The sequence below is a fragment of the Bradyrhizobium sp. UFLA05-108 genome (assembly GCF_059803455.1).
In genome coordinates this window covers 57,672-153,587 of the sequence record NZ_JBANAZ010000011.1, presented here as the reverse complement: position 1 = coordinate 153,587, position 95,916 = coordinate 57,672, and the positions used below count along the sequence as shown (strand labels likewise).

Below are 95,916 nucleotides of genomic sequence, written 5' to 3'. Positions count from 1 at the left end.
GGATTGCGTTCGAGTCCGGGCACAATACCGGCGACCAGCCAACTCGACTGGCCGATCTCGATCACGGCGATCACTGTCGCGTCTTGTTCAAGTGTGCCAAGGCATCTGCTCAGGTCGTTTTGCTTCGCCATGGGGCGCTCCATCGCTTTGTTGCCGCGACGATGGTGCCATGGCCTCGCCGCTCGGCCCATAGCATCTAAACCGCTCGCCCTTGGAGGCTAAACCGCTCGCCCTTGGAGGCTTTCGGACGCCGGCCGCCGAATACGCCGCGCCGTCCCTCAAGCGGCCGGCATCCGAAATCCTTCACATGTGCAGACTCATGCAATGCAGCAAACAGCACCTTCTCACTCCATCAACTTGTCAGCGCGCGCCAACAAGACCTCGGGAACCGTCACACCCATCGCCTTAGCGGTCTTGAGGTTGATCACCAGTTCGAATTTCGTCGGCTGTTCGACCGGCAGATCGGCAGGCATCGTGCCGCGCAAAAGGCTCGCCGCAAATCGGGCAGTAAGGTCTGCTAAGTGATCCTCGGATGGGCCGTAGCCGATAAAGCCACCGTTCTCGGCCCAGCTGGCCCACATATAGATGGTTGGAAGGCGCAGTGCTGCAACTCGTTCTATAATCAGCGGAGTATTGCCGTCGAGCATCCCGGAATTAAGAATATTCAGCGCCGAAGCCCCCGATGTGCGTGCCTTGTCGATAGTCGCTGCGATCTCCTCAGCTCTGGTGATGCGATAGATTGAAAGCTCGACGTTTTTTGCGCGCGCCGCATCTTGCAGAGTGCGAGCCATCGCCTCAGTTGGGTTGCTGGGATCGGCGAGAGCCGCCATGCGGCGAATTCCAGGCATGGCTTCGATCAGGATGTCTTGCCGCACGCCGTCAAGCTCAGGGGCAAAAATGCTGATCCCCGTGATATTGCCATTGGGCCGGGCGAACGATTTCACCAATCCCTCCCCGACCATATCGCCTGTGATCCCAACGATGGGAATGCTCTTGGTTGCCTGCTGTACGGCGTTAACTGCCTCGGGTCCAGCAGCATAGATGACATCCGGTTGGGCTATGACCAGCTTCGCCACATGTTGCGAAATCAGATCGATATGAGGTGCAAAGGCGAGGTAATCAATCGTGAGGTTTTGGCCTTCAATGAAACCGGCGCGCCGTAGTTTGTCGAAAAAACGTACGTTAAAGGGTATGTCGCGAGGATGCGGAGACAAGCAACCCAGGCGATAGGTCCGTCCCGCTTTCTGGGCCTGCGCTGAGAGCGGCAACGCCGCCACCGCACCGCCGACAAGCGTCATGAAATCGCGCCGTCGCATTTCGTCGCCCTCAAGGCCGAGCGACAGCCTAACATAGGCTTCAAAATCCTACGGGTATTGTGCATTGGAGCAATATGCGCGCTGATGTCGCAGATGGGTCATTTTCGACGGGATTCATCAGGGATTGTCGGCAGGTTGATGTCCGCTTCTGCTCGTAAGCGCCGAACCGGGGCCGAGCCGGAAGCGTTGCAACAGGATCAAACATGTCGTCGGGTGGCGACGCGCTATGACAGGCTTGCTGCCAACTACCTTGCCTTCGTTCAACTCGCGTCAATCAGGCTATGGCTGCGCCTTAATGAGTCCAGGGCGGCGATGTTTCATGGCGCTGGCTTTCGCCACGAAGCGGCAAGGAGCGTCCACTCGGTCTAGGTGCGATGATACAACAATACCCCTGATTTGCCCGATGCGTCAATCAATTTCGTAAAATCAGCAATGCGTCGCGCCATCAGCCGTTCTACTTTGCATGGGGTTGTTTTCGACATTTTAGTTTTGCCCCGGTCTCGCCCCACCCGGCGCCGGCGCTCCGCGCAGGCTGGCGAGCAGCTCCTGCGACGGCCAGCAATCGACGGTCAGGCCCGCGCGCTGCTGGTACTGTCCGATTGCCCGCCTTGTGACAGTACCAAGCCGGCCATCGATCGCATCGGAATAATAGCCGCCCTTGGCGAGCTGGGTCTGGATCGCCGCGACCTCGCTGTTGCGCAGCGGCTTGAGCTTGGCCCAGGGCTTTTCGAACGGGGCGCCGCCGGCGATGAGGTCGGCGAGATGCCCGACGAACAGCGCATAGACGTCGGATTGGTTGTAGCTGCGGATCGCCTGGAAGTTGGCGAAGACGAGGAAGGCCGGGCCGTAAACGCCAGCAGGCATGACCAGTTGCGCCTGGTCCTGCAGCATGCCGGTGGCGGTGCCGGCATCGCTCACCGGCGTGACGCCGAGCTTCAGCCAGGCTTCGAGCGGCCGCTTGATGTCGGGCGAGCTCTCCACACAGCTCACGGTCGGCGGCAGACGAACCTCGAACCCCCATCGCTTGCCGCGCTGCCAGCCATAGTCGCGAAGCTGCTTGGCGCCCGAGGCGAGCGCGTCGGGGATGGAGCGCTCGAGATCGATCTTGCCGTCGCCGTCGCCATCGGCCGCGAATTTTGGGAAGTCCGAGGGCTCGAACTGTGTCTGGCCCATCGCCCCCGTATAGGAGCCCTTCGCGTCCAGGCTGATGGTGCCCTGCTGGACCAGGTCGAGCGCGATCAGGAGCTCGGTCCGGAACAGGTCCTTGCGGCGGCCGAGATAGGCCTGCGTCACCAGCGCCTGGAACACGGGATGGCGCTGTACTTCAGTTCCGTAATCGGTCTCGCGGCCCCAGATCGCGATGACGACGTTGCCGGGGACGCCGTAGGCGGCCTCGATGCGCGCGAGCAGGTCGCGGTAGGTTTGGAAATGCCGCGCGCCGGTCCTGGCCAGCCCTGTGAGCTGTTGCCGGGGCAAATAGTCCGCCGGCAGCTTTACGAATTCGGCCTGCTCCTTCACGGGGCGGCCGGGGATGACGAGATCCGGCAGGCCAAGATCGAGCTGGACATCGGTCGCGCGGTCGAACACCGCCTGCTTCACGCCGCGTGCCTTGGCGTCCTGCCATAGCTGCGCGCGCCACGCGTCGAAGGCGGGGTCGGCGCGAGCCTCCAGCACCTGCATCAGCACGACGAGCGCGATTGTTCCAGAGATCGCCGTGCGTCGTAAAAGGTCCATGAGGCGAGGGTGTCTCACGCGACCACCAGTCCGACCGCCAGCGCCAGCCCGCAGAGATAGGTGAACAATGCGCCGGCAAAGCGCGCCGGATTGGGCCGGTTGAGCGACTTGCCCCACAGCAGCCCGGCGGCAAGGGAAAAGCGCGCGATCGTCGCCACCACGATCGTCACGATGATCCAGCCTGGGGCCGGGCGCGTTGCGAACCAGAGAAACATCGCCGCGAAGAACGGCGCGTATTCGGCCGTGTTGGCATGCGCCCGCACCGCGCGGTGAATGGGGTCGGTGGGGCCGAGGTCATGGCCGATGCTCCGCCTGAACCTGCCGCGCAGGATCGAAACGTAAAGCCCGAGGCCGAACAGCAGCAGGCCGAGCAAGGCGGTGCAGATGATGGCGACGTTCATCGCAGTCTCCCCCCAAGAATCGAGGCGGAAGCAGATCAGATTGCGCCGTTCTGGGAAAGTCCGGCCGGCGGATCCCGACGCCCGTCGGCGCGACAAAGCTTCTTTTCCGCGGAGCCGATGTCCGCTACCCTTGCCGCTAGCCACCGGGTTAGGTGGCGTAGCCGCGTCAATTTCAGCATTGATTGATTGGGGCGGCTCATCTGCCGCGAGACTGTCCTTGGAAAAACGGGGCGGAGCCATGATCAACCGAGATTCGGCAGCTCTCTTGTCGCCGATCGAGCGCGATCTGCGACTCGATCTCTTCCGCGGCATCGGCTTGTGGATGATCTTCCTCGATCACATCCCGCACGACGTCGTGTCGTGGCTGACCTTGCGCAACTACGGATTCAGCGACGCCGCCGAGTTCTTCGTCTTCATCTCCGGCTATCTCGTCGGCTGGATCTACGCGCCGATCGTGCGGGGCGGCTTCTTCCTCGCCGCACTCAAGCGTCTGTGGAAGCGCACGGCCGAACTGTATGTCGCCCACATCATGCTGTTCCTGCTGTTCACGGCCCAGATCGCGCGCACCGCGCGGCGGTTCGACAACCCGATGTATGAGCACGAGTTCAACGTGTTCAATTTCCTGGCGCATCCGGACGAGCTGATCGGCCAGGCGATCCTGCTGAAATACAAGCCGGTCAATCTCGACGTCCTGCCGCTCTACATCACGCTGGTGTTCGCCTCGCCCTTCATCGTGTGGTGCCTGGTGCGGCGCCCGAACCTCACGCTGGCTGCATCCGCAGTGCTCTACGTGCTGTCGCGCTGGTTCGACTGGAATGTCGCGTCCTATCCGCCCGGCACGACCTGGTACTTCAATCCGTTCTGCTGGCAGCTGATGTTCGTGTTCGCGGCCTGGTGCGGCTCCGGCGCGGTGGACCAGATCGCGAAATGGGTATGGTCGAAGCCTGTGATGGGACTAGCGGCCGCCTGGATCGCCTTTGCGTTCCTGATCGTGATGACCTGGCACGTTCATACCCTCGAGGCGTTGATCCCCAAGTGGATGATCAAGGCGATCTACCCGATCGACAAGACCGACCTCGACATGCTGCGCTTCACGCACTTCCTGGCGCTGGCGGTCTGGGTGACGCAGCTCGTGCCGCGCCACTGGAAGGCGCTTCACACCAAATGGCTGCGCCCGGTCATCCTGTGCGGGCAGCACTCGCTGCCGATCTTCTGTCTCGGCGTGTTCCTGTCGTTCTCCGCACACTGGATCCTGACCCAATATACCAAGGGCACGTGGGAGCAACTCGCTGTCTCCTTCGCCGGCATTGCGGTCATGATCGTCGTTGCGTGGCTGTTCGACCGGGCGAAACAAATTCCGGACCTGTTCGTGGACGTGCTCGAGGAGGAAGAGGAGCCCGAGCCGGTGCCCGATCGCGACAAGACAGCCCCTGTCGTCGCGGCCGGTGCCGGCAGCTGAGAGGCGATTGCGGCGCTCGAATTTTGGCGAATTCTCATGGAGAGGTTCATGTCGAGAGGCTGGTTGACGATCGCGGGCACCTTGCTGTTCCTCACCTGCACCGCAGCCGCGCAGGCGCCGTCGCCCGAGGCGATGAGCGCGGCGCGCAAGCTCGTGATCACCATGAAGACGGCGGAGCAATATCGCGCGCTGCTGCCGCAGCTCCTGCTCAAGCTGCGCCCCGTCCTGGCCCAGGACAGGCCCGAGATCGAGCGCGACTTCGACGCCATGACGGCGACGAGCTCGGATATCTACGCGCCGTTCGTCGACCAGATGATCGAGCAGATCGCAGCGGTCTATGCCGCCACCTTCACGGTGGACGAGCTGCGCCAGATCGAGGCCTTCTACGCCCAGCCGGCGGGGCGGAAGCTGCTGGAGAAATCGGACGCGCTGACGCAGGCGAGCGCGCAGATCGCCCAGGATGTCAGCCGCAAGGCCGCCGACGAATTGAAGCAGCGCCTGACCGAGGCGCTGCGGCAAAAGGGGCACAAGCTCTGAGCCTGCCGTGGAGGCGCGACAAAAGCCCACGAGCAAGCACACGAGAATGACTTGCGTTAAGGCGTCAGGATGGCCCCGCAATGCTCGTTGCGCGCAGGTCCACTCAAATTGACCGGCAACGCCGTTGAAATTATAGCTTCCCTCAACGCCAAACGAAAAACACGACGGGGGAAGCCAGCATGACCGATATCTCGGCCACCATCTCGAAGGCCCGCGAGCATTCGATCGGCGATCTCCTGCGCCGCTCGGCAGCCCGCGAACCGAACAAGCCCGCTGTTTCCTGCGGCAGCGTGAAGTGGACCTTTGCCGAGCTCGACAGGATCTGCAATCGCCTGGCGCGCGGCCTCGATGACCTCGGCGTCCGCAAGGGCGATCGTCTGGCGGTGCTTTCGCGCAATTCCCACGCGTTCGCAGCGCTGCGCTTTGCCGTGGCGCGGGTCGGCGCGGTGCTGGTCCCGATCAACTTCATGCTCAATCCGGACGAGATCAATTTCATCCTGAAGAATTCCGGTGCGAAGGTGCTGGCGACCGGTCCCGATTTCGTCGAGCCCGCGCGCGCCGCAAGCGCCAAGGACTGCGCGGTGGAGAAGCTGATCTGGCTGCCTGGCGAGGATCCGGCGTCGCCGCCCGTAGGGCTCACCAATTTCGGCGATCTCCTGCATTCCGACGGTTCGTTCTTCGAGGCATCCGTCGATGCCCGCGACCTCGCCCAGATCATCTACACCAGCGGCACGGAATCGCTGCCCAAGGGCGCGATGCTGACCCATGAAGCGGTGATGTGGCAGTATGTGAGCTGCATCATCGACGGCGGCATGAGTGCGCATGACAACGTGCTGCACGCGCTGCCGCTCTACCATTGCGCCCAGCTCGACGTGTTCCTGGGGCCGCAAATCTATCTCGGTGCGTCCGGCGTGATCACGGGCAAGCCCACCGCCGACAACATCCTGGCGCTGATCGCGTCTCACCGGATCACCGCCTTCTTCGCGCCGCCGACGATCTGGATCGCGATGCTGCGCTCGCCCCATTTCGACAAGACCGATCTGTCCAGCCTGCAAAAGGGGTATTACGGCGCCTCGATCATGCCGGTGGAGGTGCTGCTCGAATTGCAGCGTCGCCTGCCGAACGTCAAATTCTGGAATTTCTACGGGCAGACCGAGATCGCGCCGCTCGCCACCGTGCTCCAGCCCGAGGACCAGCTCCGCAAGGCCGGCTCGGCCGGCAAGCCGACGATCAACGTCGAGACGCGCGTGGTCAACACGGCGATGGAGGACGTCGGGGTCGGTGAGGTCGGCGAGATCGTGCACCGTTCGCCGCATCTTCTGTCCGGCTATTACAACGACCCGGCGAAGACCGCAGCGGCATTTTCCGGCGGTTGGTTTCATTCCGGCGATCTCGCCACCGTCGATGCCGAGGGCTACATCACTGTTGTCGACCGCGTGAAGGACATGATCAAGACCGGCGGCGAGAACGTCGCGAGCCGCGAGGTCGAGGAGATGGTCTACCGCATTCCCGCGGTGTCGGAGGTCGCGGTGGTCGGGCTGCCCGATCCGCGCTGGATCGAGGCGGTCACCGCGATCATCGTGGTCAAGTCCGGCGAGACGCTGGACGAGGAGAGCGTCATCAAGCATTGTGCGGGGCAGATGGCGCATTTCAAGGTGCCCAAGCGCGTGGTGTTCGTCGACAGCCTGCCGAAGAATCCGAGCGGCAAGCTGCTCAAGCGCGAACTGCGCCAGCGCTTCGTCGGCAGCGACACGCTCGACAAGGCGATCCAGAAGAATTTCGGGACGTGAGAGCTCAATACTTCTTCATCGCCGCGCCGAAGGCGAGCCACAGCACCGTCGAGGCCAGCCCGAAGCCACCGAGCAGCAGGAAGGTCGGGCCGTAGCCGATCCATTCTGCGATCCAGCCGCCGAGCGCGGGGCTGAGGCTTGCCCCGACGCCCTGCACGGTGATGACGGCGCCCTGGCCGAGATTGATGCGGCCGGTACCGTTGAGCGAGCGCGCGACCACGCCGGGCACGGCGACCGTCTGCAATCCCGTGCCGATGCCGTCGAGCACCTGCACCGGTACCACGCCCCACCATCCCGTGAGGAAGTAGGCGAGCACGCCGCGGATCGGCAGGAACATGAAGGAGACCAGGATCACCGGCCAGTAATTGCGCTTGCTCGCGACCTTCATGGCGATCAGAGACGTCGCGACCATCACGCCTTGCGCAACTACTACCGTCGTGGCGACGAAGCTCGGCCCGTTGGCCTGGCCCTCGGCGACCGCCGCGAGCCCGTAAAGTGGCACGATCGCGGCGTTGCCGAGATGGAAGATGGCGAGCGCCAGTGCCAGCACCAGCAGCGGCTTGTGCCTCAGCAGCATCTTCATCGCATCCGGCGGAGCTTTGGAGTCGTCCTCCTTGCTGCCGCGTGCGACGCGGTCGTCGATCGATTTCGCCGGGATCATCAGCACGCAGGCGATCGCGATGGCGCCGAATGCCGCGGCCAGCATGAACACCGAGACATAGCCGTATCTGTAGCCGAGGTAGCCCGACAGCGCCGCGCCGACCATGTTGCCGGCGTGGTTGAATGCCTGGTTGCGGCCGTTCAGCGCATTGAAGCCCTTCTGCTTGGCGATGCCGAGCGTGATGCCGGTCACCGCCGGCACGATCGCGGCGCTCGCCAGCGACTGCGCCACTTGCGAGAACGTCACCGCCCAGAAGTTCTGCGAGATCAGGATGATTACGGAGGCGAGAACGACGCAGACGCCGGGGATCACCACCCACAAGCGCTTGTTGCGGCTGGCGTCGATGAAGCCGCCGATCGGCGTCGTGATCAGCATGCCCGCGACGTTGCCGATGGTCATGGCGGTGCCGATCAACCCGCTCGCCCAGCCGCGCTCCTGGAGGAACACGCCGACGAACGGCCCGATGCCCGACTGCATGTCGGCCATGAAGAAATTGAGCGCGAAGAGGGGCCAGAGACGAGGCGAGGAGGGGGACCGCGATGTCATCGATACGTCAAGCGTGGCCTCAACCGAAACCGGTGCTGGCGGGTTGCCTTGATCTTGCGTGGACCAAAACGTAACGGATGGTGATCCCATTGGTTCCAGCCGCTCTTGCGGAGGAGCGGTCCGGCCGTCACATCTTGATCATTGTTGATCGATGTCCTTCCTGGAGTACGCCATGCCACTCTGGACCTGCGAGACCTGCGGCGCGCAATTCCCGTCGAACGAGAAGCTGCCGGAATCTTGTCCAATCTGCGAGGACGAACGGCAATTCGTGAACTGGAAGGGGCAGACGTTTCTGTCCCGCGAGACCCTCACCGAGCGCTGCCGCGTGGCGTGGCGGGATGATCGCGGCCTCACCGGTCTTGCGCTCGAGCCGAGCTTTGCCATCGGCCAGCGGGCGCTGCTCATTCCGGACGGCGGTGCTTTCGTGATGTGGGACTGCGTTCCGCTGGCGACCCGCGAGGCGATCGAGCATGTCAGATCGCTCGGCGGGTTGAAGGCGATCGCGATCTCGCATCCGCATTTCTATGGCGCGCTTGCCGACTGGAGCGAAGCCTTCAGCGCGCCCGTTTATCTCCATGCCGACGATCGCCAATGGGTGACGCGGCCACATCGCGCAATCGAACACTGGACCGGCGACAGTCGCCGGCTCTCGGACGGCATCACCCTGTTGCGCAGCGGTGGCCATTTTGCCGGCGCCACCATGCTGCACTGGACGCGCGGCGTGGACGGCAAGGGTGCGCTGCTCACCGGCGACATCGCGCAGGTGACGATGGACCGCCGCTTCGTCAGCTTCATGTATTCATATCCGAACTACACGCCGCTGAACGCGGCTGCGGTACGGCGGATTGCGGAAACCGTCGCGCCGCTCGCCTTCGATCGCATCTACGGCGCCTGGTGGGGCCGTAACATCGCAGACGGTGCCAAGGCGGCGTTCGACGCGTCCGTTGCGCGCTATCTCGCCGCGATCGCCTGACCGTTGTTGTTTGAGCAGATCTTTCCGAGAAGCGCTCCACACTTTTCCGGATCATGCTCTAGGCCCGCTGCCGCAAGGCGGCGGGCAGGTCCTGCCGCCTGGACCAGGAGATGTAGTAGGCCACGGCCGCGATGGCCGCGAGGCCCGAAAGGCTGACCAGGATCTGCATCGCCACGAGATTGGGTCCCGTGATCAGGATCAAGTGCGCGGCGAAGGACAGGAACACGCTGACGCAGAACACCGCGAGCCATTCCTCACCGCTCCGGATCACCGGTTGCAGTGATTTCCACAGCAAGGCCGGATGATCGGCCGGCACCAGATACGTGGCGAGGAAGGCAAGCGCGAGGAAATGCAGCACGCGATGCGGCGCGAGGTTTTCCTTGTCGGGGGTGAAGATGCCGAGCACGGCATCCGGCAGATAGGCGGAAAGCGCCGGTGAATGCCGCGCCAGGGTGACCGCCATCGCGAACACGAGATAGGCGCCCGCGAGCGCGCGCAGCCAGGACATGCCGTGCAGCGCCCGGGCAGGCGCGCCGGTCACCGCGAACCAACCGCCCAGCACCATCAGCATCTGCCAGCAGAACGGATTGAAGGTCCATTCGCTGTCCGGAGAGATCCGGAACGTCCAGCCGAAATACCTCGCCGCGAAGTACACCGCGATCGATGCGAGTAGCGTCAGGTTTGGATGCCGGAACAGGCCCCACAGCGCCAGCGGAAAGAACGCCATCAGCGGGATCATCAATTGCAGCAGGTCGAGGTTGAGCGGCTCTTCCTGGAGCACCAGCCCGCGCACCAGGATGCGAAGGGGATGTTCGAGAATCCCGGAGATGTTGTACTCGTGGATGATCTCCGGCGCGGTCGATTGCGAGGCGACGTACGCGATGGCGTCGATATAGATCACGAACAGCACGACGTAGGCCGCATAGAGCCGCCAGACGCGACCGAAGATACGGGTTGCCGCGACCACGAAGCCACGCTCCAGCGCCATCTTGCCGTGGATGATGGTGACGCCATAGCCCACCACGAACACGAACAGGTCGGCGGCCCCGCTGAAGCCGAAATTGCGCAAGGTCAGCAGATTGACGACGTTGTTCGGCACGTGGTCGAGGAAGATCGACCAGTTGGCAATCCCGAGCGTGAGATAAAGCCTGGCATCGTGGCTATGTGCGGCGAGAGTCGCCTTAATGGACGGTTTCATTGCAAAAGAAATGGGAATCAGGGGCGACGCTTTTAACGATAACCATCGCACGATCCGAGTAGCGATTCCGTGAACGGGGACTGTCTTTCCCCTCTCTCGGAAGAAGGCAGGGCTGTCGCATTTGCGAAACGCGTGGGTTCGGCATGCCGGCGCCACAAGCTCGTCATGCCCGGGCTTGTCCCGGGCATCCACGTACTTCGTGCTGCGGGAAAGGCCGTGGATGGCCGGGACAAGCCCGGCCATGACGACGTGGAGGGGCCGTTCGCAACGTCATTGCGATGGCCCTGCACAAGAGCGGGAGAAGAATGCTCATCACAACCTCTTGATCTGCCGCGCCCGTGCGCTATATCCCGGGTTTCCTCATCCAGTTTCGATCGGATAAACGCATGACGACGTCAGATACGGCTGTGCATTCGCAGCCTTTCCAGGCCGAGGTGTCCGAGCTCCTGCACCTGATGGTGCACTCCGTCTACTCCGAGACCGACATCTTCCTGCGCGAGCTGATTTCGAACGCGTCGGATGCCTGCGACAAGCTCCGCTACGAGGCGATCGCGACCCCGGCGTTGCTCGGCGATGGCGACGCGCCCAAGATCCGCATCGTCCCCAACAAGCAGGCCGGCACGCTGACCATCGCCGACAACGGCATCGGCATGGAGCGGCAGGAGCTGATCGACCATCTCGGCACCATCGCCCGCTCGGGCACCAAGGCTTTCGTGGCGAAGCTGAAGGAGGCCAAGGACGGCCTCGGGCTGATCGGCCAGTTCGGCGTCGGTTTCTATTCCGCCTTCATGGTTGCGGACAGGATCCTCGTCATCAGCCGTAGGGCCGGCGAGAGCGACGTCTGGACCTGGACCTCGTCGGGCGGCTCCGGTTTCGAGATCGCGCGCGCGAGCGACGAAGACGCCGCGCGCGTGAGCCGTGGCACCGAGATCGTGCTGCACTTGAAGGAGGATGCGAAGAAATATCTGGAAGACTACGAGATCCAGCGCGTCGTCTCCGCCTATTCCGACAACATCCTCTTTCCCATCGAGCTGGTGCCGGCAGAAGGCGAGCCGCGGCAGATCAATTCGGCGAGCGCGCTGTGGCAGCGCTCGAAATCGGAACTTTCGGCCGACGACTACAAGAAGGCCTATCAGCAGATCGCTACCGCCTTCGATGATCCCGCGATGACGCTGCATTATCGCGCCGAGGGCCGTTATTCCTATGCCGTGCTCCTGTTCGCCCCGTCGACGAAGCCGTTCGACCTGTTCGAGCCGTCGCGCAAGGGAAGGGTCAAGCTTTATGTCCGGCGCGTCTTCATCACCGACGATGCCGATCTGTTGCCGGGGTACTTGCGCTTCATCCGCGGCGTCGTCGACAGCGAGGACCTGCCGCTCAACATTTCCCGCGAGATGCTGCAGAACAACCCGCAGCTCACACAGATCCGCAAAGCGGTCGCCACCCGCGTCGTCTCTGAGCTCGAAAGCCTCGCCGAAAAAGACGCGGAGAATTTTGCGAAGATCTGGGACGCTTTTGGCGCGGTGTTGAAGGAGGGTATCTACGAGGACTTCGAGCGCCGCGAGAAGCTCTTGGCGCTGTCGCGTTTCACGACGACCTCGGACGAGAAGCGCTCGCTGAAGGACGTCGTCGCCAACTTCAAGCCGAACCAGACCGAAATCTATTACCTCGTCGGCGACAGCATCGAGCGGCTGAAGTCCAGTCCACGTCTGGAGGCGGCGGCTGCGCGCGGCATCGAGGTGCTGCTGCTCACCGATCCCGTCGATGCCTTCTGGACCTCGATGCCGATGTCGTTCGACGGCAAGCCGCTGAAGTCGCTGGGCCAGGGCGATCTCAACCTCGACCTGATCCCCCGCGTCGACGACGAGTCGAAGGACGAGCCAGCGGCTGATGAAGCCGCCACCATCGCGCTGATCAAGGGCTCCCTCAACGAGCGCGTCAGCGACGTGAAGGCCTCGACGCGTCTCACGAGCTCCGCATCCTGCCTCGTCGCCGATAGCCATGGTCCAAGCCGCGAGCTAGAGCGCCTTCTCGCGCAGCAGAACCGCGGCGAGCGCTCCAGGCCAATCCTCGAGGTCAATCTGCGCCATCCCCTGGTCACCGCAATCACCAGGGCGCCGGCCGGCTCTACGGTAGTCGATGATCTCTGCCTGCTGCTGCTGGAGCAGGCTCAGATCCTCGATGGCGAATTGCCGGAAGACCCGTCCGCCTTCGCCGCCAGGCTGAACCGCCTGGTACTAAAAGGGTTGGGTGGATAGGCGGAACGCGCTGTTCCCCAAGGCTCGTCATTGCGAGGAGCCACCCGGTCCTGCCTTCGGCGGGCCGGATGACAGGCTCCGCGACGAAGCAATCCAGATTTGCTCCGCGGAGACGGTCCTGGATTGCTTCGCTGCGCTCGCAATGACGGAGACTGTGGCGTCGTCGCTCACTCCGCCGCGTCCTTCCGCTCGTCGCGCGCGGCCTCTGCCTGCGGTTTCGGCTTCTTTGCCATCCAGCGCGAGAGCAGATTGGAGAAGCGGTCGAGATAGAGATAGACGACCGGTGTCGTGAACAGCGTGAGGGCCTGGCTGACCAGGAGGCCGCCGACCATGGCATAGCCAAGCGGCTGGCGGATCTCCGCGCCGGTGCCGGTTCCGAGCATCAAGGGCACGCCGCCGAGCAGCGCCGCCATCGTCGTCATCATGATGGGACGAAAGCGCAGCAGCGCGGCCTGGCGGATCGACTGCTCCGGCGACAGATGCTGCTCGCGTTCGGCGACGATCGCGAAATCCACCATCATGATGCCGTTCTTCTTGACGATGCCGATCAGGAGAATGATGCCGATCAAGGCGATCAGGCTGAAGTCGAAGCCGAAGATCATCAGGATGGCGATCGCGCCGACGCCGGCGGAAGGCAGCGTTGAGAGAATGGTGAGGGGGTGGATGTAGCTCTCGTAGAGCACGCCCAGGATCAGGTAGACCACGACGAGCGCGGCGAGGATCAGCAGCGGCACGGTGCCGAGCGATTGCTGGAATGCCTGGGCAGTGCCCTGGAAGCTCGTTGCCAGCGTCGGCGGCGCGCGCATCTCGCTGACGGTTTGCGAGACCGCGTCGGTCGCCTGCCCGAGTGCCACGTCCTCGGCGAGGTTGAAGCTGATCGTCACCGCCGGAAATTGGCCCTGATGCGCGATCGCGAGCGGCCGCACCGGCACATTGGTCCAGCTGCAGAAGACCGAAAGCGGCACCTGCTCGCCCGTCAGCGGCGACCGGATGTAGAGCTTGTCGAGCGTATTTAGCTTGCCCTGGAGCTCCGGGGTGATCTCGAGGATCACGTGATAGCTGTTGGTCTGGGTGAAATACTGCGTGACCTGGCGCTGGCCGAAGGCATCATAGAGCGTATCGTCGATCAGCTGCGGCTGGATGCCGTAGCGTGCGGCGGCGTCGCGGTTGATGGTGAGTTGAAGCGTCGTGCCTTCGGTTTGCTGGTCGGTCGCGACATCGCGAAGCTGCGGCAGCGTCTTCATCGCCTCCAGGATCTTTGGCGCCCATGCGTTCAGCTCGGCGAGATTGGCGTCCTGGAGCGTGAACTCGAACTGGGTGCGCGTGGCGCGGCCGCCGAGGCGGACGTCCTGCGAGGCCTGCATATAGAGGCGGGCGCCCTCGACCTCCGCGAGCTTCGGCCGCAATCGCGCGATGATCTGCTGCGCGCTGACGTCACGCTCTTCCCGTGGCTTCAAGGTGATGTACATGCGCCCGGAATTCAGCGCGGTGCCGCCGCCGCCGATGAACATCGCGATCGAATCGACGGCGGGATCGGCCTGCACGATCGCGTTGAGCTCCTCCTGGCGCCGCTTCATCTCCGTAAACGAGATGTCCTGCGGCATCTCGGAGACTGCAGTCAGGAAGCCGTTGTCCTGCTGCGGGAAGAATCCCTTCGGGATCAGGATGAAGAGGTAGACCGACAACGCGATGGTTGCAAAGAAGATGCAGAGCGTGATGAAGCTGTGTTTGAGCGCGATGTCGAGCCCGCGCTCATAGGTGCCGAGCAGGCGCTCGAACATCCGCTCGCTCCACTGATAGGCGCGGCCATGCCGCGCCTCGTGACCGGCGCGCAGGAAGCGCGAGGCCATCATTGGCGTCAGCGTCAGCGAGACCACCAGCGAGACGAAGATCGCCATGGCCAGCGTCACGGCGAACTCGCGGAACAGCCGGCCGATGATCCCGCCCATGAGCAGCAGGGGAATCAGCACGGCGATCAGCGAGATGCTGATCGAGACGATGGTGAAGCCGATCTCCGCCGCCCCCTTGTAAGCCGCGGCAAGCGGTCGCTCGCCATGCTCGACGTAGCGGGTGATGTTCTCGAGCATCACGATCGCATCATCGACCACGAACCCGACCGCGATCGTCAGCGCCATCAGGGAGAGGTTGTCCAGCGAATAGCCGAACACCCACATCAGCGAGCAGGCGCCTAGCAGTGCCAGCGGAACGGTCACGGTCGGGATGATCGTGGCCCAGAAGCTGCGCAGGAAGAGAAAGATCACCATCACCACCAGCGCAATGGTGATCAGGAGCGTGATCTGCACGTCCTCGACCGCGTCGCGGATCGTGATGGTGCGATCGCTGATGATCTTGATGGCGATCGCCGGCGGGATCGCCGCCACCAGCCGCGGCAGTTGCGCCTTGATGCGGTCGATGGTGTCGATGACATTGGCGCCGGGCTGCTTGAAGATGACGAGGAATACGCCCCGCTTGCCGTCGGCCCACGCCGCGGTCTTCATGTCCTCGGGGCCGGCCATCGCCTCGCCGATGTCGCGGACGCGCAAGGGAGCGCCATTGCGATAGGCGATGATGACGTCCTGCCATGCCGCGGCTTCGAGCAGCTGGTCGTTGGCGTAGATGGTGTAGGCGCGCCGCGTGCCGTCGATGTTTCCCTTCGGACTGTCGGTGGTGGTGATCGCGATCTGGCTGCGCACGTCCTCCAGCGACAGGCCCTTGGCGACGAGCTTTGCCGGATCGACCTGGATGCGCACCGACGGTTTCTGCTGTCCGCCGACGAAGACCTGCGCAACCCCGGAGATCTGGCTGATCTGCTGGGCAAGCTGGGCGTCGGTGCGGTCGCTGACTGTGGTCAGCGGCAGCGTGTCCGACGTTGCCGACAGGATCATGATCGGCGAATCCGCCGGGTTGACCTTGCGATAGGTAGGGGGTGAGGGCAGGTTTTTCGGCAATTGGCCGCTCGCCGCGTTGATCGCGGCCTGAACGTCGTTGGCGGCGGCGTCGATCTGGCGGTTGAGATCGAACTGGATGGTGATCGAGGCCGAACCGAGCGAGCTCGTCGATGTCATCTGCGCGATGCCGGGGATCTGCGCGAGCTGCCGCTCGAGCGGCTGCGCCACCGAGGAGGCCATCGTTTCCGGGCTGCCGCCGGGGAGTGATGCGGAAAGCTGGATGGTCGGAAAGTCGACCTGCGGCAGCGGTGCAACCGGCAGCAGCGGATAGGCCACGAGGCCGACGAACAGGATACCCGCCATCAGCAGCGAGGTGCCGATCGGGTAACGGATGAACAGAGACGAGAAGCTCTCTTGCATGCCCTGAAACCATCGACTGGCCAGCGCATCTTCTCCTCGCAAAAAGCGGAGTCGCGCCCGAGAGCCCGAGCGCGAATGTGCGTTTCCTTCAGCCTAAAGCTTGTTGATTGCCCTGAGCCATCGGCGGTTCGGGGCCGGCGTTGTGACAGCAAGATTAGTCCCTTCGCGCCGGCTTGCGAACGGAATCCTGCGGGGGATGATTGCGACCTTTGTCGAACGGGGGTGGCCCGCAGATATGCGCTTTCTGCAGGTCAAAAGACGTCAGCTCGCCTCCTCTTTCGAACGTGCGTCGCAAGCGGGAGAGGTATGTTGCGGAGCGGTCGCCTCCGCCGCCGCGTTATGCCATATCGGAACCGTGCGACGCCCGCCGTCGCTGCCGATTCGAGGAATTTCCGATGCGCATACCGCTCCTGACCATCATCGCCATCGCCGCGCTCCAGGCTGCGACGCCTGCCAGCGCCCAGCGCTACGACCCGCGCTATCCGGTGTGCATGCACGTCTACACGGGAGGGATGCGCAGTGGTGGCAGCGACTGGTTCGACTGCTCGTTCACGTCGCTGGAGCAGTGCCGCGCCACGGCCTCAGGCCTGTCCGCGTCATGCGATGTCAATCCCTACTACAACTACGATCAGCCACAGCCGCGGCGTCGTCCCAAGCGGGTCGACTAGCGCGCCAGCGCTTGCCCGTCAGCGCTCGCCAGGCCACCATTCCGAGCGCGGATCGCGCACGGAGATCCTCGTGGTGCGCAGCGCCACGAGATGGCTGCGCTTGTAGGGAAACCCTGACAGCTCCGAGCATTGCCGGCAGCGCATGTAACGTTCCAGCTCGTGGATCGGCGTCGACTTCTTGCGCCTGATGATATCGAGCGCGACGGTCTGGTGCGTCTCGCAGCCGAGGCACTTCACCTCGAGATAGCGGTAGCCGGCGTTCAGCGCGTCGCCCAGCGTCGGCGACGGCTGCGCCGGCCCCTGAAAGGACAGCATCCGCTTGTTCCAGGCCTCGCAGGCCAGGCGGTCGGCCTCTTTCCGTGCCGCTGCCGCCCGTTCCGCCGCCGCGCGAACGGATGCGCCGTAGATTCGCTCGCGAGATTTGTTGCCCATGGCGCAAGACAATGCGCGCGCAGGAGAGGCGAGGGCAAGCCGCTAGGGATTGCGGGTGTGGATGCTGCGGACGCAAGCCGCGTTGCGCGTGGGTGTACGCCACGGCAGTACATCGTTCCCGTCGGCTTGGTAAAGGAATGACTAGAGTTAATCGCGGACTAACCGCGTTTTACCTTGTCTCTTAACGCCTGGTCAGGGGCTCGCGGTCTATAGCTACCGTGACAGACGAGTGGCCAGCCGAAAGACATCAACAACATGAACACCGGCGTCATCGAGCAGGCGACATCGACGCGCACGCCCTCGGCCTCGAAAATCTGGCTGAAGGCGATCGAGCTCACCGCGCGCATCGAGACGCTGCCGGGCCGGCTGTTCGCCGATGTCGTCGAGGATTGGGCGAGGCGTCAGCCGGATCGCGCGGCGCTCGTCACGGACGACGAAACGATCAGTTACGATCAGCTCGCAAAACGCATCAACCGCTACGCGCGCTGGGCGCGCTCGGTCGGTCTTGTGAAGGGCGACACTGTCGGTATGATCATGCCGAATGGCGTCGACTATGTCGCCGCCTGGCTCGGTATCAGTCGCATCGGCGCCGTCGTCGCGCTGATCAACACCAAGCTGGTCGGGCAGTCGCTCGCGCATTGCATCGATGTCGCAAAACCGTCCCACCTCATCGTCGCGCATGATCTCATCGAGGCGCTTGCCGATGCCACGCCGCACCTGACTTCGGCTGCGAAGATCTGGACCCATGGCGATGCGCGCAGCGAGCGCTCCATCGATGTGGCGCTGGCCGCGCTCGATGACGGCCCGCTCGCGCCGGACGAGCACGGCGACGTGACCATCAATGACCGCGCGCTACTGATCTACACTTCCGGCACGACGGGCCTGCCGAAGGCCGCCAGCATCAGCCATCGCCGCATCCTCAACTGGGGCTTTTGGTTCGCTGGTCTCACCGGTGCCACGCCACAGGACCGGCTCTACGACTGCCTGCCGCTGTTTCATTCCGTCGGCGGAATCGTCGCGCCCTGCAGCATGCTTGCCGCCGGCGGCTCGGTGGTGATCGTGGACAAATTCTCGGCGACGAATTTCTGGCCCGACATCGTCCGGCATGACTGCACGCTGTTCCAGTATATCGGCGAACTCTGCCGCTATCTCCTGAAGGCGCCGCCGTCGGAATACGAAAATCGTCATCGCCTGCGGCTCGTCTGCGGCAACGGCCTGCGCGGCGACATCTGGGAGGATTTCCAGGCGCGCTTTGCGCCTCCCCGCATCCTCGAATTCTATGCGGCGACCGAGGGCAATTTCTCGCTGTTCAACGTCGAGGGCAGGCCGGGCGCGATCGGTCGTATCCCGCCGCTGCTCGCGCATCGTTTTCCGGCGACGATCGTCAAGCTCGATCCTGATGCCGGCATGCCCTTGCGCAATGCCGACGGCCTTTGCATTGCCTGCGCACGCGGCGAGGCCGGCGAAGCCATCGGCCGCATCGGCACTGCCGATGAAGGCGGAGGCCGTTTCGAGGGCTATACCGACGCCGGCGAGACAGAGAAGAAGATTTTGCGCGACGTCTTCGTTCACGGCGATGCCTGGTTCCGCACCGGCGACCTGATGCAGCTCGACGACAAGGGCTTTTTCCACTTCGTCGACCGCATCGGCGACACCTTCCGCTGGAAAGGCGAGAACGTCGCGACGTCGGAGGTCAACGACGCCGTGCGTGATTGCACCGGCGTGGTCGACGCAACGACCTACGGCGTCGGCATTCCCGGCACCGACGGCCGCGCCGGCATGAGCACGATCGTGGTCAACGAGGGCTTTGATCTCACCGCGCTCGCGGGTCATCTCGCCGCGCGCCTGCCTCATTACGCCCGTCCGGTCTTCATCCGTATCTCGACCGAGCTCGATGCGACCGAGACTTTCAAGCAGAAGAAGAGCCAGCTTGCGCGCGAGGGATTTGATCCCCGTGCGATCGCCGATCCGCTGTACGTGATGGAGCCGAAGTCCGGCGCCTATGTCGCAGTTGACCAGGAGACATATGCGCAAATTGTTGACGGTTCTATCAGGCTCTAATGGACTACAAAAACAGAGATAGGTCCAATTTTATCCGAATTGTCCAAGAAGCCATTTACCTCTGTCCGGTAAACCACGGAGCAATGGGAAGCAGGCACTCCGGAAGACGACCAAGCAACAGCAAACACGAAGCGAGCGCAGCAATGTCGATAAGGTTAAAGGTCACTGAAGCGATCAGGCAGATTGCCAAGGAGCAGCACGTCACGCTGCCGGAGCTGACGGACGACCTGTCGCTGCATGAGACGGGCTTCGATTCGCTCGCCTTCGCGATCCTGGTCGCGCGCCTCGAGGACGAGATCGGCGTCGATCCCTTCACGATTTCCGAGGACGCTGCCTTCCCCGCGACCGTCGGCGATTTCGTGCGGGCCTACGAAAATGTCCCCGCGTGAGATCTTTGCACTCCGCGACTATCTCGGCGCGGAGCTGAAGGGACGCACGCTGTCGGACGCGCACGATCTGGTGTCGCTGACTGATGTCCTGTCGCAGACGGTCCTGGGCGGCCGTCTCGGCGAGTTGGCCGGCCGATCGGTGCTGCTGAAACTGTCGGACCAGCTCAAGTCCGGCCTTGCCATGATCGAGCTCGACGGCATCGCCCGGCGCATGCTGTTGTGCCCGCCGGATCTCAATCCGGCGCACCTCGGCGCGCTGATTGCCGACGCGGAGATCGATGCCGTCGTTACCGACGAGCCGGAATTCTGGAGAGACAGCGCGCTTCCGCTCGTCGTGATCGCGCAACTGCCGCTCACCGCGACTACGCCCGGCAAATCCGAGCGCGCCACCGAATGGCTGATGCTGACCTCGGGCACCTCAGGCGTGCCGAAGATCGCAGCGCATACGCTGGAAGCGCTGACCGGCGCGATCCGGGCCGAGGCGCCCGCGCGCGGCCCCGCGCCGGTCTGGGCAACTTTCTACGACATCCGCCGCTATGGTGGCCTTCAGATATTCTTGCGCGCGATCCTTTCCGGCGGCTCGATGGTGCTGTCGGACGCGCATGAGGTTCTCGCGGACCATGTCGCGCGGCTGAACGCGCGCGGTGTCTCGCACATTTCCGGTACGCCCTCGCATTGGCGCAAGCTCCTGATGAGCGGCTCAGCCGCGCAATTTGCGCCACGCTATGTCCGCCTCTCCGGCGAGATCGCAGACCAGGCCGTGCTCGAGGGCCTGAAGGCGGCATTCCCCAACGCCTCGATCGGCCATGCCTATGCCTCGACGGAAGCCGGCGTCGGCTTTGCCGTCAACGATGGGCTCGAAGGTTTCCCCGCCGACTATATCGGCGTGAACGCCAGTGGCGTCGAGATGAAGATCGTCGACGGCTCGCTGCGCATCAGGTCGAAGCGCACCGCGCATGCCTATATCGGCCGCAATGCCGGCAAGCTCGCCGAGGACGACGGCTTCGTCGACACCGGTGACATGATAGAGCTGCGCGGCGACCGCTACCATTTCGTCGGCCGCCGCGGCGGCATCATCAATATCGGCGGGCTGAAGGTTCATCCCGAGGAGATCGAGGCGGTCATCAACCGTCATCCGGGCGTGCGGATGTCGCGCGCGAAATCGCGCAAGAGCCCGATCACCGGCGGCATCGTCGTGGCCGACGTGATCCTTGCCGACGGCACCGATCCGGCGCAGGCGAAGGATATCCGCGAGCAGATCCTGGACCGGTGCCGGGTGCAGCTCGCCTCGCACAAGGTGCCGGCGGTGATCCGCTTCGTCCAGACGCTCGACGTCACCCCGGCCGGAAAGCTGGCGCGCACCGATGCATAACGTCCTCATCACCGGCGGCAGCCGCGGCATTGGCCTTGCGATCGCGACGCGCCTGGTGGGCGCCGGCTATAACGTGATCGCGGTGGCGCGGCGCGAGACCGAGGAGCTCGCGGCAGCGGTGCGCGCATCGGAGAAGCGCCTGCATTTCCGCGCTTGCGACCTCGCTGTGATCGACGCGATCCCGGCCTTCGCAAAGCTGGTGCGCGACGAGTTCGGTCCGATCTATGGCCTCGTCAACAATGCCGGCCTCGGCACCGAGGGTCTGCTTGCGACCATGCACAATTCCGAGATCGAGGCGCTGGTGCAGCTCAACGTGTTGTCGCCGATCATCCTCACCAAATATATCGCGCGGCAAATGATGGCCGACGGCGCAGGCCGCATCATCAACATCTCCTCGATCATCGCCACGACCGGCTACAACGGTCTGTCGGTCTATGGCGCGACCAAGGCTGCCGCGACCGGCTTCACGAAATCGCTGGCGCGCGAGGTCGGTAAGCTCGGCATCACCGTGAATGCGATCGCGCCCGGCTTCATCGATACCGAGCTGACGCAGAATCTCTCCGATGAAGGCCGCAAGCGGATCGCTGGCCGCAGTGCGCTGCGCCGGTTGCCCGAGACCGACGACGTCGCGCGGATGGTCGAGTATCTGCTCGGTGAAGGCGGACGCAACGTCACGGGTACGGTGTTCACAATCGATGCGGGAAATACCGCTTAGATCACGATCCGGACCCGAAGGGCCGCGTTAGCGCAAAGTGTGCAGCGGTTTTCGCTGGCGACAAACGCGGAACGCGTTTGCATTGCTCAAACAGTAACGGGGAACCGCAGCGCTACAAATTGAATTGACCGGGCTCAATTTCATTTCAGCGCGTTTGGTTCTAAGATGCTCCGCAATCGGTTGGCTTACGTCAATCGATCTGCCCTAATCGACAGGGAGCAGTGCATGACCGCTTCGAACCTTCCCCGGGTGTCAGCGCAGTCATCTCAAGCGAGAGAGAGCATCAGCAACTGCAAGCCGATGTCGCATCAGAATTCCGGCGATCATGGCTACGAGATGTATCCACAGCAATTCGTGCGGCTGATCGGCTGCCATGACGTGCACGCGCCCTCGGTGGCGGAGAACGAGAAGCTGCACTAGCGCTGCTTCCACGACATCGCGCAAAAGACCCAATCCGTTTTGCTTGCCGATCGCGTCCGCTGGCGCGACGCGAACGATGCTCTTGTTGTCCGGACCTGTTTCCGCCAATTATTACCAATCCCTCCAGGGTGAGCCGACCGGCGAACCCAATCGATTCCTGCCCCGTATCTTGATTGTGCGATACACATCGGTCCCAGGCGATGACACCAGGCGTCTCCTTCTACAGCAGCATCGCTGTCTTCCGCGGCTTCACCAGCCTGATGGATCCCTCCCTCTATTCGCCGTTGCCGGATGATTGGACCATCGGGGTGGCCGACATCGTCGATTCGACCAAGGCGATTGCCGCGCAGCGCTACAAGGCGGTCAACATGGCCGGTGCTGCGGTGATCGCAGCCGTCACCAACGCGCTGGAGGGACGGGAATTCCCCTTCGTGTTCGGCGGCGACGGCGCGAGCTTTGCGGTCGGGCCCGGCGATCTCGATCGTGCCCGTGAGGCGCTGGCCGCGACGGCGACCTGGGTCAGGCAGGATCTCGATCTGAAGATGCGCGTCGCGCTGGTGCCGGTCAGCGCGATCCGCGCGCAAGGGCTGGACGTGCGCGTCGCACGCTTCGGGCCGTCGGCCAACCTGTCCTATGCGATGTTCTCCGGCGGGGGATTGGGGTGGGCTGAAGCCGCGATGAAGCGCGGCGAGTTCGCGGTTCTGGACGCGCCCGACGACACGCAGCCTGATCTGTCCGGCCTGTCCTGCCGGTTCGAGGAGATCCCGGCCTCGCGCGGGCTCATCCTGTCGGTGCTGGTGGTGCCGGCGCGCGGTGCCGATCCGCCTGCCTTCCGCAAAGTGATCGAGGATGTGATCCATCTCGTCGAGCGCAGTCCGGATGCGGGCCGGCCGGTGCCGCCGCAGGGCCCGCCGCTGAAATGGCCGCCGCAGGGGCTCGACTTCGAGGCGCGCGCCAGGCGCGGCGGCTCGCTCCTCAAGCGCCGCGTCAGCGTGCTGGCCTATACACTGTTCGCCTACATGATCGTGCGCTTTGACATCAAGGTCGGCGGCTTCGTGCCGAAGACCTATACGCGGCAGGTCGTCGAGAACTCGGACTTCCGCAAATATGACGACGGGCTGCGCATGATCCTCGACTGCACGCCTGAGCTCGAGCGCAACTTGAGCGATCGACTCGCAGCCGCGGCGAAGAGCGGTGTCGTGCGCTACGGCCTGCACCGGCAGGATGCGGCAATGATGACCTGCTTCACGCCCTCAGCGCTGCGCAGCGACCACGTCCACTTCATCGACGGAGCCCGGGGCGGCTACGCATCGGCGGCGACGGCGCTGAAGGCGATGGTGGCGTGACGCCATTCCAGAAGCGGATTGTGGCTTCACCTCTCCCCGCTGGGGAGATGTGAGCAGTCAGCGTCCGACGCGCGTCCAGGTTTCGCCGCCGCAGAGCGCGCCGACGCAGCCTTCGACGCGGAGCGTATCAGTGCCGGTGACGGAGATGTTGCTCGCATAGGCATTGCCGTCATCGGCGTTGTAGATCTGCCCCGACCATTTGTTCGCTCCTGAAGGCTGCATGCCGCTGAACAACGGCAATCCGATCAGCGGGCGCCTGGCGAGCGCGGGATTTGCATTCTTGCTGTCGCTGGCGGGCTGACCGGTCGCGGTGTCGTAGGGCTCCTTCAGCCAGACGATGACGCCGCAGATGCCGCCGCCGCATTTGCTGACCTTCACCCGTGCATCGCCCGCCTGGGTCAGCCAGGTCCCGCTCGCATCGGCGCTCTGCGCACGTGCGGCAGGCGCGCCGAACAGCGCAGCGAGACAGGCGACGAGAACAGCGAATCTGCGGATCATGGAGAGCCCCGGAAAATGGAGGCGTCTCCATAGCAGCAAATCAGGATCATGCAACGCGCGGCTGCAATCACATTCCTGCGTTCATTTGCCCCAGCGCGCGAGGGCAACGGACGTTGCCGTGGACAGCCCGAACACCGCCATGGCGCCGCCGATCAGAGCGAACAGTGTCCAGGCCGGCGCCTGAGCAGTCGTGAGCGCGGCACCGCCGACGGCAACGATCAGGAGCCGCGCAGTGGACGCAAGCACCGGACCTCCGACGCGCGCGGCACCTTGCGATGAGAAATAAAGCGACACGCCGACGCCGAAGAAGACGAAGGCCGGCCCCGCCCAGTGGAAATAGCTGTGTGCAGCGGCGGTGACGCCGGCGTCGCGCGTGAACAGCGAGACCCACAGCGCCGGATCGAGCGCGACGACGAGGCCGATCAGGCCGACGATGAGGCCTGCCGCTGCCGCCGCCGTCCAGGCGACACGCCGCGCGCGCTGCAACTGGCCGGCGCCAATCGCCATGCCGACCATCGGCACCGAGGCGATGCCGAAGGCGAAGGTGATCGGGATCAGCAGGAATTCCAGCCGCGAGCCGATGCCGTAGCCGGCGAGCATCTCGGTACCGAAGCTTGCGAGAATTTTCGTGAAGATCAGGATGGTGAGCACGGTCTGCAGCGGTGACAGGCAGGCCACCGCGCCGACCTTGAGGATGTCGAGGAACATGCCGCGCTCGAACCGGAACGCCTTGAAATTCAGCGCCAGGCTGCTGCGGCCGGCGAGCAGATACCAGACGAAGAAGACTGCCGCGAGCGTGAAGGCGATGAGTTGGCCGGAGGCGACGCCGCGCATGCCGAGTTGCGGCACGCCGAACAGGCCGAGCCCGAGCGTACCGCCGACCGCGACCTGCACCAGGCTGGCGCCGATCAGTGTCATCGAGGGCAGGCGCATGTCGCCGGTGCCGCGGATCACCGAGGCAAGCGTGTTGACCAGCCAGATCGCGATCGCGCCGGAGAACAGCACCTGCGAATAGTTGCAGGCTTCTTCCAGGACATTGCCGCGGCCGCCGAGCAGCGTGAAGAAGCTGCGGCCGAACAGCAGCATCATCACGGTGAAGAACAGCCCGCCGCAAATGCCGATGATGGCGGCGTGCAGCGCCAGCGTCGCGGCGCGATTTCGATCGCCCGCGCCGAGCGCCCGGCTGATCGCGGACGACACGCCGCCGCCCATCGCGCCCGCGCTCATCATTTGCGTCAGCATGGCGAAGGGAAACACCAGCGCGATCGCGGCCAGCGCAATAGTGCCGAGCCGGCCGATATAGGAGGTCTCGGCGATCGCGACCAGCGTGCTGCCGACCATCGCGATCATGTTGGGGATCGCCAACCTGAGCAGCGTCGGCAGGATCGGCGCGATCAAAAGGCTGGCGATGGGCGACGTCACCGGGGCACGCGAGGCGGCCGGGGCACGCGAGGCGGCCGGGGCACGTGACGGTGCGGCGTCTATGGGGGCGTCTATCGTCATGTGTCACCGGGCGAAATTAGATGATGGACAACATATTATAATGCAGACATCGTCAGCGCCAGCCCTCCATTCAAGCAGGGCTCACCACGGCAGGCCGCATAGGTCGATGGTGCCCAGGCGCGGCGCGCGGACGACATCGAAGACGAACGGTGCGCTACAATCGAAGCGGATCCGCCCCTCCGGCTGCTCGCAATAGACATCGCCGGTGAAAGGATGCCAGTTACGGGCCTGGTAGAATGCGAAATTATGCGGCTCGCAGAACAGGAGCGCGAAGCGGACGGCCTCGTTGGCGCGAATTGTGTGAACAGCGGCATCGATAGCAAGCGTCGCGTAGCCGCGCCCACGGCAATCCTCGCGCGTGCAGACACCGCCGATGCCGCCAACATGAACCTTGCGGCCGTTCCAGGTGATGGTGCGGAAGTAGATGCCTACATGACAGGCAAGCCCGCCCTCAGGCGCCTCGATCAACACGCGAAGCTCGGTATCGGCCCACTTGATGTGGCTCCAGGGCCGCTTCTCGACGGCATCACGCGGCCAGACTGCCTTGAACAGCGGCTCGGCGATTTGCCATGAGGCGTCGCCGTTCAAGATGTCGATCTCGATGCTCATGGGGCCGCTCTTCCTGTTTTCCCGCGCAACGGCGCATTCGTTCTCTCTTAAACGCTTCAAAGGCAATGATATTTTGCATCAGCCCCCGCGAAGCTTTTGTTCTGAGCTGAATTTGAGCATTCAGGCCATGCCGACCGCGCCATGCGGTTTCGCAAATTCTAAGGTATTTAACGGCGCAGGAACCTTCTATAAGGGGTGACCGTTAGAACACGTTCCCCACCCAGTTGCGGACAACAAGCCATGACCTTTACGCTCCCCCCACTCCCTTACGCCTATGACGCCCTCGGCCAGTATATGTCGAAGGAAACGCTGGAATATCACCACGACAAGCATCATCAGGCCTACGTCACCAACGGCAATAACGCGCTGAAGGGGACCGAATGGGAAGGCAAGTCCCTCGAGGAGATCGTGAAGGGCTCCTTCGGGAAGAACCCCGCGGTCTTCAACAATGCGGGCCAGCACTACAATCACATCCACTTCTGGAGCTGGATGAAGCCCAATGGCGGCGGCACCAAGCTGCCGGGCAAGCTCGAGAAGAAGATCAATGAAGACCTCGGCGGCTTCGAGAAGTTCAAGACGGACTTCCAGGCGGCGGGCGTCGGCCAGTTCGGCTCCGGTTGGGCTTGGCTGTCCGTGAAGAACGGCAAGCTCGAGATCTCCAAGACGGCGAACGGCGAGAATCCGCTGGTGCACGGCGCCACCCCGATCCTCGGCGTGGACGTCTGGGAGCACTCCTACTACATCGACTATCGCAACCGCCGTCCGGATTATCTGAAGGCGTTCGTCGAGAACCTCGTGAACTGGGAATACGTGGAGTCGCTGTTCGACAAGGCATGAGGCTTCACGTCACCTGACAAGCGAGAAGGCGGTCGCTGTGTGACCGCCTTTTTTGCTGTGCGGAATTCGCGCGCACAGACATTTCCACATCGTCATGGTCGGGCATAGCCGTCCGAAGGACGGCGTCGTTTCCGCTCCGCCTATGTCCCGCGGCCATCCGCGACCTTTCCCGCGGGACGAAGAACGTGGATGCCCGGGACAAGCCCGGGCATGACGAGATTGTGGAGCGAGCGTGCCGAAGGAAGGCGATCCGCCATGCGATTGCTGTTGCTCGGCATAGCCCTGCGCGAGGCGCGCATCGCTCCCGCCATCACTGTGTTTGCATCGCGTCAGTGGCACCCTTAAGCAGAACGGATATCCCCTCGATCCGACCCGAGCCGTTGTCAGAACCTTCCCCGAACAATCCGACGCCTGCCGAGGACGCGGAGTCCGAGCCGCGGCCGGGGCGCATCCGCAAGCCGATCGGCTGGTCGACGATCATCATCGCAGGTCTGGTGGCGGTAAGCGCGGCGCTGGTCTGGCGGCGAGACGGCGCCGACGGCGTCCTCGACATTCTCACCCACGATCTCTCGCTATTCGGCGGCATCCTGCCGCGCGTGCTCGCCGGCTGCCTGCTCGGGGCCTTCATCTCGGAGATCCTGCCGCACGAGAAGGTGTCGCGCTCGCTCGGGCCGAACTCCGGCCTGATGGGCCTTCTGATCGGTACCGCCTTTGGCGCGATCCTGCCGGGCGGGCCCTTCACCGCCTATCCGGTGGCAAGCGCGCTGCTCGCGGTCGGCGCCGATTTCGGCGCCACCATTGCCATGGTCGTGAGCTGGACCCTGATCGGCTATGGCCGGGCGGTCGCCTGGGAAATCCCGATCATGGGCACCGATTTCACGCTGTGGCGGATCGTGATCTCGCTGCCGCTGCCGGTGCTCGCGGGGGCGCTCGGCCGTTTCGTCTATGTCCGGCTCTATCCGAAGCGTGACGCAGGGGACGACGAGACGTGAGCGCAGCACTCCTCATCGATATCCTGTTGTGGGGCTCGGTGCTCGGCGTCGGCCTGATCGCCTTTCGCCGCGGCAAGCCGGTGTTCAAGGCCTCGCTGCGCGAGGGGGCGATGGATTTCGTCAACATCGTGCCGCGGATCGCGCTGGGGGTGATCGGCTCCGGCTACATCGCCGCGATCATCCCGCAGGAGGTGATCACCGGCTGGCTCGGCCCCGATAGCGGCTGGCTTGGGGTGGTCACCGCCGTGGTCGCTGGGGCTGCCACGCCAGGCGGTCCCGTGATCGGATTCTCCATCGGCGCGGTGGCGTTGAAGTCCGGCGGCGGCGTCCCCCAGGTGGTCGCCTATGTCGTCGCCTGGGCGCTGTTCGCCTTCCAGCGGGTGATCCTGTGGGGAAATCCCGTTCATGCCGGCCCGTTTCGTCTGGTTCCGCTGCGCCGTCTCGGTGCCGTTTCCGTTCGTGGCGGCGGCCATCGCCATGGTGATCGGCAAGCCCTGAGAGGCTGCAAATGTTGGCGTCATTCCGGGTTCGATACTTCGCATCGCCCGGAATGACGGGTAAGGTCGGCGTGGACAGGGGTAATGTTATAATATAACATTCCCAAATGGTTCCCGCCGCGTCCCACGTCCACCATCACGACCATTCCCAGGGCCACTCTCATGACCACGCCCATGCCCATGGGCACGACCACACGCACGCCCATGTCCACGACCCCTCGGCGCCGCATCCCGCCCAGGCCGCGCCCTGGTCGATCCTGCGCATGACCATGGTGGGCCGCTTAGCCGCGGCACTGGCCGTCTGCGTGGTGCTCTGGGGCGTGGTCTTTCTGGCGATGAGGTGACCATGGCGGCGCTCGGTTTCCACAATGTCACCCTGGGTTATGACCGCCACCCGGCGGTGCACCACCTCAAGGGCGAGATCGCGCGTGGGGCGCTGGTCGCGGTGATCGGGCCGAACGGCGCGGGCAAGTCGACGCTGCTCCGCGGCATCGTCGGCATCCTCAAGCCGCTGGCAGGCAGCATCCAACTCGGGGGACTCGATCCGCGCGATATCGCCTATCTGCCACAGACCGCCGACATCGACCGCAGCTTCCCGATCTCGGTGTTCGATTTCGTCGGCACGGGGCTGTGGCGTGGGATCGGCCTGTTCGGCGGCATCGGCAAGGCCGCACGCGAGAAGATCCTGGGCGCGATCGCCGCCGTGGGGCTGAACGGCTTCGAGAATCGCCCGATCGGCACGCTGTCCGGCGGGCAGATGCAGCGTGTGCTGTTCGCGCGCGTGCTGCTCCAGGATGCGCGCCTGATCGTGCTGGACGAGCCCTTCAACGCCATCGACAGCAAGACCACGGCCGATCTGCTCGCGCTGGTGACGCGCTGGCATGGCGAGGGCCGCACCGTGCTCGCCGCTCTGCACGATATGGAGATGGTGCGGGCGCACTTCCCGCAAACGCTGTTGCTTGCGCGCGGCCCGGTGGCCTGGGGCGCGACCGCCGAGGTGCTGACGGCGGAGAACCTGATGGTCGCGATGCGGATGTGCGAAGCCTTCGACGACAGCGCGGCGGCCTGCGCCGACGATGACGAGCGCTCGCAGGCGGCATGACGCACGATGTATGACGCGCTGATCGGCCCCTTCACCGAATTCGAGTTCATGCGGCGCGCGCTCGCTGCCGTGGTCGCGCTGTCGCTCGCGGGCGCGCCGATCGGCGTGTTCCTGATGCTGCGGCGGATGAGCCTCGTCGGTGACGCCATGGCACATGCGATCCTCCCTGGTGCCGCGATCGGCTTCCTGCTCTCCGGCCTCAATCTGTTCGCGATGACCGCAGGCGGCCTGATTGCGGGATTTGCGGTCGCTATCCTCGCCGGCGTGGTCGCGCGCTCGACCGGTTTGAAGGAGGACGCCTCGCTTGCGACCTTTTATCTGGCCTCGCTGGCGCTAGGCGTCACCATCGTCTCGATCAAGGGCACCAATATCGATCTGTTGCATGTGCTGTTCGGCAACATCCTCGCCATGGACGACCAGACACTGCTGGTGGTCGCCTTCAACGCCACGATCACGCTGCTCGTGCTCGCGGTGATCTACCGTCCGCTGGTGATCGAGAGCGTCGACCCGCTGTTCCTGCGCACCGTCAGTCGCGCCGGGGGACCGGCGCACCTTGCCTTTCTCGCGCTCGTCGTCATCAATCTCGTCAACGGTTTTCAGGCGCTCGGCACGCTGCTTGCGGTCGGATTGATGATCATGCCTGCCGGCATCGCCCGGTTCTGGTCGCGCGACCTCACCGCGATGATCTCTATCGCGGTCATCGCCGCAGGGGTCTCGGGCTATGCCGGGCTCGTGCTGTCGTTCCAGACGCGGATTCCCTCAGGGCCGGCGATCATCCTGGTGGCGACCGTGTTCTACGTCCTCTCCGTGCTGTTCGGCAGCGTCGGCGGGCTGGTCCGGCAGATGTTTCCGGGCCGGCATCTGGAGGCTTGATTTCAGCGATGCGCCGCCTCCTGCTCCTCGCCGTTGCGCTCCTGCTGTTCGCCTCGCCGCTTCAAGCGGCGGAGCGGCTCAACGTGGTCGCGAGCTTCTCCATCCTCGCCGATTTCGTTCGCAACGTCGGCGGCGATCGCATCAACCTCACCACGCTGGTCGGTGCCGACAGCGACGTCCATGTCTACACGCCGGCGCCGGGTGATGCGAAGCGCATCGCGGATGCAAGGCTCGTCATCGTCAACGGGCTTGGCCTGGAGGGCTGGCTGCCGCGGCTCGTACAATCCTCAGGCAGCAAGGCGACCGTGGTGACGGCGAGCGCCGGCATCGCTCCGCTCAAGCTCGGTTCGGAGTCCGATCCGCATGCCTGGCAATCGATCCCCAACGCGAAAGCCTACGTGACCAACATCGCCGCCGCGCTGGCCGCGGCCGCGCCTGAGGATGCGGACGTTTTCCGTAGGCAAGCCAAAGCCTATCTGGAAAAGCTCGAAGCGCTCGACCGCGAGGTGCGCGAGGCAATCGCAAAAATCCCGCCGGAGCGGCGCAAGGTGATCTCCACCCACGATGCCTTCGGCTATTTCGCCGCCGAATACGGCATCCAGTTCATCGCTCCGCTCGGCGTCTCCACCGAAACCGAGCCCAGCGCCCGCGATATCGCAGGGATCATCAGCCAGATCCGAGCCCAAAAAATCCCGGCTGTGTTCCTCGAAAATATCAGCGACGACCGGCTGATCCGGCGGATCGCGGCGGAGACCGGCTCAAAGGTCGGCGGGACCCTGATTTCGGACGGTTTGACGGGCGAAAAGGGGCCTGCCCCCACTTACATTGACATGGTCAGGCACAATATAAAGGCCCTGACCAGCGCGCTTGACCATTAGGGCACGATCCGGAAAAGTGTGCAGCGGTTTTCCGAAAAGATCGTGCTCAAGCAAGGGCTAAAGCGCGATGACGATTCAACTTAGATTCATCGCGCTTTAGGGCAGGGGCCACCCCGCCTCGCGTCGCGCGACAAGCCCGACCCCGGAGTTGTTATGTCTGAAGCGACCGCCCCCAAGATTCTTGAAAAGATTCCCGTGACCGTGCTGACCGGCTATCTCGGGGCCGGCAAGACCACGCTTTTGAATCGCATCCTGTCGGAAAATCACGGCAAGAAGTACGCCGTCATCGTCAACGAATTCGGCGAGATCGGCATCGACAACGACCTCATCATCGGCGCCGATGAGGAAGTGTTCGAGATGAACAATGGCTGCATCTGCTGCACCGTGCGCGGCGATCTCGTGCGCATCATGGACGGGCTGATGAAGCGCAAGGGCAAGTTCGACGCCATCATCGTCGAGACGACGGGTCTTGCCGATCCGGCGCCCGTCGCCCAGACCTTCTTCGTCGACGAGGACGTGCAGAAGAACGCGCGGCTCGATGCGGTCGTGACGGTTGCGGATGCCAAATGGCTCTCCGACCGTCTGAAGGACGCGCCCGAGGCCAAGAACCAGATCGCGTTTGCCGACGTGATCGTGCTGAACAAGACCGACCTCGTCTCCAAGGGAGAGCTCGCCGAGGTCGAGGCCCGCATCCGCGGCATCAACCCCTATGCGAAGCTGCACCGCACCGAGCGCTGCTCGGTGGCGTTGGCTGACGTGCTCGACCGCGGCGCCTTCGACCTCGACCGCATCCTCGACATCGAGCCGGACTTTCTGGAGGCCGATGATCATGACCACGACCATGATCATCACCACCATCACGGACATGACCATCACCACCACCATGATCACGGCCACGGCCTGAAGCACTATCACGACGAGGAGATGCAGTCGCTCTCGCTCAAGACCGACAAGCCGCTCGATCCCAACGTGTTCATGCCCTGGCTCCAGAACCTCGTGCAGGTGGAGGGCCAGAAGATCCTGCGCTCCAAGGGCATCCTCGCCTTCCACAATGATGACGACCGCTATGTCTTCCAGGGCGTGCACATGATGCTCGAGGGCAATCACCAGCGGAAGTGGAAGGAGGGCGAGCCGCGCGAGAGCCGTCTCGTCTTCATCGGTCGCGAATTGCCGGAACAGGCCATTCGCGAAGGCTTCGAGAGCTGCATCGTCTCGTGATGAAAGAGTTTACGCCGGCTCCCGATTCACCCTCGATCGTCTCCGTCACCGACCGCGTCAAGCCGGTCGCGCTGGGGATGGCCGTGACGTCTGTGCATTTCCTGGCCGACTGCGCCGCCTTCGTCGGCGGCGAGGAGAATGTTGCGCTGGTGGATAGCCAGGGCGAGATCAGCACCGTCGCCGTCCATAGTGGCGGCATTCTTTCGACCGCGAGCGACGGCAAGCGCCTCGTGATGGGCGGCGACGACGGCAAGGTCACAGCGCTCGACGCCAAGGGCGACGTGACGTTGCTCGCGACCGATCCCAAGCGGCGCTGGATCGATGCGGTGGCGCTGCATGCCGACGGCGCCTTCGCCTGGTCGGCCGGCAAGTTTGCCTTCGTCAAGAGCGGCAAGAACGAAGAGAAGTCGATCGAGGTGCCCTCGACCGTCGGCGGGCTCGCCTTTGCGCCGAAGGGTCTGCGGCTTGCGATCGCGCATTACAACGGCGCGACGCTGTGGTTTCCCAACATGGCGGGGAGTGCCGAATTCCTGCCCTGGGCCGGCTCGCATCTCGCCGTCACCTTCAGCCCGGACAACAAATTCCTGGTCACCGCGATGCACGAGCCGGCGCTGCATGGCTGGCGGCTCGCCGATAACAGGCACATGCGCATGACCGGCTATCCCGGCCGCGTCCGCTCGATGTCCTGGAGCGCGGGCGGCAAGGCGCTGGCGACCTCGGGCGCCGACACCGTGATCCTGTGGCCGTTCGCAAGCAAGGACGGTCCGATGGGCAAGGAGCCCGCGATGCTCGCGCCCTTGCAGGCGCGCGCGTCGGTGGTCGCCTGCCATCCGAAGAACGACATCTTCGCTGCCGGCTATAGCGATGGCACCGTGTTGATGGTGCGTCTGGAGGACGGCGCGGAGATCCTGGTCCGCCGCAACGGCACACCGGCCGTGGCCGCGCTCGCCTGGAACGCCAAGGGGACGCTCTTGGCATTCGCCGACGAAAATGGGGACGGCGGCGTTCTGGAGCTTTAATTCTTCATCGTTCCGGCCGTAGTGTGGGCAAAGGTGCCCTTGCGCCGTGCCCACCATCGCTCCGCGAGACAAAAGTGGTGGGCACGTCGCGCGAACAGCGCGCCTTTGCCCACCCTACCGCATCTCTCAAACGGCGGCGCGAACCCATGCGGTTTCTGACGACCTTCCAGCTTGCAGACTTCCTCGATACGCTGGTCAGCCTTTTCACGGCCTTCGTGCTGGGAACGCTGATCGGCGCCGAGCGGCAATATCGCCAGCGCACCGCGGGCCTGCGCACCAATGTGCTGGTCGCTGTCGGCGCCGCCGCCTTCGTCGATCTCGCCATGCATCTGACAGGGGCCGACGGCGCGGTCCGCGTGATCTCCTACGTCGTCTCCGGCATCGGCTTCCTTGGCGCCGGCGTCATCATGAAGCAGGGCATGGACGTGCGCGGGTTGAACACTGCGGCGACGCTCTGGGCCTCGGCCGCCGTCGGCTCCTGCGCCGGCGCCGACCTGGTCGCGCAGGCTGTCGCACTCACGGTGTTCATCATCGCGGGCAACACGCTGCTGCGTCCCCTGGTGAACGCAATCAACCGCATCCCGCTGAACGAGAAGGCGCTGGAGGCGACCTACTACTTCAAGGTCGCGGTCACGACGGAAGCCTTGCCCGACATGCGCGACCGCCTCGTCGACAAGCTCGAGAGCGCGAAATATCCCGTGGCGGATGTCGAGGTTGTCGAGATCGGCGACGACATCCTGGAGATCGTTGCGAAGCTGGTCGCGACCGCGGTCGATCCGAACGAACTGAACGCCGTGGCCGTCGACATGCAGCGCCACTCCGGCGTGCGCCACGCCACCTGGGAAGTCAGCACGACGGACTGAACGCAGCGTTTCGGCGGGGTTCCCTGCGGCGACATCCCCGCGGAACTGCGGTCCGGCCATTTCGTTGATACTGCGGACGAATTCGCGGGGTAGCTGAGATGGCCGGTAAGCAAGACAAGCTCAGATTTCACCGGGATCTGCTGATCGCCTGTGTCCTGTTCGGGGCGGGCGTCCTGATCTCCGGCCTGTCGCTGGCGCAGATCCGGGCCGAGAGCCGGCAACACATGGCTCAAGCCACGCAGCCGCTGCAAGGCACGCCGACGCCGGATGATCAGAGCAAGACGCCCGCGGAGTCAAAGCCAGGCGGCGACCGCCCCACCACCCCAGCACCCGAGCCCGCGCGGCCCGATCCGCAGACTCAAGGTGCGGCGAAGCCGGTGCTGCCACAAGCGCCCGCCGAGAAGATCGCCCCGCCGATCAAGGAGCCGTCGATCAAGGAGAAGTAGCCCCCAACCGTCATTCCGGGGCGCGACGAAGTCGCGAGCCCGGAATCCATCTATCCGCTAACTCTGCGGCAGGATGGATTCCGGGCTCGACGCTGTCGCGTCGCCCCGGAATGAGGGTGGAGATCGTGGCGTCATCCCGGCTGATTTGCCCGACGCGCCAGTGGTTTCGCAGAACCCGCAACGCCCCACGCCAGCCGTCGCCGGCTACTGTGCATGGGGTTGTTTTCGACATTTTGATGCCCCGCCTTGGCAGGGCATAACGCAGGCGTGTCGTCAGCGCACCAAAATATTCCGGAACTGCCAGGGATCGCTGGTATCGATATCCTCCGGAAACAGTCCCGGACGATCCGTCAGCGGCGTCCAGTCGGTGTAGAAACCCTTCACCGGGCCGAGATACGGCATCTGGATTTCCAGCAGACGATCGAAATCCATCTCGTCGGCCTCGACGATGCCTTCGTTCGGGTTTTCCAGCGCCCACACCATGCCGCCGAGCACGGCGGAGGTCACCTGCAGGCCGGTGGCGTTCTGATAGGGCGCGAGTTTGCGGGTCTCCTCGATGGAGAGCTGCGAGCCATACCAGTAGGCATTGTTGTCGTGGCCGAACAGCAGCACGCCGAGCTCGTCGATACCATCGACGATTTCGTTCTCATCGAGAATGTGGTGCTTTTCCTGCATCTTCGCGGCGCGGCCGAACATTTCATGCAGCGACAGCACGGCATCGTCAGCCGGATGATAGGCATAGTGGCAGGTCGGTCGATAGATCGCCGTGCCCGATGCGTCGCGCACCGTGAAGTAATCGGAGATCGAGATCGACTCGTTGTGCGTGACGAGGAAGCCATACTGCGCGCCGCGGGTCGGGCACCAGGTGCGCACGCGCGTGTTGGCGCCGGGCTGCATCAGATAGATGGCAGCGCCGCAGCCAGCTTCGTGGGTCCGCGCATTCTCGGGCATCCATTTCTCATGGGTGCCCCAACCGAGCTCGGACGGCTGCACGCCTTCCGACAGGAAACCTTCCACCGACCAGGTGTTGACGAAGACATCAGGCTCTTTCGGCTTCTTGGAGCGCTGGGTGTCGCGTTCGGCGATGTGGATGCCCTTGACACCGGCCTGCCGCATCAAGTCCGCCCATTCGGCCTTGGTCTTCGGCTTGGGGGCATTGAGCTTCAGGTCGGCGGCGACATTGAGAAGTGCCTGCTTGACGAAAAAGGAGACCATGCCGGGATTGGCGCCGCAGCAGGAGACGGCCGTCGTCGAGCCCTTGGGCCGCGCCTTCTTGGCGGCCAGCGTCACCTCGCGAAGGGCGTAGTTGGAGCGCGCTTCCGGGCCCTTCGACGCATCGAAATAGAAGCCGAGCCAGGGCTCGTTGACGGTGTCGATGTAGAGAGCGCCGAGCTCGTTGCAGAGCTCCATGATGTCGGTCGAGCCGGTGTCGACCGAGAGATTGACGCAAAAACCCTGGCCACCGCCTTCGGTGAGCAGCGGGGTCAGCAACTCGCGATAATTGTCCCTGGTTACGGCCTTCTGGATGAAGCGCACATTCTGCTTCTCGCAATGTGCCTTGCGGCCCTCGTCCTTGGGATCGATCACGGTGACGCGCGACTTGTCGTAGTCGAGATGCCGCTCGATCATCGGCAACGTGCCTTTGCCGATGGAGCCGAAGCCGACCATGACGATGGGACCGGTGATCTTCGCGTAGATCTGCGAGGGAGGGCTCATGGGATGGTTTCTCCGGAACGTGCTGGCAGACAAAGGGTGAGGGGTGGATCAGGCGCTGCGGCGCTTGGCGGTGACTTCGATCTCGACCTTCATCTCGGGCTTATAGAGCGCTGAGACGACGAGAAGCGTTGCGGCCGGGCGGATGTCGCCGAGGACTTCGCCGCAGACGGCGAAATGCGCGTCGGCCTCGCTGCCGTCGGTGAGGTAGTAGGTCACGCGGACGATGTCGGCCATGTCGAATCCGCCCTCCTTCAGGGCGGCCTCGATGGTCTTGAAGCAGTTACGTGACTGGCTCGTGACATCGGCCGGCATCGTCATCGTCGCATAGTCGTAGCCGGTGGTTCCGGAGACGAAGGCGAAGTCGCCGTCGATCACGGCGCGGCTGTAGCCGGCGGTCTTCTCGAAGGGAGAGCCGGTGGAAATCAGGCGACGGGACATCTGTTCGACCTCGACTGAAGGGGTGTTTCGCGGGGTTAAAGGGCCTTTCGGGGCCCTGCGCAACCCCCGAAACGGCAGTGAAAGGAGCTCAGCGGGAGTGCTGTGTCGTACCTTGCGACGGCGGCGGCGAGCCGCTCCACCGTCGCACCAGGATGTCCCTGACGATCATGACCGCGATCAGGACGAACAGCACCGATGTGATCAGGCTGCGCAGGCGCGGACGGGCATCACCGCTGGATGCGGCCGGGGTCTTCGCCATGATGGACGTCGCCCTTTAGGCCGCGTGCGCGTGCGGGCGCGCCGCCCGCCGTTTGGGCAGCGCAGCGCCGGTCGGGATGATCATGCCGCAGGCGTCATCCAGGCTACCGGCCTCGAATTCGAGGCCGAGCAGCCGTTCGCGCTCGAACGGCCCCGGCAGTGAAAGCGCGCCGGTCTTCTCCGCCGAGAAGCCGAAGCGGGCGTAGTAGGGGGCGTCGCCGAGCAGGATCACGGCGGCATGCCCGCGCGCCCGGGCGGCGGCCAGCGCTTGATGCATCAGCGCGGCGCCGATCCCGAACTCGCGGCAGGCAGGATCGACCGCGAGCGGTCCGAGGACCAGAGCAGCCCTGCCTCCGGCGCTGACGTGCCACAGCCGCACGGTTCCCACGAGCTTCCCCTCGCGCAACGCCGACAGGGCAAGGCCTGCGGCGGGTGCACGTCCGTCGCGCAGGCGCTGGCAGGTGCGGCCATGGCGGTTCTCGCCAAAGCAGGCATCGAGCAGCGCTTCACGCATCGCAACGTCGGCAGCACGCTCCGCACGGATCGCGAACGGAGCGGCTTTCGAGGTGAGGGCGACCTGTGGCTTCCGAAGAGCAGTCATGACACGTCAGTCCTCGCTTGAACTTGCGGACAAGCGTCCGCGCGCACAAGCGTCGTCAGAAATCGAAAATGTCAGGGAGGAGCCGGCATCGCCGGCTCCCGGTTCATCAAGCCTCGACGTCGAGGCGGATCAGATGTGATACGTCTTCAGCGGCGGGATGCCGTTGAACGCCACCGACGAGTAGGTCGACGTATAGGCCCCGGTCCCTTCGATCAGCACCTTGTCGCCGATCTCGAGCGTCACCGGGAGCGGATACGGGCTCTTCTCGTACAGGACGTCGGCGGAATCGCAGGTGGGCCCAGCGAGCACGCACGGCGTCATGTCCGCGCCGTCATGCGGGGTGCGGATCGCGTAGCGAATCGACTCGTCCATGGTCTCGGCGAGACCGCCGAACTTGCCGATGTCGAGATACACCCAGCGCACCTCGTCCTCGTCGCTCTTCTTCGAGATGAGCACGACCTCGGACTCGATCACCCCGGCGTTGCCCACCATGCCGCGGCCCGGCTCGATGATGGTCTCGGGGATCTGGTTGCCGAAGTGCTTGCGCAGCGCACGGAAGATCGACCGGCCGTAGGTGACCACCGGCGGCACGTCCTTCAGGTACTTGGTCGGGAAGCCCCCGCCCATGTTGACCATCGAGAGGTTGATGCCGCGTTCGGCGCAGTCGCGGAACACCTGCGAGGCCATCGCCAGCGCACGATCCCACGCTTTCACCTTGCGCTGCTGCGAGCCGACATGGAAGGAGATGCCGCACGGCTCCAGGCCCAGACGCTTGGCGAGGTCGAGCACCTCGACCGCCATCTCCGGGTCGCAGCCGAACTTGCGCGACAGCGGCCACTCGGCGCCGGCGCAGTCGTAGAGGATGCGGCAGAACACCTTCGCAGCCGGCGCGGCACGGGCGACCTTCTCCACCTCGGCGGCGCAATCCACCGCGAACAGCCGAATGCCGAGCGCGAAGGCGCGCGCGATGTCGCGCTCCTTCTTGATCGTGTTGCCGAAGGAGATGCGGTCAGGTGTCGCACCGGCGGCCAGCGCCATCTCGATCTCGGCGACGGTTGCGGTGTCGAAGCAGGAGCCCATGGAGGCGAGCAGCGCCAGCACTTCCGGCGCCGGGTTCGCCTTGACGGCATAGAACACGCGGCTGTCGGGCAGCGCCTTGGCAAAGCTCTGGTAATTGTCGCGCACGACCTCGAGGTCGACGACGAGGCACGGCTCGGTATCGAGACCTTCAGTGCGGCGGTTGCGCAGAAATTCCCTGATGCGATCGGTCATAGCACCCTCCAAACGGCCCCAGCGACGGAGCCCGTTCAAAATGTTCTCGGACAGGGGTGCTTTGGCGCTGCCGCACGATGGAGACGCGACAGGGCCGAGAACCCGAGACCGAATTGTGCTGCCGTGGATTGGTTGGGAATTTTCCCGCCCGCTCACCTGGCAATGAAGGACAAGCCTTTTCAGTAGCCCGCGCCGGCGTTGGAATGCCGGTAGAGACCAAAAAAGCCCGATCCGTCGTTGCTTTAAGTCGCGTCCCCCGTTGAGAACGAGGTGCGCCGGTTCGCCTCCGGCTGCCAGTCACGGTTGCAAAGAGCAAAGTCACCTTCGACTAGGCATCTCTTTGAGAGAGATGCTGGACACTCCGGGCTTGCTTCAGTCTTCCGACTTCGGCACTTCCGAAGAGCCCCTCGGCTTCTTCACCCCTTGGCGGCTGTCCGGCCTCTTGTCCGGATACCTACCGACTGACACACGACCACAGGCACGTGCGAAATTGGGCAAGACCGCACATAAGCGTTTTGACTCTGCTTCGCAAGAATTTTTTTATGCTGAGAGCAGAATTGCCTAACGGCTGCTTGCGCTGTGGTGCGCGAGCGACGCTGAAGATGAACGGCTGTTAAGTTTGCGCGAGCTTGCGCGCGCCTCTTGCTCGCGCGCGGCGCCTCACGCGCGCTTCGTGAACGGCTCGACGCGCTGAGCAGCGCGGATGAACGCGGTCATGACGAAGACGCCGAGCGCGAACAGCACGGCCTGCACGATGTGCGCGCCGGTGTCGTCGAGCCCGAACAGAATCGCGAGCGCCCAGCCGCCGGCAAACGCCGCGCCGAACACCTCGGCGCCGATCAGGATGGCGGCGCTGATGACGGTGATGACGCTCGGCCAGACGATCTGGCGGGAGGAGGAGGCGGGTGCGTTCATGAGCTCTCGGTCCGTGGTCTTAGGGGCCGCAATCTCCCCGAAAAGGGGCCCGGGAGCAAGGCCAAATGGCGCAAAAAAGCCCCATCGCGTGCTATAGCTGGCTGCAACAAACCAGCGCAAAAAACGGGACAGGTCATGTCAGAACCCCGCGAAAATACCGGCGACGCGCCGGCCGAGACGAACCCGCTCCTGAAGGCCTGGGTGACGCCGTTCGCAACCCCGCCGTTCGACGAGATCAGCCCGGAGCACTTCCTGCCCGCCTTCGAGCAGGCCTTCGCCGACCACTCCGCGGAGATTGCGGCGATCGTCCATGATCCGGCGACGCCGGACTTCGCCAACACCATCACGGCGCTGGAGCGCTCCGGCAAGCTGCTCACCAAGGTCTCGGCCGTGTTCTACGACCTCGTCTCCGCGCACTCCAATCCGGCGATCCTGGAGATCGACAAGGACGTTTCTTTGCGGATGGCGCGGCACTGGAATCCGATCATGATGAACGCGGTGCTGTTTGGCCGCATCGCCCAGCTCCACGAGAACCGTGCCACGCTGAAGCTCAATCCGGAGCAGCTCCGCCTGCTCGAGCGCACCTACACCCGCTTCCACCGCGCCGGCGCCGGGCTCACCGAGGAGGCCAAGGCGCGGATGGCCGAGATCAACGAGAAGCTCGCCCAGCTCGGCACCACCTTCAGCCATCATCTGCTCGGTGACGAGCAGGAGTGGTTCATGGAGCTCGGCGAGGACGACCTCGAGGGACTGCCGGGGAGCTTCGTCGCGGCCGCCAAGGCTGCGGCAGAAGATCGCGGGCTGGCCGGCAAGGCCATCATCACGCTGTCGCGCTCTTCGGTCGAGCCGTTCCTGAAGGGCTCGGCGCGGCGCGACCTGCGCGAGAAGGTCTACAAGGCCTTCACCGCGCGGGGCGACAATGGCAACGCCAACGACAACAACGAGACCATCGTCGAGATCCTGAAGCTGCGCGAGGAGAGCGCCAATCTCCTGGGCTATCCGACCTTCGCCGCCTACCGGCTCGAGGATTCGATGGCCAAGACGCCGGATGCGGTGCGGGGCCTCCTGGAGCGGGTCTGGAAGCCTGCGCGGGCGCGCGCGCTCGCCGATCGCGACGAAATGCAGGAGCTGATCACGACCGAAGGCGGCAATTTCCAGCTCGCGCCCTGGGACTGGCGCTACTACGCCGAAAAGCTGCGCCTCCAGCGCGCCAATTTCGACGATGCCGCGATCAAGCCGTATCTGACGCTCGACCACATGATCGCGGCGGCCTTCGACTGCGCCACGCGGCTGTTCGGCATCACCTTCGAGGAGCGCAAGGATGTCCCGGCCTGGCACGCGGATGTCCGCGTCTGGGAGGTGAAGGACCGGGACGGCAAGCACAAGGCGCTGTTCTATGGCGACTACTATGCCCGGCCGTCAAAGCGCTCGGGTGCCTGGATGACCTCGCTGCGCGAGCAGCAGAAGCTCGACGGCGAGACCGCGCCGCTCGTCATCAATGTCTGCAACTTCGCCAAGGGCGCCGGCGGCGAGCCCTCGCTGCTGTCGCCCGACGACGCCCGCACGCTGTTCCATGAGTTCGGCCACGGCCTGCACGGCATGCTTTCCAACGTGACCTATCCGTCGCTATCGGGCACCTCGGTGTTCACCGACTTCGTCGAGCTGCCCTCCCAGCTCTATGAGCACTGGCAGGAGCGGCCCGAGGTGCTGCAGCAGTTCGCCCGCCACTATCAGACCGGCGAGCCGCTGCCCGACGACCTGCTCCAGCGCTTCCTCGCGGCACGCAAGTTCAACCAGGGCTTTGCCACCGTCGAGTTCGTCTCCTCGGCGCTGGTCGATCTCGAATTCCACACCCAGCCGGCCGATACCGCGACGGACGTGCGCGCGTTCGAGAAGGCGGAGCTCGAGAAGATTGGCATGCCCGAGGAGATCGCGATGCGGCACCGGCCCACGCAATTCGGCCACATCTTCTCCGGCGACCACTACGCTGCCGGCTATTACAGCTATATGTGGTCGGAGGTGATGGATGCCGACGCCTTCGGCGCCTTCGAGGAAGCCGGCAACATCTTCGATCCCGATGTCGCCAAACGCCTGCACGATGACATCTACTCCACCGGCGGATCGGTCGATCCGGAAGCCGCCTACGAGGCCTTCCGAGGCCGGCCGCCGGAGCCGGATGCGCTCTTGCGCCGCCGCGGCCTGCTCGACGAAGCGAAGGCGGCCTGATGGGCATGCGCGGCCTGTTCGGATGGTTGCTCGCCGCCGGCCTGTCGCTTGCGGCGGGGATGGCGCAGGCCCATCCGCATGTCTGGATCACCGCGACCAGCGAGCTGATCTACGCGCCCGACGGTTCGATCACCGGCGTCCGCCACGCCTGGACCTTCGACGACATGTTCTCGGCCTATGCGACCCAGGGGCTCGAGGGCAAGACCAAGGGCAGCTACACGCGCGAGGAGCTGGCCCCGCTCGCCCAGACCAATGTCGAGTCGCTGAAGGAATATGCCTACTTCACCTTCGCCAAGGCCGACGGAAAGAGGGAGCGCTTCAACGAGCCGGTCGACTATTTCCTCGACTACAAGGACACCGTGCTGACCCTGCACTTCACGCTGCCGCTGAAGACGCCGCTGAAGCCGAAGCAACTCGTGCTTGAGGTGTTCGACCGCTCCTTCTTCATCGACTTCCAGATGGCCAAGGACAACCCGGTCAAGCTGGTCGGCGCACCAGCCGGCTGCCAGATCAAGCTGGAGCGGCCGAATGACGGCACCGCGAGCGCCCAGAAGCTCAACGAGCAGACCTTTGTGGACGGCGAGAACTCGAACTTCGGCATGATGTTCGCCAACAAGATCACCGTGGATTGCCCGTGACTTCTCTCCTTCGCTCTCCGCTTGCCCATTCGCTTGCAACCGGCGCGGCCGTTCTTGTCGCCGTCTTGGCCGTCGATGCGGCGCTTCACGATCTCTTCGCGCAAAACCCCCTGTCTCTTATACACAGCTCGCCATCTCGTTTGCCTACGGCATCTTCCATGCCGCCGGCCCCGGCCATGGCAAGGCTGTGATCTCGTCCTACCTCGTCGCCAACCAGGAAACGGCACGGCGTGGCATCGTGTTGTCCTTTGCCTCGGCGCTGATGCAGTCGCTGGTCGCAGTCCTCATCGTCGGCGTCGCGGCCTGGGCGCTGAATGCGACGGCCAGGACCATGTGCAGCGCCGAGAAGGTGATCGAGATCGCCAGCTACGCTCTGATCGCAGCGTTCGGGCTGCGCCTCGTCTGGGTCAAGGGCGGCGCCTTCATCCGCGCGCTCCAGGCCTCCCAGCCGGTGCCTGCGATCGCCGGCGTGCCGCATCATCACGATCACGGCCACCATCACCATCATCATGACGCGCATGATCATGGTCACAGTAATCACCACCATGGCCAAGCCCACGCCCATGCCCACGACCATGTCCATGACGAGCATTGCGGCCATTCCCACGGCCCGACGCCAGGCGAGCTTGCCGGCCCCGGTGGCTGGCGGCGCGGGCTCGCGGCAATCCTCACCGTCGGCATCCGCCCCTGCTCAGGCGCGATCCTGGTCCTGGTGTTCGCACTCGCCCAGGGCCTGTTCTGGGCCGGCATCGCCGCGACCTTCCTGATGGGGCTCGGCACCGCCATCACGGTTGCTACCATCGCGGTCATCGCCGTCTCCGCCAAGGACATCGCCCGGCGCCTGAGCGCCGGCCGCGACGGCGGCGGCGCACTCTTTATGCGCGGCATCGAATTTGCGGCTGCCGGCCTCGTGCTCCTGTTCGGCACTGGCCTCTTGTTCGGCTACCTCGCCGCCGAACGAACGACGTGTTTTTGATGAGAATTCTCGTGCCCCGGACGCAGCTCAGCGTCTCTTCGACGATGCGCCGCAGAGGGCCCATCTCTCCGCGCAGTGGGCGTGGCTTTCTGGGTCCCGGCTCTGCGGTGCAGCGCCAAGGCGCTGCACCGCGTCCGGGACACGTCAGAGAGAACTTCACACCGGCAGAAATCGCTTCAAGGCGGGCATGAAGAAGATCGCGACGTTGATCGCAAAACCGATGCTCCAGAGGATCGAGCGCAGCGTCGGGCGGTTGCCAAGATAGGTGAAGACGTATGCGATCCGCACGATCAGGAAGAGCGCGGCGAGCTCGTCGACCAGGCGCTGCGGCGAATCGCGGAATTCAGCGAGCAGCACGGCAATCGCGAAGAACGGGAAGGTCTCGATGCCGTTCTGGTGCGCGCCCAGCGCGCGCTGGGAGATGGCATCCTCATAGAAGGCCGGGTCGCGCGGCTTCGAATTGTCGAAGCGACCGAACCTGATCCATTTGATCGAGGCGATCGTCGCAAGATAGAGCAGCAACGCCCCAAACACGCACCATTCCGCGAGCGTCATGGTTCCTTCCCCCTGCGCATGGTCCGGAAAAGTGGGCACCGGTTTTCCGAGGAGACCATGCTCCGCCAAAAGGTCGAGCGCGATGGAAACCCACCGCGCTCGGGTCGAAACCCTAGCGAACTCGGCCCAATCTTGACAAGTTCGGCCCAACGCGCGAACCCGTTGGGCCATGACGCGCGTTCTCCCGATCGACACATCGAAGGCCACCGCGGCTGCGGCCGCCTCGCGTGTCGGCGTGCTGCTCGTCAATCTCGGGACCCCCGACACCGCGGATGCTCCGGGCGTGCGCGTCTACCTCAAGGAATTCCTGAGCGATCCCCGCGTCATCGAGGACCAGGGCCTGGTCTGGCAGTTCGTGCTGAACGGCATCATCCTGCGCAAGCGCCCCCGCACCAAGGCGATCGACTATCAGAAGATCTGGAACACCGAGAAGAACGAGTCGCCGCTCAAGACCATCACGCGCTCGCAGGCCGACAAGCTCGCGGCCGCACTCGCCGACCGCGCGCATGTCGTGGTCGACTGGGCGATGCGCTACGGCAACCCGTCGATCAAGTCCGGCATCGACGCGCTGATCGCGCAGGGTTGCGACCGGATCCTCACCGTGCCGCTCTATCCGCAATATTCGGCTTCGACCTCGGCGACCGTCTGCGACGAGGTGTTTCGCGTGCTCGCCCGCCTGCGCGCACAACCGACGCTGCGGGTGAGCCCGCCTTACTACGAGGACGAATCCTATATCGAGGCGCTCGCGACCTCGATCGAGGCGAGCCTGGCGAGCCTGCCGTTCAAGCCGGAGCTGATCGTCGCCTCCTTCCACGGCATGCCGATATCCTATGTCGAGAAGGGCGATCCCTATCAGGGCCACTGCGTGGCAACCACCGAGGCGCTGCGCCGCCGGCTGAAGCTCGACGCGTCAAAGCTGCTACTCACCTTCCAATCGCGGTTCGGCAATGAGGAATGGCTCCAGCCCTATACGGATGCGACCATGAAGCGCCTGGCGCAGGAAGGCGTGCGCCGCATCGCGGTGGTGACGCCGGGCTTTGCTGCCGACTGCCTGGAGACGCTGGAGGAGATCGCACAGGAGAATGCCGAGATATTCAGGCACAATGGCGGCGAGGCGTTTGCCGCGATCCCCTGCCTCAACGACAGCGAGCCCGGCATGGACGTGATCCGCACCCTGGTGCTGCGCGAGCTGCAAGGCTGGATCTAATGTGCCTGGATCTGAGGGACGCCTCATGAAGCGGCGCGAGGTTCTGGCACTTCTCGGCGGCGCCGCGCTGCTGCCGCTGCCGGCGGCAGCGCAGCCGGCGCCGGTCGCGATGCGCCGGCTCGGCGTGCTCACGGTGACGGCAGCCGATGACGCCATCGCGCAGATGCGCGCGACGATCCTGGTCGATGCGCTCGCGACGCTTGGCTGGAAAGAACAGGACAATTTACGGATCGACTGGCGTAGTGGCGGCGGCGACCGGGCGCTGATCGCCCGGCAGGCGGGCGAGCTGGTTACGCTCAATCCCGATATCCTGCTCGCGGTCGGCACGCCCTGCGTCGAGGAATTGCGCAAGCGTACCTCGACAATGCCGATCGTATTCGCGGTGGTCACCGACCCCGTCGGTCAAGGATTTGTGGAAGCGCTCGCCCATCCCGGCGGCAACATCACCGGCTTTACCGATTATGACGGGCCGATGGCCGGCAAATGGCTGCACATGCTGACGCAGATCGCGCCGCCGGTGCGCCGCGTGGCGGTGATCTACAATCCCGCCACCGCGCCGTTCGCCGGCCTGATGCTGCGCGCAATTGAGGACTCCGCGCGCGCGCTCGGGGTCGTCGTCGAGCCGGCGCCGGTCCATGACGAGGCCTCGATCGCAGCCCTTGCATCCCGCAAGGACGAGGGCCTGCTGGTGCTGCCGGATTTCTTCACCCTGGCAAACCGCGCGCGCCTCCAGGCCGCGATCAGCAAGGCCCGTCTGCCCGCTGTCTATTGGAGCCGCACCTTCGTCGACGAGGGCGGCCTGATGTCCTACAGCACTGACAGCGCCGAGCAGCTCCGCCGCGCCGCTGCCTATATCGACCGCATCCTGAAAGGCGAGAAGCCGGCCGATCTTCCCGTGCAAAATCCCACCAAGTTCGAGCTTACGGTCAACCTGCGCACCGCCGGGGTGCTCGGCGTGGCGATCCCGCCGGCATTGCTCGCAACGGCCGATGAGGTCATCGAATGAGGCGCGCTAGGTTGCCGCCGCCGCGTTTCAAGAGCCTCCCCGCCAATACTTAATGGCCGTCGTTCCGGCTTCGTGCGTCTTGTGAAATGATCGCGAGAGGCCGACGTAAAGTGTGCCGCTGAACCGGTCGGGACGCGAATCCGACCAATGAACGGCGCGGGAAAAGCCTTTTCCCGCCTTGGAGGAGCTATGAGTGGTTTCGATATTTTTGCAATTGCACTGGTGTTTCTCGTCATCGTCACGCTGCTTGCCGGCGTGAAAACGGTGCCGCAGGGTTATGACTGGACCATCGAGCGGTTCGGCAAATACACCCAGACGCTATCGCCGGGACTCAACCTGATCGTGCCCTATTTCGATCGCGTCGGGCGCAAGATGAACATGATGGAGCAGGTGATCGACATTCCCGAGCAGGAGGTGATCACCAAGGACAACGCGACGGTGAGCGTGGACGGCGTCGCCTTCTACCAGGTGTTTGATGCTGCGAAGGCGAGCTACGAGGTCGCCAACCTCAACAACGCAATCACCGTCCTGACCATGACCAACATCCGCTCGGTGATGGGCTCGATGGATCTAGACCAGGTGCTGTCGCATCGCGACGAGATCAACGAGCGCCTGCTCCGCGTCGTCGATGCCGCGGTTTCGCCCTGGGGCGTCAAGGTCAACCGCATCGAGATCAAGGACATCGTGCCGCCGGCCGATCTCGTCGAGGCCATGGGCCGGCAGATGAAGGCCGAGCGCGTCAAGCGCGCCGACATTCTGGCCGCCGAAGGCCAGCGGCAGTCCGAAATCCTGCGCGCCGAGGGCGCCAAGCAGGGCCAGATCCTCCAGGCGGAAGGCCGCCGCGAAGCCGCCTTCCGCGACGCCGAAGCACGCGAGCGTCTGGCGGAGGCCGAGGCCAAGGCAACGCAGATGGTGTCTGAGGCAATTGCCAAGGGCGACGTCGCCTCGTTGAACTATTTCATCGCCGACAAATATATCAAGGCGTTCGGACAGTTTGCGGAGGCGCCAAACCAGAAGATCATCATGCTGCCGATGGAAGCCGTGAGCCTGCTCAGTTCGCTCGCCGGCATCGGCGAAATTGCCAAGGCGACGTTCGGCGAAAGCGCGGCCTCCGCAACCGCCGCCGCCCGTCGCGGCTCGGTGCCGCCGGCCGGTAGCGCGCCGCCGGCCGTGCCGCCGCAACAATGAGGTAACCCAGAGGTCGTGTCATGACCGATATGTTCGTCACCCTCGGCACGTGGAACTGGCTGATCTTCGGCTTCATCCTGATGGCGCTGGAGGTGTTCGCGCCGGGCGTGTTCCTGTTCTGGCTCGGGCTTGCCGCGCTGCTGGTCGGATTGGTGTCCTTCGTCGCTCATCCCGCCTGGCAGGCACAGCTCGTGATGTTCGCGCTGTTCGCCGCCGCCGCAGTCCCGGTATGGCGGCGCCTCGCGCGCGGCAGGATCGACACGAGCGCGAGCCCGCATCTGAACAAGCGCACCGAGGCGCTTCTGGGCCGCGAGTTCACGCTGGAGAAGCCGATCATCGATGGAAGCGGCACCGTGCGCATCGGCGACACCGTCTGGCGCGTCGCCGGCCCCGATACACCAGCCGGCACGCGGGTGAAGGTGGTGCAGGTGGATGGCGCCAACCTGACGGTGGCCGCGGCGTAGCTCTCTTGCCCTCTCCCCTTGCGGGAATGCGTGCCCCTATGTAACCTATTGATAACGCGAGAGAAAACAAAAATGGTGTCTATATAGTGTCCCTTGCGCAGGGTTCCCTCGCCCTCCGATTGCGAGGGATCGTCGCCAGTGCGTCGTCGGGTGGCTCTTGCGCACTATGCCCCGCACGCTTCGACGCACCTGTGACTGTCCCTTGCGACCCTGAAACGATGCCCGCGCCGCGACTGTCTCGACGTTCGCACCTGATCTGTCGCAACGCAATCTCACTTCTGGATCGTTAGGTCGATGACACGTAGCATGCGCGGCGGAAGGCCCCTAGCCCTCGGCTTCGCGATCCTGCGACGTCCTCTCGATGCGGGCGGCCGGGCGCACTTGACGTAGCGCAACTGCCTCGCGCGCAAACTATGATAGGGCTCTCCCGCATCCGAGCATTCGGGCCGGGCGCCCATGAACAGACCGATCCTCGAAACGCAGGTCGAACGTGAGTTTCTGCTCGGGCAGCTTTCGCCCGAAGGTCGCCGCCGTGTTCGGGAGGTTATGCAAAAGCAAGGTCTAACGGCAGAACAGGCCATTCAGATGCTAGGCATCGGGGAGGCTGCTTTAGGCTTCGTTGTCTCGACCACCGAAGACCCGGAGTTTTTGCTTAGCCAGCTATCTTCGCACGACCGCGCGGCGTCCGAGCAAGCCCTTGCTTGCCACCCTGCGCGCGGCATGAGCAAACTGCCGCTAAGTCCGCGCGAGAAGCAGTTCCTGAGGCGCTTGGCGGCTGGCAAGACTGATGCTCAAATTGCCGAACGGCTTGGCGGGACCGCCAAGCAAGTCGCAGAACAGCGCGTCCGCTTGCTCGCCAAGCTGGGTATCAGCGCGCCGGACGAGATCGCCGATGCGGCCGAGCAACTGGCATCCTTTAGAACCTACAGAGGCGTAACGTAGGCGCCGCGCACAGCCTGATCTCGCAAGCGATGCGCGCAGCCTGCCCGGAGAAACATCTCAAGAAATGTTTGCCGTTGGGGTCCTTTGGCGGCCATAGGCGGGGCGGGGTACGCGCGACAGCGGGCTTTCAAGATATTTGCCCGGGCGATTTTCCGAGTTGCGTTGCGGAGGCTTGCCTCCGTTTTATTGGGAAGGGCATCGAAGAGACCGATGTTTGACCATGTCGCCGGTCGAGGTTGCGCGGGAGGCTCCGGTTGTCATCACTCCGCCCCCTTAAAGCGCTCGTACTTCCAGCCGGGACCGGGCACCGTTGAAAACCCTTCGTGAACGCTAGGCGGCAACGGTAGCGGCGCGGGATTTTTATTTTCGTCCCACCCCTGCCGCTCCCGCACCGCGCGGGGATTGGTGCCGAGCGCTCGCGGATTAGTACCCAGCGCGCGTGGGTTGGTGCCAAGGGCTCGTGGATTGGTGCCCATCGCTCGCGGGTTCGTGCCCATCGCCCGACTACCGGCGAACGACGGGGACGAAGCCAACGTCACGACGATCAGCAGGATGCCAGCAGTCGCTGTGGCAGCGGTCGAAAGACGGTTAGTCATTGGTCTCGTTTCTTCAGTTCAATTGACGAGGACCGGGCGGCCCGCTGCTTGGTCAAGTAGCTGGCGGCTTGCCCTGAAATTGAATGTTGCACTTCTTTGCAACAGATGCCTGTTCGATTGCGACCATCTGCCCCTTCATCTGGCCGAGTTCGGCTGCGGTTTGTTTGTCTCCGCCCACAAGAAACGCTGCCGGCCAGAAAATCACGACCGCCGCCGTCGTCGCGATTGCGTCCTTTGTTCGCTGATTGTCCTGTGCTCCCGAGAGCGCAGCGGCGCGCGCCGATACCGATTGAGCTTCCAGTCCTAATTGCTGGCAGTTATAGGACGAATATTGAACCGGCGAGACGTAGCTCGGCGTGATGTCTGCTGCGGATGAGGCGCAGCCAGCCAGCATGGCGGCAAGCACCACCACTCCCAATTTTTGCATATTCCCAGAACCCCTCTGTTGAGCAATCGTCAGCGCTCTCCGCCAAACCGCATTGGCCTGGACGCTGAACTAAGTTTGGCTCGCTTATTGATGTGGTTCACACCCCGTCCGGATTGAACCGGAGCGAGCCAACGGGACGCCCTACGACGGTGACAGCTACTTAGTCTTGCTATGGCGCGCCAAAATCTTGTGAATTTGAGCCAAGAAGGAATTCATCGCCTTGAGACGGCGCGCGGGGCGGGGTACGCGGGACCCCGGTGCGTAAGGGTATTCTCAAAAACGCGCATCGCGGTAAATTATGTTCGACTTCGCACACAAAGGCGGTGCGCGATGTGGCGGATGTCGAATGCGCAATCGCTGATCTTCGTCGCGGCGGGCGTCGTCATGGTCGCGCTGCTCGTAACGCCCAGCCTCGCCCGTGATCGTGGCAAGTATACTGGCTCATCTCCGGAATTGCGCGCGTGGTTCAACGGCCTAAGGAGCGGCAGGGGGCCGTGCTGCTCGGCCGCCGATGGCCGAACGATCGCCGATGCCGACTGGATTAGCAGCGGCGGCCACTATCGCGTCCGCGTGCCGCGCAGCGATGGCGATGACAGCGAGCTGGTGTGGGTCGATGTGCCCGACGATGCGGTCATCACCGAGCCGAACCGGGTGGGGCGAACGATCGTCTGGCCGCTCTGGGTTCTCGGCTACAGCGTCTCGATCCGCTGCTTTATGCCGGGGAGCATGACGTAGATGGGCTACTTGCTCCGCTGCTTGATCTCCTACAGCCGGTAGGCTGCCTCGATGTACAGGTCCGGTTCTGTCGGCGCCGGCACCGGCCGCCTTGTGCCCGTCGAGTTCTCCACCGCAATCCGTAGCGGCTTGCCTGTCCGGCGCCGCCCGGCGATCCTCCGTCCTGGCATGGGCACCAAATCGCGCGAGAGCATTTACGGCGCATCGGTTCGGGCGGCGGCAGAGCGGGCGGCAGAGGCCCGCAAGCAAGCCGACCGGCTGGCCATCGAGGCGTGGAATAAGCGCATGCTCGCCTTCAAGGGGCCTGCCCAGCCGTCGCCAACGCTTGGCGACGCGCTCAACGCCGGTTACTTCTATCTTGAGGTCCGCTGCCTCGGTTGCGACACCAATCAGACCGTCGCCCTCGACATCGTGCGCCGGCCGAAGTGGACGCCGGTTCATGAGCTGGAGCGCTCGATGCGATGCAAGGATTGCTCGGTGGTGCGCGGCTATCCGTACAAGCGGAGCCACCTTGTGGCGCTGCGCCGGACGAAGATTTCAGCGAACGATCCGCCGTCAACATGGTGGCCAGGAGAATGCTGAATTGACCCGGAGGGGGACGAGAGTGAGTGGACGCAAGTTGACGAAGGAACAATCTGAAAAGGCCAACGCTCTTCTCAATGAGGTTCGGTCAAAGCTCGAAGCTATGAGCGGTGGCGATCCCCAGCTCCTATTCTACTTTCGACGGCGGATATTCATCCGGCTGACGCATGATGAGCGTGGAACGCCAGCCCATCGGACGAAGCTGAAGCAGCTGAAGATGCGCGAGCAAGATGGCAAGTGCAGCATTTGCAGCAAACAGCTTCCCGAAAAGGAGGCTGAGCTTGACCGATTTGTAGCTTGGAAAGGGTACACTCCCGAGAACACTCAACTTATCCATCATGAGTGTCATCGTCGCCAGCAACAGGATCGTGGGTTTGGCTTGGGCAGGCCGGATTAGCGTCAGCGATGTGCAATCTCTACAGCATCACCACCAACCAAGCCGCGATCATCAACCTGTTTCGCGTGATCAACCGCTACGTCGGCAACCTGCCGCCAATGCCGGGCGTGTTTCCCGACTATCCTGCGCCGGTCATCCGCAACGCCGACGCGGGCACTGAGATGGTCCTGATGCGCTGGGGCATGCCGCCGCCACCGCGCACAGGCGGGCCGCCGGTCACCAACATACGCAACACGTCGTCGCCGCACTGGCGAGGCTGGCTCAAGCCGGAAGGCCGCTGCTTGGTCCCGGCCAACAGCTTTGCCGAGTACGCGCCGGAGCCGAACCCGGAGACCAAGAAGAAAGACGTGGTCTGGTTCGCGCTCAATGAGGACCGGCCGCCGTTCGCGTTCGCGGGCATCTGGACGACGTTCAACGGCGATCGCGGCACGAAGTCCAAGCCGGTACCAGGGCCGCATCAGGTCTACGGCTTCCTGACCACAGCGCCGAATGCCATCGTTGCACCGATCCACCCGAAGGCCATGCCGGTCATCCTGACGACCGACGAGGAGCGCGATGTGTGGCTGCGGGCGCCGTGGGACGAGGCCAAGACGCTGCAACGGCCATTGCCGGATGAGGCCCTCAGGATCGTCATGCGCGGCGAGGACAAAGAAGACGAGATGGCGGCGTAGGCGCCGACTTCATCTGCACAACCTGCGGCAAGCGCGGCGCAGACTTGCGGTCAGACTTCAATTGGAACAAGTGCCAGTTAGCATATGGGCTCTCGGGGAAGGCGAGACAAATTGTAAGCTGGCGCGGCATTCACTGGCACGTAGGCTAGTGGCACGCTTTGGTCCAGGAGTTTCGTTATGCATGCCTCGCCATCGATTGTGCCCCAAGGGGCCGACCAAAACACTTATCTCGTGCTGGAGGACTTCGGCCGGATGGGCTGCTACTGGCGCGAGACCGACGCTGACAACGCTGACCGCGAGACCCTGATACGTGACCTAGTGGAAGGCCAGTATAGTCGTCCAGTCCGCATCGTGGCTTTCAATACCGCCGAAGGCTGGTCTCGTGACGCGACCATGGATATCGCCGACGAGCTGCGCCGACGCTACGTTGAGTTCGGCGAGGTACCAAACTCGATCCTCGAATTCATGGATACCAATCGGCGCTGAACGGCGATGTCTGGATGCGCGCGCCGTGGGATGATCCCAAAGCGCCGCAACGGCCGTTGCCGGATGATGTGCTCAAGATCGTCATGCGACGGGCTGATAAGGAAGATCGAGCGGCAGCATAGTCTGTCGCTGAGCCCCAGGAGCAGACCAACAGCAGGCGGCCCAGTAGGGGTGCGATGGGCCACTAACCGACAAGGGAGCTACCTAGTCGTACGTAGGCGGAAGAAAACGTCATTCGATCACCATATCGGCGGCGGTTAGCAGTGTCGCGGGTACGGTGAGCGAAAGCGCCTTTGCGGCTTTCAAATTGATCGACAGTTCGAATTTTGTGGCCTGATAAAAGGGAATATTGCCGGGATTTGCGCCCTTTAGGATCGCATCCATATCGGCCGCCATGCGTTTGTTCAATTCAACCAGATCGGTGGCGTAGCCCATCAGGCCGCCAGCCACGACGAACTCCGTAAAGGGATAGATCGCGGGCAGCCCGGCGGCCCCAATCAGCTTCGCAACGAGCACGTGATTGACGAAAGGATCGCCATCCAAGGCAACCATGACGCCATCTGCGCCCTCATTTTTGGCCTTGGTTATCGCATCGCGATAGACGGCTTCGCTGCTCGGAACGGTGATAGGACAGCGTTCCAGCGGGATGCCTTGCGCATCCGCTGCGGCGCGCGCCTCTCGCAAGTAGATGTCAAGTGTCTCTGTCGTGGCAAGAAAAGCGAGCTTCTTTAAGGACGGGAACATTTCGCGCAACAGCGCGATCCGCTTGCCATGGATAGGGACCTCGGGATCGAAGGAAACACCCGTGATATTGCCGCCAGGATGCGCGATCGACTTGACCAATCCCTCCCGAATGGGATCGAAGCTGAGCGCCACAACTGGTATCGTATTGGTCGCCTGCTGGAACACCGCGCCTGCCCCGACGACAAAAATGAGATTTGGCTTGCTATCGACAATCGCGGCGATGGTCGCTTTCGATCTGACGTCAGGTGTTTCCCTGCCGTAGCGCTCGATTTTGAGGCTCTTGCTCTCGACAAGCCCAAGACGCCGCATTTCGGCGAAGAGTGCGCGAATGTAGCGGTTATAGCTGTTCTCATACATCGAGGATAAGGGTTCGGTAGCGCTGTACATGACAATCCTCGGCAGCGACGCTTGCGATTGCGCGCGTGCCGTCAACGGCAACATTGCGCTGATCACCGTCGCAGCGATGAATTCCCGCCGTCGCATATGCCCCTCCAAGGACCATAGAAGAACGTAGCACTTTGTCGTGGGGATGTGGGGTGGTTTAGAAGGACCGGTTTGGGTCAGAAACAGACATCACTGTGGAACGAAAGGTTGGGGCAACTGGTATTGGCATGTCGGTTGCTCTATTCATTCTGCTAATCTTCAACGATCTTGCGGTTTGTCAGAAGGGTAACCTCTATGAGCTGTCCACGCTATGTGTCGGTTGTTATCGCACTCGTTGCACTCATCGCCGTTGCAAAGCCGACAACCGCCCATGAGCTGATCGTCAAACCAACAGAAATGAGCGTAGCCGTCGGCTCTGAGTTTGGTTTTGCCGTGTTGTCGTCTCATGTCTTCATCACAAGCCAGGAGCTGGAAGCGCCGGAGGATGTTCGCGCTGGTGTGGCTTTCAACGGCAAGCGCACGGAAACCCCGCTTCGACCCGATGAAGGTTCGCTATCCTTTCTCGGCAAGGTCAATGCGCCGACGGGCAACCCGTTCTTTCTGGTCGCGACCCGCCTGCCGCAGGTCTGGGCTACCACGGCCAAAGGCGTCGTCCGGGCGACCAATAAGACGCCCGGCGCATATAATGCGTTCAAGATCGACAAGTTCGCGAAGACGTTGATCAACGGTGCGCCCGACGCAGCAGGTTTTGATGCGGTCCTTGGCGATCCGCTTGAAATCGTCCTCACCGAAAATCCCGCTTCCGCGCACGTCGGCGATGGGATTGGCGTCAGAATACTCGCGAACGGAAAACCAATCGCGACAACGGTCAACGCGACCTATGACGGCTTCTCCAAGAAGGAGGACACTTACGCCTACACCACGCAGAGCAAGGCGGATGGTTCCGCGGTCGTGAAAATCACGAAGCCGGGCCTGTGGATGGTGCGCGTGCAAAATTCAGTACCGGAGAAGACCGACGACTATGATCGGCACGTGACGCGCGCCGTTCTCCTGTTCGCGGTGCCATAACGGAGTGCGCAGCCTGAGCGCATGTTCGTAAATATGGCCGACGCGCCTGCTCCGAGCGGTTAGTCACTCGTCAGTATGAGGTCTGGTTCGGGTCACAAGCAGCGGTCAAGGCAAGCACACCCCGGCGTCCGGTTTACCGCCGACAGCCGACATCACGACGGCTTAAGCGCGGTTCGGCTTGGGGCCAGGGCACAAAGACGGACATCCCCGCCCTTGGATGCCTCCAACGTAAGACGTGATCTCCTGAATTCATCCTGCAAATCTCTATTTAGAAGAAAGCGCCACCTGCTCGACATGCGCGTCGATTATCGGGCCGAATCCCTCCCAGTGTTCGCCGTTGAAGCGGTTCATTCGCAGCTGTTCGATCGGGTAAAAATCGGTCGGGGAGGTCTTGACGCGGATTCCGGGGCGTAGGGTTTCGACCTCGAAGTCAAGATTGGCGACCACCTTCATTATGTTGTCGCGTGTGAGATTGTCACCGCAGCGCTTCAGGACTTCGACCAGCCCGGTCGAGATACTGTAAGCCGCCAGCGTACCGCCATCGGACTTGTCCGCTTCCGGGTAATACTTTTCCAGGAAAGCGCGGAAGTGCCGCATGCCCGGGTAGTTGTCCCATTGCGGATCTGTGACATCCATATTGTAGAGTGCGGTCAGGATACCCTTGGCGTTCTCAAGCCCTGCAGGCTTCAATACCCCACCAATAGAACCGGAGACATTGGACACAATCTGGACTGGGTGCCAGTCGAGTTCAGCAAGTTTCCTGATAGCCTGCGCTGCGTATTTCGGCGTAGCAATATTGATGAAGAGGTCAGGATTCGCGGTCTTGATCGCCACTACCTCCGAGTCCACGGTCGGCTTGCCGACTTCGAAGGGCGCGCTGATGATGACCATTTTTTCATACCTGTCACCAAGCCCATCCTTCAGACCCTGTATGTAGTCCTTACCAAAGTCGTCGTTCTGGTACAGGACGCCGATCTTAGCCGTCGGGTGGTGCTCCAGAATATAGCTTGCGTAGATGCGCGCTTCGGCACGGTAGCTAGGCTGCCAGCCGATGGTCCATGGGAAGTGCTCTGGGTCGCCCCAGCGCGATGCGCCGCTCGACACGAACAATTGCGGCACTTTCATTCTATTCATGTACTTCTGGATGGCGGCGTTATTGGCGGTCCCGAGCGGAGCAAAAATCAGAAAAACCCCGTCGCTCTCAACTAGCTTGCGCGCTTGTTCCACAGTCTTTGGCGGGCTATAGCTATCATCGTACGAAATGAAATTTATTCTGCGCCCGTTGATGCCGCCGTTGTCGTTGATCATCCGAAAATAGGCGCTCATCGTCTTGCCGTTGATGCCATACGCCGATGCCGGTCCACTATACGGCATGATGTTGCCGATCTTGATCTCCGTATCGGTTACGCCGGTATCGTATTTTTTCTGAGCAAGTGCGCTGCCCTGACAGGCAGTTAACAAAACGATGGCGGTCGAGAACGCCGCCAATCGTCGGCTGACGAATGACATTTCGCTTCTCCCTATGAACCAACGCCCTATGAACCAACGAATGTGTCCGTTTTAATTCGAGAACACTTATCGCCTCCTGTTCGATAGTGAACACCCATCGCCTGAGGTTGTCGATCACTATGAGCGCTCCTTTCGCGCGCGTATCAGTTCATCCGGCTCGTCAACATGTCTGACCTTAATTGTCCAGGGCACATCACTGCCACCGCTGGAGATCAAACAATCAGCACGGCGTCCGCTCGGGGTTAAAACCGGTAAGGCTCAGGTCGAGCATATAATTTCGGCTTCGCCTTCAAGAGCCGACTAAGCGTCAAGCCGGCTCGAACAAAAGGCCCCGACGTTGTTGCACGTCGGGGCCTTCAAGATCGTCAGGCCGGTTACGTCCGCCGGGCCATCGGATCGTTGGATTACGGCACCCGATCTAGTACAGAACGTGACGCGGATGCGCCGTGACGCCGATCATATTCCGCTTGAAATCGGCGCGCCGCCAACTCCCGCTTACGCCAATCAGCCCGGCGCCGATGCTCGATCGCCAACGCCTTGCGTGCCGCCACTTCCCAGATGATCTTGTCGATCTCGGCATCATCTAGCGTGCGTTTGATCCGCAGCACGGTGGACAGCACGATCACCAAGTCGCCGTAGGGCAACAACAAGTCATTCGCCGCAATATCGCAATACTTGAGGAAGGCGGCGATTGCTTCCTCGCTCTTACAAATGAGCAGCGCCAGCTCACGTGCCTGCCGCTGATCATCTACGCCCGACCCGGTATCGTCATGTCCCAACAGCATTCGCTCGGCGGCCCGGCCGGCCGCCAGCTCGATACAATGACTATGAAACATTCGCGAATACGTCAGAAACTGAAGCGACATCCTCACCGGGCTGGGGCATCAACGGAGCAAGGGCATGGCGAACGTGGAAAGCATCGCCCCGGCCTTCGGCGTACGCCTCCATGTGCCGCTCGCTCCAAACCCGGCCGCCATAGCCCGGGCCGGGATCGACCGTCGCTCCGCCGAGCGAATGTCCGAGCAAACGCGCCACCACGATGTGGCCGGCCTCATGGACCGCGATCCTCACGTCCTCGTCATACGAACGGCCGATTGCCGCGAGCAGTTCTTCGTAATCATCCACCTCCGCGTCGGGGCCCCTGCCGTTGTCGCTAACCTCGACGCCGGCAGCGGCCACCTCTCCACCGAGAGCGGTCGCGGGGGGTGCGCCACACTCTTCGGCTGAAGTCAATTTATTCACGGCTGAGCGCCTTCTTGTGACGCAAGAGCATGCGCGCGCGGATGGCCGCGATGGTGCCGTTGCGGGCATGGGGCATCGCCTCGGCGATCAGCTCGGCAACATGGGCTGGGACATGGTCCGGGCCTCCGATCCAGCCGTCCAAACGCGTCATGATCGTATCGAGCGGCATGATGAGCTTCTGCTTACGCATTGGTTACATCCGAGGAACCGCGATCTGGATCGTCCGCGCCTCAGCCGAGCGATCGATCTCAACGAAGCCGGCTTGGCGCAGGATGGAGTCGGCGCCGAGGCCGGAGGTGTTGTTCGCCTCCTCGACGGCGTCGAGATCGATGACATCAGGAGCCTGAGGAGCGAAGTCACCGCCACGCATGCCACGGAGCTGGGCGCGGCGCGGATCGGCGGTGGCTACCGCGATGCCGAGGCGCAATGCGCGTTGCGCCGTCGCCGCCGGCATGGTTGCGTCATCGAACTGACCGGCGAAGCGCTTGCGGCCATCATTGTCGCGATAGCGGGCCGACTTGAGCATGAACAGGGTCATGGTCGGCGGCGGCGCCTCGACATTCGCAACCGACGCGGGCGCAGGCTTCAGCGGAATAGCCGCAGCCCCGGTTTTGATCTGCTCCACCATTTGGCGCAGCTCCACCAGAGCAAGCGCGCCAGCGACGTCGATCTGTGCCGCCCAGTTGCGCGCGACCGCGCCCAGCTCGTTGGCTTCGAAATGGAAGTGAGCGACAGCCTCGACGGCATCGGCGAGCTGGCGAGCGGCCGTCTGGTATGCCGGCAGCGCCTTGTCGATCTCATCGAGGTCGCGCGCCAACTTGTCGGCCGCCGCGTTGCGCTCAATGACCGCGCGCTGAGCGGCAATCTTGGCTTCGGCCTCGGCGACCTTGGCCGGCTGGACGGCAAGGGCCTTGGCGAAGTTGTCCCGCGTCACCGCGCAAGCAGCGATGGTCGTTTCCAGCTTCGTACGAACCTTCTCATCGGCGTCGAGATCGGCCTCCAGCAGGTGCCGCTGGAGCTTTGTTTCGGCGTCAATGAAGGCCGCTTCAGCGGCTTTGTGACGGCTGTGCAAGGTCGCGGCGCGCGCACGCAACGCCGCGAGTTCGTGTTCGATTTTTTCCATGGGTGATTTGCGTCGGAAGGAGATTGCCATGCCCACAGACTACGGCCTGTCGCATGCTTGGCGAAGGCTGCACTCGTGAGCGCGCCAAACGGGGGCCGTTTCTTAGGCGACCTGGCGGGTTTTGTTGTGGCGTGCGCCAACCATGAGGGAAGCTGGCGCTCACGAGAGTCTCGATGAAGCGTCCAATAGCGGACGTGCCCGGATGTCGCAGAAGGGGTCAACTCCGGGCGTCAGGGCCAGAGGCATGCGGTTCATCGGCTTTCAAATGCACGATCGCTGACCAAGCCTGACGATTCCGCGACAAATGTTCGCACCTTCATCAAGGAAAAACCGCAAGGAATTCAATCCGCAATTCGCTGCCGGGATGGTGGGCAACGGCTTCCGGCAGCCCAGGGGAATTGCTACCGTTGGTTTTGCGTGCGTGGATCGAAAGGGGGCACCTGTGCTGCAGTTTTTCAGATTTCTCTGTATCGCCATTTCTTGCTTTGCAGTAAGCGTCGTCTCGGTAGAGGGGCGATCAAAAGGAAAATCAAATCGAACAGGGTGCAACTTCGTCGATTTGGAAGTGCAGACGGATTGCCTAATAGCAGAGACGCTGCAACGCCGCGATTTAGCGGCCCTTCAGCGTTATCTAAATCTGCCGTATGCAAATCCGAAGCGGTTGATGGTATCGCCGACTTGCCGAAAACGAAGCTACTTCGACTGCGCTTTAGTATACGGCGTAATTGAAGCGTTCCCAGCTATAAGCGCTGCTGGCGGCGATCCCAACATCCACGATGTAAGCCAACCAACGCTTTTGAGGTATCTCGTTGGCAGGTTGCGTGAGCTAAATAAGACCGCTCAGCTTGAGAGCGCTGTAGATATTTTGATTGCCAGCGGGTTGAACGCGAACACGGTTGAGACCAGCGCCCGTTTTACCCCCTCCACCACGTTGGCTGCAGTCATAACATCCTGCCAATCGTATGATCGCGCAATGTTTGCTCGCGTATTGCAAAAACTAGTGACGAGGGCCGGAGCTCAGCCATTTGCAAGATCCGCGCGAGGCGGAATGAGTATACCTCATCAGGTCGCGACTTCGTATGCCTGTGTACCCGATGCGCTGGATGCGATTGGTTTTGCCTCAATGTCAAAGGCCGGCCTTCAGTTACTGGGATTATACACCGATGATTTTGGTGCAAGCATAGTAGATGTTGCAATGTCGTCGATAGATCGCAGGAGGCGGCCTCCTTACGATCGGATGTGTTTGATCGCTAATGAGAGTTTGGTGAATTGGGCTTTGGCTAGATATTTCGCTTCAAAAGACCAGGCAATCGCAACTGATATGGCCGTCAACCAGGGAAGATTGGGTACCTATATTGAATGCGCGTGGGGCCGCATCTTCGCGGGAGTGTTATAGCAATTTTGGCTTCGTGGAGGCACCAATGTTTAAGATATCGATCGGACTATTGCTTGCTATGTTCTTTTGCGTCTCTCCGTCCATGGGCAGAGGGATAGTTATGGAGGACATTGAAGATGCGGGGATCTATTGCGCAATAGATGGCGTTCGGGGCTTCTACGATCTTGCTGTAAAGAGGTGCAAAGGCAAGACCTTTTGCACGATGGCGGCGACGATGGTTGCGACGAGACAGGAGTTGATCCAAAAGAAATGCAGTGGCTTTTTCGTTGCACCCGTTTGTCGCGGGACACCGGTGAATGTCGAAAGCCGCTACGACGTATTCAAGACGCTACCGGTCTCTTGCAAGAGGTGAATTCCTCTACCTGCCCGATTGGGCTAATGCGAGGGCCTACGGTGACACATGCACGTCGACTTGGAATCACACGCGGAATGGCTCGTTCTGAGCACAACAGCAACGTCGCCGTAGGTTAGTGTCGGTGCCCGCTTCGGGTCACGAGCGACAAAACACACCGTGAGCACAAATAGGTCTGCTTTCTGGTGCGCAGTGACCGAACCGCTCACGCCTCCTGCGCCGGCACCTCCACCAGCGGCTCCTGCGTTCGCGCCCAGCCCTCATATTTCTTCGCGCGGTCCTCGGCGAGCCGACGCTCGTGAGGGCCGCGACGCTTGTTATTGATCCTGCCGCGCTCAAAATCATCGAGCAGCCGCGCCTTACTGACGAACCAGCGTCGGCCGAACTGAACACCCAAAGGTCTACCGTCCTTGGCGGCCAGTTCGCATTGCCTGCGGACTTGCTCGTCGCTGCACAGGCAAATGTCGCCGGCCTGTTCGAGCGTCAGCAGTTCGCCAACCAGAATGAGGTCGATCACGTCTTCGATCGTCGGGGGCGCCCAGCCCAGCAAGCCCAGCATCTGCAGGTGGAGTTCGACGAGACGGTCACGGTCACGATCCAACATTAATCGGCCTCATGGTCATCGACGTGAGGTATGGCCTCAATCATCTTGATGATGGAGTCAGCTCCATCGCCATTTTGTGACCTGGGTCATGTAGGCTGATTGGAGGCTCCACTAGTGTCCGGCGCGGCAGACCGGCGATTGACCAGGAGGCACCACTCATGACGAATGTGGCGCAAGGTTCGCGTCGCGATTACCTCACCGCGACCACGAGCGACGGCAAGATCGAACTAACCGAGGAGGAGTTAAGCAGGGCCGCGGGTGGGCTAAAATTTACTACGACCACCAAAGACAAGGTGGAAACCTACCTGACGTTCGAGCTTTCGAATACGCTAATTTCCTGAGGCGGGCGCTCGTTCAAATTCCATGCGCCGCGAGGAAAGTGCGCCACGCCTCGCATTCCGGACCGTCTGCCGTCTCGCCGCGCAGAACCGCACGGAGTCTGCTGTCGATACTCACGGCCGTGCCGCAGGGCAACGCCAAATAGGTGACCTCCTCCGGGCAGCCGAGGCGGCGCGAAATGACCGCGTTCAGAGGCGCGACATCAGCGTGGGTCGGTTCAACCGGGCGAATTTGGGTCGATGCACACAAGACCATTGCGTTCGCGATTACATCCATTGGTATCACGCCGACTTGTTCGACAATATCGCGGAGTCGGCACGGTCCTGCCGCGAGTGCCATAACAATCCCGCGTGCGGCTGCGTTGTCGAACGCGAGCCGGCCGGCCGGCGTTGCAAATGTGTACTCAACCTGTGTGTCTGGACGGGCTAGCAGAAAGGAACCGTCGAGCAGCCTCTGCTGTTGCGCCTGCTCGTCCAGGTTTGCGCCCGCGCGAACGAATATGTCGCGGCGGAAGAATTGATCGATCAGAAAGTCTCGGGCAAGCTCCCGGACATCATCATCCGCAATAGCAACAAGCGCGGCGCGCGCGGCTTGACCGAGCACAAAGGCGTCGTGGTTCTCGATGAGGGTCGCAGACCCAACCGGCCGGAGGCCAATGGTTGCCATCTCGGAGCGCACCTCGGTCACAAAAAGCGGGTCCCAATGCTTCCCCATAAACTCATGGGCGAGATACGCGACAGCCGAGGGTCCATGCCGCTCTTTGACCCCTGCGAGCATCGGGCTAGCCACCAGAGCTGGCGCCTTGAGCTCCAGAAAACCCTTCACGACTTTCAGCGCGGCCACGACCCGTTGGGTGCTGTCGCCTTGGCAAATCTCGCCGATGGCTCGCACCAAACGCTGAAGCGGCAAGTCGGCGGCACGGCCCGGCATGGCATTGTAGCTTAGATAGACGAGCCCGCCCGGCTTAAGACGGGACTCGATAAAGGACCGCACGGCGGCGCGGGCCAGCGGACTTATCCAGGAATAGACCCCGTGACTGACGATGTAATCGAATTGGGGCAAGCTCAATTCGGTTGCGTTCGCGAAATCCGCAGCATGGAAATGGACATTGCAGATCGCGGCTTCTGCGGCGATACCCTGTCCGTGCTCGACGTGCTCAAGCATCGCATCGACGCCGTGGAACTGGCCCGCCGGGTGCATTGCCGCCAGCATAGCGGCGGTCAATCCCTGGCCGCACCCCAGATCACACCAAGTAAATCCATCCCTCCTCGCAGGCGGCATAATGCCCGAAACCACGGCTACGTGATCGAGCCAGGCTGGAGCCAGTTCGTGAATGAAAGCGCGGACGTATGGCACGTCGGTTATATAACCATCGACGTGAGTGGACATCGGTTGCCCCAATCTGGCTCAGTGAGCCTAGAGAGAACATCGAGAGGTTCAAGGCGCTCTGGGCTGACCGCCACGCGACATTCCAAGCCAAGGTCAGCCTCGGGTCAAAAACTTGTATGCCATCCTGCGTTGCAGCCCCTCACACCGGGCGCCAGATAGTTGGCTGAGGCCACGGATGATCCAGTTTGCGCCCCCAATCCGGGGGGCTTTTTTGGGGGTCGAAATCATTTCCTTGACCCAAGAAATCAGCACGAAACATACAGTTGTTCGCATGTCGTCAAACCATCAGGAGACGACCATTATGGAACCTAAATCCACAAAGATACCAGCCGACGAAACCTTCTGAGCCGAAGGATATTCCTCCGGGTCAAACCGAACTTGATCTGGACGAATTGGCCGGTGCCGCCGGTGGTACTCAGCAGGTCGATCCTAAGATCGATACCGCGCCGTTACCCCAGAAGCACAACATAGGTAACGTCAAGTGGACAGGCTAGATTTAGCTAATGAACTAATGAGGAGATACAATCATGACGAATCCAGACGAGGCAAAGGGCTCTCGTAGCGAGCACCTGACAGAGACTACCAAAGACGGCAAAATCGAACTCACCGAGGAAGAACTAAAGAGGGTGCCGGGTGGTGCCGTGCCGAGGGTCGACATCAAATGGACTACGACCACCAGCAAAAAAGTTGAGACATATTAAAAGGGCCCCTTGTGACTTGATCGCGGTAGCCGTCCGAGATCGTGGTCAGGGGGTCGCTCCACAGATCGCCGCTGCCCACGTCCCAGGTCCCGGCATCGGGCTGGCGCGAGCAGGCTTTGGGTCGCCGCGGCATCATCTCCAGAGCAAGCAGTGAGCCTAGTTCTGAATGCCATCCCGGAGGGCTGGTCCGCCTCGCTGGCCCAGGGACAGTTGACCCCGGCCGAAGTACAAGAGCTCGATCTGAAAAATGGCGAAGTGCACGAAATTACCCGCACCATCCGCACGGGTTGATAGCGGCCTTACTTGCCTTTCTGCTTGATCGCCCACGGCCGATAGGCTTCCTCGATGCATGGGTCCGGCTCCATGGGCTCCGGCACCGATCGCCTTGTGCCCGCCGCGTTGTCCACCGCAATCCGTAGCGGCTTGCCTGTCCGGCGCCGCCCGGCGATCCTCCGTCCTGGCATGGGCACCAAATCGCGCGAGAGCATTTACGGCGCATCGGTTCGGGCGGCGGCAGAGCGGGCGGCAGAGGCCCGCAAGCAAGCCGACCGGCTCGCCTGCCAGGCGTGGAATAGGCGCATGTGCACGCGCGAAATGATGCTCCTTGGACAGTTGCCTTCGATTGGAGATCGCAGAGCCATGCGGGTCTACAGATGTCTTCCCTGCCAGCGGACAACCTCTACGCCTGCTCAGGAATAGTGGGGCGTCGCACTCACGTCTCCTTGTGCGCCGCGAAGGTCTTCGCTGTTCTGCCGGACGGTAAGCCGCGCTTCGTCCATACGCTCAATGGCTCCGGCACCGCGGTTGGCCGTGCGCTGATCGCCGTGATGGAGACCTATCAGCAGGAGGACGGCTCGATTGCCGTGCCGGACGTGCTGCAACCCTACATGGGCGGGCTGAAGGTGGTCGCGCGCGAGTAGGGCGGTTGCCTTGACGGGCGTTGCGCGTCGGCGTTATTTGGCATCTACTTCAAATTGAATTTTATGACTACCTAATTTTCAGACGAGAGGTATTCATTGAGCGTCAAAGCCCTGATGGTGACGATCCTCCAGAACCAAATGACGTTGCGCGGCGTACATTCACTGATCACTTCTGAATACGAAGAAATCGTGGACTTGCTGATTGAGCAGCTCAGCCAACTTGAACTTCGCTTGGCCGCGCGCGACGTAACTGACAAGCAAGAGCCGCCGGAGCCTCGTTAGCCGTCTATAACCTCAACACGAACCGCGCCCACTCGCGGGCGCAAGCGCTTGCGCCGCGTGGGGCGCGGAGGTTGATGCTCGCTTTCTCCGGCCGCAAGGACCCTAGCACTGTCGGCGCCATTGCCCGGTTCGCTGAGGCCGAAGGCTTCGAGGTGGCCGGTGAGTTCGTCGAGGTCGAGACCGGCAAAGGTGCCGACGCGCTTGCTCGCCGCCCGCAGTTGGCTGCCGCGTTGGCTGAGGCCAAGCGTCGCAAGTGCGCGGTCGCGGTCGCCAAGCTGGACCGGCTCAGCCGCGACGTTCACTTCATCAGCGGCCTGATGGCGGAGCGCGTCCAGTTCGTCGTCACCGAGCTGGGTGCCGACGTCGATCCGTTCCTGCTGCACCTCTACGCCGCGCTGGCCGAGAAGGAGCGTCGGCTGATCTCTCAACGTACCCGGGATGCGCTCGCTGCCAAGAAGGCGCAGGGCAAGCAGCTTGGCAATCCGAAGCTGGTGGCGGCGGCGACCAAGCGCGACAAGGTGCTGCGGCCCATCCTGCAGAAGCTCGCCGGTCAGTCGCTCCGCGCCATTGCTGCCGAACTCGACCGACGCGGCATCAAGAGCTGGAGCGGCAAGCCTTGGAACGCGGTCTCGGTCAGGAATGCGATGGTCCGCCTCGGCTTCCAGACAACAGGGGGCGCGTCATGACGCCATCCCGGCGGCGCCAAACGCCCGCTTCGTCAGGCGCACCGCGCCCGCGCTGCTGCCACCGTATGTCATCTTCCCAGCACCTCGTATGGCAGCACAGCTATGCGCAGGAGGTGCGCAAGCCGAACGCCATGCGTTTCACATTGGACGAATTCGAGGTGGAAATCACGCTGTTCTTCGACGAGTGCGCCAACGAGACAGACGACGAATGACGTCGCCGCAAACCCCAGACAGGAAGTAACATGGTAAAAGATATTGTTCCTCGCGGGTCACCGCGGACGCCGGTTAGCCGGCCATCGTCGCCGCCGGTTCGCCAGTCATCACCGCCGCCGACGATCCTGACGTCGTCACCGCAAGCTGCTCCAGGGGCGGCGTCTAGGCAGCGCTCTTACCCGTCCTCGTCGTCGCGCTCATACTCGTACACGCCACACGGCAAGACCTGGACCGTCTACGACGGGATCGTGGCATTGATCGCGTGGATCAAAAAACGGTTCAGGAAGAAGCAGGCGTCCGAGCCGACGCCTACGCCGGTAACGCTGCTGCCACACGAGCCGGCGCCGACACTGTCGCACAAGCCCACCAAGACCATCGAGAACAAGCCCCCAATAGGAGCAGACATTGCACAGACTGGAATTCGTTCTACACGCCCTCGGCGTCCGTGAGGAGCGCAACGAAGGGCCGAGATGGCGAAAGAGTTGATGGCTCTCGCCAGCGCATCGCTCTTCGCGAGCGGCCTTTGAAAAACGCATTTCTTTGGCCGCTTGCCGCCGTTGCACCTCGTGGTCATGCTTGCGCGAATGCAACGCGTTGAAGTCGGAGACGCCGTCGACGCCCAGCAGAACAGCCTCGCCATCGATGACGAAATGTTTTTGGCGGTTCTTCAGCGCGGCCTCGGCGATCCACGGATAGCGCTTGGTCCAGTCGCTGCCGTTGCGGGACAGCAGGCGCACGCGTTTGTCGTCCCGGATGACGAGCATCCGGTAGCCGTCGTGTTTCACTTCATGGACCCAGTCCGGCCCCGATGGGACCTGCTTGCCGGCGGCCGCCAGGCAGAGCTCGTACGCGATACGCATGTCCAAAAGATAAGAATTTAAAGAGCTTTTACGAGTTCGGAACAACCGGCAATTTTGTGTGTTCTCGACGTGCTCCGGTCACAGAGCCCCCTGTAAGTCCGGAGCTGGACCAGGCTGGCGGCCAAACCGCTGGGCCACCCTCGGCCGGAGAATTCTAGTGTGGCGGATATTTGCTCTCACTGCATGCCTGATCTCGTGTTTGAGCTGTGGCCATGCGATGGCCGACTCGGATCGAAACAGACCAACCTCCTCAACCGTCGGCGAGGCGCCTACCCCGCCGGAGGAAAAAGGCCAGTTGCAACCTCAAGGGTGGACCGGGCCAGTTGACACTAAAACTGGTGGCGCGCCTGCGGAAAGTCCGCAAGGCCAAAGCCCACCGGGCATGCAGAGCGCTCCGGAAGGATCAAGCAAAACAATCGCCGCGCCGGAGAAATAGATAGCGCCCAGCCCCATAAGGCGCTGGTCGCTACCTTAGCCGGCCGCTTCTGTCTTCGAGAGCCGGACATAGGTCCCGCTCTCGTGCAGCTCGAGCCAGCCGCGTTCGACAGCAAACTTGATGCCGGCGCCGAGCTCAGGGCCGCTTGCTTTCAGCGCGTAGAGGAAAAGCGCATTGATCTTCTCGATGTGGATGCGGCCGTCCTGGACGGGCTCGATGCCGGCGGCTCGACCAGCTTGCGCGCTGCGGCTTCCGGATTGGCGAAGGGGCGTTCGGCATTCGTGTTCTACTCGTCCCGGTCTCGTATCTGCCTCTCTGCCTCAAACCAAAAGTCCCAGTCCCGCCCCAAGGGACGTCCCGCCTGCTCCCAAAGCTGGTAGGCCCTCGTCCGGATTTCGCGTCGCCGCGAAGACTGGAGGAGCTTGTATTTCAGCTGCGCGGCGAATCGCAGCAGCCGCTGCACCGTAGTCTCATCCCTGATGTAGGACGCGGCTCGAGTTGCAAATTCAATTTGGTGCTCGAGCCTTTCTCGCTCCGGATCCATGGCCCACGCTCCTCTGCACTAATACGGGCCGACCGAATTTTGTTCGCGAATAACCTATGTTAAAGCGAAATTTTTTTGATTGTTGCCATACCCCTGCGGGGGGGCGCCGGGCCATGGGGGCCGACTATGCAAGGCTACAGGATTTACGTCCTTGGGGACGATGATCACATTAAGGACCGAGTAGAATTTCGCTGTCCCGACGATGAGGCGGCCAAGGTACGTGCTAGGCAACTCAAGGACGGCGAAGCGGTCGAGCTGTGGCGGGACGATCACCGCATTGCGGTGTTCAGGCATTCCGACAGGACCTTATAGCTCGCGCTCTATTGCTGGATGGACTCGGTTCTTGATCTTGATCCAGAACTTCTGCCGGCCGCCGCGGCTAAGGTCGATCGCGATGCTTGGAGACAAGACCCTCTAGGCCCATTCGGCAGGCTGCCCGGAATAGGTCGGGCCCGATCTCGCCGCGCTCGAAAGACGCAACGGTGATGCCGTCTGGCCGGTGCGCGAGCAGGCGCTCCCGGTCAGTCTTGCGCAGATGCAGCGGCAGATCGCGCAGGTCGTCGCCGTCCATCGCGAGCACATCGAATGCGCAAAGCTTCACTTCGTTGTCGTGCTTGCGCGAGTGGAGCGCGTTGAAATCGCATCTTATTGCGAGGGGGTAGCACCTCAGCTTTTCACGTGGATGGTGTAGTTGTCGTCGGACCAATGTTGTTTAACGAACGGGCGCGCGTCGGTGCTACGGCGATCGCGCACAGATTGCCGACCATCGGTCTTGTTTCAGAAATGGTCTCCCATGGCCTTCTGATGTCCTATGGACCAGACTATCTCGACTATTTCCGCAAGGCCGCCAGCTACACCGACAAGATATTGCGGGGTGCGAAACCTGCAGACCTACCGGTAGAGCGGCCAACCCGTCTTAAGCAGGCGATCAACCTGAGAACGGCCAAAGCGCTTGGTCTGACCCTTACTCCATCCCTGCTGGTCACCACCGACGAACTGATCGAATGAAATAACTTATGCCGCCTTCTGGCCGATTCCGTTGAAAAAGGCGGGCACCCCAACGCACACGTCCGGCTGATTTTAAAATTCCTGCACCCCTCCGCCGCCGCACCTCAGCATATCCGCCCATTGTCGCCCGCGTCGCAAATGTGCCCGGGCCAGCCCCGGACCGACGGGCCGAACCAAATCGGAAGGCCTTGCCAAATAATCCAGCGACCATCCGGCTCAGCCGGGAGCCTGTACGGCCTGCCGACGATTGTTGTCGGCACGGTTGAAAGCTGCGGTCAAATTTTGGAAGGCTGTTCTCAGCATCCTGACTTCGTCGAGCAGCGCGTCTCGTTGCTCGCGCACTTCCTGAAATCTTTCGGCCAGAATTTCGACGGTCGCTCCGACCACGACGGCGCGCTCTTCCGCCAATGCCGCAGCTGTCTCGACATCGGCCACGGTGAGCGGGCGTATGCCGTGCGATGGACCTGGCCTTGACGCCGTCCGGTGGGTCCCAACTCGTCTTGAAAATCTGCACCAGCAGTCCGGCCTGTCCGGCGGTGGACTTGATGTGAGGCGAGCAGCGCTGCCGTCAATTTCCCAAGCCTCATCCTGCCTCCCACCGTGAGCGCGCTCCTGGCGCGACTACGATGCGATAGTTCATTTCAATTCCCCGCTGTGACCGCCGCAAGTAACGTCTTCACTTGAATTACCGATTCCAGTTCGATGACGCGTTCCACCAGATGCACTTCCGCAACGCATCCTCAAGCTGCGGCACACCTGCCGCAATGCCTTGTAAGCGCTGGCGATCATGGGCAAGATAAATAGTGGTTTGAGCCGTCGTGCCTCCCAACCATTCGCTCTGCCAGTAGCAGTATTGTCTCTTTGGCGGCTGGTCGGCCGAAGCACCATCAGCGTAATCCCAGCCAGTCATGACCACACTGTCGTTGTCGTGCGGAACCCTGTGAAACACCGTTACTTCTCTTTCGATTACGTTGCCATTGGTCTTTTCATGGTTGTCGGGACTGCCGGAAATGATTGGCCTGTGTTTGATTTCTTCGATGCTCCCCTCAATGGAAGCGAGGCGCGCAGTGATGCCGCCGGAGATCTCCCCGGCGTCGCGCCTGAGACCGTCCAGCTTCGCGATAACTTGCTCACTTCGATCTGGCCGCCTAACAAATTCTTCCACCTTCGCTGTCAGGCCGTCTAGTCGCTTGCTGTCGGGGTGAATGAAGAATGATATTCCATAACAGGCGAGGAGCACGCCAGCCCCTATGCCGATTGCTGCCATTCCAACGGCTCCGGTCCGGGCAACGATCCCGGGCCGCAGATAGGTCTGGTCAAGCATGGTTTCGGTCTTATCCTGCATCTCTCATCTTCCGCATTTCGCTCAGATCAGGCGTGTCGTTTGTTTTTTTGTCCCTGATTAAGGAGTTGACGTGAAACGGAGCCTTGATGCCCCACCGCGGAATGAGCACGATGCGGTCGATCCACTTGACCACTTCTTTCTCGACAATTCTTGGCGGCTCCTTACCGTCGCGATAGACGATCTTTTCAACTGGCACCTCGCGGTCCTGGTAGACGATCTTTTCCTTCTCCACCGGTACGTCGCGATAGACAGGCCTGCGCTTACGGTCGTAATAGGCGCGGCGCGCTTTCAAGAGTTTGGCTACAAGCCGTGACAAACGCGATTCACCGGGAAGGCGCTGTTTAGCGTAGTACACCAAAGCCGCCACGCTGCCCGCGAGGGCCACGGCGAGCGCGCTAAAGGTCGAGAACCAGAACCGCACGAACTCAAACTGCTCATTCGAAACGTCTGTAGCGCTGATGCGGTACCACATGGCCGCCAGCCGATAGATCTGATTTTGGCTGATCTGCTCGTCCCGCGCGTTTCTGACCTCGCTTACCGCTCGGCTCGCTTCGGTGATTTCAATATCCAGTTGTTTGATGGCGTTGCGGTCGCCGTTGATAACGTTGACTTGCGCCTTGCGGAGATCATCGCGTTGCTCGCCTAAAGGCTTGATCCTGTTGTCGTGCCGCTGATTCTCTTTGTTTTGTTCCGGGACGACGCACCTCTCCCTAACGAGCTTGCACCTATTGGGAATTCCGCTCACCATCTCTTCGGAGTGGCGATCATTCTCGGCCTGGATTTGGGCCTCGACGTCCTTCAGTTGATTGTCAAGTTCAACGCGACGCTTAGTATCGCCATCGATCACGTCGTCCCGCCTGCTTTTTATGTCATTCAGCTTGGCGTCGGCTTGTGCGAAAGCAAGGTTAGCTGCGCTGACCGGCTTGAGCCGCATTTCGACGATCCGCTCGAAACCAAATGTCCAGTTCTCAAAGGAGAGGCCTGCAAGGAAAACGATTCCGACAAAGGCCAGCACTTGCATTACTTTGTGCCGATGGAACAGCACGCTTGTCAGTGGGACACGGCCAAGCTCTGCGATGGCGACCATGGCCATGGGCAAAACCATCAGCCATGACCAAAGCGATGTTGGCAGTTCACCATTTGGATACGTGGTGACGACCGCGGTGGTGAAGCCAGTGAGCACACCGACAATTTCGACAGCCCATGCGAAGGTTATAAGTATGAGACCTTTGCGCCCCAACATTTTTTCAATTTCCACCGAACTCGCGCAGCAAGTTGATCGCGATAGAGTGTCGTTGCATTTCAGGTCGTTCATTGACGGCTATGCGCAGGTTGTGCATCTTGCACCGAAGCGAGCCCGTAGCTCGGCTCTGGTTCGTTCATTTTTCATTCGCGGCTGATCTGGGAAAACCGGTCTTGCGGGATCACGCTTGCATGCGGCTTCGATGATCGCAGAGCCAAAGAAGAACGACTCACAGGGCTCGCTAACATGAACGCGGCGGTCGACTCTTGTGATTTGATGACAGTTTCTTGGGATTTGGTGCCAACATGAGGGTGGCCGCGGCATGAATTCAGGGCTGCGGCGTAGAACGCCGTCTCGGTCAGGGTGAGCTTCTCCATCAGATCGCGCCGTCGTCCCTCTTGGCTCCGGGCTTCACCACTTTGGGCGTCTCCGGTGCAATTCCCTCCGCCTGTGGAGTGGTCGGCTGCGTTGCAGGGGTTTCGGCTTTTGGCTTGAAGGGCTGCGTTGCTGTAGCGGCATCGCGTTCGTCGAGCGTTTTGGCACATTGTCTCAGCGCATCCAATACCGGGCGGCTGCCGTCCATCCGCACGGTCCAATCCGCCTCATCCCCATCGGGAAAAGAAATGGTCAGCTTGTCGGCACGGGCGATCCGATCAAGGAAGCCGTTTTCCGCGCCTTGGTTCACATTAACGGCGAGATAGGTCTGTTGGCCAGTGTCATCCCGATAGGCAACGCCGGTGCCGGTGTCTGTCTCGCCGCTATCGGTTCTGAGCGTCGTCTTCACCTTGGTGCCGACCGTCACGCGCCATGACGCTTTATAGAAATGGACGACGAAGCGATGCCGGAAATACGTGACGTACATCCGGCGATTGCCACCGATTGTGTACATCCCGCAGAGTGGTGTGACACCATCACTTGCAATCATGCTGTAGGCGGTCCACGCGCCCGTTTGCATCAGGATGGTTGGCTTGTTGGCTGCAACGGCAGCAGTCGACAACAGCATCGCTGCGCCCGCGATGGATAGCCTCTTCACGTCAAGTCGTTCCCTTCTCGTTGCTGTCGGGATGATTGTTGTAATCAGATCGAACCGTCGTCCCGCCTGACCGGCTTGGTCTTCACCGTCTTCGGCGTCGGAGCCCGGCTCTGGTCTTGCGGCTGCTGCGGCGGCGCCTCCTCGCTCCGGTTGCTGTACGGCTGAGTCGGTTGCGACTGGCCATAGGGCTGCGTCGCGCGAGGCTGCCCGTAGGGTTGTGAGGTGAGGGAATCGTTCCCCTTGCTGAGCCTAATCAGCTCCAGCGCGCAGGCCTTGAAGACCAAGGTCACTTTCGCCGAGCCGGTCATGTCCAGCACCCAAGGCTTTTCCGACCCCTCGTCGAACCGCAGCCAGAACTTGGCCGCCAACGAGAAATCGTCGAGAAATTGATCGATGCTCGTCTTCTGCGGTGTGATGCTGAACTCCAGCGTCGGCAGCGGTTGCCTGACCCCATCTTCAGGAGACACGAACTGCGTGTAGCCGATGGCGTTGCCTCTCAGGATCGGGTTGCGATCAACACCTACGGTCAGCGGGATGTTGATGTAGGTACCGTCCGACGGGAATCGCCAACTGCGCTTCATGACATGGCCCGTGAGATAGGTGTCGCCATAGAAATACTTGATCATGAAGGTGCCGCCATCAGCGGTGCTGGTGGACACCCCGCATGTGGGCTTGTCGCCGACCACGTTGCGGTAGGCCCGCCAGTAGCCGCTGATCATGAGATCTTCGGCGCTGACAGGGGCAGCAGTTGCCATCAGCAGCGCGGCTGCAGCGGCGAGGAGAGACGTCTTCACAGCCGGTCTCCATTGGGCTTGAGGCTGCCGCGATTGATCAGCTCTTGCAGAGCCTCGTATTCCTCATCTTCGCAATACCTCTGCATTTCGAATTTGCCTTGATTGCCCCAGTGGGCGCACTGCTGCTTGATCAGGGCGACCTTATCCTGAGGCAGCCTGGCGATATCGGCGGCGCTGACGTCACCCGCCGATGCAGGAAACATCAGCTGCACGAGCGCTGCGGATGCGAGTGGAAGGCGTCTCATTGGTCTGGCATTGCTCCTGTTGTGAAGTCCGGGATTTGCGCTTCGAACTCGGCATCGCGGTGCGCAGGGACGAAACGTCAGTTAGCGGTGGTCGCGATAGCGACGAGAAACTTGATCGCCGGGATGACAATCATTGCAATGCCGCCCTAAGCCCACCATGGGAATTTGTGCTCTTCCGGTTCGACGACGTTGTCGCGCAGAAACTTTTGGTAGTCGTCGCTCATCAGGCTGCCTTCCGCGCCTTCACCTCTTCGGTCGCTGTCTCGATCATCTGGCGGTAGCGGTTGCGGCCTTCCGCGTTGGACATAAAGCGCCAGCCGCGTTGCAGCGGTACTCGCCGATCCGCACGACGGCGAACGAGAGCTTCAGCGCCTTGGCCAATGTCATGAACCGACTGACCTTGCGTCCAGATCCTTCTGACGAGCGTTCACACACATAATCGGCTCGGTCAGTTCGATGGCGCAATCCGCAGTCCGAGCAACCTATGATATAGGTCGAACTCAACGGATGCTCTTGGGATTTTAAGCCAATTGTTTGCTTTGGCAGGCCAGGGGGAACTGAGATTCGCACCTATGCCTGGCCAGCACATCGCGGCGCGGGCTTTGCTTTTTCCCTTGTGAGAACCGGATAGAAGTACAACCGCATTTTTCGGATGTGTCCGCCGTTGTGTTCCGATCCACCGGCAGGGCGCGCTGGAAGGCGGCGGCCCAAAGCAGCAAGTAATTGGCGCGCAATCGCAAGAGCGTCTTAACGGCTTCCGCTAAGCGGTCGAGGCCGAAAGGAAACCCATGCTTATCAGACGAATTGCACTGGTGCTGAGCTTGGCACTCGGCACCACTCAGGCCATGAGCGCGCAGGATGCTGCGTTCCCCTTGAATCGCCAGGCTATGCAGGAAGCCAACAATCTTGCGCATGAGCATCTGATCTGTGCGGCTTATGCCAATATCGTTGCGGCATGCATGATCATGAAAAACGGCGAGCGTGATCCCACCGGCCAGCGGTACAAAGAGGTCGGCGGTGCACTGATGGAGCGCGGCTTCCGAATAGGTGAAGTCGCCGGGGTCTCGTTTAACGCGTCGAAGGCGCGGCTTGAAATGGCGCATCAGGAAATGACGGAAAAGATTGAAAAAAGTTGCTCGAATATTTCGATTTTGCTGCAAGAGCACATGAACGCCTGCGTCACGCTTCATAACGAAGGCCCCGACCGTTTACGGGCTATAGTGGCCGGAAAATAGTCATGTTCGGTCGGGGGCCATCCATAGCTTGCACAACGCAGCGCCAAATGACATGCAACAACAGGTTTTTAGCAAACTGAGAGAGGACCAATTGCGGTTAGTATTATCGTTGCTACTGTTCGTCGGAACCATTCTTCCCTGTCACGCTGCTTGCCGTTTTGATCGGGTCGTCGGCTATACCCTCGTAGCAAAAAAGACCGTGGCTGGGTTCATTCAGGACAACGAGCGCAAGGGCGAATTCACTGGCTGCGAATATGATCGCATCTTGGTGTTCGATGACAACACTGCGGTGCGTTGCACCAGCTATAACTACACGTACTCCTATCGTCCGGATGCATACGTCTTCATGAATCGGTCCAACGACATCCGAATCTGCATCGAAAAATGAATGGTTCGACGTAGCTCCACTTCGCTGACGTCGTGGCCGCTAGGGGCATACCGCGAACAAAGCGCGGCAACGGGGATGATTGTTCTATTCACAAACAAAGGATCGGCCCTTCGGTCCCGCAATGAAACTGATCCAGTCGGTTGTCGTAACCACAGTCCTTTTCGCCCTGTCCGGTGGGTCATCGATAGCCGCCGACTTAATCGGGCAAGCCAGCGTCATCGACGGCGACACACTCGAAATTCATGGCAGCCGCATCCGGCTGTTCGGGATCGACGCGCCCGAAAGCAACCAGCTATGCCGCGACGCCGAGAGCGACCTGTATCGATGCGGTCAGAAAGTTGCCAACGCGCTCTATGAGTTCATCGCGCACCGCCCGGTCGAATGCGTCGAGGTCGACCGGGACCGCTATGGCCGCAGCGTCGCGGTGTGCACGGTCGACAACGTCGACATCGCGGACTGGATCGTGCGCAGCGGGCTCGCGCTCGATTGGCCGCAATACAGCAAGGGCAGCTATGTTAGCTCACAGGACGAGGCGCGGCACCACCAACGCGGCCTGTGGGCCGGGAGCTTCGTGGAGCCGTGGCGATTTCGCGCGTGCATGAGATCCGGCGGAAGGCCGACCCCGTGCTCAGATGAAGCGCGCTGATGGCGCGAATGAAATAGGAGAGGAGCAATGAAAAAGTGTCTTTACGCACCGATTATCGTCATCTTGTCGGTGGGTGCCGCGGGTGCAGAGACGGCTAGTGAACGATGTGAAACTACTGGTGTTGCCAACGTCACGACTCTTCCCGTCAATGCCGATAAGATGTGGCATCAGTCCGACGCTCCTGGCGTAATCTGGTTTAAGCTGCCGAAAGGGACCCATATCGATCTCTTTGCTAGCTACACGGATAAACAGAGCGTGCGTTGGGCATGGGGGTCCGCCGAGTACAACTCAGTCATAGTCAGTGGTTGGGTGAAACATTCATCACTGAACTGCAACTTGAACTGACACTCAGACGTCATGGTGGACACCGCTTGGCGCGCTCTGTCGCCGGTATTGAACTAACCAATTGGCGATCTCGATCTGACAGGGGCACGTCGGAAATGTTGTCATATTTGCAATCTGCATTGCCAAACGAGGCGATTGCCCGCGGCGTGCGAAGCAGTGGCGATGCTCGCTTTGCCGGGGTGGGGGGCATCACGCCGCCGGTGAGCTGGGATTGGGTGCGGTTGGCACTAGATCAACCGCCGGCGCCCTTCCCGCCGCGCCATCATTGATGTGCCGCGCATCACAGTCGAGGCGAAGCCGATATGTCGTCATCCGCCTGCAATGGGGAAGCGGAGAGCAACATATGAAGATCTATCTGTTGGTGGTGCTGACGTCCGTACTTCTGTTCGCGGGCATGGGAGCGAGTCATGCGGTGGTACGAATCGCGGATGACCCTGGTGGCCGGATCGGAACCTATGTCGACAGATATCAGGATCTGCGCAGTTCCGGCGAAACCGTCATCATCGACTGCCTCTGCGCCTCCGCCTGCACCATTGTTCTCGGCGCCATCCCGCACGACCGGATCTGCGTGACCTCGAACGCGACGCTCGGCTTCCATGCCGCCTGGGATTTCGGTTCCAATGGCCGGGCGATTACCAATCCCGAGGCGACCCAGCTGCTGTACTCGATGTATCCGTCGCAGGTGCGGCGCTGGATCGCGCAGCGGGGCGGGCTCAGCCCACACATGATCTTCCTCAGGGGCAAGCAGCTCCAGGCGATGTACACGCCTTGCTATCTGGACGCGCAGGCCAGCACGCCGCGGTCCTTTATTACCCCGCCTCGCTTGCGAGAAGGGGCGGAGGCCGCCTTCGGCGACCGTCCCTAGAGCAGGTTACATGGTGCCGTCGCATTGGCGCGCCTCTTTGAGGCTGAGCGGCGAGCCGATGCGTAAGCGTGTAGGTGCCGCAAACGTCGTGGCTGCGGGACGTTCAACAGCGGTTACGAAGCGCGGGTCGATCGCTTGCGATCAGATGCTGATGCTGATGGCGCTACCGGTTCGCGAATGCATTGCCGTTTTGAATTGAGCAGGTGGCACCCAATGTTTCTACTGAGAGAATCTCGCGCACGACGCCATCGAACCCCTGACGCTTGATGGTTTTGCCGTTCTCTTTGCCAACCACAACGGCCACCGTGCAGCTGGAGTAGCTGCTATCGAAAGTCGCGACGGCCCGCATCGCGCCCGAACCGCCGCCGCCCCCATAACCGCGGTAGGCGACAAGCCGGTTGCCCTCAAACCGCAGCCCTCTGGCTTCACCAATACCGTTTTTCGCCGCGTTTGGGTCGACATCTGCGCCCTGGGTGCGCCCTCCGATCGATCGCGACGAGTACTCGAACAACCGACCCAATGAGCTAATGTAGACAATGTACTTGATGTTGTTGCGGGTCTGCCTCTCCTTTCCGTTGGGATCGCGCACAACAGCCTGTGCGCTCCAACTCAACGTAACCGTTTTGTTCAGCAGTTGTTGCGGAGCAGCAGTTGCTGGAGCCGCCCCCATCCACACGGCGCCGATGAAAACAACACTGACGGCTGAACGGGCCAAACCCATGTGAACCTTTCTCCACTAATCTAAATTTTTACCAGTTCGCGCCGCCGCCGAAAAGGCGACCCTCTGGCCTCGACGTCCGCTGGATCTCTTCGACTCGCCCTCGATGTTGCGACGAGGGTTATCCGTATGGACCGGGCAGAGCCTCCAACAAGGAGAGCAAGACCTCGGGCGGTATCTATCGGTTTGCAGGGCATGCGCTGGCTGTAGGAACTCCCGCTTCAAATCGCGACTATTGAGCAACCCCGTTGCCATTTTCGATAGAACAAGTCGCGTTGGATATCGACGCCGCGCCCGTGGCCGTCACCCGCTCTCCGTGAAAGTTGATCCACGATATCGCACCACCTGAGCTCCCGATTATGACAGCCACGGAACAGGTCCGAAAACTGCTATCGAAATTGATTGTGATCTGTGAGGCGCCGTTGTCGCCGGCCGCGGTTGTGATGATCATTCTTGATCCTTCAAACTGGTAATTTCGGCCTGTATCCTCTGGGCCTGCTTGGCTGAAGGAACGCTGGTAACTTTTGCTGCCGCCGACATCTGCCCTGTTGGCAAAAGCGCGGCCGAGACTGCTAACATAAATTGTTCGCGAAATCGTCCGGCCGCGGATGGATTCTTTGCCGTCATACCCTCTCCTGGGAACCGCGACAAAGTACGAAACGTGGATTGTTTTATTCCGCAAACCGGCAGGCGCGGCAGCAAAGACAGGGCTGAGACCAGTGCAAACTGCGAACACGATCGCCTGGAAAAGTCTATTGCTTGTCATGAGACATCCTCGCCGCGAGGGCGTCGCGGAGTTGCGAAAGCCGAACCCTGGCTCGCTTGTGTGAAGCGCTGTGGTCACTCGCAATAGGTTTTCCCGCCGAAGCTGAAGCATTTTCCACCCCCCGATGGCCGAGGGGCCTGTACCTTCGGCGATTGCTCGCGCGCGAGCTCGCGTGGCTTTGGCGGCGGCTCCGATCGCTTCTCGCATTCCCCGTTCGAGTTCAGAAAATAGTCCTTCCCGCAGCTGATCTGAATGCAACGATCGCCGTCGACCCGCTGTCCTTTGGCGCAGATCAGCGGACAAACACGGTCCTTCCTGTCGCGCACGGCGTCCAGCGCGTCCAGGCTTGCAACCTTGATGTCAAAGTTTGTTTTCGCATACTGGTTGAAGAGAGCGAGCGCCTTTCTGGACCTCTCGTCCCAGCGCCCCTCGCTGCTCCCTGAATCACAGCCGACGCGTTTGAGGTGAGCTTGCAGTAGCCGCGCGACATCGGAGGCATCGATCTGGGGCGAAGGAGGCGGGGGAGCCTGTGGGACTGGCGGTGCGGGCGTGAGGGAAGACATTTTCGCCGCTTCCTCCCTGGCCTCTCTGGCCCTCTCGACCTGGGCCTGGGCGTCGGCAGCGGCCTGACGGCGGATGTCCTCAAGCTGCTTGCGGGCCTCTTCGGCCTGCTGCTGCGCCAACTCAACCTGTTTTCTCGCGTCGTCCAGCTCTTTCTTGGCCTGTGCAGCGAGCTGGCGGCGGCTTTCCTCAAGCTCCTTCTTGGCCTGCTCGGAAATTTGCTGCTTGGCCTCCGCTGTCTGACGTGCGCTTTGCTCTTCCAGCTGCCTGCGCAAGTCCTCGGCCTTCTGTGTCGCCTGGACTTCGGCGTTTCGTCGCGCTGCGTCAGCCTTTTCTCGCGCAAGCTGCGCGTCCTGCAGCTTGGTCAGCTGCGCTCGCGCGAGATCCGCGTACAGTCCGCTTCCGTGGGCGACAAGGAATGAGCGCCAGGCGTCCATCGTGCTGACCTGGGCCGCCAGCTCGTAGTCGACGCGGGCAGCCGTATCCAGGTCGATCGGCTTGGGAACCAGCGCAATGGTCTCGCCGCCAAGTGAGCCGTAGACAAAGGGTTCCTGGCGGCTCGCAGTCGCCTTGAGCACTTCGTCGCGGATACGGCCGAATGCGAGGCGAAGGTCTAGGCCGGGCTCAGCGATATTTTTGACGAGCGCGGTCGCGAATGGGCTGTGCTTGCCATCCCCGTCGCTTGCGACCGCGCCGGCCTTCGCTGCGAACGCGATCAGCGTGTCCGACATCGCGGGCTCGACCTTGGCAAGACCGCGGCCAATCGAACGGCTGGCAACGGTTCGGCTCATAGTTTTGGCGAACGGATTATCGCGGCAGGCGTCGAGAACGATGAGCTTGAGCCGCTTCGCACCCTCCAGCACCTTCAGAACGCGGTCAAGCGAGATGGTCTCGTCCTCGATATCAATGTCGCTCAACAGTTTGGCGTCGGCGGGAATAAGATAGTTGACCCCGTCGACCTCGATGCCATGCCCGGCGTAGTACACCACCGCGATGTCCGCGTCCCGGGCGATATCGGAGAAATTGCGGATGGACCGGCGGAAGCCGGCGATGCCGAGGTCATGCTCGGTGTTGACTACGTCGAACCCGACGCTTTTGAACAGAGAGGATACCGCATCGGCGTCGCTCGCCGGGTTCGCGAGTTGCGGGACCCGCTCGTATTTCGAAATGCCGATGATCAGGGCAACACGCTTTTCCGCGCGCGCCGCGCCGCCCGTGAACATCACGATCAGCGCCAGAATGACCAGAAGTGCCGACCGCATCCTTAGCCCCACAGATCGGAATTCGTCTTACTTCAACTATCGGAAACGTCTATTTGAGCGGTTTGGATCGCGCCTAACGTGAGGAAGACCACACTGCGCCCCCCCCGCAGTCCGGCGGGGACCGCCAGCGCCGATTACAGCCCTATCGACCAGATCCGGCCCCGTCATTGCGCAAAGGTGTTTCCCGCTTTGGATAGAGCAGGTTTTGCCAGAAAAGGTGGTGCGGCCGGAGCCAGAGCGCCTAGGAGGCTAGTCCATTCCAACCGCATTTTTTTTATCATCGCTCGCAATGGCGAACCGTGCAATCCGTTTCCTGTGCATGCGCGATTAGGGCCGTTTCACGCTGGCGGCGTCACTTTCACTTGGCTAAATACCATTTTTGGCTTGTCTTCGATCATAAGGCTGGAAATGGCCCAGGTCCGGGTTGTCCCCGTCGACGTACTTGGGGCGGATGCACAGGCCCTTGACCAGAAGCGACCGCATGGTGGCCCGGAACGTCAGGTCGCCGAGCCGTTCACCCGCTAGGACGAAGGAGCAATATGCCAACGTTTTGAGGGGGAGGATGGTTACCAGCGCCACATGCGATCTCGTTAGCAGACAGGCCGGCCGTAGTGAAATCACTCTCAGGCGTTTGGCTAGCTCTCTGCTTCCTAGCGAGCCAACATCGATGCCACTGCTGAGGCCGAATAGGGCAGACCGCGCGGCGTGGTGAAGCCCTGAGATGCCAGTGCGGCGGATATCCCCCGTAGCGACAATCGCGGACGCTGCTCGCTCAACTGATGCGCCAGCTCAACTACGTTGGGATTCGCTTCGGCATATGATTTGCGGCCCTCGGCCTTGCCAGTCTTCGCCTTCTTGCGCTCGCGCGCACCGCGCAGCTTTGCGACAAGTGTCGCCTTTTCGAATTGCGCGATCGCGCCAAGCACCTGACGCACCAACACTGCTGTTGGCGTGTCTTCGAGGAAGAAATCCGGGGCGCTTGCCGGGATTAGCGCAACACCCAGATTTTTGAGATAATCGTGGCCGGCGAGTTGCACCGCGAGGTCACGAGCAAAACGGTCAGGACTTTCAACGATGATGGATCGAGCACCATTGGTCGCGATGCGATCCATCATCGAAGCGAAGCCGGGACGGGCCGTAACGGGGTCGGCGCCCTTTACGGCAGCGTCGTAAAACCAGTCCGTCGGCGCTATGGCGTACCCTGCGGCCTTCGCATAGGCCTCGATTGCGACCCGCTGGCGTTTCTCGCTGTCCTTGCCCTCTCCAACATTCGTTGACGTGCTGGTCCGCATATAGGCTACGGCTTCAACCAGCTTTCCCTTTCGCGCCATTCGCTTAGCTCGGTTTTGTACTGATTTCTCCAGAAAATAGTACAACCCTGGCTCGGCCTCCGTCAACCTGACGCTCCGCCCAGTGTGAAGCGCCAGATCAGGGTCGCTCCGCCCAGTGTGAAGCGCCAGATCAGGGAGGATGTTAGGGGTTCGACAAGAGTCGCAGAACTCCACCTCGTGGGGGCCGAGCTGGTCGATGGCATCACCTTGGGTCAGCTCCACGTGGCTCCTGGATCTTAACTGCGCTGGCTCCGGCCGGCGAGGAACAATCTCGGCACTCCTCGGCCGTTCCCTTATCATTGCAAAACTCGAAGATCACGACGTCCGCGCCCCAATCTTCCGGATGGGCTGCGAAATGGCGATCTTGCGCCGCATTCCCGTCCTCTTTATAGCCACGACGAACCGTCACGACCTTCCACGGACGGTTCTGCTGGATCCGCTCCTCAATCAGGTCAACTGCGTGAGAGAGCCGGCTGATGAGGGATGCGTTGACCATTGTGGTTGTCCATATCTCGCGACAGCACGGCCAGTCGCTGTTGCACGTCTGTCAAAAGCTCCGCCTCAATGCAGGCGCGGATCTCCCGCAACACAAAAACGAATTTTGACATTTCGTCGGTTTGGATCTTGCCGTTCAATCCAAGCCTATAGATCCGGGACATTTCGCGCCGCACGCCGGCAAGCGTGTCCAAGGCCATCTTATTGCGAGGGGGTAGCACCTCAGCTTTTTGTTGGTGAGACAATGCTATGTGACCGGTTCGTTGGGGTCTGAACCCATCATAACGCAGTTCGTCCTGACCGGCGAATGCTGTGACTGAAACCTCCGCTCAGCGGCAGCCTGAGGGTGCCGGCGACAAGATCGCCGCCGGCCTCTTTTTGGCGGGCGAAGCCCCGTCATTGTGCGGGCTTGGAGGGCTTTGCGGGTTTCCCAAACACCCTTCACACATCCAGTCGCTGACATTTGAAGCGGCGGTGTGAAATTGGCACGGGTCGTTGAGGGAGGCCTGAAACGATACCCGCAATGCCCGCAATCCCCACAATCACCCGCCATCCTTCAAGCTTTCGATTTGGTACAAGAATACTTTCGAATGGGCGTGCAGCTGCCTTCGCAGGACGAGCGTCCGCGCGCCGCTGCGAACCGGCTCATCCAGGTGCCGCCTCAGTAATCGGGCGATGGTCTTTGCCGCGAACACGTGACCGGCCAGGGCGCCCGGCAGCAAAAAGTCGCGCAGCGCCTGTTTGTCCTCGTTCGGCGTCCAGTCGTTGATTATTCCCGCTACCGCACCGGCCGTGAATTGCTTGTCCGGCCAGTGCTTCGCCAGGATTTCGAGCACGTCGGCGAGTGATACCGATTCCTCGTCGTCCTCTTCCTGCGTGATGAACAGCTTCTGGAAATCGAGCTCCTCTCCGGCCAGCCTGGCGGCGTTCTCGACCGCCGAACCAACCAGTCGCCACCACATCTTGAATCTGGTCTTGCCCGCGGCGTCGCGCGGCGCCTTGAGCTGCGGGTTGCCGAGCAGAATGGTGTAGAGCGCCGCCAGGATCTCGGCGCGGTGGTTCTCGGTCCAACCGGTCGGGTCCGGGTGTGTGAACGGCCGGTTCTCGGGGTCGACGCGGTCGACGTCGAGGCGGATATGCAGGCTGCGCGAGGCCAGGTCACCCCTCGCCCCGATATTGTTGCCGGTGAAGAAGTGGATGGTCGAGGCGGCAGTGGCGACCATCTCGGAGACGCCGAGCTTGCGGTCGGAATAATATGCCGCCGTGCAGGACTTCTCGATGTGCGGGCATGAGATCTGCGTGCCGCGCGCAATGTTGTCCCATAGAATGTAGCTTACTCCGAGCAGGAAGTAGCTCATCAGCGCCTTGCGCCTCTCCTCCTCATTGGTCGACCACGCCGCGGCTGCCGGCCACAGTCCGGTGACCGCCATGATCAGCATGGTCAACGTCGTCGTTTTTCCGCCGCCGCGCCGCCCGGCGGTGACGAAGAAGCTCGGCCGGTCAGGCAGCAGGGAGCGCTCGATCAGGGTGAGCGCGGCGGCAATGAGGGTCGCCTTGCCGGTGGTGTCGGTGGCGACGTCGCACAGCCACTCATCCCATAGGAATTTCATCGCCGCCTTAACCGCGTCCTGCGTGCAATCCTTGCGTTTCGGAATGACCGCTCGCAGCTCATCCTGGATGACGAACTGGATGCCGCGCTCGCGATCAAGGCCGTCCGGTGCCAGCAACTCTCCACAGGCCAGCACGATGGGGGCCGTCGCGATCGCAACGATTGTCGGCAGGACGTCGTCGTGCCGCCGCATAAAATGTCGCACGAAGGGCGTCGGCAAATGCACTGAGCGAACAGTGCCATCCTTGTCCACAGTGTAATAATCGATTTGCTCCTCGATCATCTCAGCGAGTTCCATCTCGTTCATTTTGCAAAGCACCCATTGCTCGGGCGGTGGCAAACTAGTCATTCGTCGTCTCCTCTGGTTCGACATTCACTTCCGACTGGCTGAAGGCGTGCGTGTTGGGTACGGGGAGCTTGCGCACCCACATCGCGTCCCCATCGATGTCGCGTGACGGCGGCTTGGCGGAGATCACTCCACCGATGACCTCGTTCAGCACTTCCATCTGCGGCAGCCAGGGCTCGTCGTGCAATGGCGAGCGGATATGCGGCCGCGGGTCTTGTCGGCGGGCTGCCTCCCGGGCACGTGCGGCGTCGGCGTTCTGCATGGCGTGCTGCTGCTGGGCGGCCTTGAGCGCGCCATCGATCACGCGCAGGCCGGCGCCGGAGAGCGTCTTCGCCAGCTGCCGCAGCTCCGCCAGCTCGACCGCGTCGAGGTCGGCGGCGGCTGCCGCCCTCGCGAACGTCACAACGACGTCATCCTTTGCCGCCTTCTCCATCGCCTTGCGCAACGCGCCGGCGTCGAGCTTGAGCTCATAGACGGTGCGGCCGTGGGCGAACGAGTGGATCCACGGTGTGCCGTCGTCCCGACGCATGATCTTCGCCTTGCAACGCCCGTAGTCGACGCCTTCCAGCGGGTCCGCCAGCGTCTCTCCCACGAAGCGATCAGGATCCGCCAGCACATCGCCGACAGTGCACCCGGCCAGCGCCTTGTCATCGAACGGCAGCTCGACATCCGACCGCAGAATTCCCTCGCACTGGCGGAGGATCACGGCTCTCGCGGCGCTCGCAGACAGGCCGGTGCGCGCGACCAGCTTCCTGGCCTGTACACCGACGAATGTCTCGCGCGCCTTGGCCGTCGCCGGCGCCAGCCGCTCGCGCTCCCGGGCCTTCAGCTCCTCGAGCCGCGATCGCTCGATCAGCGATAGCGGCGGGCACGCCGCCATGGTGTCGAGCGTCGCTCCATCAATGGTGATCGGACGACGGCTGTTCTTGTCCTGCTGTAGCGGCGGCGCCAGCACCGGCCCGCCTTCGAACACCAGACGCTCCGGTCCGCCGACCATCCGGTCGACGATCGAGCGTTCGAGCAGGGCGCCACTGCTGGAAACCATGATCCAGCCAAAACCCGCCAACCAGCATCGCTCGTGCAACGCCCGCAGGAATCGCTCGACATCAGTGCCGTCTTTCACCGTGACATAGACGTGGATTCCATCCGAGCCCGGCAACGCGGCTCCGGTGTCAGTGCGCGATAATCCGGCGCTGGTCGAGCTCCGCATCACGCGGGCCACGTCGGCCAGGGCCGGCAGCACCGTCAGCAATGCCGGCCAGAAGTCACCGCGCTGTTGCAGCTCGGCCTTGACACTAGCCGGCATCGCCTTGGTGTCGTAGTCAAGCAGGGCGAATGCCGGGCCGTGATAGACGATGTTGGCGCCGGTGCGGGCGATGATGTCCGGTCGTGTCGCGCCGTTAACCGTCTTCTTGGTGGCGACCTTGACCTTATCAGGCAGGTCCACACGCAAGGTGCCGAGCGCGAGCGCCTGTGACGGCGTCAGGTTTTCGATCAACGCGCCGAGCGCAGCGACGCCGGCAACCCTGACGCGCTCGGCCGTGCCGCGGGTCATCACGCAGGCCGAACCGTCCTTGATCAGCGTGCCGTCGGCAGCAAGGGAAATCTGCTTGGTCAGCGGCCCGCCGGCCTTGGTGAGCCTGGTGAGCACAATCTCCGGCGGCGGGGCTGTGGTGCGACTCATCGCGGCACCTTGTCGTGATCGGCGACGGCGTCGATGACCGCGCCGATAATCGATGCCGGTGCGCCGGATGCCCCGTTGCGGGTGACGGCGTGCCGGATGGATTCGATCGGGACGCCGTGTTGCAGGCCAAGGCTCAGCGTCACCGCCGCGTCTCTTGCGACGGCCTCTACGTCACCGCCGGTCTTGCGGCTGTCGATGAAGACTTCGCCCGGCGTGCCGTCTTCGAAGAATCCGACTGTGACCGTGAACGCTTGGTTCCAAAACCGCATGTGGAAGGTCTTTGCGGCCCGGCGCTGGGGAAGGACCCGCCTGGTCATGCCCGCGCCTCCACCACACCTCGCCTCCACCAAATACGAGAGATTCGTGCCTTACCGGAATGACCGCGCTCCCAGACGAACCAGGCAAACGCGGTTGGATTTGAAACGCGATTCCCGGTCCAGTCATGACGGTGCATCATCGGCAGGCGGTCGATAAAAATAATAACCCGCGCCAGGTGGCCACCATCGAGGGCGAGCAGTCGCGCCCGTCCGGCCTTCGTTTTCTCGTTGCCGCTTTCAAGAAACGAGAGGCGCAACAGCATCGCCACGCGTGGGCACAGCGATAGAGCATGGGCCGCAAATTGTGCCGCCAACTTAAACGGAGGATTAGTGACGATCATCTCCACGCCGTCGGGCGCCTTACGCTCCAGCAGAAAGTCGCGATCGGCATGGTCCTGATCCGGCGAATTGTAATCGAACAGATCAGTCGCGATTACCCGATGACCGGCATCACGAAGTACCCGCACAATGGCGCCGCGACCGCAGGCTGGCTCCCAGATCGTCCGCGGAAGCGGTTCGGCGCGCAGCAGCGCGAGCGTGGCAACCTCGGGCGTTTCGTAGAGATCGTTGCCGCGGGCGGAATCGGGGTGACGGATCAGCATGACGGCAACCCCTCGTCCTCGAAGGCTGCCTGTCGGTCGGAATTCGCGTCAGCGAGCGGGGGCTTTCTCGCTTCGGCCCGCCAAGGGTGCCGAATTTCCTCTACGGTCCGCGCGGCATTAAAAGCGATCAGATCGGCGTCGGAAGAGTCTTTTTCAGCCATGGGCATCACCGGACTGCACGGATTGCGCGGCCTCGCGATGGTCTTGGTTGTGCTGGGCTTCCCGCGCGCGACGCCATTCTGCGGCAGACTCAAACGAGATCAGCGTGCGCGCTCCCACCTTCATCTCGCGTGGGCCTTCACCTTGCTTTTTCAGCTTGTAGAAGAATCCCTCGCTGATGCCGTGGGCCTTGCAAAACTCCGGAATACTGAGCGCCAGGCGCGGCGTTGGCAGTGGAGGCGGCCCGACAGCAGCGAACTGGGTTCGGGATTTCGGCATGCTCGACTCCTCTGGGGTTGAGGGGCCGACGCCGCTTGGCAACTGCGTTGATCAGGACTAGATTTCGGCTGTCTCGACGTAATCCAATTCCGACCGGCGCTGCTCTGCGGCGTCGGTCATTTCCGCGGTAGGCGCTCTAGAAGGGCTTCGAGGTCAGTGCGCCTGATCAACGTCCTTGCACCGATCTTGAGCCCCGATAAATCTCCGTCGCTAAGCAGGCCATACAACGTTGATCGGCCAATCCCCAAGAGCTGGGCAGCCTCGCTGATCGAGAGCAGGACCGGCTGGACGGTTGCGGATGATGCGTGTGGCGAGATCGACATAAGGACAACCTCCGTAGGACGCACATAACTCATCCTGCATCTCTAGGGACGTTGCGGGGCTCGAAATACCCTCCACAATTTCAGTTGGCGCGGTGATTCGATTTTTTTGAGCGCCGTCCCGCGGCAGACCAGTCCGCTCCTGTTATTTCAATTGCCATTTTCCACGCAGTATCGAACGACCTTCGGCTGATGCCAAACTTTTGGTTGGCAATCCGGAAGAATTCATCCTTTGATTTCAGCGAGGCGGCAGGTGAGGCCTGCATTTCTCTGATCAGCCACTCCCGGCAGCCGGTGGCAGTCTTTGCAGTAACCGGCGGGTCAGGCCACAGCCGTAACAGATCGCTGCGCCGCAGTGTTACCGCGGTGAATGGCTCGGTCCGGCTATGCACGTACCTCAAAGTTTCCCGCCCGCTGTCGTTAAACAGCCGAAGATGAGCCCACGCTCGCGATGGAACCTCGACCACCGCGCCATCGGCGTCGACGCCTTCGGCCATCAAATGACCTTCCGACAACGCGCGCCACAGTGCGGCCTCTGCGTCCTGGATCGTCATCTTAGCGGTCAAAGGAACATTGCCGCGAACCCGCAACACTCCATCCAGTAGCGCCAAGCGGCTCAACGTCGGCGCGGAGCGCGCCTCCAAAAAATATCCGATGCGCTTCACAGGCTCGACATCCTTCGGGCGTTCTTTCAGCTCGCGACTGATCCAATGAAAACACTCCGAACAAAACTCAGGATCCTGCTCCCTGACCAGTTCGAAATGGCGCCACGCAATCCACGCCACCGCCATCACGATCGACCAGTGAGATTTGAGTTTTGGATCGAAGCGAGGAAGTTCAGGCTTTCTCTCGAACGACTCGAGGCCATGTGCAGCTGCCTCGGTCTCGGCCCGCTCCCCCGTGATCTCGCCGCGCTCAGCCTGCATGAGCAGGCGGTCACGCAGCACATCGGGGTCAGTGTCGTGTGGCTCGTCAGTCATTCGCGCGCACCTCCAAGCACCCGTGAGGTGCGCGGAAACCGGTGGTGCGAGCCGGCTTGTCGGATGCCTCCTATCCGCGCCGATGGTCAGCTTACGTCCCGTACACCTTGCTTCCAACCCGGACACATAGTCCGGGCTTAACGAGGAATTGAATGTGCCGTGCGGACGGTGGTTCGCTTCTCTGCCCACACAGCTCCTGGGCAACATCCTCCCAGGTCTTGCCGTGCTTTCTGAGACGCGCGGCTCTTTCGGCGAGTTTCAGATTTTTGGGCTTGTGTGCGAATTTACGGGTCGACCCCGCTGCTTCAATTTGAGCACACTTTCAAGGATCTTTGCCTTGCCGCTTAACGAGCGCTAGGCGGCTCCAACGAACCACCGAGCTTCCTTGTGAGGGACTCATAGCGGATCAGGACGAGGGGGCTTCTTCTTGGGGATGAGGTCATTGGATGACGTTACCCTGCGCGAGCGAGACCTCGTGCACCAGGATGCAATGAGAGATCAATTCCAACGTGGACAGTGCAAAGAGTTATGATGCGAGCCGTGCCGGCGGAACAACGTCGGCCAAGTTCGCCGGCGCACCGAGATCGAGCAATGCCGCGCGCGTGAGCGCCTCGGTTGAATCGCCGAGAATGTAACGGCTGTAGTTTCGCTCGATCATCGCAATCGACGTATCGTGATGCGCAGCGACAACGCGAGCTGGCACGGCCTTGAGCAACTGCCGGACTATCGATGAATGCCGCAGCGCATACGGCGTCACCTCGGGCCCAAGCCCAAGACGTTCGACGACCGAACGGAAGGTCTTGGCCAAGTTCCACATCTTGCCGAACAGCGGCGAGTGCGCGGCCCGGCCGTTCGCCTGTTGCCGCAGCGCCTTCGCCAGCCGCGTCGAGATCGGCAGCGGGCGATATTCGACCTTCCGGTTCTTGCCCTTTCGGCTGGTTGGCATCATCAAGCGGGGAACGGTCGGATGATCTTGCAGATCAGCGGGAGTTAGCCGGAAGACCTGGCTTTCGCGAGCGCCTGTCTCGGCCAAAACGTCGATCAGCAGGCCAAAGTCGCGGGCTTCATCATATGAGCCGCTCACCAAGGCTGCCACCGTGTTATCCGGCAGGATGACGTTGCGAGCGACCTCGCTGTCGGGCAGTTTCTTCAGGCCGTTCTTCCATGCGGCGACATTGGTGATGCGCTTGTCGTTCCTGGCAGCGAGCGCTAGCGCCGCCTTCAGCGCTCGACCGATGCGATCGGCGGAGGAAGGCTTCAGCCCCTTCTTCACCAGGCCGGCGCGCCAGTCTCGCAGCTCGCGCTCGGTGAGCAGCGCGACTGCCTTGCTGTTCAAAGCGTCGGTTAGGTGCAAGCGGAGCTGGGTCGCGTTGTACTTGCGCCCGCCGCGGGTTTCGAGATCGGTTTCATAGGCGTCAACGGCTTCAGCAACGCTGATCGGCTGCTCGTTGTTGCACTCGCCAGCACGCGCCAGCGTCTTGGCCTGCTCCAATGCCTGCCAGTACGTCATCAGGCTTCCGCCGTTCGCGTCCTCGTGATCGTCGGCCAACGCGAAGCGCTTGAGCCAGCCGTTGCACTTCACTGACCATGTGCCCGGGCCTGAGTTGCGGCGATAGCAAAGGTGGATGCCGGGCGCGATCAAGACGCCATAAGGTTTCTTTCTAATCGCGAGCTTCAAACGTGCAGTACGGTTTTCAAGAAATGCAGAACGTGTCAGGCGGGCCATAGTATCCCTCAAAATGTCCCCACGATGGGGGTGGAGGAGTATGGACCACACTGTAGCGCGGTGAAGATAAATCCAGCAAGTACAATTGCTTAGTGGAGTTGCATGGAGCTGTATGGAGCTCTATGGAGTGCACTTTCTCCCCTTGCGGGAGAAGGGAAGGCATTGAGCAAGGCGCTACGCTTTGCTCAATTCTTTCGCCACTTTTCCGCAAACCGGTGCAGCGGCATGAAGGTCTCGCACAATTCCCGCCCGAGCGGCGTCAGGCTGTAGCCGCCGGCCTCCCCAAGTTCTACGAAACCCGCCTCGCGCAATTCCGTCAGCCGCGCCTGCAGCACCGTGGGGGATGCCTCGTCGCAGGCGCTGCGTAGCGCGCGAGAGGTGAGGGGGGCGCCGCGCAATTCCCACAGGATCCGCAACGACCAGCGTTTCCCCAAGAGGTCCAGCAGCGCCATGATCGGCCGGCCCGTGCGTGAGCCGCGTACGCTGCGTTGCCCGACCTGCCTCACCATGTCTGCCTCTTGCATGTTGCTACATATAGTGTAGCGTACGTTGCTACAGTTATTGTAGCATAGAGGTTGGCCATGTCACCTGCCGCACCGCGCATCGCACCGCTGGATCCGCCATACCCGTCCGAGATCGATGAGCAGTTCAACCGCATCATGCGCGGTGCGCCGCCCTTGATGCTGTTCCGGGTAATGGCAGGACACAAGCGCGCCTGGGACAAGTTTCGCGCCAGCAGCCTCCTGGACCCGGGGCCACTGTCCTTGCGTGCGCGCGAGATCGTCATCGACCGCACCTGCGCACTGAACACATGCGAATATGAATGGGGCGTGCACGTCGCGATCTTCGCGGGAGCTGCGGGTCTCACGGATGAACAGGTCCGCGCCACCGCTCATGGCGATGCGACTTCAACCTGCTGGTCTGCGACTGAGCGGGCGCTGATCGCGGCCGTCGATGCCCTGCATCATCGCGCGACGCTTGATGATGCGGAGTTCGCGGCGCTCGCAGCGCATTACGACGACGCGCAGATCTTGGAGATCATGATGCTCTGCGGGGTCTACCGCACGGTGTCGTATCTGGCGAACGGGCTGAGATTGCCGCTGGAGGAGAAGGCGGCGCGGTTTCCAGCGCTCTAAGCGTCGTCATTGCGAGGAGCGACTTGTCCGCCGTAGCTCGAAGAGCGAAGGCGGAAGCAACGAAGCAATCCAGAACCTCCGCGGTCGCATTCTGGATTGCATCGCTGCGCTCGTAATGACGGAGAGGAGGCAGCAGTCGGACTAAGCCACGCCCGCCCGCAAGAGATCGTGCAGGTGCACGATGCCAACCGGCTTGCTTGCTTCGGCCACGATCAGCGTCGTGATCTTGCTCGTGTTCAGCACCTCCAGCATCTCGGTCGCGAGCATGGAGGGCGGCACCGTCTTCGGCTGCTTCGTCATGATGTCGTCGACGGTCGCGGTCAGGAGGTCGGGCCGCATGTGGCGGCGCAAATCGCCGTCGGTGATGATGCCGGCGATCTCGCCCGCGTCGCTTACGATGCAGACGCAGCCGAGGCCCTTGGCCGACATCTCGACCACCGCGTCCGACATCTTCGTGCCGAGCGGCTTGACGGGAATCTCCGCGCCGGTGCGCATGTAGTCGCGCACGAATTTCAGCATCGCGCCGAGTTTTCCTCCGGGGTGGAAATGCGCGAACTCCAGCGCCGTGAAGCCGCGCCCCTCCAGCAGGGCGATCGCGATGGCATCGCCGATCGCGGCCTGCATCAGGGTCGAGGTGGTCGGCGCCAGATTGTGCGGGCAGGCCTCGCGCGCCTTGGGCAGCTCGATCACGATATCGGCGGCCTGTCCGAGCGCGGAGCCTGCGTTCGACGTCACCGCGATCATGGGAATCGCGAAGCGCGCCGAATAATTCACGAGGTTCTTCATCTCCGGCTGCTCGCCGGACCAGGACAGCGCCATGATGACGTCGTCGGTGGTGATCATGCCGAGATCGCCATGGCCGGCTTCGGCAGCGTGGACGAAGAAGGCGGGCGTGCCGGTCGAGGCCAGGGTCGCTGCGATCTTGCGCGCCATGTGGCCGGACTTGCCGAGCCCGGTGACGACGACGCGCCCCTTGGCGTTGCGGATCTTGTCGATCGCCGCCGTGAAGCTCGCCCCTAGCGGTCCCTTCAGCGCGCTGGCGAGTGCGCCGATGCCGCCGCTCTCTGTCTCCAGCGTGCGCAGCGCGGATTCGATGTCGGGAGAAGCGGGGCCGGATGATGCGGTCATCAGCGGTTTCGAGCTCGGCATGCTTTGATCCAGGGAAGAGGTCGGCAAACCCTGTTTGCCCGTGGCCGTCTGCTTAGCACGGTCGTGGCAGGGAGGCGACGCGCGTACCTCCGTCCTCAACGGCTCATTAACCATAATTGTTTTAACTCCTTTAACGATGGTACCCGCGTCCTCCGCGGAAGCCATTGCTGAAGTGTCTGAAGTCGTTGGAGTTTTTTCCATCGTGGGGTCGTCTCCAGGCAGGAGCCGGAGCAAACGCGCGCACGTCTTGCGCGCCGCCTTGTCATGCCTTGCGCTGACCGTGCTGGAGAGTGCGCCCGCTGTCGCCCAGAGCCTCACGCCAGACCTCTTCAATCCGAATCGCGGCGGCTTCGTCTCGCCTGACACGCTGCCGACGCGGCGGACGGCCACGACCACATTTGCGCAGCCGCCGTCGGACGCCTTGCCGGCGTTGCCCGATCCCAGCGCCGATCCACGCAAGAACAAGGACACACCGGCGCCATCGCGCGTCGGTCAGGTGCCGACTTATGGCCTGCCCGCGGCCAATGGCTCTGGCGCCTCGGGCTATGACTCACTCAATCGCAAGCGGCAGCAGCCCAAGCTCTATCCCGGACAGCCGAAGCCGAAGCGTGCGCCCGGCCCCGGTACCCCGGCCCCGACCGCGACGTCCACGCCCGGCATCGGCCAGCCGCGCATCGCGCCGCCGCCATCGGAGACCGCCAACAAGACGCCGGTGCCGGCGGCGATGGCAGGCACCGTGCCGGGCCAGCCGCTGCGCCGGCGCCTCAAGCTGGACGACGACCCGTTCGGTCCCGTCGGTGACTACGCCGGCAGCTTCCTGATCAAGGGTGCGCTCGAGCTCTCCGGCGGCTACGACACCAACCCGGCGCGGCTCAACAAGCCGATCGGCTCGCCGCTCTATGTCGTGGCGCCCGAGCTCGTCGTGATGTCCGACTGGGAGCGCCACGCGCTAGTCGCGGACCTGCGCGGCTCATTCACCGGTTATGGCAACCAGTTGCCTGCGACGATCGATGGCGTCGCCTCGCCGGCGCCCGTCGAGATCGATCGGCCGGATTTCACCGGCCATGTCGACGGCCGCATCGACGTCGATCGCGATCTCAAGCTGACCTCGCAGCTCCGCCTGCGCCTTGCCACCGACAATCCCGGCAGCCCGAACATCCAGGCCGGACTGCAGAAATATCCGATCTACGCCACCTACGGCACGACGCTCGGCGTCGACCAGACCTTCAATCGTTTCGAGGTCGCCGCCGGTGCCACGGTCGATCGCACCGCCTACACCAACTCGAAACTCACCGACGGCACGGTTTCCAGCAACGACGATCGCGACTTCAACCAGTACGGCGGCATCGGCCGCTTCTCCTACGATCTCAAGCCGGGTCTGAAGCCGTTCCTGGAGATCGAGGGCGACACCCGCGTTCACGACCAGGCCGCCGACCGCAACGGCTATTTGCGCGATTCAAACGGCGGCTATGCCAAGGTCGGCACGTCCTTCGAGTTCTCGCGCATCCTCACCGGCGAAATCTCGATCGGCTACGCCGCGCGCAACTATGTCGACCCGCGGCTCAGCCAGCTCAGCGGCTTCCTGACCACGGGCTCGCTAATCTGGAACGCCAGCGGGCTCACCACCGTGAAATTCTTCACCGATACGCAGCTCGCCGAGACCACGATCCCCGGCGCCTCCGGCGTGCTGGTGCGCACCTACACCGCCGAGGTCGACCACGACTTCCGCCGCTGGCTCACCGGCATCGGCAAGTTCACCTACGGCACGCTCGACTATCAGGGCCAGAACCGCAACGACAAGACCTACTCGATCGAAGGCGACATCATCTACAAGCTCAACCGCAACCTCTGGATCAAGGGCAGCCTGCGCCACGACATCCTGGATTCGAACGTCGTCGGCGCGGGTTCAGCGGGGACGGTGGTGATGCTGGGGGTGAGGATGCAGAATTGAGGGAGAGCAATTATGGCAGCTCGAATTACGTTAGACATCAACTCGGCTGGAGAATTCGAACTGTGGCTTAATCCTGAAGGCCGAGACCTTCTCGTCAAGGAACTGCTGGCCCTAAGTCAGACTAACGAGCATTTTCACTTGATGCCAATACCGTCGGACGTTGAAGTTTCGACGCGCGCCTATCGACCGAACGACAAGCTTCTCGAATACGGTAAGGTGCTGTTCCGACTCGACGAGTGGGATGCAAAGCACTTCCCGCACGTCCTGGGTTGAGGTCCGCTCGCTATCCCTTCACTCCGCCGTCATGCCCCGCGAAGGCGGGGCATCCAGTACGCCGTGGCTTCTCCGTATTCGTCACCGCCTCTGGAATACTGGATCGCCCGCTTTTCGCGGGCGATGACAGTGTGCGTGAAACTGGCGGCGGAGCGAAAAACTACCGCGGCAGGTCCGTCTTCCCCATCAGGAACGTGTCGATCGAGCGCGCGCACAGTCGCCCCTCGCGGATCGCCCACACCACCAGCGACTGGCCGCGGCGCATGTCGCCGGCGGAGAAGACGTTGGGGCGCGAGGTCTGGTAGTCGAGCGTGTTGGCCTTGACGTTGCCGCGCGGGTCGAGGTCGACCGACAGGAGCTTGAGCAGGCCCTCGTGCACGGGGTGCACGAAACCCATCGCGAGCAAGACCAGCTCGGCGTCGAGTTCGAACTCGGTGCCGGCCATCGGCTTGAACTTGTCGTCGACGCGCACGCAGTGCAGCTTCTTGACCTTGCCGTTCTCGCCAGAGAACTTTTGCGTCAGCACGGCGTATTCGCGGATCGCGCCTTCGGCCTGGCTCGACGACGTGCGCATCTTGAGCGGCCAGTTCGGCCAGGTCAGGCCCTTGTTCTCGCGCTCAGGCGGCGCCGGCATGATCTCGAGCTGGGTCACGGTCTTGGCGCCCTGGCGCAGCGAGGTGCCGATGCAGTCGCTCCCGGTGTCGCCGCCGCCGATGACGACGACGTGATTGCCGCCGGCGAGGATGTCGGTGACGCCGTTCAAAGGCTCCTCGGAATTGCGACGGTTCTGCTGCGGCAGGAAGTCCATCGCGTAATGGATGCCATCGAGGTCGCGGCCGGGGATCGGCAGGTCGCGCGGGGCTTCTGCGCCGCCCGTCAGCGCGATGGCGTCGTACTCGTTGAGCAGTTCGCGCGGATCGACGTTGCCGGCGGCGCCGACATGGCTGTTGTAGTGGAAGGTGACGCCCTCCGCCTCCATCTGTGCGATGCGGCGGTCGATGATACCCTTCTCCATCTTGAAGTCGGGGATGCCGTAGCGGAGCAGGCCGCCGGCCTTGGCGAACTTCTCGTAGACATGCACGTCATGACCGGCGCGTGCGA

Annotated in this window: 108 protein-coding genes and 3 pseudogenes (1 of these 111 cut by a window edge); 55 read left to right on the top strand and 56 right to left on the bottom strand. The window is 62.4% G+C overall.

The genetic code is table 11. The features are described 5' to 3' along the window. Positions 1-344 precede the first annotated feature (344 nt). From SO140_RS11385 to SO140_RS11375, 3 genes are all read right to left on the bottom strand, one after another. A complete protein-coding gene (locus tag SO140_RS11385) occupies positions 345-1,298 on the bottom strand; it encodes an ABC transporter substrate-binding protein (protein WP_449381447.1) in 954 nt (317 codons plus the stop codon). A gap of 501 nt (positions 1,299-1,799) precedes the next feature. Then, positions 1,800-3,050: a lytic murein transglycosylase gene (locus SO140_RS11380; RefSeq protein WP_449381446.1), complete on the bottom strand. Its 1,251-nt coding sequence runs from the start codon at positions 3,048-3,050 to the stop codon at positions 1,800-1,802. 14 nt (positions 3,051-3,064) lie between these two features. Beyond that, positions 3,065-3,451 carry an MAPEG family protein gene (locus SO140_RS11375; protein WP_449381445.1) on the bottom strand — a complete coding sequence of 129 codons (387 nt, stop codon included), beginning with the start codon at positions 3,449-3,451 and terminating at the stop codon, positions 3,065-3,067. 238 nt (positions 3,452-3,689) lie between these two features. On the opposite strand from SO140_RS11375, the gene SO140_RS11370 reads away from it, so the two are divergent. From SO140_RS11370 to SO140_RS11360, 3 genes are all read left to right on the top strand, one after another. After that, positions 3,690-4,910, top strand: coding sequence for an OpgC domain-containing protein (locus tag SO140_RS11370; protein ID WP_449381444.1), 1,221 nt, complete (start codon positions 3,690-3,692; stop codon positions 4,908-4,910). A gap of 48 nt (positions 4,911-4,958) precedes the next feature. Beyond that, entirely contained in the window at positions 4,959-5,447 is a 489-nt protein-coding gene (locus SO140_RS11365; RefSeq protein WP_449381443.1) for a DUF2059 domain-containing protein, read from the top strand. 179 nt (positions 5,448-5,626) lie between these two features. Further along, the gene (locus tag SO140_RS11360; RefSeq protein WP_449381442.1) at positions 5,627-7,237 is read left to right on the top strand and encodes an acyl-CoA synthetase; all 1,611 of its coding nucleotides are present in this window, start codon (positions 5,627-5,629) and stop codon (positions 7,235-7,237) included. Between the two features lie 4 nt (positions 7,238-7,241). Here the strand turns inward: SO140_RS11360 and SO140_RS11355 are convergent, their stop codons facing one another. Then, a complete protein-coding gene (locus SO140_RS11355; protein WP_449381441.1) occupies positions 7,242-8,444 on the bottom strand; it encodes an MFS transporter in 1,203 nt (400 codons plus the stop codon). Between the two features lie 172 nt (positions 8,445-8,616). On the opposite strand from SO140_RS11355, the gene SO140_RS11350 reads away from it, so the two are divergent. Next, positions 8,617-9,417: an MBL fold metallo-hydrolase gene (locus SO140_RS11350; RefSeq protein WP_449381440.1), complete on the top strand. Its 801-nt coding sequence runs from the start codon at positions 8,617-8,619 to the stop codon at positions 9,415-9,417. A 58-nt stretch (positions 9,418-9,475) separates the two neighbouring features. Here SO140_RS11350 and SO140_RS11345 read toward each other — a convergent pair whose 3' ends face one another. Further along, entirely contained in the window at positions 9,476-10,615 is a 1,140-nt protein-coding gene (locus tag SO140_RS11345; protein WP_449381439.1) for an OpgC domain-containing protein, read from the bottom strand. Positions 10,616-11,001: 386 nt separating this feature from the next. Here SO140_RS11345 and htpG point away from each other — a divergent pair, with 386 nt between their 5' ends. Further along, positions 11,002-12,870, top strand: coding sequence for a molecular chaperone HtpG (gene htpG / locus SO140_RS11340; protein WP_449381438.1), 1,869 nt, complete (start codon positions 11,002-11,004; stop codon positions 12,868-12,870). Positions 12,871-13,037: 167 nt separating this feature from the next. Here htpG and SO140_RS11335 read toward each other — a convergent pair whose 3' ends face one another. Then, positions 13,038-16,178, bottom strand: coding sequence for a multidrug efflux RND transporter permease subunit (locus tag SO140_RS11335; protein ID WP_449381437.1), 3,141 nt, complete (start codon positions 16,176-16,178; stop codon positions 13,038-13,040). A 395-nt stretch (positions 16,179-16,573) separates the two neighbouring features. On the opposite strand from SO140_RS11335, the gene SO140_RS11330 reads away from it, so the two are divergent. Continuing rightward, positions 16,574-16,846: a DUF3551 domain-containing protein gene (locus SO140_RS11330; RefSeq protein WP_449381436.1), complete on the top strand. Its 273-nt coding sequence runs from the start codon at positions 16,574-16,576 to the stop codon at positions 16,844-16,846. 18 nt (positions 16,847-16,864) lie between these two features. Here the strand turns inward: SO140_RS11330 and SO140_RS11325 are convergent, their stop codons facing one another. After that, positions 16,865-17,278 (bottom strand): hypothetical protein, encoded by a 414-nt coding sequence (locus SO140_RS11325; RefSeq protein ID WP_449381435.1) that lies wholly within the window; start codon positions 17,276-17,278, stop codon positions 16,865-16,867. 246 nt (positions 17,279-17,524) lie between these two features. On the opposite strand from SO140_RS11325, the gene SO140_RS11320 reads away from it, so the two are divergent. The 6 genes from SO140_RS11320 to SO140_RS11295 all read left to right on the top strand — a co-directional run bounded on the left by SO140_RS11320 (position 17,525) and on the right by SO140_RS11295 (position 23,581). Beyond that, positions 17,525-19,339: a long-chain-acyl-CoA synthetase gene (locus SO140_RS11320; protein WP_449381450.1), complete on the top strand. Its 1,815-nt coding sequence runs from the start codon at positions 17,525-17,527 to the stop codon at positions 19,337-19,339. Between the two features lie 143 nt (positions 19,340-19,482). Then, positions 19,483-19,728: an acyl carrier protein gene (locus SO140_RS11315; RefSeq protein ID WP_449381434.1), complete on the top strand. Its 246-nt coding sequence runs from the start codon at positions 19,483-19,485 to the stop codon at positions 19,726-19,728. Then, positions 19,715-21,100: a class I adenylate-forming enzyme family protein gene (locus SO140_RS11310; RefSeq protein ID WP_474801258.1), complete on the top strand. Its 1,386-nt coding sequence runs from the start codon at positions 19,715-19,717 to the stop codon at positions 21,098-21,100. The genes SO140_RS11315 and SO140_RS11310 overlap by 14 nt, the downstream gene beginning before the upstream one ends. Continuing rightward, positions 21,093-21,815 carry an SDR family NAD(P)-dependent oxidoreductase gene (locus SO140_RS11305; RefSeq protein WP_449381432.1) on the top strand — a complete coding sequence of 241 codons (723 nt, stop codon included), beginning with the start codon at positions 21,093-21,095 and terminating at the stop codon, positions 21,813-21,815. Before SO140_RS11310 ends, SO140_RS11305 begins: the two co-directional genes overlap by 8 nt. 225 nt (positions 21,816-22,040) lie before the next feature. Beyond that, entirely contained in the window at positions 22,041-22,235 is a 195-nt protein-coding gene (locus SO140_RS11300) for a hypothetical protein (RefSeq protein ID WP_449381431.1), read from the top strand. Positions 22,236-22,435: 200 nt separating this feature from the next. Continuing rightward, on the top strand, positions 22,436-23,581 hold the full coding sequence (locus SO140_RS11295) for a DUF3095 domain-containing protein (protein ID WP_449381430.1): 1,146 nt from the start codon (positions 22,436-22,438) through the stop codon (positions 23,579-23,581). A gap of 57 nt (positions 23,582-23,638) precedes the next feature. Here the strand turns inward: SO140_RS11295 and SO140_RS11290 are convergent, their stop codons facing one another. The 3 genes from SO140_RS11290 to SO140_RS11280 all read right to left on the bottom strand — a co-directional run bounded on the left by SO140_RS11290 (position 23,639) and on the right by SO140_RS11280 (position 26,191). Next, a complete protein-coding gene (locus SO140_RS11290; protein ID WP_449381429.1) occupies positions 23,639-24,079 on the bottom strand; it encodes a DUF2147 domain-containing protein in 441 nt (146 codons plus the stop codon). A gap of 81 nt (positions 24,080-24,160) precedes the next feature. Beyond that, positions 24,161-25,582, bottom strand: a complete 1,422-nt coding sequence (locus tag SO140_RS11285; protein ID WP_449381428.1) for an MATE family efflux transporter — start codon at positions 25,580-25,582, stop codon at positions 24,161-24,163. Positions 25,583-25,663: 81 nt separating this feature from the next. Further along, on the bottom strand, positions 25,664-26,191 hold the full coding sequence (locus tag SO140_RS11280) for a GNAT family N-acetyltransferase (RefSeq protein WP_449381427.1): 528 nt from the start codon (positions 26,189-26,191) through the stop codon (positions 25,664-25,666). 240 nt (positions 26,192-26,431) lie between these two features. On the opposite strand from SO140_RS11280, the gene SO140_RS11275 reads away from it, so the two are divergent. The 11 genes and pseudogenes from SO140_RS11275 to SO140_RS11225 all read left to right on the top strand — a co-directional run bounded on the left by SO140_RS11275 (position 26,432) and on the right by SO140_RS11225 (position 34,916). Next, positions 26,432-27,028 carry a superoxide dismutase gene (locus SO140_RS11275; protein ID WP_449381426.1) on the top strand — a complete coding sequence of 199 codons (597 nt, stop codon included), beginning with the start codon at positions 26,432-26,434 and terminating at the stop codon, positions 27,026-27,028. Positions 27,029-27,408: 380 nt separating this feature from the next. Beyond that, positions 27,409-28,020, top strand: a complete 612-nt coding sequence (locus tag SO140_RS11270) for a permease (protein WP_449381425.1) — start codon at positions 27,409-27,411, stop codon at positions 28,018-28,020. Beyond that, positions 28,017-28,518 (top strand): annotated as a pseudogene (locus tag SO140_RS11265) (hypothetical protein). The gene SO140_RS11270 and the pseudogene SO140_RS11265 overlap by 4 nt, the downstream one beginning before the upstream one ends. 106 nt (positions 28,519-28,624) lie before the next feature. Continuing rightward, positions 28,625-28,861: a hypothetical protein gene (locus SO140_RS11260; protein WP_449381424.1), complete on the top strand. Its 237-nt coding sequence runs from the start codon at positions 28,625-28,627 to the stop codon at positions 28,859-28,861. 2 nt (positions 28,862-28,863) lie between these two features. Beyond that, positions 28,864-29,619 carry a metal ABC transporter ATP-binding protein gene (locus SO140_RS11255; RefSeq protein ID WP_449381423.1) on the top strand — a complete coding sequence of 252 codons (756 nt, stop codon included), beginning with the start codon at positions 28,864-28,866 and terminating at the stop codon, positions 29,617-29,619. Positions 29,620-29,625: 6 nt separating this feature from the next. Next, positions 29,626-30,492: a metal ABC transporter permease gene (locus SO140_RS11250; protein ID WP_449381422.1), complete on the top strand. Its 867-nt coding sequence runs from the start codon at positions 29,626-29,628 to the stop codon at positions 30,490-30,492. 8 nt (positions 30,493-30,500) lie between these two features. After that, entirely contained in the window at positions 30,501-31,370 is an 870-nt protein-coding gene (locus SO140_RS11245; RefSeq protein WP_449381421.1) for a metal ABC transporter substrate-binding protein, read from the top strand. A gap of 153 nt (positions 31,371-31,523) precedes the next feature. Next, positions 31,524-32,588, top strand: coding sequence for a CobW family GTP-binding protein (locus SO140_RS11240; protein ID WP_449381420.1), 1,065 nt, complete (start codon positions 31,524-31,526; stop codon positions 32,586-32,588). Then, positions 32,588-33,607 carry a WD40 repeat domain-containing protein gene (locus tag SO140_RS11235; RefSeq protein WP_449381419.1) on the top strand — a complete coding sequence of 340 codons (1,020 nt, stop codon included), beginning with the start codon at positions 32,588-32,590 and terminating at the stop codon, positions 33,605-33,607. Before SO140_RS11240 ends, SO140_RS11235 begins: the two co-directional genes overlap by 1 nt. 146 nt (positions 33,608-33,753) lie before the next feature. Then, complete coding sequence (locus SO140_RS11230; RefSeq protein WP_449381418.1) at positions 33,754-34,470, top strand: MgtC/SapB family protein; 717 nt, start codon at positions 33,754-33,756, stop codon at positions 34,468-34,470. Between the two features lie 98 nt (positions 34,471-34,568). Then, positions 34,569-34,916, top strand: a complete 348-nt coding sequence (locus SO140_RS11225) for a hypothetical protein (protein WP_449381417.1) — start codon at positions 34,569-34,571, stop codon at positions 34,914-34,916. Between the two features lie 273 nt (positions 34,917-35,189). Here SO140_RS11225 and SO140_RS11220 read toward each other — a convergent pair whose 3' ends face one another. The 6 genes from SO140_RS11220 to SO140_RS11195 all read right to left on the bottom strand — a co-directional run bounded on the left by SO140_RS11220 (position 35,190) and on the right by SO140_RS11195 (position 40,116). Next, the gene (locus SO140_RS11220; RefSeq protein WP_449381416.1) at positions 35,190-36,632 is read right to left on the bottom strand and encodes a homospermidine synthase; all 1,443 of its coding nucleotides are present in this window, start codon (positions 36,630-36,632) and stop codon (positions 35,190-35,192) included. A gap of 48 nt (positions 36,633-36,680) precedes the next feature. Continuing rightward, positions 36,681-37,070, bottom strand: coding sequence for a RidA family protein (locus SO140_RS11215; RefSeq protein ID WP_449381415.1), 390 nt, complete (start codon positions 37,068-37,070; stop codon positions 36,681-36,683). Positions 37,071-37,158: 88 nt separating this feature from the next. Continuing rightward, positions 37,159-37,329 (bottom strand): hypothetical protein, encoded by a 171-nt coding sequence (locus tag SO140_RS11210; protein WP_449381414.1) that lies wholly within the window; start codon positions 37,327-37,329, stop codon positions 37,159-37,161. Positions 37,330-37,344: 15 nt separating this feature from the next. Further along, positions 37,345-37,929, bottom strand: coding sequence for a GNAT family N-acetyltransferase (locus tag SO140_RS11205; protein WP_449381413.1), 585 nt, complete (start codon positions 37,927-37,929; stop codon positions 37,345-37,347). A 129-nt stretch (positions 37,930-38,058) separates the two neighbouring features. Next, entirely contained in the window at positions 38,059-39,201 is a 1,143-nt protein-coding gene (locus tag SO140_RS11200; RefSeq protein ID WP_449381412.1) for a type III PLP-dependent enzyme, read from the bottom strand. A gap of 660 nt (positions 39,202-39,861) precedes the next feature. Further along, positions 39,862-40,116, bottom strand: coding sequence for a hypothetical protein (locus tag SO140_RS11195; RefSeq protein ID WP_449381411.1), 255 nt, complete (start codon positions 40,114-40,116; stop codon positions 39,862-39,864). Positions 40,117-40,251: 135 nt separating this feature from the next. Between SO140_RS11195 and SO140_RS11190 the strand changes: the two genes are divergently transcribed. The 3 genes and pseudogenes from SO140_RS11190 to SO140_RS11180 form a co-directional block, all read left to right on the top strand. Continuing rightward, positions 40,252-42,342, top strand: coding sequence for a M3 family metallopeptidase (locus tag SO140_RS11190; protein WP_474801267.1), 2,091 nt, complete (start codon positions 40,252-40,254; stop codon positions 42,340-42,342). Continuing rightward, positions 42,342-42,980, top strand: a complete 639-nt coding sequence (locus SO140_RS11185; protein WP_449381409.1) for a DUF1007 family protein — start codon at positions 42,342-42,344, stop codon at positions 42,978-42,980. The genes SO140_RS11190 and SO140_RS11185 overlap by 1 nt, the downstream gene beginning before the upstream one ends. A gap of 121 nt (positions 42,981-43,101) precedes the next feature. After that, positions 43,102-43,956: pseudogene (locus SO140_RS11180) on the top strand (nickel/cobalt transporter); the annotation flags it as partial. Positions 43,957-44,112: 156 nt separating this feature from the next. Here the strand turns inward: SO140_RS11180 and SO140_RS11175 are convergent. Then, positions 44,113-44,511 carry an MAPEG family protein gene (locus tag SO140_RS11175; RefSeq protein ID WP_449381407.1) on the bottom strand — a complete coding sequence of 133 codons (399 nt, stop codon included), beginning with the start codon at positions 44,509-44,511 and terminating at the stop codon, positions 44,113-44,115. A 169-nt stretch (positions 44,512-44,680) separates the two neighbouring features. On the opposite strand from SO140_RS11175, the gene hemH reads away from it, so the two are divergent. The 5 genes from hemH to SO140_RS11150 all read left to right on the top strand — a co-directional run bounded on the left by hemH (position 44,681) and on the right by SO140_RS11150 (position 49,318). Further along, complete coding sequence (gene hemH / locus SO140_RS11170) at positions 44,681-45,718, top strand: ferrochelatase (RefSeq protein ID WP_449381406.1); 1,038 nt, start codon at positions 44,681-44,683, stop codon at positions 45,716-45,718. A 25-nt stretch (positions 45,719-45,743) separates the two neighbouring features. Then, a complete protein-coding gene (locus SO140_RS11165; RefSeq protein WP_449381405.1) occupies positions 45,744-46,724 on the top strand; it encodes an ABC transporter substrate-binding protein in 981 nt (326 codons plus the stop codon). 189 nt (positions 46,725-46,913) lie between these two features. Next, on the top strand, positions 46,914-47,912 hold the full coding sequence (locus SO140_RS11160) for an SPFH domain-containing protein (protein ID WP_449381404.1): 999 nt from the start codon (positions 46,914-46,916) through the stop codon (positions 47,910-47,912). A 20-nt stretch (positions 47,913-47,932) separates the two neighbouring features. Beyond that, positions 47,933-48,376 carry an NfeD family protein gene (locus tag SO140_RS11155; RefSeq protein WP_449381403.1) on the top strand — a complete coding sequence of 148 codons (444 nt, stop codon included), beginning with the start codon at positions 47,933-47,935 and terminating at the stop codon, positions 48,374-48,376. A gap of 456 nt (positions 48,377-48,832) precedes the next feature. Next, the gene (locus tag SO140_RS11150; RefSeq protein WP_449381402.1) at positions 48,833-49,318 is read left to right on the top strand and encodes a helix-turn-helix transcriptional regulator; all 486 of its coding nucleotides are present in this window, start codon (positions 48,833-48,835) and stop codon (positions 49,316-49,318) included. Positions 49,319-49,578: 260 nt separating this feature from the next. On the opposite strand, the gene SO140_RS11145 is transcribed toward SO140_RS11150, so the two are convergent. After that, positions 49,579-49,914, bottom strand: a complete 336-nt coding sequence (locus SO140_RS11145) for a hypothetical protein (RefSeq protein ID WP_449381401.1) — start codon at positions 49,912-49,914, stop codon at positions 49,579-49,581. Between the two features lie 52 nt (positions 49,915-49,966). Beyond that, positions 49,967-50,341 carry a hypothetical protein gene (locus SO140_RS11140; RefSeq protein ID WP_449381400.1) on the bottom strand — a complete coding sequence of 125 codons (375 nt, stop codon included), beginning with the start codon at positions 50,339-50,341 and terminating at the stop codon, positions 49,967-49,969. 339 nt (positions 50,342-50,680) lie between these two features. Between SO140_RS11140 and SO140_RS11135 the strand changes: the two genes are divergently transcribed. Together SO140_RS11135 and SO140_RS11130 are read left to right on the top strand one after the other, a co-directional pair. Continuing rightward, entirely contained in the window at positions 50,681-51,076 is a 396-nt protein-coding gene (locus SO140_RS11135; protein WP_449381399.1) for a hypothetical protein, read from the top strand. Positions 51,077-51,244: 168 nt separating this feature from the next. Beyond that, positions 51,245-51,658, top strand: coding sequence for a hypothetical protein (locus tag SO140_RS11130; RefSeq protein ID WP_449381449.1), 414 nt, complete (start codon positions 51,245-51,247; stop codon positions 51,656-51,658). 127 nt (positions 51,659-51,785) lie between these two features. On the opposite strand, the gene SO140_RS11125 is transcribed toward SO140_RS11130, so the two are convergent. Continuing rightward, a complete protein-coding gene (locus SO140_RS11125) occupies positions 51,786-51,998 on the bottom strand; it encodes a hypothetical protein (protein WP_449381398.1) in 213 nt (70 codons plus the stop codon). Positions 51,999-52,063: 65 nt separating this feature from the next. Here SO140_RS11125 and SO140_RS11120 point away from each other — a divergent pair, with 65 nt between their 5' ends. Together SO140_RS11120 and SO140_RS11115 are read left to right on the top strand one after the other, a co-directional pair. Further along, the gene (locus SO140_RS11120) at positions 52,064-52,726 is read left to right on the top strand and encodes an SOS response-associated peptidase (protein ID WP_449381397.1); all 663 of its coding nucleotides are present in this window, start codon (positions 52,064-52,066) and stop codon (positions 52,724-52,726) included. 177 nt (positions 52,727-52,903) lie between these two features. Further along, entirely contained in the window at positions 52,904-53,212 is a 309-nt protein-coding gene (locus SO140_RS11115) for a hypothetical protein (RefSeq protein ID WP_449381396.1), read from the top strand. Positions 53,213-53,443: 231 nt separating this feature from the next. Here SO140_RS11115 and SO140_RS11110 read toward each other — a convergent pair whose 3' ends face one another. Continuing rightward, positions 53,444-54,439 carry an ABC transporter substrate-binding protein gene (locus tag SO140_RS11110; RefSeq protein WP_449381395.1) on the bottom strand — a complete coding sequence of 332 codons (996 nt, stop codon included), beginning with the start codon at positions 54,437-54,439 and terminating at the stop codon, positions 53,444-53,446. Positions 54,440-54,607: 168 nt separating this feature from the next. Between SO140_RS11110 and SO140_RS11105 the strand changes: the two genes are divergently transcribed. Next, positions 54,608-55,408: a DUF4198 domain-containing protein gene (locus SO140_RS11105; RefSeq protein WP_449381394.1), complete on the top strand. Its 801-nt coding sequence runs from the start codon at positions 54,608-54,610 to the stop codon at positions 55,406-55,408. Positions 55,409-55,672: 264 nt separating this feature from the next. On the opposite strand, the gene SO140_RS11100 is transcribed toward SO140_RS11105, so the two are convergent. The 5 genes from SO140_RS11100 to SO140_RS11080 form a co-directional block, all read right to left on the bottom strand. Then, positions 55,673-56,917 carry an ABC transporter substrate-binding protein gene (locus SO140_RS11100; RefSeq protein WP_449381393.1) on the bottom strand — a complete coding sequence of 415 codons (1,245 nt, stop codon included), beginning with the start codon at positions 56,915-56,917 and terminating at the stop codon, positions 55,673-55,675. Between the two features lie 404 nt (positions 56,918-57,321). Beyond that, positions 57,322-57,753 (bottom strand): hypothetical protein, encoded by a 432-nt coding sequence (locus SO140_RS11095; RefSeq protein WP_449381392.1) that lies wholly within the window; start codon positions 57,751-57,753, stop codon positions 57,322-57,324. Further along, positions 57,743-58,096, bottom strand: a complete 354-nt coding sequence (locus tag SO140_RS11090) for a hypothetical protein (protein ID WP_449381391.1) — start codon at positions 58,094-58,096, stop codon at positions 57,743-57,745. Before SO140_RS11090 ends, SO140_RS11095 begins: the two co-directional genes overlap by 11 nt. Before the next feature lie 55 nt (positions 58,097-58,151). Then, positions 58,152-58,349: a hypothetical protein gene (locus SO140_RS11085; RefSeq protein WP_449381390.1), complete on the bottom strand. Its 198-nt coding sequence runs from the start codon at positions 58,347-58,349 to the stop codon at positions 58,152-58,154. A gap of 3 nt (positions 58,350-58,352) precedes the next feature. Next, on the bottom strand, positions 58,353-59,282 hold the full coding sequence (locus tag SO140_RS11080; RefSeq protein WP_449381389.1) for a hypothetical protein: 930 nt from the start codon (positions 59,280-59,282) through the stop codon (positions 58,353-58,355). A gap of 304 nt (positions 59,283-59,586) precedes the next feature. Here SO140_RS11080 and SO140_RS11075 point away from each other — a divergent pair, with 304 nt between their 5' ends. After that, the gene (locus tag SO140_RS11075) at positions 59,587-60,678 is read left to right on the top strand and encodes a hypothetical protein (RefSeq protein ID WP_449381388.1); all 1,092 of its coding nucleotides are present in this window, start codon (positions 59,587-59,589) and stop codon (positions 60,676-60,678) included. Positions 60,679-60,703: 25 nt separating this feature from the next. Then, the gene (locus tag SO140_RS11070; RefSeq protein WP_449381387.1) at positions 60,704-61,030 is read left to right on the top strand and encodes a hypothetical protein; all 327 of its coding nucleotides are present in this window, start codon (positions 60,704-60,706) and stop codon (positions 61,028-61,030) included. A gap of 205 nt (positions 61,031-61,235) precedes the next feature. Here the strand turns inward: SO140_RS11070 and SO140_RS11065 are convergent, their stop codons facing one another. Then, a complete protein-coding gene (locus SO140_RS11065; RefSeq protein ID WP_449381386.1) occupies positions 61,236-61,634 on the bottom strand; it encodes a hypothetical protein in 399 nt (132 codons plus the stop codon). A 158-nt stretch (positions 61,635-61,792) separates the two neighbouring features. On the opposite strand from SO140_RS11065, the gene SO140_RS11060 reads away from it, so the two are divergent. Continuing rightward, on the top strand, positions 61,793-61,975 hold the full coding sequence (locus SO140_RS11060) for a hypothetical protein (protein ID WP_449381385.1): 183 nt from the start codon (positions 61,793-61,795) through the stop codon (positions 61,973-61,975). A gap of 13 nt (positions 61,976-61,988) precedes the next feature. Here the strand turns inward: SO140_RS11060 and SO140_RS11055 are convergent, their stop codons facing one another. Continuing rightward, positions 61,989-63,362, bottom strand: a complete 1,374-nt coding sequence (locus SO140_RS11055) for a methyltransferase regulatory domain-containing protein (protein ID WP_449381384.1) — start codon at positions 63,360-63,362, stop codon at positions 61,989-61,991. A 527-nt stretch (positions 63,363-63,889) separates the two neighbouring features. Here SO140_RS11055 and SO140_RS11050 point away from each other — a divergent pair. From SO140_RS11050 to SO140_RS11025, 6 genes and pseudogenes are all read left to right on the top strand, one after another. After that, on the top strand, positions 63,890-64,063 hold the full coding sequence (locus SO140_RS11050; RefSeq protein WP_449381383.1) for a hypothetical protein: 174 nt from the start codon (positions 63,890-63,892) through the stop codon (positions 64,061-64,063). 150 nt (positions 64,064-64,213) lie between these two features. Continuing rightward, positions 64,214-64,354: a hypothetical protein gene (locus tag SO140_RS11045; protein WP_449381382.1), complete on the top strand. Its 141-nt coding sequence runs from the start codon at positions 64,214-64,216 to the stop codon at positions 64,352-64,354. 461 nt (positions 64,355-64,815) lie between these two features. Next, positions 64,816-64,983, top strand: a pseudogene (locus tag SO140_RS11040) (serine--tRNA ligase); the annotation flags it as partial. A gap of 96 nt (positions 64,984-65,079) precedes the next feature. After that, positions 65,080-65,265: a hypothetical protein gene (locus tag SO140_RS11035; protein ID WP_449381381.1), complete on the top strand. Its 186-nt coding sequence runs from the start codon at positions 65,080-65,082 to the stop codon at positions 65,263-65,265. Positions 65,266-65,339: 74 nt separating this feature from the next. Beyond that, positions 65,340-65,951: a recombinase family protein gene (locus SO140_RS11030; RefSeq protein WP_449381380.1), complete on the top strand. Its 612-nt coding sequence runs from the start codon at positions 65,340-65,342 to the stop codon at positions 65,949-65,951. Then, positions 65,948-66,163 (top strand): hypothetical protein, encoded by a 216-nt coding sequence (locus tag SO140_RS11025; RefSeq protein WP_449381379.1) that lies wholly within the window; start codon positions 65,948-65,950, stop codon positions 66,161-66,163. The genes SO140_RS11030 and SO140_RS11025 overlap by 4 nt, the downstream gene beginning before the upstream one ends. 198 nt (positions 66,164-66,361) lie before the next feature. On the opposite strand, the gene SO140_RS11020 is transcribed toward SO140_RS11025, so the two are convergent. The 3 genes from SO140_RS11020 to SO140_RS11010 all read right to left on the bottom strand — a co-directional run bounded on the left by SO140_RS11020 (position 66,362) and on the right by SO140_RS11010 (position 68,605). After that, the gene (locus SO140_RS11020) at positions 66,362-67,024 is read right to left on the bottom strand and encodes an ATP-dependent DNA ligase (protein WP_498542605.1); all 663 of its coding nucleotides are present in this window, start codon (positions 67,022-67,024) and stop codon (positions 66,362-66,364) included. Between the two features lie 722 nt (positions 67,025-67,746). Continuing rightward, the gene (locus SO140_RS11015) at positions 67,747-68,004 is read right to left on the bottom strand and encodes a DUF2934 domain-containing protein (protein WP_474805101.1); all 258 of its coding nucleotides are present in this window, start codon (positions 68,002-68,004) and stop codon (positions 67,747-67,749) included. A 379-nt stretch (positions 68,005-68,383) separates the two neighbouring features. Further along, positions 68,384-68,605: a DNA ligase-like domain-containing protein gene (locus tag SO140_RS11010; RefSeq protein ID WP_498542604.1), complete on the bottom strand. Its 222-nt coding sequence runs from the start codon at positions 68,603-68,605 to the stop codon at positions 68,384-68,386. Between the two features lie 104 nt (positions 68,606-68,709). Between SO140_RS11010 and SO140_RS11005 the strand changes: the two genes are divergently transcribed. After that, positions 68,710-69,012, top strand: a complete 303-nt coding sequence (locus SO140_RS11005) for an ABC transporter substrate binding protein (protein ID WP_449377577.1) — start codon at positions 68,710-68,712, stop codon at positions 69,010-69,012. Between the two features lie 216 nt (positions 69,013-69,228). Here SO140_RS11005 and SO140_RS11000 read toward each other — a convergent pair whose 3' ends face one another. The 7 genes from SO140_RS11000 to SO140_RS10970 form a co-directional block, all read right to left on the bottom strand. Continuing rightward, entirely contained in the window at positions 69,229-69,447 is a 219-nt protein-coding gene (locus SO140_RS11000; RefSeq protein ID WP_449377576.1) for a hypothetical protein, read from the bottom strand. Positions 69,448-69,697: 250 nt separating this feature from the next. Further along, complete coding sequence (locus SO140_RS10995) at positions 69,698-70,357, bottom strand: hypothetical protein (RefSeq protein ID WP_449377575.1); 660 nt, start codon at positions 70,355-70,357, stop codon at positions 69,698-69,700. Further along, complete coding sequence (locus SO140_RS10990; protein WP_449377574.1) at positions 70,347-71,672, bottom strand: hypothetical protein; 1,326 nt, start codon at positions 71,670-71,672, stop codon at positions 70,347-70,349. The genes SO140_RS10995 and SO140_RS10990 overlap by 11 nt, the downstream gene beginning before the upstream one ends. Positions 71,673-71,743: 71 nt before the next feature. Then, positions 71,744-71,977, bottom strand: coding sequence for a hypothetical protein (locus tag SO140_RS10985; protein ID WP_449377573.1), 234 nt, complete (start codon positions 71,975-71,977; stop codon positions 71,744-71,746). Next, positions 71,977-72,633 carry a hypothetical protein gene (locus SO140_RS10980; protein WP_449377572.1) on the bottom strand — a complete coding sequence of 219 codons (657 nt, stop codon included), beginning with the start codon at positions 72,631-72,633 and terminating at the stop codon, positions 71,977-71,979. Before SO140_RS10980 ends, SO140_RS10985 begins: the two co-directional genes overlap by 1 nt. 44 nt (positions 72,634-72,677) lie before the next feature. Then, positions 72,678-73,427, bottom strand: a complete 750-nt coding sequence (locus SO140_RS10975; protein WP_449377571.1) for a hypothetical protein — start codon at positions 73,425-73,427, stop codon at positions 72,678-72,680. Beyond that, the gene (locus SO140_RS10970) at positions 73,424-73,639 is read right to left on the bottom strand and encodes a hypothetical protein (protein ID WP_449377570.1); all 216 of its coding nucleotides are present in this window, start codon (positions 73,637-73,639) and stop codon (positions 73,424-73,426) included. The genes SO140_RS10975 and SO140_RS10970 overlap by 4 nt, the downstream gene beginning before the upstream one ends. 68 nt (positions 73,640-73,707) lie before the next feature. On the opposite strand from SO140_RS10970, the gene SO140_RS10965 reads away from it, so the two are divergent. From SO140_RS10965 to SO140_RS10940, 6 genes are all read left to right on the top strand, one after another. Next, positions 73,708-73,953: a hypothetical protein gene (locus tag SO140_RS10965; RefSeq protein ID WP_449377569.1), complete on the top strand. Its 246-nt coding sequence runs from the start codon at positions 73,708-73,710 to the stop codon at positions 73,951-73,953. 507 nt (positions 73,954-74,460) lie between these two features. Then, the gene (locus SO140_RS10960) at positions 74,461-74,907 is read left to right on the top strand and encodes a hypothetical protein (RefSeq protein WP_449377568.1); all 447 of its coding nucleotides are present in this window, start codon (positions 74,461-74,463) and stop codon (positions 74,905-74,907) included. A gap of 199 nt (positions 74,908-75,106) precedes the next feature. Then, positions 75,107-75,295, top strand: coding sequence for a hypothetical protein (locus SO140_RS10955; protein ID WP_449377567.1), 189 nt, complete (start codon positions 75,107-75,109; stop codon positions 75,293-75,295). A gap of 121 nt (positions 75,296-75,416) precedes the next feature. After that, positions 75,417-75,941: a thermonuclease family protein gene (locus tag SO140_RS10950; RefSeq protein ID WP_449377566.1), complete on the top strand. Its 525-nt coding sequence runs from the start codon at positions 75,417-75,419 to the stop codon at positions 75,939-75,941. 27 nt (positions 75,942-75,968) lie between these two features. Further along, positions 75,969-76,286 carry a hypothetical protein gene (locus tag SO140_RS10945; protein WP_449377565.1) on the top strand — a complete coding sequence of 106 codons (318 nt, stop codon included), beginning with the start codon at positions 75,969-75,971 and terminating at the stop codon, positions 76,284-76,286. Between the two features lie 343 nt (positions 76,287-76,629). Next, a complete protein-coding gene (locus SO140_RS10940) occupies positions 76,630-77,151 on the top strand; it encodes a hypothetical protein (protein WP_449377564.1) in 522 nt (173 codons plus the stop codon). A gap of 163 nt (positions 77,152-77,314) precedes the next feature. Here SO140_RS10940 and SO140_RS10935 read toward each other — a convergent pair whose 3' ends face one another. The 16 genes from SO140_RS10935 to SO140_RS10860 all read right to left on the bottom strand — a co-directional run bounded on the left by SO140_RS10935 (position 77,315) and on the right by SO140_RS10860 (position 90,815). Then, positions 77,315-77,872: a hypothetical protein gene (locus SO140_RS10935; RefSeq protein WP_449377563.1), complete on the bottom strand. Its 558-nt coding sequence runs from the start codon at positions 77,870-77,872 to the stop codon at positions 77,315-77,317. A 444-nt stretch (positions 77,873-78,316) separates the two neighbouring features. After that, positions 78,317-78,496, bottom strand: coding sequence for a hypothetical protein (locus tag SO140_RS10930; protein ID WP_449377562.1), 180 nt, complete (start codon positions 78,494-78,496; stop codon positions 78,317-78,319). 213 nt (positions 78,497-78,709) lie between these two features. Continuing rightward, a complete protein-coding gene (locus SO140_RS10925) occupies positions 78,710-80,458 on the bottom strand; it encodes a caspase family protein (RefSeq protein WP_474798408.1) in 1,749 nt (582 codons plus the stop codon). Positions 80,459-80,824: 366 nt separating this feature from the next. After that, positions 80,825-81,037, bottom strand: coding sequence for a hypothetical protein (locus tag SO140_RS10920; RefSeq protein ID WP_449377561.1), 213 nt, complete (start codon positions 81,035-81,037; stop codon positions 80,825-80,827). Positions 81,038-81,108: 71 nt separating this feature from the next. After that, complete coding sequence (locus SO140_RS10915; protein ID WP_449377560.1) at positions 81,109-81,855, bottom strand: recombinase family protein; 747 nt, start codon at positions 81,853-81,855, stop codon at positions 81,109-81,111. A 136-nt stretch (positions 81,856-81,991) separates the two neighbouring features. Next, positions 81,992-82,285: a hypothetical protein gene (locus SO140_RS10910; protein ID WP_449377559.1), complete on the bottom strand. Its 294-nt coding sequence runs from the start codon at positions 82,283-82,285 to the stop codon at positions 81,992-81,994. Further along, positions 82,242-82,478 carry a hypothetical protein gene (locus tag SO140_RS10905; protein ID WP_449377558.1) on the bottom strand — a complete coding sequence of 79 codons (237 nt, stop codon included), beginning with the start codon at positions 82,476-82,478 and terminating at the stop codon, positions 82,242-82,244. Before SO140_RS10905 ends, SO140_RS10910 begins: the two co-directional genes overlap by 44 nt. Positions 82,479-82,826: 348 nt before the next feature. Then, positions 82,827-84,242 carry a hypothetical protein gene (locus SO140_RS10900; RefSeq protein WP_449377557.1) on the bottom strand — a complete coding sequence of 472 codons (1,416 nt, stop codon included), beginning with the start codon at positions 84,240-84,242 and terminating at the stop codon, positions 82,827-82,829. Then, entirely contained in the window at positions 84,235-85,923 is a 1,689-nt protein-coding gene (locus tag SO140_RS10895; protein WP_449377556.1) for a hypothetical protein, read from the bottom strand. The genes SO140_RS10900 and SO140_RS10895 overlap by 8 nt, the downstream gene beginning before the upstream one ends. Then, on the bottom strand, positions 85,920-86,240 hold the full coding sequence (locus SO140_RS10890) for a TSCPD domain-containing protein (protein WP_449377555.1): 321 nt from the start codon (positions 86,238-86,240) through the stop codon (positions 85,920-85,922). The genes SO140_RS10895 and SO140_RS10890 overlap by 4 nt, the downstream gene beginning before the upstream one ends. Further along, positions 86,237-86,842, bottom strand: coding sequence for a class I SAM-dependent methyltransferase (locus SO140_RS10885; protein ID WP_449377554.1), 606 nt, complete (start codon positions 86,840-86,842; stop codon positions 86,237-86,239). The genes SO140_RS10890 and SO140_RS10885 overlap by 4 nt, the downstream gene beginning before the upstream one ends. Positions 86,843-86,995: 153 nt before the next feature. Beyond that, entirely contained in the window at positions 86,996-87,280 is a 285-nt protein-coding gene (locus SO140_RS10880) for a helix-turn-helix transcriptional regulator (RefSeq protein WP_449377553.1), read from the bottom strand. A gap of 116 nt (positions 87,281-87,396) precedes the next feature. Beyond that, the gene (locus SO140_RS10875) at positions 87,397-87,603 is read right to left on the bottom strand and encodes a helix-turn-helix domain-containing protein (protein WP_449377584.1); all 207 of its coding nucleotides are present in this window, start codon (positions 87,601-87,603) and stop codon (positions 87,397-87,399) included. An 80-nt stretch (positions 87,604-87,683) separates the two neighbouring features. Beyond that, positions 87,684-88,580: a hypothetical protein gene (locus tag SO140_RS10870; protein WP_449377552.1), complete on the bottom strand. Its 897-nt coding sequence runs from the start codon at positions 88,578-88,580 to the stop codon at positions 87,684-87,686. 526 nt (positions 88,581-89,106) lie between these two features. Continuing rightward, positions 89,107-90,162: a site-specific integrase gene (locus SO140_RS10865; protein ID WP_449377551.1), complete on the bottom strand. Its 1,056-nt coding sequence runs from the start codon at positions 90,160-90,162 to the stop codon at positions 89,107-89,109. Between the two features lie 329 nt (positions 90,163-90,491). Continuing rightward, on the bottom strand, positions 90,492-90,815 hold the full coding sequence (locus tag SO140_RS10860; RefSeq protein WP_449377550.1) for a winged helix-turn-helix transcriptional regulator: 324 nt from the start codon (positions 90,813-90,815) through the stop codon (positions 90,492-90,494). A gap of 72 nt (positions 90,816-90,887) precedes the next feature. Between SO140_RS10860 and SO140_RS10855 the strand changes: the two genes are divergently transcribed. Continuing rightward, on the top strand, positions 90,888-91,442 hold the full coding sequence (locus tag SO140_RS10855; RefSeq protein ID WP_449377549.1) for a carboxymuconolactone decarboxylase family protein: 555 nt from the start codon (positions 90,888-90,890) through the stop codon (positions 91,440-91,442). A gap of 141 nt (positions 91,443-91,583) precedes the next feature. Here SO140_RS10855 and SO140_RS10850 read toward each other — a convergent pair whose 3' ends face one another. Beyond that, positions 91,584-92,591, bottom strand: a complete 1,008-nt coding sequence (locus tag SO140_RS10850) for a KpsF/GutQ family sugar-phosphate isomerase (protein WP_449377548.1) — start codon at positions 92,589-92,591, stop codon at positions 91,584-91,586. A gap of 202 nt (positions 92,592-92,793) precedes the next feature. Here SO140_RS10850 and SO140_RS10845 point away from each other — a divergent pair, with 202 nt between their 5' ends. Both SO140_RS10845 and SO140_RS10840 read left to right on the top strand, forming a co-directional pair. Continuing rightward, the gene (locus tag SO140_RS10845; RefSeq protein WP_449377547.1) at positions 92,794-94,542 is read left to right on the top strand and encodes an outer membrane beta-barrel protein; all 1,749 of its coding nucleotides are present in this window, start codon (positions 92,794-92,796) and stop codon (positions 94,540-94,542) included. A 12-nt stretch (positions 94,543-94,554) separates the two neighbouring features. After that, complete coding sequence (locus SO140_RS10840) at positions 94,555-94,815, top strand: hypothetical protein (protein WP_449377546.1); 261 nt, start codon at positions 94,555-94,557, stop codon at positions 94,813-94,815. 160 nt (positions 94,816-94,975) lie between these two features. On the opposite strand, the gene SO140_RS10835 is transcribed toward SO140_RS10840, so the two are convergent. Then, positions 94,976-95,916 carry the 3' portion of a glutamate synthase subunit beta gene (locus SO140_RS10835; protein ID WP_449377545.1) on the bottom strand. It continues 511 nt past the right edge of the window, so the window shows 941 of its 1,452 coding nt (coding positions 512-1,452); the start codon falls outside the window, past its right edge — the gene reads right to left on this strand; it ends in the stop codon at positions 94,976-94,978.

Bases quoted from the DNA above. Each gene is read 5' to 3' on its own strand.
- SO140_RS11385 (WP_449381447.1), bottom strand. From the start codon at position 1,298: ATGACGCTTGTCGGCGGTGCGGTGGCGGCGTTGCCGCTCTCAGCGCAG.
- SO140_RS11380 (WP_449381446.1), bottom strand. From the start codon at position 3,050: ATGGACCTTTTACGACGCACGGCGATCTCTGGAACAATCGCGCTCGTC.
- SO140_RS11375 (WP_449381445.1), bottom strand. From the start codon at position 3,451: ATGAACGTCGCCATCATCTGCACCGCCTTGCTCGGCCTGCTGCTGTTC.
- SO140_RS11370 (WP_449381444.1), top strand. From the start codon at position 3,690: ATGATCAACCGAGATTCGGCAGCTCTCTTGTCGCCGATCGAGCGCGAT.
- SO140_RS11365 (WP_449381443.1), top strand. From the start codon at position 4,959: ATGTCGAGAGGCTGGTTGACGATCGCGGGCACCTTGCTGTTCCTCACC.
- SO140_RS11360 (WP_449381442.1), top strand. From the start codon at position 5,627: ATGACCGATATCTCGGCCACCATCTCGAAGGCCCGCGAGCATTCGATC.
- SO140_RS11355 (WP_449381441.1), bottom strand. From the start codon at position 8,444: ATGACATCGCGGTCCCCCTCCTCGCCTCGTCTCTGGCCCCTCTTCGCG.
- SO140_RS11350 (WP_449381440.1), top strand. From the start codon at position 8,617: ATGCCACTCTGGACCTGCGAGACCTGCGGCGCGCAATTCCCGTCGAAC.
- SO140_RS11345 (WP_449381439.1), bottom strand. From the start codon at position 10,615: ATGAAACCGTCCATTAAGGCGACTCTCGCCGCACATAGCCACGATGCC.
- htpG (WP_449381438.1), top strand. From the start codon at position 11,002: ATGACGACGTCAGATACGGCTGTGCATTCGCAGCCTTTCCAGGCCGAG.
- SO140_RS11335 (WP_449381437.1), bottom strand. From the start codon at position 16,178: ATGCAAGAGAGCTTCTCGTCTCTGTTCATCCGTTACCCGATCGGCACC.
- SO140_RS11330 (WP_449381436.1), top strand. From the start codon at position 16,574: ATGCGCATACCGCTCCTGACCATCATCGCCATCGCCGCGCTCCAGGCT.
- SO140_RS11325 (WP_449381435.1), bottom strand. From the start codon at position 17,278: ATGGGCAACAAATCTCGCGAGCGAATCTACGGCGCATCCGTTCGCGCG.
- SO140_RS11315 (WP_449381434.1), top strand. From the start codon at position 19,483: ATGTCGATAAGGTTAAAGGTCACTGAAGCGATCAGGCAGATTGCCAAG.
- SO140_RS11310 (WP_474801258.1), top strand. From the start codon at position 19,715: ATGTCCCCGCGTGAGATCTTTGCACTCCGCGACTATCTCGGCGCGGAG.
- SO140_RS11305 (WP_449381432.1), top strand. From the start codon at position 21,093: ATGCATAACGTCCTCATCACCGGCGGCAGCCGCGGCATTGGCCTTGCG.
- SO140_RS11300 (WP_449381431.1), top strand. From the start codon at position 22,041: ATGACCGCTTCGAACCTTCCCCGGGTGTCAGCGCAGTCATCTCAAGCG.
- SO140_RS11295 (WP_449381430.1), top strand. From the start codon at position 22,436: ATGACACCAGGCGTCTCCTTCTACAGCAGCATCGCTGTCTTCCGCGGC.
- SO140_RS11290 (WP_449381429.1), bottom strand. From the start codon at position 24,079: ATGATCCGCAGATTCGCTGTTCTCGTCGCCTGTCTCGCTGCGCTGTTC.
- SO140_RS11285 (WP_449381428.1), bottom strand. From the start codon at position 25,582: ATGACGATAGACGCCCCCATAGACGCCGCACCGTCACGTGCCCCGGCC.
- SO140_RS11280 (WP_449381427.1), bottom strand. From the start codon at position 26,191: ATGAGCATCGAGATCGACATCTTGAACGGCGACGCCTCATGGCAAATC.
- SO140_RS11275 (WP_449381426.1), top strand. From the start codon at position 26,432: ATGACCTTTACGCTCCCCCCACTCCCTTACGCCTATGACGCCCTCGGC.
- SO140_RS11260 (WP_449381424.1), top strand. From the start codon at position 28,625: ATGGTTCCCGCCGCGTCCCACGTCCACCATCACGACCATTCCCAGGGC.
- SO140_RS11255 (WP_449381423.1), top strand. From the start codon at position 28,864: ATGGCGGCGCTCGGTTTCCACAATGTCACCCTGGGTTATGACCGCCAC.
- SO140_RS11250 (WP_449381422.1), top strand. From the start codon at position 29,626: ATGTATGACGCGCTGATCGGCCCCTTCACCGAATTCGAGTTCATGCGG.
- SO140_RS11245 (WP_449381421.1), top strand. From the start codon at position 30,501: ATGCGCCGCCTCCTGCTCCTCGCCGTTGCGCTCCTGCTGTTCGCCTCG.
- SO140_RS11240 (WP_449381420.1), top strand. From the start codon at position 31,524: ATGTCTGAAGCGACCGCCCCCAAGATTCTTGAAAAGATTCCCGTGACC.
- SO140_RS11235 (WP_449381419.1), top strand. From the start codon at position 32,588: ATGAAAGAGTTTACGCCGGCTCCCGATTCACCCTCGATCGTCTCCGTC.
- SO140_RS11230 (WP_449381418.1), top strand. From the start codon at position 33,754: ATGCGGTTTCTGACGACCTTCCAGCTTGCAGACTTCCTCGATACGCTG.
- SO140_RS11225 (WP_449381417.1), top strand. From the start codon at position 34,569: ATGGCCGGTAAGCAAGACAAGCTCAGATTTCACCGGGATCTGCTGATC.
- SO140_RS11220 (WP_449381416.1), bottom strand. From the start codon at position 36,632: ATGAGCCCTCCCTCGCAGATCTACGCGAAGATCACCGGTCCCATCGTC.
- SO140_RS11215 (WP_449381415.1), bottom strand. From the start codon at position 37,070: ATGTCCCGTCGCCTGATTTCCACCGGCTCTCCCTTCGAGAAGACCGCC.
- SO140_RS11210 (WP_449381414.1), bottom strand. From the start codon at position 37,329: ATGGCGAAGACCCCGGCCGCATCCAGCGGTGATGCCCGTCCGCGCCTG.
- SO140_RS11205 (WP_449381413.1), bottom strand. From the start codon at position 37,929: ATGACTGCTCTTCGGAAGCCACAGGTCGCCCTCACCTCGAAAGCCGCT.
- SO140_RS11200 (WP_449381412.1), bottom strand. From the start codon at position 39,201: ATGACCGATCGCATCAGGGAATTTCTGCGCAACCGCCGCACTGAAGGT.
- SO140_RS11195 (WP_449381411.1), bottom strand. From the start codon at position 40,116: ATGAACGCACCCGCCTCCTCCTCCCGCCAGATCGTCTGGCCGAGCGTC.
- SO140_RS11190 (WP_474801267.1), top strand. From the start codon at position 40,252: ATGTCAGAACCCCGCGAAAATACCGGCGACGCGCCGGCCGAGACGAAC.
- SO140_RS11185 (WP_449381409.1), top strand. From the start codon at position 42,342: ATGGGCATGCGCGGCCTGTTCGGATGGTTGCTCGCCGCCGGCCTGTCG.
- SO140_RS11175 (WP_449381407.1), bottom strand. From the start codon at position 44,511: ATGACGCTCGCGGAATGGTGCGTGTTTGGGGCGTTGCTGCTCTATCTT.
- hemH (WP_449381406.1), top strand. From the start codon at position 44,681: ATGACGCGCGTTCTCCCGATCGACACATCGAAGGCCACCGCGGCTGCG.
- SO140_RS11165 (WP_449381405.1), top strand. From the start codon at position 45,744: ATGAAGCGGCGCGAGGTTCTGGCACTTCTCGGCGGCGCCGCGCTGCTG.
- SO140_RS11160 (WP_449381404.1), top strand. From the start codon at position 46,914: ATGAGTGGTTTCGATATTTTTGCAATTGCACTGGTGTTTCTCGTCATC.
- SO140_RS11155 (WP_449381403.1), top strand. From the start codon at position 47,933: ATGACCGATATGTTCGTCACCCTCGGCACGTGGAACTGGCTGATCTTC.
- SO140_RS11150 (WP_449381402.1), top strand. From the start codon at position 48,833: ATGAACAGACCGATCCTCGAAACGCAGGTCGAACGTGAGTTTCTGCTC.
- SO140_RS11145 (WP_449381401.1), bottom strand. From the start codon at position 49,914: ATGACTAACCGTCTTTCGACCGCTGCCACAGCGACTGCTGGCATCCTG.
- SO140_RS11140 (WP_449381400.1), bottom strand. From the start codon at position 50,341: ATGCAAAAATTGGGAGTGGTGGTGCTTGCCGCCATGCTGGCTGGCTGC.
- SO140_RS11135 (WP_449381399.1), top strand. From the start codon at position 50,681: ATGTCGAATGCGCAATCGCTGATCTTCGTCGCGGCGGGCGTCGTCATG.
- SO140_RS11130 (WP_449381449.1), top strand. From the start codon at position 51,245: ATGGGCACCAAATCGCGCGAGAGCATTTACGGCGCATCGGTTCGGGCG.
- SO140_RS11125 (WP_449381398.1), bottom strand. From the start codon at position 51,998: ATGATGGATAAGTTGAGTGTTCTCGGGAGTGTACCCTTTCCAAGCTAC.
- SO140_RS11120 (WP_449381397.1), top strand. From the start codon at position 52,064: ATGTGCAATCTCTACAGCATCACCACCAACCAAGCCGCGATCATCAAC.
- SO140_RS11115 (WP_449381396.1), top strand. From the start codon at position 52,904: ATGCATGCCTCGCCATCGATTGTGCCCCAAGGGGCCGACCAAAACACT.
- SO140_RS11110 (WP_449381395.1), bottom strand. From the start codon at position 54,439: ATGCGACGGCGGGAATTCATCGCTGCGACGGTGATCAGCGCAATGTTG.
- SO140_RS11100 (WP_449381393.1), bottom strand. From the start codon at position 56,917: ATGTCATTCGTCAGCCGACGATTGGCGGCGTTCTCGACCGCCATCGTT.
- SO140_RS11095 (WP_449381392.1), bottom strand. From the start codon at position 57,753: ATGTTTCATAGTCATTGTATCGAGCTGGCGGCCGGCCGGGCCGCCGAG.
- SO140_RS11085 (WP_449381390.1), bottom strand. From the start codon at position 58,349: ATGCGTAAGCAGAAGCTCATCATGCCGCTCGATACGATCATGACGCGT.
- SO140_RS11080 (WP_449381389.1), bottom strand. From the start codon at position 59,282: ATGGAAAAAATCGAACACGAACTCGCGGCGTTGCGTGCGCGCGCCGCG.
- SO140_RS11075 (WP_449381388.1), top strand. From the start codon at position 59,587: ATGTTCGCACCTTCATCAAGGAAAAACCGCAAGGAATTCAATCCGCAA.
- SO140_RS11070 (WP_449381387.1), top strand. From the start codon at position 60,704: ATGTTTAAGATATCGATCGGACTATTGCTTGCTATGTTCTTTTGCGTC.
- SO140_RS11065 (WP_449381386.1), bottom strand. From the start codon at position 61,634: ATGTTGGATCGTGACCGTGACCGTCTCGTCGAACTCCACCTGCAGATG.
- SO140_RS11060 (WP_449381385.1), top strand. From the start codon at position 61,793: ATGACGAATGTGGCGCAAGGTTCGCGTCGCGATTACCTCACCGCGACC.
- SO140_RS11055 (WP_449381384.1), bottom strand. From the start codon at position 63,362: ATGTCCACTCACGTCGATGGTTATATAACCGACGTGCCATACGTCCGC.
- SO140_RS11050 (WP_449381383.1), top strand. From the start codon at position 63,890: ATGACGAATCCAGACGAGGCAAAGGGCTCTCGTAGCGAGCACCTGACA.
- SO140_RS11030 (WP_449381380.1), top strand. From the start codon at position 65,340: ATGCTCGCTTTCTCCGGCCGCAAGGACCCTAGCACTGTCGGCGCCATT.
- SO140_RS11025 (WP_449381379.1), top strand. From the start codon at position 65,948: ATGACGCCATCCCGGCGGCGCCAAACGCCCGCTTCGTCAGGCGCACCG.
- SO140_RS11020 (WP_498542605.1), bottom strand. From the start codon at position 67,024: ATGCGTATCGCGTACGAGCTCTGCCTGGCGGCCGCCGGCAAGCAGGTC.
- SO140_RS11015 (WP_474805101.1), bottom strand. From the start codon at position 68,004: ATGGATCCGGAGCGAGAAAGGCTCGAGCACCAAATTGAATTTGCAACT.
- SO140_RS11005 (WP_449377577.1), top strand. From the start codon at position 68,710: ATGTTGTTTAACGAACGGGCGCGCGTCGGTGCTACGGCGATCGCGCAC.
- SO140_RS10995 (WP_449377575.1), bottom strand. From the start codon at position 70,357: ATGCAGGATAAGACCGAAACCATGCTTGACCAGACCTATCTGCGGCCC.
- SO140_RS10990 (WP_449377574.1), bottom strand. From the start codon at position 71,672: ATGAACGACCTGAAATGCAACGACACTCTATCGCGATCAACTTGCTGC.
- SO140_RS10985 (WP_449377573.1), bottom strand. From the start codon at position 71,977: ATGGAGAAGCTCACCCTGACCGAGACGGCGTTCTACGCCGCAGCCCTG.
- SO140_RS10960 (WP_449377568.1), top strand. From the start codon at position 74,461: ATGCTTATCAGACGAATTGCACTGGTGCTGAGCTTGGCACTCGGCACC.
- SO140_RS10950 (WP_449377566.1), top strand. From the start codon at position 75,417: ATGAAACTGATCCAGTCGGTTGTCGTAACCACAGTCCTTTTCGCCCTG.
- SO140_RS10945 (WP_449377565.1), top strand. From the start codon at position 75,969: ATGAAAAAGTGTCTTTACGCACCGATTATCGTCATCTTGTCGGTGGGT.
- SO140_RS10940 (WP_449377564.1), top strand. From the start codon at position 76,630: ATGAAGATCTATCTGTTGGTGGTGCTGACGTCCGTACTTCTGTTCGCG.
- SO140_RS10935 (WP_449377563.1), bottom strand. From the start codon at position 77,872: ATGGGTTTGGCCCGTTCAGCCGTCAGTGTTGTTTTCATCGGCGCCGTG.
- SO140_RS10930 (WP_449377562.1), bottom strand. From the start codon at position 78,496: ATGACGGCAAAGAATCCATCCGCGGCCGGACGATTTCGCGAACAATTT.
- SO140_RS10925 (WP_474798408.1), bottom strand. From the start codon at position 80,458: ATGCGGTCGGCACTTCTGGTCATTCTGGCGCTGATCGTGATGTTCACG.
- SO140_RS10910 (WP_449377559.1), bottom strand. From the start codon at position 82,285: ATGGTCAACGCATCCCTCATCAGCCGGCTCTCTCACGCAGTTGACCTG.
- SO140_RS10900 (WP_449377557.1), bottom strand. From the start codon at position 84,242: ATGACTAGTTTGCCACCGCCCGAGCAATGGGTGCTTTGCAAAATGAAC.
- SO140_RS10895 (WP_449377556.1), bottom strand. From the start codon at position 85,923: ATGAGTCGCACCACAGCCCCGCCGCCGGAGATTGTGCTCACCAGGCTC.
- SO140_RS10890 (WP_449377555.1), bottom strand. From the start codon at position 86,240: ATGACCAGGCGGGTCCTTCCCCAGCGCCGGGCCGCAAAGACCTTCCAC.
- SO140_RS10885 (WP_449377554.1), bottom strand. From the start codon at position 86,842: ATGCTGATCCGTCACCCCGATTCCGCCCGCGGCAACGATCTCTACGAA.
- SO140_RS10880 (WP_449377553.1), bottom strand. From the start codon at position 87,280: ATGCCGAAATCCCGAACCCAGTTCGCTGCTGTCGGGCCGCCTCCACTG.
- SO140_RS10875 (WP_449377584.1), bottom strand. From the start codon at position 87,603: ATGTCGATCTCGCCACACGCATCATCCGCAACCGTCCAGCCGGTCCTG.
- SO140_RS10870 (WP_449377552.1), bottom strand. From the start codon at position 88,580: ATGACTGACGAGCCACACGACACTGACCCCGATGTGCTGCGTGACCGC.
- SO140_RS10860 (WP_449377550.1), bottom strand. From the start codon at position 90,815: ATGGTGAGGCAGGTCGGGCAACGCAGCGTACGCGGCTCACGCACGGGC.
- SO140_RS10855 (WP_449377549.1), top strand. From the start codon at position 90,888: ATGTCACCTGCCGCACCGCGCATCGCACCGCTGGATCCGCCATACCCG.
- SO140_RS10850 (WP_449377548.1), bottom strand. From the start codon at position 92,591: ATGCCGAGCTCGAAACCGCTGATGACCGCATCATCCGGCCCCGCTTCT.
- SO140_RS10840 (WP_449377546.1), top strand. From the start codon at position 94,555: ATGGCAGCTCGAATTACGTTAGACATCAACTCGGCTGGAGAATTCGAA.